Origin of the sequence: Roseivivax halotolerans (assembly GCF_900115815.1) — a bacterium.
Taxonomy (GTDB): Bacteria; Pseudomonadota; Alphaproteobacteria; order Rhodobacterales; family Rhodobacteraceae; genus Roseivivax; species Roseivivax halotolerans.
In genome coordinates this window covers 167,744-276,109 of record NZ_FOXV01000004.1, presented here as the reverse complement: position 1 = coordinate 276,109, position 108,366 = coordinate 167,744, and the positions used below count along the sequence as shown (strand labels likewise).

Genomic DNA, 108,366 nt, shown 5'->3' with positions numbered 1-108,366 from the left:
GTCGGCCCATCAGGATCAGAGCGGCGACCGCAGCAAGGCCACCCGACATCACGTATACAGTTATCCTTGTACGAGCGACGGGAACGCCTGCGATGCGCGCTGCCTCCTGGTTACCTCCAACGGCCAAGATGTACTCACCAAATGGAGTGCGGTTCAGAACGATCCACAATAGCAGAGCGATTAGGCCGACGATGACGACAGGGACCGGAACGCCCAGAAGATCACCGTTGATAAATGCACGGAATTCGGTGGGAATACCGAAAATAGGATTGCCGCCGGTGAAGATCAGTGCAAGCGCCCGATAGAGCGAAAGGCCCCCCAAGGTTACGATAAACGGCTGAAGGCCTGCAAAGGCGATCAGGCAACCATTGAACAACCCGCACAACATTCCTGTGCCCATGGCGCCCAGCAATGCTACGGGCAGTGGAACCCCCGCGGTCATGAGTGCGGCGCCCGCAACGGCCGAAATCGCCGCCGCCGGACCCACCGAGAGGTCGATCCCCCCCGAGATGATGACGAAGGTCATCCCCAGCGCGATGCAGGCATTGATCGACGATTGCTGCAGGATGTTGAGTACATTCGGCGCGGTCATGAAGACAGGGTTCAGAACGGCGAAAACAATCAGGATCAACGCAAGGCCAAAAAGCGTGCCTGCGTCACGGAGGTTGATGAAGGCCGGCAGGAACGAGCGTCGGCCTTCTGCCTCATTGGCCTTGGTATCGGATGTGTTTGTCATGGCTTGGCTCACGCTGGTTCGGCAGTTCGCTGAGAACTGCGGCTTTTCGACTTTGGAATGGCGAGGGCGGCGATCCGGCCTTCGTCGACGTCACAACCCGAAAGGACCCCTGCGATCTCGCCTTCGCGCATCACCATCACCCGGTCGGATAGGCGCAGGATCTCTGGCAGCTCGGAGCTGACGACGATAATCGATTTGCCCTGCGCCGCGAGCCGCTCGATCAGATCGTAAATTTCCGATTTGGCGCCGATGTCGATGCCGCGCGTCGGCTCGTCGAACAGCAGGATATCTACATCCGCGGCCAGCCAGCGACCAATAATGGCCTTCTGCTGGTTTCCACCTGAGAATTGGCCGATGGCCCGGTCCACGTTCGGCGGGCGCAGGTTCATTTGCTGCATCAGTTCGGTCGCCTCGCGGCGAAGATGCGCGCGACGGATCAATCCAGCGGAGGAGAAACGGTTCATGCAGGGCAGGGCTATATTGGATGCGACAGATCGGTCGCGAACAATGCCGTCCTTCTTACGTTCCTCCGGCACCAGCCCGATCCCGGCCGAGATTGCTTCACGCGGCGAGCGGAAACTATGCTCGCTTCCTCTAATTTCGATGCTGCCTTCGGTCGCGCGGTCGATGCCCGCGATCAGCCGCATCAGCTCGGTTCGGCCAGAACCGACGAGTCCTGCAAGGCCCAGCACTTCGCCCTTATGCAGCTCAAAGCTGGCGTCGCGGATCATCCGACCGTCGCCCAAGCCTTCTACCCGCAGCACAGTCTCGGCTTCGGCATGGCTGACATGTTGCTCCGCCTGGATTTCGCGCCCCACCATGCTGGCGATCACTTCGTCCTCGCTGGTTTCAGTGAGATCGACTGTAGCTACGAAGCGTCCGTCACGCAGAATTGTTGCGCGTTGGCAGACTTGGAACACTTCGTCCATTTTGTGCGAGACATAGATGATCGAGACCCCCTGCGCCGACAGCTTGCGGATCAGCGCTGCGAGATTGTCGAACTCCGAGGGCGTCAGAGACGAGGTGGGCTCGTCCATGGCGATGATCTTCGCATCGTCCAACAAAGCACGGGCGATCTCGACGATTTGCTGCTGTGCGACCTTCAGTTCATGAATCGGTCGACCCGGATCGATACTGGGGTCCAAATCCGCCAGAATAGAGCGCGCTCGCGTCTCTTGGGCACGCCGGTTCACGAGGAGCCCACCTGCCATCTTCAGAGGTCGGCCCAGAAAGATGTTCTGCGCCACACTCAGTCCCGGGACGTGTTGAAGTTCCTGATGGATCATCGCGATCCCGGCAGCGCGTGCATCTTTGGGACTGCCAGGGCGTACGGTCTCGCCGTCGATCCGGATCCCGCCCGCATCGGGCTTCAGAACAGCCGCCAGAACATTCAGCATCGTGGATTTGCCCGCGCCGTTCTCGCCCAGAAGCCCGTGAACTTCGCCGGGGCGGACCTGAAAAGACACATCTTCCAGCGCCTTGACGCCTGGGAAGCCCTTGGAAATCCCGTCGACGGCGAGACGGTTGATGTCGGTTGCCATGGTGGGACCTTTCGATGAGGGGAGCCGCACGACACGCACAACGCGTCCGGCGGTCCCCGATCGATGGATCGGCCTTATTCGGCCAGAAGCATCTCGCGCAGCGCAGCGGTATCCTCGATGGAGTACTGTTCGATGTTCTCCGAGGTGATCAGAGCTTGGGGCGTGGCCACCACGCGCGGAAGATCCTGCCCATCAAGAAGGCGCAGAGCGACTTCCATCGCAACTTCGCCTGTCAGGACGGGAAAGCTGTCGACGGTTCCGGTTAGGTCTCCCGCTCGGATCGAGTCGTAGGCGTCCGAGATGCCGTCGGTGCCGAATACAGCTACCTGCTCCTGAAGATCGGCCGCCTTAACCGCCTCGACCACGCCAAGCGCCATGCCGTCGTTGTTGGCATAAAAGCCGATCAGGTCGGGATGTTGCTGCAGGATAGTCGACGCTGCGTTGTAGGCCTCTTCGCGGCTCCAGTTCGCGGGAACGCTCGCTACCACTTCGAGACCATCTATCTCATTGATAGTGGTGGTAAAGCCGTCGGTACGCTGACCCGCAGCAAACACGCCAGGCTGGCCCTCGATCACCGCAACTTTGCCCCCATCGGTGTTTTCGATGAACCATTGCGCCACGCGCACGCCGTTGTCGCGCTGAACGTTTCCTACATAATGTTCGACCGAGGGGATGACCGCATCATTCACGTTCACCACAGGGATGTCTTGCGATCTCGCGCGCTCCAGCGCTGGCTGCAGGTTGTTGTCGGTCTGCGGCGAGAACAACAGCGCGTCATAGCCCTGCAATAGCATGTTTTCGGCGATCGATAGCTGCGCCAGTTGATCGCCCTCGCTCGGCGCCGCCTGATAGGCGAAATCAACGCCATACTCATCGGCGACATTCTTGTAACCGATACCCAGCGACCGCCAGTATTCGTTCGTCAGCGTTTTTGAGACGCCACCAACCGAAGCATCCTCGGTCGGAGCCGGAACCGGACCGAACTCGGCTTCGAGCTGCGACCAGTCGATGCGGTCCACCTCAGTATCGGAGTTCAGGGGTGGCAGGTCTTGCGCCATGGCAAGGCCGGCGCTGCTCGCAAAAGTTCCAGCGAGCAGGATCGTCTTCAATGTCTTCGTCATTTGGGTCTCCTCCCTTTACGTAGATCTATGATGTCGTGAATTTTAGCCGCCCGTGAGGATCCTCTGTACGGCGCGTTGCGCAGCGGGGGAATTCTGTTTGCCAATGGCGGATCTCAGTGTGTTGTCAGCCTCGACCTTCTCGGCCATCGCCATCAGCCGCTCGACCATCTCGATGTTCGCGGCACATTCCTCGACCGGATCGATGCCCGATGCGTCCGGGAAGGTGTCGAAGTAAATCACCCCCTCATACCCGTCCCGCCGGATCTGGGTTAGCAGCTCAAGAGTGGCCTGAGGGTGAACAGAGCCTACCATCAGGCCATCATCCCGCTTGGCGTATCCGTCGTTGAGATGCACGCCGAGCAGGCGCGAGCGGCGGGTGATCAGAGCGGCGGCGAAGGCTGGCATCTCGTCCGCATAGAGAACATGCGCGAAATCGAGTGTGACACCGAGATTTTTTGCCCCGGTCTCATCGATGGCAAGCAAGGTCGTTGCGGCATCGGGTAGAAGTGCGAATGAGCGGGGCTCATTTGGCTTGTACTCGATGGAAATCAGGCATTCAGGGGCATATTCAGCCACCTCCTGTATGCCACTGACCTCATCCTCCCACATTTTAGAGTAGTCGCCCTGAAAGCTGTAATCGAAGCCATCCTGACCCATCCAAAGAGTCATCAGAGGCGCGTCCATTTCCAGAGCGGCATCGATGCCCTTTTTGGTCAGATCGATCGCCTCGCGTCGGACTGCCGCGTCGGGATTGGTGAAAGCGCCAAGCTTGAATGCGGGATTGGTGTAGTAGCGCATAGCCAGACCGTTGATCTCAAGCCCCATGTCGTTGATCTCGGAGCGGACGGCCTTCGGATCGTCCGATACGTGATCCGGATAGTTCAGGTCAACATGGGTCAACCCAGGCACTTTGGCCGCGCGGCGCGCTGTCATCATCGGTGTCGGCTTGCCTTTGTGATCAGGCCACTCTGCCTCCGCCTTTGCGGCGAACGAGTTCAGTCGGGTCGCGAAGCGGGTCATGGGTTGTCCTCCTAACTTTACGATTAACCATATTGTTGTGAAGTTGGCAAGGATCTTTGTGCGGCTGCTGTGATCGCCGCTCTGATGTGGCTGGAGGTGGAACCGCGTCATGCAGCAAAGAGGCCCCTTCTCGTCTGAGCGGCGCCAAACCGTGCTGTGAAGCCGGTTCCGAAACTTGCGATATTAGTGGTTTCTGTCCCGCCCCAAGAGGCCTCGCGTTGTCAGAAGGTTAGCCGGGACAGAACCCCGAGGAAAAACCAATGTGGTTCTTGCGCGTTTATGGCTGCTCGTGAGAGCGTTCGTTCGCTGCAACCCGTCTAAGGCGTAGGTCGGGCTCTGACCTGTCATTCGCTACGCTGTCCCGAAGGTCGGCTTCGGTGACAAGGCACCAACTTTGCAAAGCACGCTTCCTGCGCATTGCTGCCGCTGCTCGCAACCAACGCTGCATGCGCAGCGAATTCACACTTCGTCCGCATCAGCGACCTTGGCTCAGCGTTCAGCGAACGCCCGTGAAGAACCTACATCCGACTTGCCACAATCCCTCACCCCCGCTAACACCCCTCCCATGACACTGACGCAGCACCCCCGACGAGGCCGCTGAGCCTCTTCCCGCCGCGCCCTTCCGGGCACGCGGCGCGCCTGCGTCCGTCATACCCCCCGCAAAATCTTGACTTGGCCCCGTGCCCTTGGCACCCCTAGGCCTTCCATTTCGAGGATACGAACATGATCCCGTCCGTCCTTCCGACCTACAACCGTGCGCCGCTCACCTTCGTGAAGGGTGAGGGGGCCTGGCTGATCGAGGCGGATGGGCGACGCTTCCTGGATCTCGGCGCGGGGATCGCGGTGAACGCGCTCGGCCACGCGCATCCGGCGCTCATTGAGGCGCTCTCGGAGCAGGCGCATGCGCTCTGGCACACGTCGAACCTCTACCGCATTCCCCAGCAGGAGGCGCTCGCCGATGCGCTGGTGGAGGCGACTTTCGCCGATACCGTCTTCTTCACCAATTCCGGCACGGAGAGCTGCGAGCTCGCGGTGAAGATGGCGCGGAAATACTGGTATGAAGAAGGCCAGGCGGACCGCACCGAGATCGTGGCCTTCTCGGGCAGTTTCCACGGCCGCTCCTCGGCGGGCATCGCCGCGGCGGGGTCGGAGAAGATGACCAAGGGGTTCGGCCCGCTTCTGCCCGGCTTCACCCATCTCGAGTTTGGAGACCACGACGCGCTGAAGGCGGCTGTCACCGACAAGACCGCCGCTGTCCTCATCGAGCCCGTGCAGGGCGAGGGCGGCATCCGCCCCGTGCCCGATCATTGCCTCAAGGGCCTGCGCGAGCTTTGCGACGAAACCGGCGCGCTTCTGATCTTCGACGAGGTGCAATGCGGTATGGGCCGGACGGGCCGTCTTTTCGCCCATGAATGGGCCGGGATCGCGCCAGACATCATGATGGTCGCCAAGGGCATCGGTGGGGGCTTCCCCCTGGGCGCGGTGCTGGCGAGCGAAAAGGCTGCCTCGGGGATGACCGCGGGCACGCATGGCTCGACCTATGGGGGCAATCCCCTGGGCTGCGCCGTGGGCCTCAAGGTCATGGAGGTGATGACCGCGCCGGGCTTTCTCGACGGCGTCAGCCGCCGCGCGGCCCATCTCCGCCAGAGGCTCGAAGGTCTCGTGGCCGAGCATCCCGAGGTCTTCACCGAGGTGCGCGGATCGGGCCTGATGCTGGGCCTCGTCTGCAAGGCGACCAATACCGACGTGATGAAGGCCGGGTATGAGGCCGAGATCCTTACCGTTCCCGCAGGCGACAACGTGCTGCGCCTTCTGCCGCCGCTCACGATCACCGAAGAGGAGATCGGCGAGGCCGTCTCCCGTCTCGGCCGCGCCGCGAGCGCCGTCGCCGCCTGATCCCATATTCTTCGCCGGGCCGCCCCGGCGCATCCGAAAGACCAGAAAGATGAAGCATTTCCTCGACATCCATAAGACCGATCCCGGCGATCTGCGCGCCATCCTCGACGCCGCGCAGCGCATCAAGTCGGCGCGCAACGGCGCAGGCAAGGCCGTGCCCGATGCCGAACAGCCGCTCGCCGGCCACATGGTCGCCCTCATCTTCGAGAAACCCTCGACCCGCACCCGCGTCTCCTTCGACGTGGGCGTGCGCCAGATGGGGGGCGAGACGATGGTGCTTTCGGGCTCCGACCTGCAGCTCGGCCACGGTGAGACCATCGCCGATACCGCGCGCGTGCTGTCGCGCTTCGTCGACCTCATCATGATCCGCACCTTCGACGAGAGCGTGCTGACCGAGATGGCTGAGTTCGCCACAGTCCCGGTCATCAACGGGCTCACCGACCGCACGCATCCCTGCCAGATCATGGCCGACGTGATGACCTACGAGGAGCATCGCGGCCCGATCGCGGGCAAGAAGGTCGTCTGGTCGGGCGATGGCAACAACGTCTGCTCCTCCTGGCTGCATGCGGCCGCGCAATTCGGCTTCGACTTCACCTTCACCGGGCCAGTGCAGCTCGATCCCAAGATGGAATTCGTGGGGCTCGCCCGGAATGCGGGCGCCAATGTCAGTATCGAGCGCGATCCGCAGAAGGCGGTCGAGGGCGCGGATCTCGTCATCACCGATACCTGGGTGTCGATGCACGACGCCCAGAGCGCGCGGGAGCGGCGGCACAACATGCTGCGCCCCTACCAGGTCAATCGCGACCTCATGGCCCGCGCCAAGGAGGATGCGCTCTTCATGCATTGCCTGCCCGCGCACAGGGAAGAGGAAGTCACCTCAGAGGTGATGGACGGACCACATTCGGTGATCTGGGACGAGGCCGAGAACCGGCTGCACGCGCAGAAGGCCATCATGCGGTGGTGCGTGGGCGCGTGAGCTTGCCGCAGCACCGCCTTCGCCCGGCATGAGCCTGCCCATCGAAGACGCGCTGCCGGCGCTTCTTAAGGCGATCGGGCAGCAGGGCCGCGCGGTCCTGCAGGCCCCGCCGGGTGCGGGCAAGACGACGCGGGTGCCGCTGGCGCTTCTTGAGGCGGGTCTGGTCGACGGCACAATCCTGATGCTGGAGCCCCGCCGGCTCGCCGCGCGCGCTGCCGCCGAACGTATGGCCGAGACGCTGGGCGAGCGGGTGGGCGAGACGGTCGGCTACCGTATCCGGGGCGAGGCCAAGGTGTCGAAGGCGACCCGGATAGAGGTCGTCACCGAAGGGATCCTGACGCGTCGCCTGCAATCGGACCCCGAGCTTGCCGGCGTCGGCGCGGTGCTTTTCGACGAATTTCACGAACGCTCGCTCAATACCGATCTTGGCCTCGCGCTCTGTCTCGAGGTCGCGGGCGCATTGCGCGAGGATCTGATCCTTCTGCCCATGTCGGCGACGCTTGATGCCGGACCCGTGGCAGATCTTCTGAACGCTCCTGTCATTACCTCGGAAGGACGCAGCTTTCCGGTCGATATCCGCTGGCGCGATGTGCCACTCGCCAATGGTGCGCGGCTTGAGAATGCGGTCGCGGAGACCGTCACGGAGGCTCTCGGTGTCGAGGAGGGCGGCATCCTCGTCTTCCTGCCGGGTGAGCGCGAGATCCGCGCCGTCGCGGCGCAGCTTGGCAAACGTGTCGGCGCGGATGTGCAGATCCGTCCGCTGTTCGGCGCGATGCCCTTCGCCGAACAGCGCGCGGCGATCCGGCCCGAACCCTCGGGCCGCAAGGTGGTGCTTGCCACGTCCATCGCGGAAACCTCGCTGACCATCGAAGATATCCGTGTCGTCGTCGATGCCGGGCTCGCGCGGCGGGCGCGCTTCGATCCGGGCTCGGGCATGTCGCGTCTGGTGACAGAGCGGGCCTCGAAAGCCGAGGCGAAGCAGCGCGCGGGCCGGGCGGGGCGCGTCGCGCCCGGCGTCGCCTACCGTCTCTGGACCAAGGGAGAGGAAGGCGGCATGCCCGCCTTCGCGCCGCCGGAAATCGAGGTCGCGGATCTTGCCGGACTTGCGCTCGAGCTCGCGGTCTGGGGCGCGGGGCCGGAGGATCTGCCGTTCCTGACGCGGCCGCCGCAGGGGCCCTATTCCGAAGCGCGGTCGCTGCTGGCGGAGCTTGGCGCGCTCGATGCGGGGGGCCGGGTCACGGCTCATGGACGTGACATGGCCCGAATGCCACTGCACCCGCGTCTCGCACACATGCTTGCGCGAGCGGGACAAGGGGCTGCGGCCCTTGCCGCGCTGCTGTCCGATCGCGATCCTCTGCGCGGCGCGCCTGCGGAATTGACGCTTCGGCTCGAGGCGCTGCGCGATCCCAAGGGCTTCGCCGCAGGGCGGCCTTTCGAGGTGAGCCGAGGCGGGCTCGAACGGATCAAGGCCGAGGCCAAGCGGCTGGCAAGGCTTGGTGGCGAGGATGCCGGGCTCTCGACTGCCGAGATGGCCGCGCTTGCCTATCCCGACCGGATCGGGCTGCGCCGCAAGGGTGATGCGCCGCGCTACCAGCTTTCGGGCGGATCGGGCGGCGCGTTGAGCGAGGACGACCCCTTGGGATCGGCGCGCCTCATCGTGGCGACCGATCTTGACGGCGATCGGCGCGAGGCGCGTATCCGGCAGGCGATCCAGATCACCGAAGGCGAGCTGCGCGCGGTCTTCGCCGATCGCATCGGCTGGATGCGCCTCTGCGAATGGTCCCGCCGCGACGCCCGCGTTCTCGCGCGCGAGCAGGAGCGGCTCGGTCAGATCGCCCTCGATGACCGGATCTGGCGGGACGCGCCGCCAGACGCGCTGGCGGAGGCGATGCTGGACGGGGTGCGGGACATGGGGCTCGGGATTCAGGCGAAATCGCAGCGCTTCCTCGCGCGGATCGAGATCGGCCGCGAGGCGGGCCTTGACCTACCCGCATCGGACGAGGAGACCTTGATGGCGACGCTGGAGGACTGGCTCTTGCCGTTTCTCGGCGGCGTTCTGAGCCGGCAGGACTGGAAGCGCTTCGACCTGCTGCCCGCACTGGAGGCGCGGCTCGATTTCGCGGCACGGCAAGCGCTTGATCGCGCGGTTCCCGGCAGTTTCACAACGCCGCTCGGCAGGTCGATCCCGATCGATTATTCCGGCGACGTGCCGGAGATTTCTCTGCGGCTGCAGGAGATGTTCGGTCAGCGCGTGCACCCGAAGGTCGGGGAGAAACCCCTCAAGGTCACGCTTTTGTCCCCGGCCGGGCGCGCGGTGCAAACCACGATGGATCTGCCGGGCTTCTGGGAAAGTTCATACGCCGATGTGCGAAAGGACATGCGCGGGCGGTATCCCAAGCATCCCTGGCCGGAAGATCCGCGCGAGGCCGATCCCACGCTTCGGGCCAAACCGCGGCGCTGAGGCAGAGGTGCGAGGGGCCAGCCCCTCGCGCTCCCCGCGGGTATTTTTACCAATCCAAAGAGGGGGCGCCGTCGCTTTGTCCCCGGTGGGGCGTTGCCGCGGGGCAGCGCGCGCCATAGGTATCTTCGCAAAGGAGATCCCCCAATGAACAATCCGCTTCTCGAGCCCTGGTCCACCCCGTTCGGCATCCCGCCTTTCGCCGAGATATCCGACGAGGATTACGCGCCCGCGCTCGAGACCGCGCTGATCGAACATGATGCCGAGATCGCGGCAATCGCAGAGAACCCCGCCGCGCCGTCTTTCGAGAACACGATCGTCGCGCTGGAAGGCGCGGGTGCGGCGCTCGACAAGGTCTTGTCGGCCTTCTTCGCGGTGGCCGGGGCGGACACCAACCCCAGACGCCAGGAATTGCAGCGGGATTTCTCGCCGAAGCTCTCGGCGCATTTTTCGGGCATCTACGCCAATGCGGCGTTGTTCGCGCGGATCGAGGCGCTGTGGCAGACCCGTGAAGAGCACGACCTCGGTCCCGAAGAGCAGCGACTGCTGAAACTCACCCGCCGCGGGTTCGTGCGCGCCGGGGCGGCGCTCAAGGGCAGTGACGCGGACCGGATGCGCGAGATCAAGTCGAGGCTCTCCGTGCTCGGCACAGCGTTCACGCAGAACCTTCTGGCGGACGAGGCGGGCTGGCAGATGGAGCTGTCCGAGGATGACCTCACCGGGCTGCCGGACTTCGTGAAGGCCTCCGCCCGCGCGGCGGGGGAAGAGCGCGGTGCGGGCGGGCCGGTGATCACGCTGTCACGCTCGCTGATCGTGCCATTCCTGCAATTCTCGGCCCGCCGCGATCTGCGCGAGCGCGCCTGGCGGGCCTGGACGTCCCGCGGCGCGAACGGGGGCGAGACCGACAATCGCGAGATCGCCCGCGAGGTTCTGGCTCTGCGCGAAGAGCGGGCGAAGCTTCTCGGCTACGACAGCTTCGCGGCCTACAAGCTCGAGACCGAGATGGCCGGCACGCCCGCCGCGGTGCGCGATCTTCTGACAGCGGTCTGGGAGCCGGCAAAGGCGCAGGCGCTCGCCGACCAGGACGCGCTTGCCGCGCTCATGCAGGACGAGGGCGTGAACGGCCCGCTGCAGCCCTGGGACTGGCGCTATTACGCGGAGAAACGCCGGAAGGCGGAGCATGACCTCGATGAAACCGCGCTGAAACCCTACCTGCAGCTCGAACGGATGATCGAGGCGGCATTCGACTGCGCGAACCGTCTGTTCGGGCTCGAATTCAAACCGCTCGATGTCGGTCTTTACCACTCCGATTGCCGCGCCTGGGAGGTAACGCGACACGGCCAGCACCTCGCGGTGTTCGTGGGCGACTATTTCGCGCGCGCTTCCAAGCGCTCGGGCGCGTGGTGCTCGGCGATGCGGATGCAGGCCAAGCGCCCGGAGGTGAAGACGCCGATCGTCGTCAATGTCTGCAACTTCGCCAAGCCCTCGAAAGGCACGCCCGCGCTTTTGTCCTACGATGACGCGCGAACGCTCTTTCACGAGTTCGGCCACGCGCTGCACCAGATCCTGTCGGATGTGGAGTTCGGCTCGATGGCCGGGACCAGCGTGGCGCGGGATTTCGTCGAATTGCCCTCGCAGCTCTATGAGCACTGGCTCGAAGTCCCCGAGGTGCTGAAGAGCTATGCCACCCATGTCGAGACCGGCGAGCCGATGCCGCAGGAGATGCTGGATAAGGTGTTGAAGGCTGCGAATTTCGATCAGGGCTTCCAGACCGTGGAATACGTGGCTTCCGCGATGGTGGACCTCGAGTTCCACGACGGCCCGCCGCCCGCCGATCCAATGGCGCGGCAGGCGGAGATCCTGCAGGAAATGGGCATGCCCGAGGCCATCGCGATGCGTCACGCCACGCCGCATTTCGCGCATGTCTTCGCGGGCGACGGCTATTCCTCGGGCTATTACAGCTACATGTGGTCCGAAGTCATGGATGCCGATGCCTTCGCCGCCTTCGAGGAGGCAGGCGGGGCGTTCCATGCCGCGATGGCCGAGAAGCTGGAGCGCTTCATCCTGTCCAAGGGCGGATCGGCCGAGGCCGAAGATCTCTATGTCAGTTTCCGTGGCAAGATGCCGGGTGTCGACGCGCTTCTGAAAGGCCGCGGGCTCGCGGCCTGAGGCTCAGAACGGCTGGCGTTCGAGGGTGAAGCCTTGCGCTTCGAGCAGCGCAAGAAGCCCATCCTCGCCCGGCAAATGCGCCGCGCCTGCCGCGACCATGATCGAGGTGCCAGGCGTGGCGGCGTCAAGGATCACCGGCATCCAGGCGCGGTTGCGATCGCGAAGCAGCGCACCTTCCATCTCCGCGATGGCGGAGCGGACCTCGCGAGGGTCCGCGTCCGAAGCTTCTGCGGTCAGCACACCCGACAGCACCCAGCTCTCGGCGGTCTGTTCCTCGAAATAGGCCTCCCGGAGCGTGGCGAAGATGTCTTCGGCAACGTTCGGTGGAAGAATGCCCGCCGTGATCGTCTCGGCCTGCTCCTCGAGAGGGATCGCTTCGAAAGCCTCGAAGACGGTGATGGGATCCTCCAGCGCGGCGGTGGGCGTGCCGGTCTCGCGCGCGACATCCTGAAGCCGCGCGTCAAGTCCCGTCGCCCCGCCGAGGGTCACGTCCATGCAAGGCGGCATGGCCAGGATCATCGAGACGTACCAGGGCTTGAACTTGGCGGCCATGAAGGGCGGCATACCACGCGCACTGACCGCCTCCGCGATGCGCTGCCAGTCGTCTTCGGGCAGAAGGTCGGGCAAGCTACTGTCTTCGAGAACGAAAAAGGACGGATCGGAGGCGAGCCTCTCGACCATCGCGGCCTCCTCCTCGGCGGTGAGTTCGAGCAGCAGAAGGTCAGAGGCCGCGACCAGCGGACGCAATCGCTCCGTCACGGCGTCGAAGCGGCCATCATCCACATGCATCGTGCCGACGAGGCGGATTTCCTGTGCGCCACGCGTGGCGAGCCAGTGGTTGCCGGTGGGATTCGGCATGTCCCGGATGCGTGTCGCGATCTCCGCGCGCGCCGCGTCCGAGAGGGTCGGCCGCAGGTCCGTTCCGGCGCAGTCGGCATGGGCCAGCGTGCTGCCGATGAGCCAGAAGAGGACGGAGAAAAAGACGCGCATCGGCAGAAGCTCCACAAGTGTTCAATCAACGCTAGGAGAGGGGCTTGCCAGCGGCAAGATCCGCGAGGAGTCTGAGCCGCGATGTCACGGGAAAGCGATCTCTACGCGCCGATCAAGGCCTATCTCCAAGCACAGGGCTACGACGTCAAAGGCGAGGTCGGAGCGGCGGATGTGGTGGCGTGCCGCGCGGGCGAGCCGCCGGTGATCGTGGAGCTGAAGCGATCCGTCACGCTCGGCCTGGTGCATCAGGGCATTGCGCGGCTGTCGCTCACCGATCACGTCTATCTTGCCGTGGCGCGTCCCTCGGGCGTGCGTGCGAAGCGGGCGCTGAAGGACAATGTCGCGCTCTGCCGCAGGCTCGGGCTCGGGTTTCTGACGGTGCGGGCGCGGGACGGCAAGGTCGAGGTCCATGCCGATCCGGGGCCCTACGCGCCACGAAAGAACCGCAAGGCGCAAGCTCGGCTCCTGCGCGAGTTCGAGCGCCTGCGCGGCGATCCGAACGATGGCGGCGCAACGCGGCACGGGCTTGTCACCGGCTATCGGCAGGATGCCCTCGCATGCGCGGCCTATCTGGCGGCAAGCGGCGCGGAGAAGGGCGCGATCGTCGCAAAGGCTACGGGCGTGCCAGAGGCCACGCGGATCATGCGCGACAACCATTATGGCTGGTTCGAGAAGGTGGAGACGGGGGTCTATACGCTGACCGCCGGGGGGCATGCGGGTCTGGCGCATTGGGCCGGAAGTTGGGAAGATTCGCGCTGAGATGGACATGTATCGGGCCTTGTGTATATATGTACGTATATACGCCCGGAGGCCGCAATGATCGAAACCAAAATTCGCAAGGTCGGCAATTCGGCGGCCATGACCCTCACGACCGAAATGCTCGCCATTCTCGACGCCAAGGAAGGTGACACTCTTTATGTGGTGCGCGGCGATGACGGGACGCTGCGGATCATGGCGCATGATCCCTCGGTCGCGGAGGCGCTTGCAGCAGCCGAAACGGTGATGGACGAGAACCGCGATCTTCTGGCCGCACTGGCGTGACCGCGCCTGTCTGGGTGCCGCTTGCGGCTGTGAAGACTATCCATGACCGGCAAATCTCTCGGCATGGCGGAGCGTCCGGTCTGCGTGACGCGGGCCTTCTTGAGGGGGCTCTGGGCAGGCCGCTCAACATCCATGCATATGGCAATCCGGACCTCTTCGACCTTTCGGCGGGATGTGCCTTCGGAATTGCCAAGGCGCACGCCTTCGTCGATGGCAACAAGCGCACGGCTTTCGTCACCTCGGTCGCCTTTCTCCGACTCAACGGATATGCGTTTCGGCCTGATCCGGTGGAGGGCGTGCGCGCCATGGAAGATCTTGCGTCGGGCGCGCTGTCCGAGGCGGATTTCGCGGCTTGGCTGAAAGCGGGCGCAAAGCCCATCTCCGAGACGGCAGAGAGCCGATAAAAATCTCTCCAGAGCTTGCTTGACACCCTGTCGCACCCTCCCTATCTCGACGGCGTTGGCACTCGACTCTGGTGAGTGCTAATGCGTCTGCCTGAGGGGGGACGCCAACAGGAACGAACTTTGAGCCAAGGAGACTCGAAGATGGCATTCAAACCGCTCCATGACCGTGTCCTGGTCCGTCGTGTCGAAAGTGACGACAAGACCAAGGGCGGCCTCATCATCCCGGAAACCGCCAAGGAAAAGCCGGCTGAAGGCATCGTGATCGCGTGTGGCGAAGGCGCGCGCAAGGACAACGGCGAGCTGATCGCTCCGGCCGTGAAAGAGGGTGACAAGATCCTCTTCGGCAAGTGGTCCGGCACGGAAGTGTCGATCGACGGCGAAGAGCTGCTCATCATGAAAGAAAGCGACATTCTCGGCATCATCGCCGATGCAGCCGAAGCGAAAGCCGCCTGAAGGGCGATTTCCTCCGGAAACGTTTTCTTTCTGACCCCGAACAAGGAGTGACAAAATATGTCTGCTAAGGACGTGAAGTTCGATACCGACGCCCGCAATCGTATGCTCAAGGGCGTCAACGTACTGGCCGATGCGGTCAAGGTGACGCTCGGCCCCAAGGGCCGCAACGTGGTCCTCGACAAGTCGTTCGGCGCACCGCGCATCACCAAGGACGGCGTCTCCGTCGCCAAGGAAATCGAGCTTGAGGACAAGTTCGAGAACATGGGCGCGCAGATGGTGAAGGAAGTTGCTTCCCGCACCAACGACGAGGCCGGCGACGGCACCACCACCGCGACCGTGCTCGCGCAGTCCATCGTCAAGGAAGGCGTCAAGGCCGTCTCCGCGGGCATGAACCCGATGGATCTCAAGCGCGGCATCGACCTCGCTTGCACCAAGGTCGTCGAGCACATCAAGAATGCCAGCCGCAAGGTCGAGAATTCCGACGAAGTGGCACAGGTCGGCACCATCTCCGCAAACGGCGAAGAGTCGATCGGCACCATGATCGCCGACGCCATGCAGAAGGTCGGCAACGAGGGTGTCATCACCGTCGAAGAGAACAAGGGCATGGAGACCGACGTCGAAGTCGTCGAAGGCATGCAGTTCGACCGTGGCTATCTCTCCCCCTACTTCGTGACCAACTCCGAGAAGATGGTCGCGGAACTCGAGGATTGCATGATCCTTCTCCACGAGAAGAAGCTCTCCTCCCTGCAGCCGCTGGTCCCGCTCCTCGAGCAGGTCATCCAGTCGCAGAAGCCGCTCCTCATCATCGCTGAAGACGTCGAAGGCGAGGCTCTGGCCACGCTCGTCGTCAACAAGCTGCGCGGCGGCCTCAAGATCGCAGCCGTCAAGGCACCGGGCTTCGGCGACCGCCGCAAGGCCATGCTGCAGGACATCGCGATCCTCACCGGCGGCCAGGTGATCTCGGAAGATCTCGGCATGAAGCTCGAGAACGTCACGATGGACATGCTCGGCCAGGCCAAGAAGGTCGACATCTCCAAGGACGAGACCACCATCGTCGATGGCGCGGGCGACAGCGCCGAGATCGAGGCGCGCGTCGGCCAGATCCGCACCCAGATCGAAGAGACGACCTCCGACTACGACCGCGAGAAGCTGCAGGAACGTGTGGCCAAGCTCGCAGGCGGCGTCGCGGTGATCCGCGTTGGCGGCATGACCGAGGTCGAAGTGAAAGAGCGTAAGGACCGCGTCGATGACGCGCTGAACGCAACCCGCGCGGCTGTCCAGGAAGGCATCGTGGTCGGCGGCGGCGTTGCGCTCGTCCAGGGTGCGAAGGCTCTCGAAGGTCTCACGGGCGCGAACAGCGACCAGAATGCCGGTATCGCCATCGTGCGCCGCGCTCTGGAAAGCCCGCTGCGCCAGATCGCCGAGAACGCAGGCGTCGACGGCTCCGTCGTTGCAGGCAAGATCCGCGAAAGCGACGATCTGAAGTTCGGCTACAATGCTCAGACCGACGAATATGGCGACATGTTCAAGTTTGGCGTCATCGACCCCGCGAAGGTCGTGCGTACCGCGCTTGAGGATGCAGCCTCCGTGGCGGGCCTCCTGATCACCACCGAAGCCATGGTCGCCGACCGTCCGCAGAAGGACAATGGCGGCGGTGCCGGTGGCGGCATGCCCGACATGGGCGGCATGGGCGGCATGATGTAATCTGCCGGTCACCGACCGAGACACCGAAAGGGCCCGCCGCGCGCGGGCCCTTTTCTTTTTCAGGGAACGCGGGATGCGGCCCTTCGTTCTATCGAGGATATCGCACAGGAGAGCAGCATGAACCGCTTCAAGAACAAGACCGTCGTCGTCACCGGCGCAGGCTCCGGCATCGGCGCGGCCGCCGCACGCAGGTTCGGCGAAGAGGGCGCGCACGTCGTGCTCGTGGGCCGCACCAAGGACAAGCTCGACGCAGTGGCAAAGGACATCGACGGCGCTCTCGTGGTCGCCGCCGATGTCGGTACGGAGGATGGCGCGCGCGCGGTCACAGAACAGGCGGTCGAGGCATTCGGCGGCATCGACATCCTCGTCAACAACGCAGGCGTCGCCGAGCCCGGCCGGATGGGCGAAATCGACCGCGAGGACTGGGACAAGACCATACGCATCAACCTCACCGGCGTATACCTCATGACAGAGGCAGCCTGGCCGCATCTGAAGAAAAGCGGCGGCAATGTCGTGATGACCTCGTCCGTCTCGGGCATGGGCGGCGACTGGGGGATGCTCGCCTACAACGCCTCGAAAGGGGGCGTTACGAATTTCGTGAAAGCGCTCGCGCTCGAGGCGGATCAAAGCGGCGTGCGGGTCAACGCGGTCGCACCCTCGGCCACGCAGACGGACATGGCTTCGGGCCTTCTCGAGAACGATACGCTCTACGGCAAGTTCAAGGAGCGCATCCCGCTTGGCCGCGCCGCCCATCCCGAAGAGGTCGGCGACGTGATCGCCTTTCTCGCGAGCCACGATGCGCGCTTGGTCAATGGCGTGATCGTGCCAGTGGATGGCGGTCTCTCGGCCTCCAACGGACAGCCGCCGCTCGGCTAAGGTGGGATTGACCTCGGCCTCCCTTGCGGGCTTTGTCGGCCCGGAAGGGAGTGCGCTATGACTGATTTCATGCGCGAGATGCGCGCAGGTGAGGAAGACGCGGTCGAGGCGCTGCTCCGCGCGGCATTTCCCGGGCCCGATGAGGCGAATCTCGTGCGCCACTTGCGAAAATCCGGTGCCATCGCCGGAGAGCAGGTCGTCACGGAGGGCGATCAGCTTTTGGGATACCTCGCACTGTCGCAGATGATCGCGCCGAAAGGATGGCTCTGCCTTGCGCCGGTCGCGGTCGCGCCGGATCGGCAGCGTCAGGGTATCGGGCGGCGCATGTGCCGCTTCCTCGCAGGCTGGGCAGAGGCGGCGGGACAGACGATCGTGGTCCTTGGCGAGCCGGGATTCTACCAGCGCTGCGGCTTTCGCAAGGCCGAGGGACTGACCTCGCCCTTTCCGGTCGATCACACGCTGGTCGTCGGCCCGGCCAAGAGCAAGGAACCCGCTCTGGTCTATCCCAAAGCGTTCGGCGCGTGACGCCTGTGCGCCTCTTTCTGCTCACCGCGCTCACCATGACCGCTTTCGCGGCGAATTCGGTGCTGAACCGGATGGCGCTGGCCGATTGGGGCATGGATGCCGCGCGTTTCGGCACGATCCGGCTCTGGGCGGGGGCGGTGACGCTGGTCGCATTGTCCTACGCCTTGCGCGGCGGGATGCGCTGGGGAGGGCGAGGCCGCGCGCTCGGTGTCATTTCGTTGCTTATCTACATCTACGGCTTCTCGGCGGCTTATCTTTCGCTCGATGCAGGGCTGGGCGCGTTGATCCTCTTCGGCTTCGTGCAGATCACGATGTTCGGTGGCGCGCTCCGGGGCGGGGAGCGACCGCCGGCGCGGCGCTGGGCCGGGGCCGCGCTCGCCTTTGCCGGGCTCGCCTGGCTCCTCTGGCCTGGTTCGGGCGCGGAGGTGAGCTTGCCGCACGGCATCATGATGGCGGCGGCCGGCCTAGGTTGGGGGCTCTACTCGCTGGCTGGGCGCGGCGCGGGCGATCCGCTTGTCGGGACAGCCGCGAATTTCGCGCTGGCAGCGCCTCTCGGCCTGATCATCGGGGTCGCGTTCGGGGACGGCGGAAACCTCAGCGGTGCGGGTGTGGCGCTCGCAATCCTGTCGGGCGCGGTCACATCTGGCCTCGGCTACGCGCTCTGGTACAGCATCTTGCCGCGCCTCGCCGCGAGCGCCGCCGCAGTCGCGCAACTCACCGTGCCAATCATCGCGCTGGGCGGAGGCATGATCTTTCTCGGAGAAAGTGCGAGTCTGCATTTCGCGCTCGCAAGCCTTCTCGTCCTTGGCGGCGTCGCGGTCTCCGTTTTGCCGTTTCCGAAGCGGGGCTGAGCGCCTATGTCACGCGCATGCGCTTTGCCCTTGTCCTTCTCCTGACGCTCCTCGCCGCACCGGTGCGGGCCGATTGCGTGATCTTGCTGCACGGGCTCGCGCGGAGCGAGGCGTCGTTTCTGCCTCTGGCCGAGGTTCTCGAACTTGAAGGCTATCGCATTGTCGCGCCGGGATATCCCTCGACCGAGAAACGGATCGAGACGCTGGTGCGGGACACGCTGCCTGCCGCCGTTCGGGAATGCGGCGACGAGACGCCGGTGCATGTTGTCACGCATTCGATGGGCGGTATCCTCGCGCGGGTCTGGCTGGCTGAAAACCCGCTGCCCGAGCTTGGTCGCGTCGTCATGCTCGCCCCGCCGAACCACGGCAGTGAGCTCGTCGATGAGCTGGGCGGGCTCGAAGTATTCGAGTGGCTCAATGGCCCGGCTGGCGAGGAGCTCGGCACAGGCCCCGAAGATCTGCCCGCGCAGCTGCCCCCTGTCGATTTCGAGCTTGGCGTGATCGCGGGCAATCGTTCGCTGAACCCATTCTATTCGGCGCTTATTCCGGGTGCGGATGACGGCAAGGTGTCTGTCGCTTCGACGCGGGTGGACGGGATGACGGCGCATCTGACCCTGCCGCTCACACACACCTTCATCATGCAAAGCCCCGAGGCGATGGCGCAGGTTCTGACGTTCCTGGAGACCGGGCATTTCGGGCCGGTCGGGCAATGGGCCGAGATCCTGCCGCTTGACGAGCTGCCGTGCCTGATCGGGATCTGCCCGTGATCGCGCTGCGCTTGTCCGGGGCGGAGGTGCTGGGCCCGAAGGGTTGGGACGAGAGGGATGTCGCCTTCGCCAACGGCCGCTTTGATGCGGAAATCGATGCGCGCGTTGTCGATGCATCGGGCTTTCGCATCCTGCCGGGGATCGTGGACGCCCACGGCGACGGGTTCGAGCGGCATGTCGCCCCGCGCCGAGGTGCGCTGAGAGACACGCAAGGGGGCCTTTTCGCGACGGCGGCAGAGCTCGCCGCCAATGGCGTGACAACAGCCTATCTCGCCCAGTTCTGGTCCTGGGAAGGCGGTTTGCGCGGGCCGGACTTCGCCGAAGAGGTCTTTGCCGCCTGGGCCGCGATGCGCGCCGATGTGCCCGTGGATCTGCGCGTGCAGCTTCGGCTCGAAACGCATCTTCTGGACGAATTCTCCCGCGCCGAGACGGCGATCGCGACCTACGGGATCGACTATCTCGTCTTCAACGATCATCTCGCACATGACCGGCTCGCCGAAGGACGCCAGCCCAAGCAGATGACGGGTCAGGCGCTCAAGAGCGGCCGCAGCCCGGAGGCGCATTTCGCGCTCCTGCTGGAGCTGCACCGGAACGGTCCGCGCGTGGACGCGGCGGTTTCGGATCTGGCGGAAAGGCTCCGCGCGCAGGGCGTGAGGCTCGGCTCGCATGACGATGGCGACGCGGAGACGCGGGCGCGGCTGCGCGGGCAGGGTCTGAGGATCGCCGAGTTTCCGGAGACGCTGGATGCCGCTGAGGAAGCGCGCCGTGGCGGCGATGGGATCGTCATGGGCGCGCCAAATGTCGTGCGCGGATCGAGCCACAAGCGAAACGTCGCAGCAATCGAGCTGATCGAAGCTGGGCTCTGCGACGCGCTCGCCTCAGATTACCACTATCCCGCGCCGCTCTCCGCGGTGCTGCGGCTGGTGGAGCGGGGCATCTGCGATTGGCCCGCCGCCTGGTCGCTGGTCTCGGACGGACCGGCGGGTCTGCTTGGCCTCTCGGACCGAGGCCGGATCGCGGAGGGCCTCCGCGCGGATTTCGTGGTCCTGGACGCTGACAGCCGCGTTGCCGCGACCTTTGCAGGTGGGCAGGTCGCCTATCTTTCGGGGGCCTTCGCCGAGCGGCTTCTCAGCCTCTGACGATCCGGTTCACATGGCCCATCTTGCGGCCCGGCTTCACCTCCGACTTGCCGTAGAGGTGGAGAGCGACGTCGCGCTCCTGCGATAGCGCGGGAACGCGGTCCATGTCGGTGCCGATGAGGTTCTCCATCACGACGTCCGCATGGCGGACCCCATCGCCAAGTGGCCAGCCCGCAATGGCCCGGATATGCTGCTCGAACTGGTCGACCGCGCAGCCGTTCTGCGTCCAGTGGCCGGAATTATGCACGCGCGGCGCGATCTCGTTCACGACAAGACCCTGCGCCGTAACGAAAAGCTCGACGCCCATCACGCCCACGTAATCGAGCGCATTCAGAATCCGCCCCGCGAGCAAGACCGCGTCCTGCCGGTGGGCGGGCGTGAGGCGAGCGGGCACGGTCGTCGTCCGCAGGATTCCCTGCTCGTGGACATTCTCGCCGGGATCGAAACAGGCGACCTCGCCGGTCCTGCCGCGCGCGGCGATGACAGAGACCTCGTGGCTGAACGCGACGAAGCCCTCGAGGATCGCGGGCGCGCCCTTCAGTTCCGCAAGCGCGGCCTCGGCATCTTCGGGGCGGCTGATACGTGCCTGCCCCTTGCCGTCATATCCGAAGCGCCGCGTCTTCAGGATTGCGGGGGCGCCGATCGTTTCGATCGCGGCGGAGAGCCCGGCCGCATCCGCGACATCGGCATAGGGCGCGACCGAGAGGCCGAGGCCCGACAGGAAATCCTTTTCGACCAGGCGATCCTGGCTGACCCGCAACGCCTCGCGGCCTGGCCGGATCGGGCGCATCTCGCCCAAGAGATCGAGCGCCTCGGTCGGCACGTTCTCGAACTCGTAGGTGATGACGTCCACGGCTTCGGCGAAGGCCGTCAGTGCGGCGCGATCCTCGTAAGGAGCGGTCGTCACGCTATGGGCAAGTTGCCCTGCTGGCGGCTCCGCGCCCGGCTCGAAAATATGTGTGCGAAAGCCGAGCCGTCCTGCCGCCACCGATAGCATCCGTCCGAGTTGGCCGCCGCCGAGAATGCCGATCGTCGCGCCTTGGGGAAGGGGGGTGGTCATGCGTTTCGCCCTTGGGTTCGAGAAATCGTCTCAGTCGCGCTCGGGCGCGTCCGGGATCGAGGCCGACAACGCCTCGCGCCAGGCATCGAGCCGTTCGGCGAGAGAGGCGTCCTCGTTGGCGAGGATCGCGGCGGCCATGAGCCCGGCATTCGCCGCGCCCGCCGCGCCGATCGCCATCGTCGCCACGGGGAAGCCGCGCGGCATCTGGACAATGGAATAGAGGCTGTCGACGCCCGACAGCGCGCGGGTCTGCACCGGCACACCGATCACCGGCACGCGGGTCTTGGAGGCCATCATTCCCGGCAGATGCGCCGCGCCGCCCGCGCCCGCGATGATCGCCTTGAGGCCCCGTCCGGCTGCTTCCTTGCCATAGGACCAGAGCCGGTCGGGCGTGCGGTGGGCCGAGACGATGCGGACCTCGTGCGCGATGCCGAGCTCGTCCAGAATATCGGCGGCTTCCTTCATGGTCGGCCAGTCCGACTGGCTGCCCATGATGATCCCGACCCGTATCGCGCTACCCGTCATCACTGATCCCTCATCCGTGCCCGAAGCGGGTTAGCGCCCCTTATCCGTCTACGCAATGATGTCGGGAAACAGACGGTCCTCGATATAGGCGATCATGTCCTTCAGCTGCAGCTTGCGCTTCTTCAGGCGCTGCAAGGTCAGCGCATCCGCCGTCCCGGTGCCCTGCAAGGCACGGATGGAATCGTCGAGGTCGCGATGCTCGCGTTTGAGCACCTCAAGTTCGACCTTCAGCACCTCGTCCGACTTCATGGAAATATCTGAAAAGGCGTTCATGTCCGACCCTGTCGCATCTCTGCACGTTGGACGACCAAAATACCGCTTTTGGAGGCCCACGCATAGCCCCGGCATGTGCCGGAGGCTTGCAGCGCCGCGATCTGCCCCCCATATTTCCTTTCAGGATCGCCGAAACGGGATCTTGCCAGACGATCGCTTGCGAAGAGGATGCGTCGATGACGAAAATGACCTTGGGGACCCATCCCCAACTTCTTGGGTTCGAGCAATTGGAGCGCCTGCTGGAACGCAGCGCCAAAAGCTCGGAGGGCTATCCCCCTTACAATATCGAGCGTACCGCAGGGGACGCTTACCGGATCACGCTCGCCGTAGCGGGATTTGCTGAAACGGACCTGTCGATCACCGTAGAGGACCGCCAACTGGTGATCCGAGGACGCCAGAGCGCGGAAGATGACGGCCGGGTGTACCTGCATCGCGGTATCGCCGCTCGCCAGTTCCAGCGCAGCTTCGTGCTGGCCGATGGTGTGGAAGTCGGCGAGGCGCGGCTCGAGAACGGTCTCTTGCATGTCGACCTGAGTGTCGCCCGACCGCAGAGCGTCGTGCAGACAATCCAGATAAAGAAGGGGTGAGAGCATGAATACGGAATTTGATTTTTCGAAGATCGATGAAGGCCGGACAGTCTATGTCCGCTCCGTCGAGATCGCCGATCTGCCCGAAGATGTCCGCGAGCAGGTGTCCGGCAGTGGCACCATCTACGCGGTCCACCGCGCCGATGGTGAGCGCCTCGCGCTGGTCAAGGACCGCCACATGGCCTTCGTGCTCGCGCGTCAGAACGACTACGCGCCGGTGACCGTGCACTAAGCGAACCAAACCGCCGATACGCAAAAGGCCGCGCAATTCGCGCGGCCTTTCTTGTTTGAGCGATGCTGTCGATCAGCCCGCGATCAGGCCCATGCTCTCGAGCTTCAGGATCACTTGGTGGGCGCAGTTGTCCACGTCCGTTCCTTCGGTCTCGACGCGCAGTTCGGGGTTCTGCGGCACGTCATAGGGGTCGGAGATCCCGGTGAATTCCTTGATCTTGCCCTCGCGCGCGAGCTTGTAGAGGCCCTTGCGGTCACGGCGCTCGCATTCCTCGAGCGATGTTGCGACATGCACCTCCACGAAGGCGCCGTATTGCTCGATCTCCTCGCGGACGGAGCGGCGCGTCGCGGCATAGGGCGCGATGGGGGCGCAGATGGCGATCCCGCCGTTCTTCGTGATCTCGCTCGCGACGTAGCCGATGCGGCGAATGTTGAGGTCGCGGTGCTCTTTCGAGAAGCCGAGCTCGGAGGAGAGGTTCTTCCGGACGATGTCGCCATCGAGAAGCGTGACCGGGCGGCCACCCATCTCCATCAGCTTGACCATGAGCGCGTTGGCGATGGTCGACTTGCCCGAACCGGAGAAGCCGGTGAAGAACACCGTGAAGCCCTGCTGCGAGCGCGGCGGACGCGTGCGGCGCAGCTCCGCCACGACCTCGGGGAAGGAGAACCAGTCGGGCACTTCGAGACCTTCCTGGAGGCGGCGGCGCAGCTCGGTGCCCGAGATGTTCAGGATCGTGACCTGATCCTTGTCCTCGATCTCGTCGATGGCCTCGTATTGCGCGCGTTCCTGCACGAAGACCATGTGTTTGAAATCGACCATCTCGATGCCGATCTCGTCCTGATGCTCGCGGAAGAGATCCTGCGCCTCGTAGGGGCCGTAGAAATCCTCACCGGCGGAGTTCTTGCCGGGACCGGCATGGTCGCGACCGACGATGAAATGCGTGCAGCCGTGGTTCTTGCGGATGAGCCCGTGCCAGACCGCCTCGCGGGGGCCGGCCATCCGCATCGCGAGGTTCAGAAGGCTCATCGCCGTGGTGGAGCCGGGATACTTGTCCAGGACCGCCTCGTAGCAGCGCACGCGGGTGAAATGATCGACATCGCCCGGCTTCGTCATGCCGACGACCGGATGGATCAGCAGGTTCGCCTGCGCTTCCTTGGCGGCGCGGAAGGTCAGCTCCTGGTGGGCACGGTGCAGGGGATTGCGCGTCTGGAACGCGACGACCTTGCGCCAGCCGAGCTTGCGGAACCGCGCGCGCAGCTCGTTCGGCGTATCGCGGACGGCGCGGAAATCGTAATGCGTGGGCTGCTGGATGCCGGTGACGGGACCGCCGAGATAGACCTTACCGGCGGTGTTGTGCAGGTAATGCACCGCCGGGTGCGCGTCGTCATCGGCGCCGAACACCTTCTCGGCCTCGCGCGACTTGTTGGGCACCCATTTGTCGGTGACGGTCATCGTGGCGAGGATAACGCCTTCCTGGTCTCGCAGGGCGATGTCCTGACCTTCCTCGATGCTGTCGGCATAGGCTTCCGAGACGTCGAGCGTGATCGGCATCGGCCAGAGCGAGCCATCCGCGAGGCGCATGTTTTCGACGACGCTGTCGTAATCGGCCTCGCTCAGGAAACCCTTCAGCGGGGAGAACCCGCCGTTCATCAGAAGCTCGAGATCGCAGATTTGGCGCGGGGTGAGGTCCCAGCTCGTCAGGTCGCCAGCCTCTACTTTCAGTTTCTGTGCGCTCTCGTAGGAGACGTAAAGCTCGGGCAGGGGGGCAAGATTGGGTAATTCAATACTCATGGCGATCTCTGCTTTTTCAAATGTAGAGGCGGACGTGCCGCTAGGGCAGTTTTGCCGGCGGATTAGCCCTGCCGCCCTGCGCTGGCAAGCCGTCTAAGCGGGCCACAAGGGAAATGAGGCGGATTTGCTGCAGCGCGGCATCGGCGTGGAACGCCTCTCCCAACGAACCGAGCCTTTGCAGAACTGGCGTCCCGGTGCCTCGTTTGGAACCTGACTCCAAGAGGCGTGTTTTCCCTCCGCAACCAACGGAGGCGATCTTGAGCGACGAAAGCGATCTTGGAACGTTCACCGCAGCGCAACTCGGAGCGGCCTTCGAGGCAGGCGACGCCTCTCCGCTCGAAGCCACCCGCGCCGCGCTGGACCGTATCGAGCGGTTCAATCCCGCTGTGAATGCCTATGTGCATGTCGATGCCGAAGGTGCCGAGAAGGCGGCCCGCGCCTCCGCCCGCCGTTGGGGCAGGGGCGAGCAGTTGAGTCCTATCGACGGCGTCCCGGTCTCGCTCAAGGATCTGACGGAAGTGGCGGGCATGCCGGCGCGCGAGGGCTCTCTGCTGACCAGCGACGCACTGTGCGAGCGAGACGCCCCTCCGGCCGCGCGTCTGCGCGAAGCGGGGGCCGTCATCCTTGGCAAGACGAACACGCCGGAATACGGCTGGAAAGGCGTGACCGACAACCGCGTCTTTGGCGCGACGTTCAATCCGTGGGACACGCGGCTGACGCCCGGTGGCTCTTCGGGCGGTGCGGGCGCGGCGGCGGCGCTGAACATGGGATCGCTCCACCAGGGCGGCGACTCGGGCGGTTCGATCCGTATCCCGGCCGCTTTCACCGGCACGTTCGGCTTCAAGCCGACCTTCGGCTGGACGCCGCAATGGCCCCCCGCGAAAGCGCCGAGTCTGTCCCATATCGGCCCGATGACCCGCACGGTCGAGGATGCCGTGCTCATGCTGAACGTGATCGGGCGCTACGATCATCGCGACCCTTATGCGGCGCGCGGCATGCCCGACGATTGGGGCGCGAGCCTTGGCGAAGGTCTGAAGGGTCTGCGGATTGCCTTCTCCCCCGATCTTGGCTGCGCGAACGTGCATCCGCAGATCGCCTCGCGGGTGCGGGAAGCCGCCCAGCAGCTCGAAGAGCTTGGGGCCGAGATTGAAGAGATCTCACCCGATATCGGCGACCCGATCGAGCCGTTCCAGAACATCTGGTTCACCGCGTCTCGCGACCTCTATCTCTCGCTGTCGAAGAACGACCGGCAGAAACTCGACACCGGTCTCGTGGACAACGCGATCCGGGCGGAGAACTGGACGGCGGTCGATCTCTTTCGCGGGCTGACGAAACGGGCCGAGCTGACCCAGCAGCTCGAGAAGTTCAACCAGGACTATCACCTCCTGATGACGCCCTCGGTCGCGATCCCGCCTTTCGAGGCGAACCACGATGTGCCGCCGGGCTCCGAGATGACGGATTGGACGGAATGGTCCCCCTTTACCTACCCGTTCAATCTTAGCCAGCAGCCTGCCGCATCGATCCCCTGCGGGTTCACCAGCGACGGCCTGCCGGTCGGCTTCCAACTCGCCGGCGGCAAGCATGACGATCTGCGCGTCTTGCGCGCATCCCACGCCTACATGAGCGCGCATCCCGCGCGGTTCCCCTCGGTGCCGGACCCCTCCGGCACCACGGTCTGACGAAGGAGGCACCCGACCATGATCATCCGTCACAAGAGCGACGCCGAAAAAACGGCCGTCGATGAGGACAAGTTCATCTCCAAGCGGTACACGCTGCGCAAGGACGGGATGGGGCACTCGGTCCACGAGACCTACATCAAGCCCGGTCAACAACTGCATATGTGGTACAAGAATCACAAGGAAACCGTCATCTGCACCGAAGGCAGAGGCCAGATCCAGGATCTGACCGAAGGCGGCACTTGGGATCTCGAGCCCGGCGTCCTCTACGCCCTCGACAAGCACCAGAAACACATCCTGTCGAGCGAGGAGGGCATGACCGTCCTCTGCGTCTTCAGCCCGTCACTGGTCGGACCCGAGGATCACGACGAGGAGGGAAGTTACCCTCTATATGAAGACGACGGCACCATCGTGAAGCACTAGGCTCATCACTATCCACAACGAAAAGGCCGCCTTGAGAGGCGGCCTTTCTCGTGTCGTCTTATTCTGCGGCGCTTTCAATCGGCGCACCGTAGCCCAAGGGCTCGGTCTCGTCCTTGCCGCTGTCGAGATCCTGCTCGGAGAGCCAGCGCTCGGCTTCGAGCGCGGCCATGCAGCCCATCCCGGCACTCGTGACCGCCTGACGATACTTGTGGTCGGTCAGATCGCCCGCCGCGAAGATGCCGGGGATCGATGTCTCGGTGCTGTCGGGCTTCGTCACCACGTAACCGCCCATATGCGTCTCGAGCCGGTCCTTCACCAACTCGTTGGCAGGGGCGTGGCCGATGGCGATGAAGACGCCTTTCGCGGGGATCTCGGTGATCTCGCCGGTCTCGACATGGCGGACGCGGACGCCTTCTACGCCGAGTGGGTTCTCGGTGCCCGTCACCTCGTCGAGAGCGTGGTTCCACAGCATCTCGATCTTGGGATTCTTGAAGAGCCGGTCCTGAAGGATCTTCTCGGCGCGCAGCTCGTCCCTGCGGTGCACAAGCGTGACCTTCGACGCGAAATTCGTCAGGAAGAGCGCTTCCTCGACCGCCGTGTTGCCGCCGCCGATGACGACGATCTCCTGCCCCCGGTAGAAGAATCCGTCGCAGGTCGCGCAGGCGGAGACGCCGAAGCCCTTGAACTTCTCCTCCGACGGCAGCCCGAGCCACTTGGCGCGCGCGCCGGTCGCAAGGATGATGGAATCGGCCACGTATTCGGTGCCGCTATCGCTCTTGGCGATGAAGGGGCGGCTGTCGAAATCTATCTCGGTAATGATGTCGCCGATGATCTCGGTGCCCATCGCCTTGGCATGGGCTTCCATCCGCACCATGAGGTCGGGGCCCTGCACTTCGGTATCGCCCGGCCAGTTCTCGACATCGGTCGTCGTCGTGAGCTGTCCGCCCGGCTCGATCCCCTGAACGAGGATCGGATCGAGCATGGCGCGGCTGGCATAGACGCCCGCCGTGTAGCCCGCAGGGCCGGAGCCGATAATGAGAACCTTGGTGCGCTTCGTCTCGGACATGGGGGGAACGTCCTCCGGCTGGTCTGGTTGCCTTCTCGTGGGGCCGCATATACGCATGCCGATGGCGCGGCGCAAACCCCAGAAACGCAGGGTTCACCTCAGCGCATGGCACACACCTCCATCGCATTGTGACCAGACGCAGAAATAATATTGCGGCCTCGCGACATATTATTGCGTAGCTCGCCATTGCTGCTATATCATCTGCAAATTCGCACCTCGGGAGACACTTCATGGCCAGCCATCGGCTCGACCCTATCGACAGAAAGATCCTGTCGGAATTGCAGGCGGATGGCCGCATGACGAATGTCGAACTGGCCAAGCGCGTCGGCATCTCCGCACCGCCCTGCCTGCGCCGGGTGCGCGCGCTGGAGGAGCAAGGCTTCATCCGCGGGTATCATGCCGATGTGGATCCGCGCTCGCTCGGCTTCGAAGTCCAGGTGTTCGCGATGGTCGGTCTGCAAAGCCAGGCGGAGGCGGATCTGTCCGCCTTCGAAGCGCGCTGCCGGGACTGGCCGCTCGTGCGGGAATGTCACATGCTGAACGGCGAGGTGGATTTCATCCTCAAATGCGTCTCGCCCGACTTGTCGACCTTCCAGAGCTTCCTGACCGGAGAGTTGCTCACCGCACCGAATGTCGGCAGCGTCAAAACCTCGCTCGTCATTCGTGATGCCAAGGGCGAGCCCGGCGTGCCGTTCGAGGTGCTCGAAGAGCGGCTGTCGCGAACGGCTTAATGCCCGGCGAGGCGCAGCACTGCCTCGCGCGAGGTGCGTGGGCAGGACAGCTCGCCGAAATCCTCGATCGCCGACAGGTTCGGGAATAGCGACAGGAACGTCTCCATCAGCGCCGGACCGAGCTCGCGCCGCAGACCGGGGCCGGGATGGTAGCTCTCGATCTCGAAATCGCCGATGCGGAGCGACTTATGCTCTCTCAGGGCGACGTGGTACATCTGAACCGAGCCGCCGGGCTGGACCGGAATGACCCGATCGCCATCCGCATAATCGGCCAGCGGAACGAAGACGCTGTCATGGCCGATCGTTTCCCGGAACTTGTCGCGGCGGATACGGAATCGCGCGGCCGGGCCGAAGACCATGTCGGCGCCGTGCTGATCCGGGCCGAACGCGCCGCCGGTCACGCGGTAGAGCGTCGTCAGGATGCTTTCGCTGTCCTCGACGCGGGGAACGTAGGTGGTCGATCCGATCCAGAGGACGGGCTCGGCCCCGTCGGAGGTCTCCACGTAATCGCCGGGCAGAAGATCCTCGACCGCGACCGGGCCGGAGGGGGTCTGAAGAAGCGTACCGCGGGCGAACCCCGCGGCGGTTTCCTCGAAGATCGGATGCGCCGGGGCGGTGCGCGTGACGTGCTGAACGGAAAGATCCGGAAGGAGGGCGGCGGCCTCATATCTACGCATGAGAGAAACTGCGCGGCGAGGCCGCCCGACCGGACGAGCAAACGACTCTTGCGAGACGCGAAGCGGACGCGGCGTGCCGGCGTTGTACATTGGTGCCTGAAGGCTGGCCATGTGATCACCCCTAAGGTTGGTCACATCCGTGCTGGCCCCCACCAACAACGACGAACGGACATTGCGACTGCGTTCAGCGACAAATAAGGCGCAACCGCATCGTTTCGTCAAAAAAAGAAACGGATTGGCGGCGAGGTGCCGGCCAATCCGAGTTCACGAGGGAGGATTGTTCTCGGGAGGGCGTGTAAGCCCGCCACATTTCGCGGCAAGCTTGCGCCGAATCGGGGTCAGGCGCGCTTGAGGACCGGAGCCTTTTCGCTACGGCGCGCGATGGCGGCCGCGCGCGTTGCGCCGCGCTGCCAGGGAAGCGGGGTGTCCATCTTCTCTGCGGATTTGAGGATGGACTGGATGAAGCGGCGTTGCGGTTTCATGGGCTCTGTTCCTTGGTCTTTGTTGTGCTCGACAGGTCATTGCCTGTCCCTTGAGACCAAGATGCCGCCGGATTGGGGCGGGCTTTTGACCAGAGCGGGACAATTTACGGAATGTCGCCTGATTGTTCGCGAATTGGCCGAGCTGCGAATTGACCACGAAATCAGGGAAATTCTTGCCACATGGTCGGGACTGTTTCCGTAAATGCGGCGGAAACCGGGCGTTCAAAGGCGGATTGTGGAGATAAGCCGCCCGTAATCGGCTTCTTTGGCATGTGTGGTCCTGCGATAGGAGAAGAACCGCTCGGGATCGTTGTAGGTGCAATGCCGGGTCCATTCGGCAGACACGCCCGCCTCGCGCAGCCGCATCAGGCCAAAGCCCGGCAGGTCGAACAGCATGCGGTCGCCCTCGCCATTGGCAAAAAAACGCATGTATCGCGGGTCTTCTGCCTCGAAATCCTCGAGGAAGTCCGGCCCGACCTCGTAGGCGCGCTGGCTGATCGACGGTCCGATCACGGCACGGATCGCGCCGCGGTCGGCACCGAGTTTCACCATCGCCTCGACCGTCGCCTCGAGCACGCCGGCGAGCGCACCGCGCCACCCGGCATGGGCCGCGCCGATCACGCCGGCCTCGGGGTCGGCGAACAGCACCGGCTGGCAATCGGCCGTCAGGATGCCAAGGGCAAGACCCGGCTCGCGCGTCACCATCGCATCCGCGCGCGGGCGCTGCTGCGCGGTCTCGCGCGTCACCACGGTCACTTCCGCAGAATGGATCTGGTGGACGGTGACCAGCTCCTGGGGCGCAACCTGCATCGCATCGGCGACGCGTGCACGGTTGATCCGTACCATCTCGGACTGATCGGAGGAGCCGGTGCCGCAGTTCAGCCCTTGAAAAACGCCCGAGGACGCCCCGCCGCGCCGCGTGAAGAAACCGTGCCGCAGCGGCGACAGCGCCTGCGACGTGATGATTTCGAGCGTCATGTCACCAATCCCGGCGGCAAGGCGGCTCCCTCAGGCACAAGTCCCATCACCTTGAAGAGAGAGCCCATTTCATCGGGGTGGGTCAACCGGCGATGCGCGGAAATATGTGTCTCGAGCGCGTCGCTCGAAAGCCGGGTTGCCAGCGCCTGTGCGCGTGCCGTGATGCCGAGCGTCTCGAGAAAGACGCCTTGCGTCGTGACGGGCGAAGCATGTGCCGGGGCCGCTGCGCGGCAGAGCGCGCCGAAATCCACATGCGCGGTAAGGTCGGCCGTGCCGGGCCCGTCCAGGGGCGAGACCTTTTCATGCGCGCGGAGCGCCTGGAACGTATTCCCGAGGCTCGCCTCGGAGCCGTAATCCACGATCAGCGCCGCGCCGCCCTGTGCCGCGATCCGGTCGCCCAGAACCTCGGCAACGCCCTGCGACGCGTGGCTGACCTCCACGAGATCTCCGTCGGATGTATCCTCGAGGCGGTGTGACAGGTCCGGGCGCGGTGCGCGGTCTGCAAGCCCGAAGGTCAGCGCACCGTCCGAAAGCCCGATCACCCGCTCACGCCAGCCAGCGCCGTCGCGCAGAAATTGCCGGACGGGCAAAGCGTCGAAGAATTCGTTGGCGATGACGAAGAGCGGACGATCCTCCGGAAGCGCGTCGACGCTGTCCACCCAGACTGGCGCGTGCGCCGCAAGCGTCTCCTCCTGTGCTGCGCGCAAGGCCGGGGAGGCTTCGACCAGCGTGACACGGATCGCGTCGTGAAAGCCGGGCACCCGGGCCGTTGCGCGCAAGGCATCGGCCATCAACGTGCCGCGCCCGGGGCCGAGTTCGACGAGCGCTGCGCTCGCGGGCGCGCCCTGGTCCGCCCAGGCCTGGGCCAGTGCAAGCCCGATGAGTTCTCCGAACATCTGGCTGATCTCGGGCGCGGTGATGAAATCGCCCGCCTGTCCCAGCGGATCGCGTGTGGAGTAATAGCCGTGCTCGGGGTGATGCAGGCAAAGCGTCATGTATTCCGCGACCGACATCGGACCTTCGGTCGCGATGCGGCTCTGGATGATCTCGGAAAGGCTCACGGGCGCCGGGCTCGGAGGATCAGGAAGAGACCGAGCGCGAGCATCGGCAAGCACAGGATCTGGCCCATCGTCAGCCCGTAGCCACCGATATGCCAGGCGAGGCCCAGCGGATTTCCTTCGCTCACGAATTGCGCGTCGGGTTGGCGGACAAATTCGACGAGGAAACGGGCCAGCCCGTAGCCCGCGACGAAAATGCCCGCAGCCATTCCGGGCCGCTTGAGAAGGCCGCGCCGAAAGGCGAGCCAAAGCAGCAGCGCGCCGAGAACCAGACCTTCGAGCGCCGCCTCGTAGAGCTGGGAGGGATGCCGCGCGCAAACCTCGCCTATCGCCTGTCCGCAGGCCTGCGCCATCTCGCCGGGGAAAACGACGCCCCAGGGCAGATCGGTCGGGCGGCCCCAAAGCTCGGCATTGATGAAGTTGGCGAGCCGACCCAGCAAGAGCCCCGGCGGCGTCGCGACGGCGAGCATGTCGGCCGTGGTCAGGACCGGCGCGCGGTTGCGCCAACAAAAGAGGGCCATCGCGATGATGACGCCCAGAAGTCCGCCATGGAAGGCCATTCCGCCCTGCCACACCGCCAATATCTGCGCCGGATTCGCGAGGTAATAGCCCGGCTGATAAAACAGCACGAAGCCGAGCCGGCCGCCGAGAATTACGCCAAGGATGATCCAGGTCAGAAGCTCCTCGACCTGCTCCGCGCTCATCGGCGGCGTTTCGGCGCGCCAGAGGACCGGGCGGCGCACCAGCGCCACGGCGATCCGCCAGCCGATCAGGATGCCCGCGATATAGGCAAGCGCATACCAGCGCAGCGCGAATTCGATGCCCGCCACCGAGATGGAGAAGAGCTCGGGCGAGATGTTCGGGAAGGGAAGGGCACCGGTCATGATCGGTGAGAGGCCATGTGGACGCGCCAGAGTCAACCTTGAGACGCGGGCCATGACGGACCATATAGAACCCAACCAATCAGGAGACAGACATGCAGACGCGCAACAAGGTATTCGACGATCTGAGCCAGCTCATGACGAACGCGATGGGCGTGGCGCAGGGCGCCAAGACCGAGGCCGAAACCGCGATGAAATCCATGCTCGACCGCTGGCTTGCGGATCGCGATTTCGTCACCCGCGAGGAATTCGACGCCGTCCGTGCAATGGCGCAGAAAGCGCGCGAAGAGAACGAAGCGCTGAAGGCGCGGATCGACGCGCTCGAGAAGGGCTGAAGCGCAGCGGGCGTCAGCCGTGCGCGCCGGCGCATTCGAGGCACTCTGTCGTTGTGGGCATCGCGTTAAGGCGCGCGGCCTCGATGGGGTCTCCGCATTCGCGGCAGATCCCGTAAGTGCCGAGGCGGATGCGTTCGAGCGCGGCATCGATGGCGGCCAGCTCGCGCATCCCGATCGCGCCGAGCCGCTCGGCGACGCCGTGAGTCTCGCGCTCTGTGACCGCGTCGCTGAAATCGGCGCTGACGGGCTGGTCAAGCTCTGCTTCGATCCGTGTCTCGCGCTCGAGAATCTCGTCGCGCCAGGCGAGCAGCCTCTCTTCATCCCTCGTCCGGTCGGGTGTGGTTCCGTCTTTCATCGCTTTTCCTCCGAGTCACTCCGTTCACACGCTGGCGCATAGGCCGGCGATCTGCCTTGATGAATGTCAAATGCCTGCGCGAACACGACGGAACCGGGGCCGTTCAAGCGCTGTTCAGCCTCGAAGGGGAACCATGAGCGAAGCAAACACATACGAGCCAAGCGAGCATCCGGTCGGCGAAATCGTCGACCGTCTCGACGAGCTGGCTGGGGCATCCTCCGTGTCGCTGGCCGATGTCATCGACGCGTTCGGCTCGCGCTCGTTCCTGCCGGTGATGATGGTGCCCGCCTTGCTCGTCGTCTCGCCGCTCTCCGGTATCCCGTTTTTCTCATCGGCATGCGGGCTGACCATTGCCTTCATCGCCGCGCAGATGGTCATCAGCCGCGACCAGCTCTGGCTGCCGGACTTTCTGACCAAACGTCAGGTCGAGGGCGCGCGTGCGCGGCAAGCGGTCGCGAAGCTCAGAAGCGTTGCGGGATGGCTCGACAAGCACGCCAAGAATCGGATCGGCCCCTTCGTGACCGCTCCGGCGCGCAAGTGGGTGCAGATCATGTGCATGCTCTGCGGCGCCGCGATGCCGTTCCTCGAGATCGTGCCGTTCTCGTCCTCGATCCTTGGCGCGGCGGTGCTGTTCCTGTCCACGGCACTTCTCGCCCGCGACGGGCTGTTCGTGATTTTCGGCCTGGCGACCCTCAGCACGGCCATCATCGTGCCGCTGATCGTCTTCGACGTCATCTGACGTTCGGCGCGATCGCAGGGAAAATGAGAGGAAGTCAGTGGTGAGCCGTGCAGGATTCGAACCTGCGACCCACTGATTAAAAGTCAGTTGCTCTACCAACTGAGCTAACGGCCCACTGGCGCGCTATCTAGAAAGAGCGCCGGAGAGGGTCAACCCATAAATTCCTGAAAACGAAAGAGCCTGGTCGCCCCCTCTGGAAAGGGGCGGACGAGGCGCGTATATGCGCGCCCATGACGGACGCGCAGAACGGTCTCAGTTTCATCAAGATGCACGGGCTCGGCAATGACTTTGTCGTGCTCGACGGACGTGTGCGCGAGACGCAGGTCACGCCCGCCCTCGCGCAGGCTCTGGGCGACCGGCACCGGGGAGTCGGCTTCGACCAGCTCGCGCTCATCGAGGCGCGGGGCGAGGGCGATGCCCATCTGACCTTCTACAATGCCGATGGCTCGACCTCGGCTGCCTGCGGGAACGCGACCCGTTGCATCGCGGAGATGCTGCTGACCGAGACCGGGAAGGACAGCCTGACCCTCACGACCGATCGTGGATCCTTGCCGGTGACGCGCGCGCCCTCGGGCGCGGTGTCGGTCAATATGGGGCCGCCGCAGACCGAGTGGTCCGACGTGCCGCTGGCCGAGGAAATGGACACGCTCGAGCTGCCCATCGAGGGCGCTCCGACGGCCACGGGTATGGGCAATCCGCATTGTACCTTCTTCGTGGCCGATGCCGAGGCGGTGCCGCTGGAGGTTTTCGGGCCACGCTACGAGCATCATCCGCTCTACCCCGAGCGCACCAATGTGCAGGTGGCGACGGTAACGGGTGAGAATCGCATCCGCATGCGCGTCTGGGAACGGGGCGTCGGCGTGACGCTGGCCTCCGGCTCATCCTCTTGCGCGACGGCGGTGGCCGCGGCGCGACGGGGCCTGACGGGGCGCAAGGTCACGGTCGAGCTCGATGGCGGAACGCTCGAGATCGACTGGCGCGAGGACGGGGTCTGGATGACCGGGCCGACGACGCGGGTCTTCGACGGCGTCCTCACGCCGGACTGGCTGGCGGGGCTCGCATCATGAGCGCCGCGCCCAAATTCACGACGCTCGGCTGCCGCCTCAACGCCTACGAGACCGAGGCGATGAAGCGCATGGCCGAAGAGGCGGGGCTTTCGGGAGCCGTTGTCGTCAATACCTGCGCCGTGACCTCCGAAGCGGTTCGGAAGGCGCGGCAGGAGATCCGCCGCCTTCGCCGTGAGAACCCGGATGCCCGCGTGATCGTGACCGGCTGCGCCGCGCAGACCGAGCCCGAAACCTTCGCCGATATGGACGAGGTCGACCAGGTCATCGGCAATTCCGAGAAGATGACCCCCGACGTCTGGCGCGACATGGCCGCCGATTTCGTCGGTCAGACCGAGCGCGTCCGCGTCAACGACATCATGTCGGTCACCGAAACCGCCGAACACCTGATCGACGGCTTCGGCACGCGCAGCCGCGCCTATGTTCAGGTCCAGAACGGCTGCGATCACCGCTGCACGTTTTGCATCATTCCCTACGGACGGGGCAATTCGCGCTCCGTGCCGGCAGGCGTCGTCGTCGACCAGATCAAGCGGCTCGTGGACGAGGGCTTCAACGAGATCGTTCTGACAGGGGTCGATCTGACCTCCTGGGGCGCGGATCTGCCCGCGCAGCCGAAGCTTGGCGATCTCGTCATGCGGATCCTGAAGCTGGTGCCCGATCTGCCGCGCCTTCGAATCTCCTCCATCGATTCGATCGAGGTGGACGAGAACCTGATGCAGGCGATCGCGACCGAGACGCGCCTCATGCCGCATCTGCACCTGTCGCTGCAGCACGGGGACGATCTCATTCTGAAGCGCATGAAGCGCCGGCACTTGCGCGACGACGCGATCCGTTTCGCCGAAGAGGCGCGCCGCCTCCGGCCCGACATGACCTTCGGGGCCGATATCATCGCGGGCTTTCCCACGGAGACCGAAGCGCAGTTCGACAATTCGCTCCGGCTCGTGGAGGACTGCGCGCTCACCTGGCTGCACGTCTTCCCCTATTCCCCGCGCCCCGGAACGCCTGCCGCGCGGATGCCGCAAGTCGACGGCCGCGCGATCAAGGAGCGTGCGGCTCGTCTGCGCGAGGCGGGGCGCATTGCGGTTTCGCGGCATCTCGACGGCGCGACGGGCCGGGCGCACCGCATTCTGATGGAAGCGCCCGATATGGGCCGGACCGAGCAATTCACCGAAGTGCGGTTCGCGACGCCGCGCTCCGAGGGCGCGCTTGTGACCGCGACGCCTGCGCGTCATGACGGGCAGGTTCTGCACGTCTGAGCGCGATCGCGTCACGCTGCGGCGAAAAGGGGTCTGATTGCTTGCGGGCGCCCCCGCCTTCCGGCATCACTCCGGGATGAAACTTCGCCATCAAGCGCTTCTCGTCCATCTTCTGACAGCGACGGGCTCTGTCTTTGCCATGCTGGCGCTTCTCGCGGCGGCGATGGGCGACTGGGCGGTCATGTATCTCTGGCTGGTCGTGGCCTTCGCGGTGGACGGCGTCGACGGCCCGCTTGCCCGGCGCTACCAGGTGCGGGTGAACGCGGCGCGGTTCGACGGGGTGCTTCTGGACCTCATCATCGACTACCTGACCTACGTGTTCATCCCGGCCTTCGCCCTCTTTCAGTCGGGGCTGCTGCCGGGCTGGACGGGATGGTATTCGATCATCGTCATCACCTATGCCTCCGCGATGTATTTCGCGGACACGCGCATGAAGACGGACGATTATTCCTTCGAAGGCTTCCCGGGCTGCTGGAACATGCTCGTCCTCGTCTTTTTCGCGGTCGAGCCGCCGATCTGGGTGATGGTCGCACTGATCGCGGCGCTGGCGGTGGCGATGTTCCTGCCGCTCAAGTTCGTGCACCCGGTTCGGACCGCGCGGTGGCGGTGGCTGACCCTGCCGATCGCGCTGGTCTGGACCATCGCGGCAGGCTGGGCCGCCTGGGTCGAGTTTCACCCCGAGACCTGGGCCACGTGGATCCTGATCCCGAGCTCGATCTACCTGCTGGGCGTCGGTATCGTGCAGCAGCTCTGGCCCGCCAAGGCGGGCTGAGCGCTTACGCCTTCAGCCGGTAGCCGCGCCGGAACATCACCCACGCCACCGCGCAGATCGCGATCGTCGCGACGAGCGCGATGAAGAAGCCCAGCAGCGGGTCGCTGTCCGACACCCCGATCATGCCCCAGCGCGCCCCGTCGATCAGGTAAAAGATCGGGTTGAAATGAGTGATCTCGTTGAGCACCGGCGGCAGTGCCTCGACCGAGTAGAAGGTGCCCGACAGGAAGGCGAGCGGCGTGACGACGAAGTTGGTGATCGCGGCCATCTGGTCGAATTTCTCGGCGTAGATCGCGGCGACGATGCCGAGACCGGACAGGAAGGTGCCACCAAGCACGACGAAGACCAGCATCACCAGCGGATGCTCGGGCCAGAGGCCGAGGACGAGCCCGAAGGCGAGCGTGATGACCACGGCGACGATGAGCCCGCGCGCGATCCCGCCGGCAAGATAGCCGATCACCATCTCCGCGCCAGAGAGGGGCGGCATCAGAGTGTCGACGATATTGCCCTGGACCTTGGCCACGACGATCGAAGACGAGGTATTGGCAAATGCGTTCTGGATCACGGTCATCATCAGGATGCCGGGCGCGATGAAGGTGGTGAAGGGCAGGCCCATCACCTCGCCGCGGCGCGGTCCGATCGCGATGGTGAAGATCACCATGAACAGGCCCGCCGTCACCAAGGGTGCGAGCAGGGTCTGGGTCCAGACATTGACGAAGCGCAGCACTTCGCGTTCGGCGAGCGTGTAGAGGCCCATCCAGTTGACGCGGCCGAAACGACGGTCGCCCTGGGCGTGGGGAAGGGTATCGGACATGGGGTCTCCGGGTTGTATCTGCCGCTGCGATACATAAAATAGAAGGCGAAGACGAGATGTCAGGCGGCTCTCTTTCCGGGGCCGCTTTATTCATTGAGGGTAGACAATGTCCTGGACCGACGAGCGCGTCGAACTTCTGAAGAAAATGTGGGGCGAGGGCCAGTCGGCCAGCCAGATCGCCAAGGAGCTTGGCGGTGTGACGCGCAACGCGGTGATCGGCAAGGTGCATCGCCTCGGCCTGTCCAATCGCACCGGCGGTGAGGCGGCCGAAGCCGCGCCCAAGGCGGAGCCCGCGCCCGAGCCCAAGGCGAAAGCGAAGCGCGCAGAGCCCAAGGCCAAGCCCTCCGAGCCGAAAAACGACGCGCCGACCGCCGAGGCACCGGCGGAGGAGACGCAGATCACCGCGCCCGCTCAGCCGCAGCGGCCCAAGATCATTCCGGCCGGCCAGCCCCTGCCGCCCCAGCCCTCGGCCAACGAGATCAGCCCCGAAGCCCTCGCCAAGGTCTCGGCCATCGAGAAGAAGGCCAAGCGCCTGACACTGATGGAGCTCACCGAACGGACCTGTAAATGGCCCGTGGGCGACCCCGCGACCGAGGATTTCTGGTTCTGCGGCCTGCCCGTGCAACAGGGCAAGCCCTATTGCGAAGCGCATGTCGGCGTCGCGTTCCAGCCCATGTCCTCCCGCCGCGACCGGCGTCGCTGAGCCTTCTCACCCATCCGGCTCCATCAGATCGTCGAGCGCTTCGGGCTTGATCCGGCGCACGATGGCAAGTGAAGCCGCGCCGAGCGCGACGGCCAGGAGAGCCGCGGCGAACATGGAGGCGAGGCGCTCGACTGCCAGCGCGCTCACATCTGACACGATGCTCAGCGCTTCGAGGATGATGAGCGTCAAAAGCGCGGTGAACCCGGCATAGCTCAGCGGCAGGATGCGGAAGGCGAGGGGGAGGACGGCGAGAATGATCGCCAGCTTCCACGCCATTCCCTCCACCGCGAGTGTCACGATGATGGCTAGGACCACTCCCGCGATAGTGCCCGCCGTGCGCTTCGCGGTGCGAGAGAAGAGCTTGCCAAAGGGCGGAATCCACAGGATCACGAAGGTCAGCGGGAACCAGAAGCCGTGATCTCCGAAGAGCCGGGCGCCGAGGTCGACCGAAATCACCAGTCCAAGCCCGAGCGCGATGCCGAAGAGAAGGCTGTATTCGGGGCTCGACTCGCGGTCTTGCGGCGTCTCGGCGGATTGCCCGAAGGCCCAGGTGACCAGAAGGCTCCAGCTCATCGCCAGAAGGTAGACCGCAAGCACGAGCGGCTTGTCATCGGCGGGCAGGATCGGCCCGGTGAAGACGCACCACGTCATCAGCGCCCGCAGGCAAGGCGTCGAGAGCCCGTGCCGGAACCCCAGCGCACAGATCGCCGAGAGAACGCCCGCGACCATCAGCGACATAGGATGCGAGCCGAGCGCCAGCACACCGCCGAGGCCGGTGACGAGCGTCACCGCAAGCGCGGTATGCGTGCCGGAATGTTTCGCGGCAAGATGGGCGGGCAGGGCCGCGACGAAGGCCGCAGCGCCTGTTTGTCCGAGTACCGAGATCGCCAGAATAACCGGCAGCGCCACGGCGCAGAGCGTGCCCGCCACATCCTTCCACGGCATCGGCGCATCGCCGTCGACCACGAAGGCCCGAGCACGATCCAACATGGTCTCTCCTCATTCGGTAAGCGCAAGCTAGCGCCGGACCGCGCGCCGGAAAGCGTGGTGCTTTTCTTTGCCCGCCGTGCAGACTAGAGGAAGCCCATGTCCCAGAATCCGCCCGATCTGCGTCCCGATCTCGCCCGCGCCCAGGTGCAGGGCTCATCCCGCCCCGGCCAGCCGACCATCGGCATGGTTTCTCTCGGTTGTCCCAAGGCGCTCGTCGACAGCGAGCGGATCCTGACCCGCCTCCGGGCCGAAGGATATGGCATCTCGCCCGATTATCATGGCGCCGATGCGGTGATCGTGAACACCTGCGGCTTTCTCGACAGCGCCAAGGCGGAAAGCCTCGAGGCGATCGGAGAGGCGCTCGACCGGAACGGTCGGGTGATCGTCACCGGCTGCCTCGGGGCGGAGCCCGAGTTCATCACCGGCGCACACCCGAAGGTTCTGGCAGTGACAGGCCCGCATCAATACGAGCAGGTGCTCGACGCGGTGCATGGCGCGGTGCCGCCATCGCCCGACCCGTTCGTCGATCTTCTGCCCGCAAGCGGCGTCAGCCTGACACCCCGGCATTACAGTTACCTGAAGATCTCCGAGGGCTGTAACCACAAGTGCAAGTTCTGCATCATTCCTGACATGCGCGGACGCCTCGCCTCGAGGCCGCACAAGGCGGTGATGCGCGAGGCCGAGAAGCTGGTGGAGGCGGGCGTGCGCGAGCTTCTGGTCATCAGCCAGGATACCTCGGCCTACGGGACGGATTGGAAAGACCGCGAGAGCAAGGCTCCGATCATCGATCTGGCGCGTGATCTCGGCAGTCTCGGCGCCTGGGTGCGGATGCACTACGTCTATCCCTATCCGCACGTGCGCGAGATGATCCCGCTGATGGCCGATGGCGGCGTGCTGCCCTATCTCGACATTCCCTTCCAGCACGCGCATCCCGACGTGCTGAAACGCATGGCGCGGCCCGCGGCATCGGCGCGCACGCTCGACGAGATCGCGGCCTGGCGCGCGGCCTGCCCGGAGATCACGCTGCGTTCCACCTTCATCGTCGGATATCCCGGCGAGACAGAGGCGGAGTTCCAGTATCTCCTCGACTGGCTGGAGGAGGCGCAGCTCGACCGGGTGGGGTGCTTTCAGTACGAAAACGTCGCGGGCGCGCGGTCGAACACACTGCCGGACCACGTTGCGCCCGAGGTCAAGGAAGAGCGCTGGGCGCGGTTCATGGAGAAGGCGCAAGCCATCTCGGAGGCCAAGCTCGCCGCGAAGGTCGGCACCGAGATCGACGCCATCGTCGATCTGGTCGAGGACGACGCCGCGACCTGCCGCACCAAGGCCGACGCGCCCGAGATCGACGGTTGCCTCTTCGTGGACGCGGGCCATGAGGGACTGAGCCCCGGCGACATCATTCGTGTCAAAGTCGACGAGGCCGGGGAATACGACCTCTGGGGCAGCCGGGTCTGAGGCGATGGCCAAGCTCTACTTCATGTATTCGACAATGAATGCCGGCAAGTCGACGCTGCTTTTGCAGGCTGCCTACAATTACGAAGAGCGGGGCATGGAGGTGCTGCTCCTGACGGCCGCGCTAGATAGGCGCGCGGGTCCGGGTCGGATCGGCAGCCGGATCGGCCTCGGGCGCGAGGCGGAAACCTTCACCCCCGAGACAGAGCTCTTCGCGCGGCTCGAGGCGCGGCAGAACGATGGGCCGCTGGCTTGCGTCTTCGTTGACGAGGCACAATTTCTCACAGAGGCGCAAGTTTGGCAGCTCGCCCGCGCGGCGGACGATCTCGGACTGCCGATCATGTGCTACGGGCTGCGAGTCGATTTTCAGGGGCACCTCTTTCCGGGCTCGGCGACGCTTCTGGCGCTCGCCGACGACCTGCGCGAGGTACGCACGATCTGTCATTGCGGGCGCAAGGCCACGATGGTCGTCCGGCAGGACGGCGAGGGCCGCGTGCTGACAGATGGCGACCAGGTTCAGATCGGCGGCAACGAGAGCTACGTCAGCCTTTGCCGCCGGCACTGGCGGAAAGCGATGGGGCAGAGCTGACGGCGGCGCGTCCAACTGATGCTCAAGAGTAATCGAGGTGACGAGTGGTCGTGGAGACTCGCACCGAAACCCGCGACTGGCTCCGCTACGCCCGCTCCACCAGTACTGAGCCGACCGAATAGCCCGCCCCGAACGAGCAGATCACGCCCTTGTCGCCCGGCGCCAGGTCGCCCGAGTTCTGCGAGAAGGCGATGATCGAGCCCGCCGAGGAGGTATTGGCGTAGTCCTGCAGGATGTTCGGCTGCTCGCCAGCCTCGGGCGTGCGGCCCAGAACCTTCTTCCCGATGAAATCGTTCATCGCCTTGTTCGCCTGGTGCAGCCACACGCGCTTGAGCTCATCGGAGCGCCAGCCTTCGCCGGTCATATGCTCGGCGATATGCGTCGAGACGAGCGGCAGGACTTCCTTGAACACCTTTCGGCCGTTCTGCATGAACTGCATGTCGCGCCGGTCCTCCATCGCATCGCGGGTGCGGCGCAGAAAGCCGTTATTGTTGCGGATGTTGTTTGAGAACTGCGTCGCGCAACGAGTGGAATGGACGAGGAAGTGCGCGCCTTGCGCGTCCTCGGCCCGCTCCAGCACGACAGCCGTCGCCACGTCGCCGAAGATGAAATGGCAATCGCGGTCGCGCCACTCGAGGTGACCCGAGGTGATCTCGGGCGAGACCACGACGGCGCAGCGCACGGAGCCCGAGCGGATCATGTCCGCCGCCGCCTGGATGCCGAACGTTGCAGAGGAGCAGGCAACGTTCATATCAAAGGCGAACCCGCCCGCGCCAAGCTCTTTCTGGATCTCGATGGCGATGGCGGGATAAGCGCGTTCGTGGTTGGAAGCGGCACAGATGACAAGGTCGACCTCCGCGCCGGTGCGTCCGGCTGCCTCGAGGGCCGTGGTGCAAGCGTCGAGCCCGATCTCGGCCATGATCGAGACTTCCTCGTCGCTGCGCTCACGCAAATGCGGATACATGCGCGCAGGATCGAGCACGCCCGATTTCTCCATCACGTAGCGTTGCTCGATGCCGGAGGCGGAGAAGATGAACTCTGCCGAGGAATGCGGCTTGGCCTCGATCTCGCCAGCGGCAATGGCCTCGGCGTTCTCGGTATTGAAGAGATCCGCATGGGCATTGAAGGCCGCGACCAGCTCGTCGTTGGTCACGGTCTCTTTCGGGGTGAAGACGCCGGTTCCGGTGATGGCGGGCATGTGCATGGCAAGGGCTCCTCGGATGGGCGGGGGATAGTCGCCGGGGGCATGTTTCGCAAGGGCTGCGGCCCTCGCGTCACTGCATCCGCGCGCCGTTCGGAACCGGGTGATCCGGCCCAAGGAGCACGATGGCGCCCTCCTCGTCCGCGCATCCGAGCGTCAGTACCTCGGACATGAACGGTCCGATCTGGCGGGGCGGGAAATTGACGACGGCCATGACCTGACGGCCAACGAGCTCGTCGGGGGCGTAATGCGCGGTGATCTGCGCCGAGGTCTTCTTCTCGCCAAGCTCGGGGCCGAAATCGATCCAGAGCTTGATCGCCGGTTTGCGGGCCTCGGGAAAGGGTTCGGCGCGCGTGACTGTGCCGGCGCGGATATCGACTTTCAGGAAGTCCTCGAAGGCGATCTCAGCGCTCATTGACCAAGTTCGCGCGATCGGTCCGCCGCCGCTTTCACCGTGGCGCGCATCAAGGGCGGAAGCCCGGTCTTCTCATCCATCAGCACTTCGAGACCCGCTTGCGTCGTGCCGTTCGGCGAGGTGACATTGCGCCTCAGCTCGGCCGGGTCGGTTCCGGTTTCCTGCGCCAGCGCGCCTGCGCCCGCAACGGTCGCCCGTGCCAGTTTCAACGCGAGATCGGGCGAAAGGCCCTGCGCTTCACCGGCGGCCGCGAGACACTCGATCATGTGAAAGACGTAAGCCGGACCGGAGCCCGAGACCCCCGTGACCGCATCCATCTGCGCCTCGTCCTCGAGGACCGCGACTTCGCCGACCGCGGAAAGAAGCAGGCGCGCCTGATCGATATGGTCTTCGGTCGCATGGGCATTGCCGATGATCGCGGTGATGCCCTTGCCGATCGCCGCCGGTGTGTTGGGCATCGCCCGGATGATGGGTGTCTTTTTGCCCAAAAGCTCCTCGAAGCGGGCCGTGCCCACGCCTGCCGCGACCGACAGGAACACGGTGGAGTTGTTGCCGTAAGGCTGGAGCGGGATCAGCGCGTCGCTCATGAGCTGCGGTTTGACCGCGATGAGCACGAGCGCAGCATCCTCTGGCGGATCGTCGTTCACCCGCACACCGCTGTTTTGCAGCCACTCGGTCGGGTTGGGATCGATCACGGTGACGCTGCTCGGCGGCAGATCGCGCGCAAGCCAGCCTTCCAGCATGGCCGAGCCCATTTTCCCGCAGCCCAAAAGAACAAGCCCGCGGCGCGCGAGATCGGTGTCTTTCATCAGGTAAACCGTCCCTGTCTTCGTTCCCTCGCGCTAAGCTTTGCAGAGTCCGCATCTTTGTGCAACGTGCTCGGCCGCACTGCATTAGGGGCGCCCTGCATAAAGCTGCCGAAACGAGAACACGCGGCCGCGTATGGGGTGCGCGGCCGCGTGCGGCGGTCTGGTCCGGGTGGGGAGAGACGCCCGGTCAGGCCGTTCCGTAGGCTTCGGCGATGGCAATCTGCAGCGCCTCTGCCGGAGATTGATTGCCCCACGCCATGAGCTGGAACGCGGGATAGTAGCGCTCGGCGGACATGACCGCGGCGCCGATCATCGTGTCGATCTGCTCGGCCACGGCGACCTGGCCACCGGCCAGCACCAGACCGTATTTCCAGACCATCAGCTTCTGCTCGTCCCAGTAGGAGAACGAGCCGGCCCAGCATTGATCGTTCACGCGGTTGAGCCCTTCATAGAGCTTCGGCAGCGTGTCCTCGGGTGGTTCCATCTCGAAGGTGCAGATGATCCGCAATGTCTCGTCGAAGCCCGACCACGCCAGCGTGATGGAGTAGGTGCGCCACTGGCCCTCGACCGCCATCGCGATCTGGTCTTCGCCGATGCGGTCGAAATCCCAGTCGTGATGCTCGGCGATGTGCTCGACGAGGTCGATGGGATGCAATTCTTCGGACAGGAACTCTTCGGATAGTGCCATGGGCCACCTCATTGTTGCCTTAGCGGAGGGGCTGGCAGCGCCCCCAAGCGCTAGGTGCCTGCTCTAGGATAGGGTCGTTTTGACCTTGCCTGCACGAAATATGGTGCCTGTGCCTTGGCTCGCCTGTAAAGCGATATTTTTGTGAAACCTGCAATAAGTTGTGGATCGGCGTATCCGATGCCCAACATCCACCCTGTGGAAATGTGGATAAGCTCGGGCTTGCCGCCGGCGATCCGTGACGCGTCCGCGCGGCATTCCGTCGGGCCTCTTCGGCTTTCCAACCGCTTCCATCTGCATTATCTCGCCAGCACCGGACATGAGGAGCCGACATGATCGATTACGAAACCCCCGGCACGGTCGAGATGGACTGGAAGGACGCGATTTCCTCGGTCGAGGAGATCCTGGAGGATGCGCGCAACGGGCGCATGTTCATCCTGGTCGATCACGAGGACCGCGAGAACGAGGGTGACCTCGTCATTCCGGCGCAATGGGCGACGCCGGATGCGATCAACTTCATGGCAACGCATGGACGCGGACTGATCTGCCTTGCGATGACCTCGGACAGGATTGCCGAGCTTGGCCTGACGCTCATGTCCTCCAACAATTCCTCGCGGCACGAAACCGCCTTTACCGTCTCCATCGAGGCGCGCGAGGGCGTGACGACCGGTATCTCGGCCGCGGATCGGGCGCGCACCGTGCAGGTGGCGATCGACGCCGCCAAGGGTCAGCAGGACATCGCAACGCCAGGGCATGTCTTCCCGCTGCGCGCCAAGGATGGCGGCGTGCTTGTCCGGGCGGGCCACACGGAAGCCGCCGTCGATATCTCGCGGCTGGCCGGGCTCAACGCGGCGGGCGTCATCTGCGAGATCATGAACGAGGACGGCTCGATGGCGCGCCTGCCCGAGCTGGTCGCCTTCGCGCAGCGCCACGGGCTCAAGATCGGCACGATCTCGGACCTCATCTCCTACCGTCGCCGCCACGACAATCTCGTGCGCGTGCAGAAGGAAGAGACGATCACCTCCGAGTTTGGCGGTGAATGGAACATGCGCGTCTATTCCGACACGACGCATGGCGACGAGCATATCGTCCTCATCAAAGGCGACATCTCGGGGCCGGAGCCCGTGCTTGTACGGATGCACGCGCTCGATCCGATGCTCGACATCGTGGGCGCAGGTCCGGCGGCGCGAGCCGACGAGTTCCGAGACGCGATGCGGCTTGTGGATGAGGAAGGGCGCGGCGCGGTCGTTCTGCTGCGCGACACGTCGATGAAGATGGGCAACGTCCAGGAGGCCAGCCCCTCGACATTGCGCCAATACGGGCTCGGCGCCCAGATCCTCTCATCGCTGGGTCTGTCCAAGCTGACCCTTCTGACCAACTCGCCGACGCCCAAGATCGTGGGCCTCGAAGCCTACGGGCTCGAGATCGTCGGCACCCGCAAGATATCGGAGCTCGGCTGATGGCATCGAACGAGACGCATTACACGATTGAGCGGGGCGCGGTGGACAAGCCGACCAAGGTTCTGATCGTCGTCGCCCCCTATTACCGTGACGTGGCGGACCAACTCATCGCCGGCGCACAGGCTGAGATCGAAGCCTGGGGCGCAACGCATGAAGTGATCGAGGTGCCGGGCGCGCTCGAAGTGCCGACGGCGATTGCGATGGCGGGCCGCATGTCGAATTACGACGCTTATGTCGCGCTCGGCTGCGTCATCCGTGGCGAGACCACGCATTACGAGACGGTCTGCAATGACAGCTCGCGCGGGATCACGCTTCTGGGTCTGCAGGGCTACTGCATCGGCAACGGAATCCTGACGGTGGAGAACAAGACGCAGGCCGATGTGCGGGCGGATGCCGATGGGCAAAACAAGGGCGGCGGCGCGGCCGCGGCAGCCTTGCATCTTCTCAGCCTCGCCCGTAAATGGGGCGCTCCGCGAAAAGGCGTCGGGTTCGTGCCGAAACGGGACGAGCACCAGGTCGCCAGCGACAGCGAAGGCAATTCCACCGCATGACGACTCCAGCATCCGATCCGAAACGCGACGCTCGAGACGCTCGCCGCATGGCGCGGTCCGCCTCGCGTCTCTATGCCGTGCAGGCGCTGTTCCAGATGGAACATTCGCAGCTTTCGGCGGACCGGGTGCGGCAGGAATTCCTGAACCACCGCTTCGGCTCCGAGGTCGAAGAGGGCGTCGAGATGATCGATGGCAATATCGACCTCTTCCGCGAGATCCTCGACGAGGCCGTCAACTGGCAGGCGCGCATCGACCAGATGACCGACCGGGCACTGATCGCCAAATGGCCGATCACGCGGATCGACCCGACGCTGCGCGCGCTCTTTCGTGCGGCAGGCTCGGAGCTGGTGGCGTCGGATGCGCCTCCCAAGGTTGTGATCGTGGAATACGTGGAAATCGCGAAGGCGTTCTATCCCGATGGGAAAGAGCCGAAATTCGTGAATGCGGTGCTTGACCACATGGCACGCGAGGCCAAGCCCGAGGCATTCTGATCGCGTATCCTTTTGCCGTTTCCCGCAGGTCATCTAATTTGCACAGAAGGGGACGCGCAGCACGAAGGTTTGCGATCATGCCCACGCTCATTCAGTTCTACATCCGGCACAGCCTGATCGGCTTTGCCATCTCCGCCGTCTTCGTTGCGGCAATCGCCTGGTTCGACGTGATGGGGCTCGGTCGGCTCTTCATGGGCAGCACGCAGGGCCTTATCGGCTGTGCGATGCTCTGGTTCTTCTGCGGAACGATGTTCGCGGGCGCGCAAACGGGCGTTGCGCTTTTCTCCATGCACCAGAACGAGGATGAGGGCGGGCCGTGAGGCGGCACCGGTTCTCCGGCTTACATCCCGGCGCACGGCAAGAAGGCGCGCCGGCGCATCTGAAATGTCGGGGAATGCGGCGGGACCACCACGACCGTGTGGTTATCTCATTCCCGAGGACCTGTATATACAGGTGGGCGCCAGGTAATCAGACCACGGCCTGAACAGAGCCAGCTCCCTCGGAATTGCTTAAGGCCACCGGAATGCAACCGTTCACGAGAAGGGCAGTGCCCGCCTGATCCGCAGCTAAGCTTCGGGCGGGTGCCTGACAAGAGGGCGCTTCAGCTTTTTCGCCGCTTACTCCGCGCCGGTCTCGAACCCGTAACGCTCGATCTCTTCTGAGACGAGTACATAGATCTCGTCGGGCGGCGTTGTCAGCGCGTGCTGCATGACGAGCGGATCGATCCCCATCTCGTCGAGATAGGTCATCACCTCGCCTTGCCCGCGCTGGATGTCTTCCACGGCAACGAAGGCGGGCAGGATCGTGGATTTGCCGAAATAATGCTGATGCACGCCAAGCTGCGCGCCTTCCTCGAGGCTGCGCGTCGCTCCGGCGGCGAAGAGGTAGGGGCAGGCGGAGTAGCAGTATTCGCCCGACAGCATCTCAGTCCCGATGCCCTCCTGCCTCAGGAACCGCCCGAGCCGCAGCGCGTCCTGCACCGAGCCGCCGGGCGATTGCAGGATCAGCCTCTCGGGGCGCGGCTGCACTTCGGCGATCCTATCCTGGATGCGCTCGGCGTCTCCGGGGGAAATGCCGCCCTCGAGCCGCCAGGTCGCACCGCTTTCCTGCGTCAGCGTCAGCCGCTCGGGCATCTCGCCGGGATTACGGACCGGGTTGAGATCGGGCGAGACGCGTGAGGGATCATAGGTGCGCCTTTGGTCGCCGGGGCGCACGGGTTCTGTCAGTTCAGGCGCGCCGGGTCCGAAACGGGGGAGGCGGATGCCTCCAGAGGACAGATCCGCCACGGCGAGGAACGCGCCGATGCCGATCTGCAGCGCAAGCACGCCCTTGAGGACGCGTCCGATGGAGTTGCCGTCCATCAGGACGAGCTCTTGCGGATCGTGGCGACGGAAGAGCCTTCGGGCGGTGCCTGCTCGGAAGCGGGTGCAGAGGGCGTCTCCTGCGCGGCGTGCGTCTGCGATTGACCTTCGACGTCCCGGAACGCCGCCATGGCCGCGCGCAACTCGCCGAGCGTCATCGTGTCCTCGACCGATGCGCCTTCGCGCCCTTCGCGAATCGCCGATTGCGTGATCGCGAGAATGAAGACGAGCACGGCCGGCAGAAGGTCGATCGCGATCGCGCCTGCCCAGGAGGGCACGAAGTTCCGGGCATAGAGAATGACCGCGTCGGCCGCCGAGACAGGGGTATACTGCACTTCTGTCGCCGGTGTCTGGTTCATCACGTTCTGCGCGGCGGTCTCGAGCGTCGCGGCACGTTGGCCCAGCACTTCGAGGACAGAGGTGATCGTTGCCGCCTGGTTGCCGCGGTTCTCTTCGGTTCGCCCGTCAAGCTCTGGCAGAACGACGGAGGCCGCGAGATCCTGCGCGGCGCGCTCGACCAGTGGCGCGACGGAAAGCTGGCGGAGCTGGGTGATAATCCCCTGAAGGTTGACTGCCGCTTCCGAGAACTCGACCGAGCGCGCCTCGACGGGCCCTTGCTCTACCGTGAGCGCGCGCATCCGGCTGAGGATCGCGTTGCCCTCGGCGAAGGACTGATCGACGAGCGGCGTCTGCTCTGCGATCTGTGTCTCAAGCGCTTCGAGCTCGGCGGCCTTCTGGCGCAGCACGCGGAAGACCGCGCCGCGCCCCGCAAGCCCAGAAAGGGACCCCTCGGCCTCCTGCACCGACAGATCCTCGAAGCTCTGACGGACGCGGGCGACATCGCGCTGAAGCGCCTGCGCGGAGATGGCGATCTCATGCGCGCGCTCGAGGCTGCTTTGGTAGTCCTGCACGGTTTCCGCGAGATGCTGCTCTACCGCCGCGGATCCGGCCAGCGCCGCCGCGTTCAGCCAGGACGACATCGCCACGATCGCGAGCGATCCGAGCCCCATCGCGCCCGCAAGTCCGATCCGCGCCCGCGCGGTTCGGACCGTCGGGAAAAGGCGCATGAGGTAGGACCAGAAGACGAAGATCCCGACGGAGACCGCGACCGAATAGGCGATGGCCGCGAAGACCGACATGGCCCCGTTGTCATCAAGCAGAGAGGAGACGCCGAGATAGGTATAAATCCCCGACGCCGTCGCCAGAACGCCGAGCGCCGTGCCAGAGAAGGTGTCGAGCCAGCCCACATGCCCTTCGAGTTCGCGCGCGGTCTTGAGGCCGCGCTCATCCGCGCGGGTGGGCTGGGGTCGGTCGGCCATGCTGTCGGTCCTGCCTGGGGTAAATCTTTAACAAGGTATGAACCTTTACCCTGCAGGCAATGTGCCCTGCGGAAAAGTGAGGTCTTGGCATGTTCATGGATTGTTCGTATTCATGCAGCATGAGTCTTGCCCCCGACCCTGTCCTGATGCCCGGCCAACTCCTTGCGCGCGGGGTGGCGCGGCACCTCGTCCACGGTCACGGATTCGCCTGCGTAGAGGAGTTCGTGCCTGAACGCGGCCGCCGCGTGGACGTGATGGCGCTCGGTCCCAAGGGCGAGATCTGGGTCGTGGAATGCAAATCCTCCCGTGCCGATTTCACGTCAGACGCGAAATGGCAGGGCTACCTCGATTGGTGCGACCGGTACTTCTGGGCAGTGGATCAGGACTTCCCGACGGAGCTTCTGCCGGGCGAGACCGGGCTCATCATCGCGGACTCCTACGATGCGGAGATCGTCCGCATGGCGCCCGAGCACAAGCTGGCGGGCGCGCGGCGGAACGTGCTCATCCGCAAGGTCGCCTTTCATGCCGCGCGGCGCCTGCAGGGCCTGCGCGATCCCGACGGCGGGCTCGATACGGGTGGCTGGACCTAGCGCGACTTCGGCTTGATCTTCGCGGCCGATTGGGCCGCCGCGCGGATCTCTTCCGCGATCTCCTCGGCTTCGTCGGGCGAGAAATCCATCGGCACCTCGGTTCCCCCTGCGGTGATGAACAGGCGGACCATGCCCTGATCGGTCGGCCCGATCTGCAGGTTGGCTTCGATGTCGCTTTCGTCGTTGATCCCCATGGGGGTCTCTCCGGGCTAGGGTCTGAGGAAGATTGCGGTTTAGTGAAGGGACGAACGGGAATCAAGGCGGGGCGAGCGCGGACATGACGATCACTTTGCGGTCCTTCGGTGAGGCCGATTACGATTGGCTGGTCGACTTGCATGGGCGGCTTTATGCAAAAGACGAAGGCTTCGACGAGACGTTCGGGGCGCTCGTGGCGGAGATCCTGCGGGAGTTCCTGCAAAACCACGATCCGGCCTGCGAGCGCGGCTTCGTTGCAGTGAACGAAACCGGTGAGCGACTCGGCTCCATCTTCTGCGTGAGGCTCGATGCCGAGACGGCAAAGCTGCGGCTGTTTCTTCTGACCTCCGAGGCGCGCGGTCATGGGCTCGGAAAGCACCTTCTGGACGCCTGCACCGGCTTCGCGCGGCAGGCGGGCTATGCCCGGATGAAACTCTGGACCCACGAAAGCCATCGCGCGGCCTGCGCGCTTTACGCCCGCAACGGCTGGACGTTGCACAGCTCCAAACCCGTTCGCAGCTTCGGTCAGTCCCTCGTGGAGCAGCATTGGTCACGCCCGCTCTGAGCGGCCAATCGGGGCTTGCACTGTCCATGTGGTGACGTTATCTCCCCCGCCAGTGCCGCCTTAGCTCAGTAGGTTAGAGCGCTAGATTGTGGATCTAGAGGTCCCCCGTTCGAGCCGGGGAGGCGGTACCATCCCTCACACCTTCATCGGTTGCGGCCCGGCTACGGGTCGAGCGTGATCGTCTGGGACAGCCGTCCGGCGCGGTCATAGACGAGAATACGCCCGCTTTCGGTGACGATGAGGATGCGTTCCGGCATCATCGTGACCGCTTGTGCGGTCTCGCCCTGCGGCAGATCGAGCGTTTCCGGCAGCGCCAGGGGCGCGGGCTCGCGGAAGCGGATGACAAAGAGCGCGATGATCACTAGAAGGCCGGCGATCATCGTCGCGGTCAGTACCGTGACGAGCCGTTTGATGAACCGCACCTCGGGTGCGCCGCTCGGGGTGTTATCCATGACCTCTGCCACGCATCGTTTCCAGATCGGGCCGAACCCGCCGTCCCGGCTTGATAAGGCCTTGGCACGTGATGTGCCAGAGGCGCTGGCTCTCTCGCGGACACGTCTCGCGGCGCTTCTCGGCGCGGGCGCTGTGCGGGTGGACGGGGCGATCGCCTCGGATCCAAAGGCACGCGTCGCCGAGGGTGCGGAAGTGGAAATCGACTTGCCCGAGGCCGAGGAGGTCGAGACGGTCCCAGAAGATATTCCGCTTCAGATCCTCCATGAAGATGAGGATCTCGTCGTGGTGATGAAGCCTGCGGGCATGGTTGTGCATCCCGCGCCCGGCACGCCCGGCGGCACGCTCGTGAATGCCCTGCTGCATCATTTCGGCGGCGAACTTTCGGGCATCGGCGGAGAGAAGCGGCCCGGTATCGTGCACCGGATCGACAAGGATACGTCTGGCTTGCTGGTCGTGGCGAAGTCGGATCGCGCGCATCATGGTCTCTCCGAGCAATTCGCCGCACATAGCGTCGAGCGTCGCTATCTCGCCTTGGCCTACGGTGTGCCGCATACCGGCGATCCGCGCCTCAAAGGCGTGCGCGGCGTTTCTTTCGAGCCGGGCGCGGTGATGAAGATCACCACTGGCCTTGCGCGCCACAAGACCGACCGGCAGCGCCAGGCGGTCTATTTCGACGGGCAGGGGCGGCACGCGATCACCCGCGCCAAGGTGCTCGAGGCGTTCGGCACCCCGCCTGCACTGTCGCTTCTGGAATGCCGGCTTGAGACGGGCCGCACCCACCAGATCCGGGTCCACATGACCCATGCGGGCTTCGGCCTTGTCGGCGATCCGGTCTATGGCGGCCGGCGCAAGCTCAGCCCCAAGGCTGTGTCCGAAGCGGCGATGGAGGCGGTCGCGGCCTTCCCGAGGCAAGCACTGCACGCGGCGTCGCTCGGGTTTGACCACCCCGTGACCGGGGAATGGATGGAGTTCGAGGCGGATTTGCCCGAGGATATGAGCGATCTGCTCAGCGCGCTCGGACACGTCCGGTAATCAGAAGCCAGAGGCAAAGCCCGGTCTCTGCCAGAAGCGGGACGAGGTAGGCAGGCTGGATCAGCGGCAGAAGGTCCGGCGCGGCGAGCCGCGCGAGGCTGCCCGCCATGTAGACTCCGCCCGACAGCGCGATGCCAGCCGCGATCACCCTTGGCACGCCGCCCGCCTGCCAAAGTAGCCAACCCATGAGCCAGCAATTGACCGCGAAAAGCGCGAGCCCGGTATCGTAGGCGATGCCGTGCAGCGTCAGCAGCGTCGCCGCCTGAACATCCGCGCCGGAGGTCAGCGATGTCGGAATGCCGGCAAGCAGGATGAGCCCCACGGCGATCGTCGCCGCCTGCATCAGGCGGAACACCATCGCGGCGAGCGACAGCCCGGCGCTGACCGGCGCAAGGAGCCGATAGAACAGCAGCGCTACGGTGATATCCGCCCCGACCATCGCGAGATCGAGAGAAGGCTGAGGCGCAGCCGGCCCAAACCCTCGGAGAGCGCGGCCGCAACGGCTTCTGGCGATCCGACGTGAAACGGGGCGCGCAGGACGACTTCGCTGGTGACACCGGCAAGGATGATGAGGAGGTAAAAGGCTCCTGCGAGCCGCGCCAATCGTCTATCCGTCATATCGTTCCCTTCATGCTCTGGCCCGAGCTGCTGTGCATTTTAGAAAGATCTGTCCTTGAAACACAGGGAACATGTGCGTCAGCGCGCGAAATCTTCAGGATCATCGGGGCAGGGAATGCGTTAAACCCACAAGATGCCCGAGGGCAAAGACTTGAAACCGCAAGATCGGCTTCACATATGGAATGTTAAGCCGATATACATCTGGCTGAATGGAGGGATGGGATGAGCAATTACGCGAATCTTCCGGCGCCGTCCCCGGAAGCGGGACTGAGCCGTTACCTGCAGGAAATTCGGAAGTTCCCACTTCTGGAGCCTGAACAGGAATACATGCTGGCGAAACGCTGGGTCGAGGATCAGGACACCCAGGCGGCGCACCAGTTGGTGACGAGCCACCTGCGCCTCGCGGCAAAGATCGCGATGGGCTATCGCGGCTACGGCTTGCCGCAGGCCGAGGTGATCTCGGAGGCAAATGTCGGCCTAATGCAGGCAGTGAAGCGCTTCGATCCCGAGAAAGGCTTCCGCCTTGCCACCTATGCCATGTGGTGGATCAGGGCTGCGATCCAGGAATATATCCTGCGGTCCTGGAGTCTTGTGAAGCTCGGTACGACATCGGCGCAGAAGAAGCTCTTCTTCAATCTCCGGAAAGCGAAAAGCCGGATTGGCGCGCTCGAGGACGGCGATTTGCGGCCAGAGCACGTCCAGAAGATTGCCAATGATCTCGGCGTGACCGAGGACGAAGTGATCTCGATGAACCGCCGCATGGCGGGCTCGGATGCGTCGCTCAACGCGCAGGTCGGCCAAGAGGATGATTCCTCCATGCAATGGCAGGACTGGCTCGAGGATGAGGACGCCAACCAGGCCGATGATTACGCCGAGAAAGACGAGCTCGACGCACGCCGCGCGATGCTGGCCGAGGCGATGGACGTTCTGAACGACCGTGAGAAGGATATTCTGACGAAACGGCGGCTCGCGGAGAACCCGCAGACGCTGGAGGATCTCTCTGGCGAATACGACGTCAGCCGCGAGCGGATCCGTCAGATCGAAGTGCGCGCCTTCGAGAAGCTGCAGAAGCGGATGCGCGATCTGGCAAAGGAAAAAGGGATGGCGGCGGCAAGCTGACGCCCGAACCCCTCCGGACGAAAGATGCCGCCGGGCCAAGTGCCCGGCGGTTTTCGTTTATTCGGCTTCGCGCACGATCATCACGGAAGCATTGGCGTGGCTCGCAAACGCGCCACCATTCGATGACCAGAAATAGTCCGCGAAATTCGGACGGTGTGACGCCATGATCACCAGATCGGCGTTGATTTCTTTCGACGCTTCTACAAGCGCGTGGTCCAGATCTGCGGTGGTGTCGTGCAGGATCAGCGCATGCGCGTCGGCCGTGTAGCCGCCGGCCCGACCCTTGTCTTTCGCGAAGCTTGCGAGCTTTTCACGAAACTCGTCCGGGCTGTGCGCGATCTCTCCCGGTGTCGCGTTGCTTGCGGATACGAAGGTCACCTTCGCGTCGTGGTGCTTGGCTTCTTCGGCAGTCACGGCAAGTGCCCGCTCCAGCCGGTCGGTGTGACGAAGATCCACGGGAACCATGATATGCGAGAACATTGTCGAGCCTCCTTTCAGTCTGGTCGTGCAAGCGCACGATGAATGGCGACTAGGGTAAAAACGGTCAGGCTCCGGGGCATTGTTCCATGTCAATTCATGGGGTTGCCGTACCGCACCCCGCGGTCCACCTTTCCTCCACGACAGAATGACGCAGAACGGAGGGCGCGAGATGGGTGAGGCAGTCAGGTGGGGAATCCTCGGAGCGTCGAAGTTCGCACGCCAACAGATGGGCCCGGCGATCCACATGGCACGACGGGGCCGGCTTGGGGCGATCGCGACCTCGACGCCCGACAAGGCCGGCGCCTTCGAGGCATTCGCCCCCGGTGTGACTGTGCATCAAGGCTACGATGCGCTTCTCGACGATCCCGAGATCGATGCGATCTACATTCCCCTGCCGAACGCGATGCATGTGGAGTGGAGCCTCAAGGCGCTCGAATCCGGCAAGCACGTCCTGTGTGAGAAACCGCTTGCCCTCAAGGCGGAGGATTTCGATGCGGTGATCGCGAAGCGCGACGAGACCGGGCTCCTTTCGGCAGAAGCCTACATGATCGTGCACCACCCCCAATGGCAGCGAGCCCGCGAGCTCGTGCAGGGCGGCGAGATTGGCGCGCTGCGCGAGGTCACGGCGCAATTCTCGTTCTTCAACGACAACATGGACGATATCCGCAATCAGAAGGGTCAGGGCGGCGGCGGCCTGCCGGATATCGGCGTTTATATCTTTGGCGGGGCGCGGTTCGTGACCGGGGAAGAGCCCGAAGAGATCCTTGCGGCCGACCTGGACTGGCACGCAGGCGTCGACACGCGCGCCCACGTGTCAGCGCGCTTTCCGTCTTTCCATTATGCCGGATACGTCTCGACCCGGATGGCCCCGTTCCAGCGCGTGACATTCCACGGCGAGAAGGGTGCACTGACCCTCAGCGCGCCGTTCAATCCGCAGGTCTTCGGCGAGGCAAGGATCACGCTGGAACTGGGGCAGGGCGTCGTGCGGGAAGAGCGCTTCCCGGATGCGAACCACTACGTCTTGCAGGTCGAGGCCTTCAATCGCGCGGTTCTGGATGGGGCGATCTATCCGTGCCCGCTCGAGTTCTCGAAAGGAACGCAGCGCATGATCGACATGGTCTACGAGAAGGCCGGGTGACGGACCCGGCCCGCGCACATCTACTGCTTGAGGTTGACGACTGTCTTGTCGGCCTCGCCGCGCTGGCGTTTGGCCTTGGGCTTCGCGGTGCGGCTCTCTTCGGAATTCGCGTCGATGAAATCGAGGACAAGCGGCCGGATGTTGTTGCGCCACTTGCCGCCCGCGAAGATGCCGTAATGACCCGCGCCGGGTTCGAGGTGGCTCGCCTTCATCTCGTCCGGCAGTCCGGTCAGCAGATCAAGCGCCGCGACGCATTGGCCGGGCGCGGAGATGTCGTCATTCGCGCCTTCGACGGTCTTGACCGCGACATTCGTGATCTTGCCGATATCGACATGCTTGCCTTCGACGGTGAAGGCGTTCTTGGCGATCTCGCAATTCTTGAAGATCCGCTCCACGGTGGACAGGTAGAATTCCGCCGGCATGTCCATGACGGCGAGATATTCATCGTAGAACTTGTTATGCTTGTCGTGATCCGACGCTTCTCCGCTGGCGACGCGGAAAATCTGATCGTAGAAGGCCTGGGCATGCGTATCGGCGTTCATCGCCATGAACGAGGACAGTTGCAAAAGGCCGGGATAAACCCGGCGGCCGACCCCTTGATACTTGAAGCCGACGCGCTGGCACATGCTCTCTTCGAGCTGGCCCATCGTGACGCGCGCACCGAAATCGGTGACATCCGTCGGCGCGGCGTCGGGGTCGATCGGTCCGCCGATGAGGGTCAGCGTGCGCGGCTGCGCGTCGGGATCCTCGGCGGCGAGGTAGGCGGTCGCGGCGAGCGTCAGCGGCGCGGGCTGGCAAACGGCGATGACATGCGTGTCCGGGCCGAGCTCGCGCAGGAAATCGACGAGGTAGAGGGTGTAATCCTCGATATCGAACTTGCCCGCACTGACCGGAATGTCCCTCGCATTGTGCCAGTCTGTCACATAGACTTCACAGTTAGGGATGAGGGATTTCACCGTGGACCGGAGGAGGGTCGCGTAATGACCGGACATCGGCGCAACCAGCAGGATCTTGCGAGGCTGTTCGTCCCGGCCGGCCACGTCGAAATGGACAAGATCGCCGAAAGGTTTCTCGAGAACGACCTCGGGCTGGACCACGTGATCGCGTCCGTCATCGCCCGTGACGCTGTCGATGCCCCAGTCCGGCTTGGCGATCATGCGCTCGAACGCGCGTTCGGTGACCTCTCCCCAGGCGGCCATCCAGCGAATACCGGGATGCGGAATGAGCGCGAGACCAGGATAGGAGGCCATCGTGCGCGCTGTTGCGCCGAGCCATTGGTTCGTGTTTCGAACCGTCTCCATCATGTCGTAGAGAGCCATGTGCCGCATAATGCCGTGTCTCCTTTCGCCGGTGAGCCTGTCACAGGCCGCCGCGATCGTGCGGCGCCGACGAGAATTGCTGCGTAGCAGCGAAGGTAGGGGGGAATCTGCCGAATGACAACCGAGACGTTCGATCAAGGCGAAAACCTGGAGCGGTTCAACCACAACCTGAATCGTATCGAGGAGCTTTCACAGCGCCTTGTCTCCGTGATGACGCATCGCAAGCCGCTCGACACCTCGCTGCAGGGCCCCGACCAGGATCTCTACGCCAAGGCGATGACGGGGTATATGCAGGCGTGGATGCAGAACCCCGCAAAGGTTCTCGAGCACCAGATCTCCTACTGGGGCGAGACGGTGAAGCACTTCGTCGAGGCGCAGCAGGCCCTCGCCGCGGGCAATCTCAAGGCACCCGAAGATCCCGGTCCGAAAGACAAGCGCTTCGCGAATCCGCTTTGGGATCAGCACCCCTATTTCAACTTCATCAAGCAGCAATACCTCATCAATTCCCGTGCCATCGAACAGGCGGTGGCCGATATCGACGACATGGACCCGAAGGAAAAGCGGCGGCTTTCGTATTTCGCGCGGCAGATCGTCGACATGATGGCCCCGACGAATTTCCTGTCCACCAACCCCGACGCTCTGGAAAAGGCCATCGAGACCGAGGGCGAGAGCCTTGTGAAGGGACTCGAGAACCTCATCTCCGATCTCGAGGCCAACAACGGCGAGCTTGTGGTGAAGCTCGCGGACGAGGATGCCTTCAAGATCGGTGAGAACATCGCCACCGCCGAGGGCGAGGTCGTCTACCGCAACCGGATGATGGAGATCATCCAGTACACGCCGACGACCGAAAAGGTGAAGGAGACGCCGATCGTCCTCTTCCCGCCCTGGATCAACAAGTTCTACATCCTCGATCTGCGCGAGAAGAACAGCTTCATCCGCTGGGTCGTGGATCAGGGCTACACGCTTTTCGTGGTAAGCTGGGTCAATCCCGATCACGACTATCGCGATGTCGGGCTCGACACCTATATCGAGGAAGGGTTCCTCACCGCCATCGAAGAGGTGAAGTCGATCACCAACCAGAAGCGGATCAACGCGATCGGCTACTGCATCGCCGGGACCACCCTGTCCCTGACACTCGCGCTGATGAAAAAGCGCAAGGACACCTCGATCAAGTCCGCGACCTTCTTCACCACGCTCACCGATTTCTCCGACCAGGGAGAGTTCACGCCCTTCCTGCAGGACGATTTCATCGATGGCATCGAGGAGGAGGTCGAGAAGACCGGCGTTCTGCGCTCCTTCATCATGGCGCGAACCTTCTCGTTCCTGCGATCGAACGATCTGATCTACCGCCCCGCGATCCAGAGCTACATGATGGGGGAGACGCCGCCCGCGTTCGATCTGCTCTACTGGAACGGCGACGGCTCGAACCTTCCGGCTCGAATGGCGGTGCAATACCTGCGGCGGCTGTGCCAGGACAACGCGTTTGCGAATGGCGAGGGCATCGAACTGATGGGCGAGACGCTGAGCATCGACGATGTCTCCGTGCCGCTGATCTCGATCGCCTGCGAGACCGACCATATCGCGGCCTGGAAGGATTGCTTCGGGGGCGTGAGCCTCATGGGGTCCAAGGACCGCACCTTCATCCTGTCGGAATCGGGTCATATCGCGGGCATCGTGAACCCGCCGTCCAAGAACAAGTACGGCCATTACATCAACGACGATTTCGACGGCACGGCCGATGAATGGAAAGAAAAGGCGGTCTATCACGAGGGGTCTTGGTGGCCCGTCTGGGAAAGCTGGATGGCCAAGCGTTCGGGCAAGTGGATCACTGCGCGTCAGCCCGGCGATTCGGAGCATCCCTCGCTCGGCGCGGCTCCCGGCACGTATGTGATGACGAAATCGCGCAAGGTCGACGCGTGATTTTAAAGGTAAAGCAGGGGCTTATGACCTAGGGTCAAGATTTTTGCCGCACTGCAGCAAAAATCCTTGAAATGCTGCAGTGCAGCGTCCATATTCTTTCCAGACGCAGCGAAGCGGTTGGGTGGGCCAGCCGCAGCAGCGATGAAAGGAATTGAACGATGGCTAAGCAGCAAGATTTCACTGCGATGATGAAAGACATGATGGGCTCCTTCCCGGTCGACACGAAGGCAATGGAAGACGCCTTCAAGACCCAGGCGACCCTGAACGAGAAGCTCTCGGGCGTTGCGCTCGAAGCGGCTGAGAAGTCCGCCGAGCTGTCTTCCAAGTGGACCAAGGACACGCTGTCCAAGATGAGCGAACTTTCGAAGGCCAAGGCAGAGCCGGCCGACTACGCCAAGGCGATGACCGATTTCGCATCCGCTCAGGCAGAAGTTACCGCCGAGCACATGGCCGCCTTCGCCGAGATCGCGAAGAAGGTCCAGATGGACACCGTCGAGCTGATGATGGCCGCTGGCAAGGACATGTCCGAAGATGCAAGCGCCGCCATGAAGAAGGCGACCGCTGACATGACTTCGAACGCCAAGAAGGCGACCGCAGCCGCGAAATAATCGCGACTGAAACGAACAGGATCCGCGCTCACTCTCCTCCCAAAATCTGAGCGCGCGACTGAGGGCGGACCTGACGGGTCCGCCCATTTTATTTCGCGGGTGCGAGACGAGGCTTGCTCAATTCATCGGCGAAGGCTTAGGCTTGCTGCACCGCAGATTTTGGGAGGTCCCGAGTGTCCGAAACCGAAAAGCCGCTTCTGATCAAGCGTTACGCCTCGCGGCGTCTCTACAATACCGAGACGAGCGATTACGTCACGCTGGAAGATATCGCGGGGTTCATCCGGGATGGGCGCGAAGTTCAGATCATCGATCTCAAATCCGGGGACGACCTGACACGGCAATACCTTCTCCAGATCATTGCCGAGCATGAAAGCCGCGGCGAGTCCGTCCTGCCGATCAACGTCCTCAACGACCTCGTTCGCAGCTACACGAGCCAGGCCTCCACGATGGTTCCGCAATTTCTGGCCCAGAGCTTCGAGATGTTCCGCGACAGCCAGTCGAAATGGGTCGAGAACATGAGCGCCATGAACCCGATGGCCACCATGCCCGGCTTCGAGGCGATGCAGGCGCAGCAAGAAGCGTTCATGAAGGCGATGACCGGCGGCAAGTCGGGCCAGTGGTCCGGCCCGTCGCCCGACGACTCGCAGCCCGCGACGGCGAAGAAGGGCGAGTCCGAAGAGGATATCGAGGCTCTGAAGAAGGAATTCGCCGAACTTCAGGCCAAGCTTTCGAAGCTGGGCAAATAGCGCATCAGGTTCCGTAGGCGCAGGCCGGGGCCATCGCGGTTTCGGCGGCGGCCAGAAGCGCGTCCGCGACCGCGCCGCACTCCTCCACGGTCAGGCGCGCGGGCAGCCGCGTGTCGCAGGCCCGGCGCAACATCGCGCGGGTTTGCGGCAGGTGGAACGTCTCGGGCAGGAAATGCCAGTTCCAGAAGGCGCGCGCGTTGTTTTCGCTCATCCCGAAGACCTGCACTTTGACGCCTTGCTCGCCGGCGGCGGCGACGAAGGCGGTGACATCGGCATCGCTCATGCCGCGCAGGCTGAACTGAAGCGAGTCTGGCGCACGTTCCTCGGGGCCCAGTTTCTGCGGGACGTGGAACCAGGGCGAACTGCGGAGCCGCTCGGCCACAAGGTCATGGTTGCGCCGCCCATCCGCGACACGGCGTGGAATCTCGGCAAGTTGCGGCCGGATGATCGCCGCCGACAGGTTCGAAAGACGCTGGTTGTAGAGCGGCAGCTTGTTCTGCCATCGCGCGAAAGCGTCGGTCAGCAGCCCGTGCTTCTTCCAATTGCTTTCATACGCGCCGGACATGATGACGGCGCGGGCGATGATCTCGGGATCGTCGGTGACGAGAAGCCCGCCTTCGCCCGCATTCAGAAGTTTGTAGCTCTGGAAGCTGAAGCAGCCGATGTTCCCCAGGGTCCCGATGTTCTGTCCGTGCCATGTCGTGCCGAGGCTGTGAGCCGCGTCCTCGACAACCGGGATGCCGCGCGCCTCGGCAAGGCGTAGGATCGCATCCATGTCGGAGGTATGCCCGCGCATGTGGCTGATGATGACCGCCGAGACACCCTCGAGCTTGGCTTCCAAATCGGCCAGGTCGATGCGGTAATCGTCGCCGACCTCGCAGAGGACCGGCACGCATTCGGCATGAATGACCGCCGAGGGCACGGCGGCGAAGGTGAAGCCGGGGATCATGACCCGGGCATCCCGTGGCAACCCGAGCGCCTTCAGCGCAAGGAAAATCGCGGCCGAGCAGCTCGACACGGCCAAGGCAAAGCGGCTGCCCAGCATATCCGCGAATTCGCGCTCGAGAAGCGTGACAGGGCTGTCTTCGGACGCGTGATAGCGGAACAGGTCGCCGGTTGCGAAAAGGCGATCGACCTCCGCGCGTGCGGCTTCGGGAATGGGCTCGGCGTCGTGCATGTCGGGGATGCGGGTCATGGCGCGCTCCTTCGGCAAGTTGCCGCAGTGTTACTTGGCCCCGCACCCTCCGCCAAGCGGTAAAGGGTCGCGGGCGATACGCTTCTCTCAGACGCCGAGGCGATCGCGCAACGCATACCAGCTCATCGCAAGCACGAGAAGCGGCGTGCGCAGGGCTCCGCCTCCCGGAAAACGCGGCGTGGGCAAGGCCGCCATCGCATCGAACCCGTCCGTCTCGCCGCGGATGGCGTCGGCCATGAGCTTGCCCGCCTGCGTGGCCGAACCGACGCCGTGACCCGAATACCCCGAGGCTACAAGGATGCGCCGCCCGGGCCGGGCGAGGTAGGGGAGGCGTTTCATCGTGATCGCCAGCGTTCCGCCCCAGGCATAGTCGAGCGCGACATCCGTCAAGCTTGGGAAGATCTCCAGCATGGGCTTCGAGACGAGACCGCGAATATCTTTCGGGAAGCGGTAGCCGTAGCTCTCGCCTCCGCCAAAAAGGAGCCGCCCGTCCTCGCTGAGCCGGAAGTAGTTCACCACGAACTTGTCATCGGCGACGGCCACATCGCGGGGCAACACCTCCGCGACACGCTCGCCCAGCGGTTCGGTCGCAACGATGAAGTTGTTGATCGGCATCACCCGCGCTGCGACCTGACCCGACAGCCCGCCGAGATAGCCGTTGCAGGCGAGGATCACATGCTCGGTAGTGACGCGGTCTGCATCAGTCTGCACCAGGGCGGGCGAGCCGTCTTCGACGTGATGCACTTCGGAGCCTTCGTGGATGCGAACGCCCGCCGCAAGGCAGGCCGCGCGCAGACCGAGGGCAAAGCGCAACGGGTGCAGATGTGCCGCGTCATGGTCGATCACACCGCCCCGATAGGCCGGGGAGGCGCAGACCGCGCGCCAATCCTCGCCGCGCAGCGCCTCGAGATGGGTATAGCCGTAGACCCGTTCCATGTGTTCTGCATGGTCGAAACCGTCGCGGACGCCGGTGTCGGACGATACCGCTTCGGCGACGCCGGGCGTCAGGTTGCACGCGATCCCATGCCGGGCAATGAGCGACTTCACCAGCGCCTTTGCCTCTTCGCCGAGATCCCAGTAGCGCCGCGCCTCATGCGCCCCGAGCATCTTCTCGAGCGAGAGCTGGTCCACACGTTGACCGGAGCCGAGCTGTCCGCCATTCCGACCCGATGCGCCGAAGCCCGCGCGATGCGCCTCGAGCAGCACCACGTCGCGCCCGGCCTCGGCCAAATGAAGGGCCGCGGACAGGCCCGTGTAGCCCCCGCCCACGACGCAGACATCCGCACGGGTTTCGCCACGCAGGGGCGGTTCGGCGTCGGGCAGTTCCGATGTCGCAGCGTACCAGCTCTCGGGGTAGGCCCCGCGCGCATCGTTGGCGTGAAGAAGGTTCATCGGGCGCAGCGCCTCAGACATTCAGAAGCAGGTGCTCGCGCTCCCACGGGCTGATGACCTGCAGGAATTCCTCGTATTCGGCGCGCTTCACGATGGAGTAGACCCGCGCGAATTCGGGCCCCAGCACCTTGTGCAACGCGGTCGCCTCGTCGAAGAACTCCAGCGCCTGACCGAGAACGCGGGGGATGTCGCCCTCTCCGTCATAGGCATCGCCCTTGAACTGCTTGGAGGGCCAGCGCTCCTCCATCATCCCGAGATAGCCGCAGGCGAGCGAGGCCGCGATGCCGAGATAGGGATTGCAATCCATGCCGGCGAGCCGGTTTTCCACCCGGCGGCTTTCCGGTCCCGAGATCGGGATGCGGATGCCCGTCGTGCGGTTGTCGCGGCCCCATTCGAGATTGATCGGTGCCGCCTGGTCGCGCACGTAGCGCCGGTAGGAATTGACGTAAGGTGCCAGCACGGCGATCGCCGCAGGCAGGTGCGTCTGCAGCCCGCCGATGAAGTTGAAAAACGCGTCGGTCTCGCCGCCCTGCGGGCCCGAGAAGATCGACTTGCCGGTCTCGATGTCGTTGATCGAGTGATGGATATGCATCGCCGAGCCGGGCTCGTCCGCGATGGGTTTCGCCATGAAGGTCGCAAAGCAATCGTGGCGCAAAGCCGCCTCGCGGATCAGCCGCTTGAAGCAGAACACCTCGTCGGCGAGCTTCACCGGATCGCCGTGGCGCAGATTGATCTCGAGCTGACCCGCGCCGCCTTCCTGGGTGATGCCGTCGATCTCGAAGCCCTGCGCCTCGGCGAAATCGTAGATATCGTCGATGACCGGGCCGAATTCATCCACGGCGGTCATGGAATAGGCCTGGCGCGCCGCGGCGGGCCGCCCGGTACGGCCCATCATCGGCTTGATGTCCTGCGCCGGGTCGGTGTTTCGGGCGACGAGGTAGAATTCCATCTCGGGCGCAACCACCGGCTTCCAGCCCTGCGCGTGATAAAGATCCACCACCCGCTTGAGGATGTTGCGCGGCGCGAAGGGAATGGGCCGCTCCTTGCGGTCGTAAGCGTCGTGGATCACCTGCAGCGTCCAGTCGCCGGTCCAGGGCGCGGCAGTCGCGGTCGACATGTCCGGCAGGAGGATCATGTCGCGCTCGATGAAGCCCTCGTCCTCGTCGGCGGCCTCGCCCCAATCGCCGGTGATCGTCTGGAAGAAGATCGAATCCGGCAGGTGGAAACTCTTCTGTCGCGCGAATTTCGAGGCCGGAACCGCCTTGCCGCGCGCGATGCCGGGAATGTCGGCGATGATACACTCGACCTCGTCGAGCCTGCGCCCCTCGAGATAGGCGCGCGCGGCGTCCGGGAGACCTTCGGTCCAGTCAGTCATCAGAAAAGCTCCTCACCGCGGAAAAAGCGGTCGAATTGGTCGGCGATCTCGGCGCTTTGAAGCTCGGTGCCGAGGCCAGCCTCGGCGGCCTCAAGCTGACCTTGCGGCACAACGCCGGGGCCGCGCTTGTCGATAAGGCCCTTGACGAATCCGTCTCCGAATTCTGGGTGCGGCTGGACGGTATAGATATGGTTGCCATAGACCAGCGCGGCATTGGCGCAAAAATCGGACTTCGCCACGACGCGCGCCGCTGCCGGAGCTTCGACTACCTGATCCTGGTGCCAGGCGTGAATGGTGCGGGGCCCGTCGGCGAAGTCGTAGCGCTGCGGTCCCACCGACCAGCCGCCTGCGAATTTCTCCACCTTGCCGCCGAGGGCCTGCGCGATGATCTGGTGGCCGAAACAGACGCCGATCATCGGCCGTCGGCTGGCGTCGATCTCCCGGATGAGCGCCTCGAGCGGCGCAATCCAGTCGTGATCTTCGTAAGCGCCGTGTTTCGAGCCGGTGATGAGCCAGCCCTCCGCCGCGTCCGCACCGGACGGGAATTCGTTCTCGACGACGTTCCAGGTTTCGAACGTGAATCCGCGCCCCGCCAGGAGCCGCTCGAAAAGGTCCGCGTATTGGCCATGTTCCTCTGCCAGCGCCTCGGCCACGAGCCCGGTCTGCAGGATGCCGATCTTCATCAATCTCACCGATCTTGTTCGTCGCGGAAGGTATGGCCCGCCTCCGCTTCGGGCAAGGCGTCGCGCTCAGACCGTGTCGAGGTAGATCTCCACCTGCTCTTTCGGGGACAGCTCCGCCATGTAATGCCGCTCCTGTTTCTTGGTGAGCAGGTAATTGCGTATGAGCTCTTCGGGGAAGATGCGCGGCATGATCTCGCTCTTCTCGAAATGTTCGATCGCATCGGACCAGTTGCCCGGCATGTGATCGAGATCGAGCGCGTAGGCATTGCCGGTGATCGGCTCGGGCGGCTCGCGGCCATCCTCGATCCCGTTGAGCGCAGCGCCAAGGATCGCGGCGAGCGAGAGGTAAGGGTTCACATCGCCGCCCGAGACACGGTGCTCGATCCGCCGAGCGGCGGGCGCGCCCGAGGGCACCCGGATTGCCGCGGTGCGGTTCTCGTAGGCCCAGCAGAGCCCGGTCGGCGCATGTGCGCCCGGCACGAGCCGGTCATAGGAATTGAGATGCGGCGCGAAGATCAGTGCGGAATCCTTCATCGCCGAGAGGCACCCTTCCACCGCGTGGCGCAGCGTGTCGGTGCCTTTTGACCCGCCATCGTCGAACACGTTGCGCCCCTTCTCGTCCAGCACCGAGAAATGCGCGTGCATGCCTGATCCGGAATAATCCTCGTAGGGCTTGGCCATGAAGGACGCCGCGAAGCCGTGCCGCCGGGCGAGACCCTTCACGAGCCACTTGAAGAGCCAGGCATCGTCCGCGGCGCGCAGCGCATCGTCGCCATGCATGAGGTTGATCTCGAACTGTCCGAGCCCCGCCTCGGAAATCGCGGTATCGGCGGGAATGTCCATCGCCTCGCAGGCATCGTAGAGATCCGTGAAGAAGATATCGAACGTGTCGAGGGCGCGGATCGACATCGTCTCGGCCGCCTTGCGCCGCTTGCCGGACCGCGGAGAGATCGGCACCTCGAGCGTGCGCCCTGAATCGTCGATCAGGAAGAATTCAAGCTCCACCGCGACGACCGGTGTCAGCCCCCGCGCCTTGTAGCGGTCGAGAACGGCGCGCAGCGCATGGCGCGGATCGCCCTCATAGGGCCGCCCGTCCTCGCGGAACATCCAGATCGGCAGAAGGGCAGTCGGCGCCTCGAGCCAGGGCATGGGCAGGAAGCCGCGCTCTGTCGGGAAGAGAACGCCGTCCCGGTCGCCGCTTTCGAAGACGAGCGGGCTGTCGTCGATATCCTCTCCCCAGATATCGAGGTTCAGGACCGACACCGGAAAGCGCGTGCCGTTCTCGACGATCTTGTCGGCAAAGCGCGATGGCACCCGTTTGCCGCGCGGCTGACCGTTGAGGTCGCAGGCCGCGACACGGATCGTGCGGACATTCGGGTTCTTCCGAAGGAAATTCTTCATCTGGAGCGAGGACATGCGCCACCTGTCAAAATTTGATCAAATCTGGCACGTGCCGCGTCGGCAGGCAAGGGGGCGCTAGCGAATGAGGTTCATCCGCAGCTTGAGCCTGCCCCGCCGCGCCTGCGGCAGATGCCGGTTGAGCCTGCGGTTCGCGAGCCCGAAAATTCCGATGATCGTCAGCGTCAAGAGGATGAAATAGCCCGCAAGGATCGGGTAGGGCACGAAGGGATTGAAGGTCTTGTCGGCGAAATAGCTGGCGTAATACAGCGCATCGCCCTTTTGCTGCCGCGTTGGAAAGCCCGAGAAAAAGACGAGCGCGGTTGCGTGAAAGAGAAAGATCGCCTCGTTCGTATAGGCCGGCCAGGCTAGCCGCAGCATTGTCGGCCAGGTGATCCGCCGGAAGCGCGTCCATCCCGTGAGACCGTAAGCGTCGGCGGCTTCCAGATCACCCTTCGGCACCGACAGAAGCGCGCCGTAGAAGATTTCTCCCGAATAGGCGGCCGTGTTCAGGAACAGCACGATCAACGCGCCGAGCCAGGCGGAGGTGAAGGGGTCGAAGAACGGGTAGGAGGATTTCAGCGAAAGGAAGACGAAATACGCGAAGAAGAACTGGATAAAGAGCGGCGAGCCCCGGAAGATCAGGATGAACCACTCGGACGCCTTCCGGGCGAACGGGTTCCGTGCAGCCTTGCCGACGGCCACCGCGGTCGCGAGAAAGAAACCGGACAGAAGCGCGAGCGTGCCGAAATAGATGTTCCAGATCATGCCCGAGCCGATCAGCACGACCTGCTGGCAGAGCGTGAAATCCGAGCGCGGCAAGAGCCGCTCGCCGATGCCCAGCGAGCGCAGACCGTAATCGGCCAGGGTTTCCCAACAGCTCATGCGCCCGCCTTCCGCTGGGCTTCGCCAGCGAGGGTCGCCTGTCCGCGTGTCAGGCGGGTCATCAGCCGGTCGAGGACAGTCTCGGAGAGCTTGGTGAAGGCAAGGTAGAAGACGAGGAGGGCCAGGAAGTACCACATCCGCCAATCGCCATGAGGATAATCGGTGAATTGCGGGGTCTTCGTGCCGCCGAGGTCGCGCGCCCAGTAGACGATATCCTCGACCCCGAGAAGGAAGAGGAGCGGCGTCGCCTTGATCAGAACCATCCAGAGATTCGACAGGCCCGGCAGCGCATAAACCCACATTTGTGGCACGATGATGCGCCGGAAGGTTTGCGACCGGGTCAGCCCGTAAGCCTCTGCGGTCTCGACTTGCGCGCGGGGCACGGCGCGCATCGCCCCGTAAAGGACGTTCGCGGCGAAGGCACCGAAGACGATCGCGAAGGTCAGGACCGCGACGAGAAAGCCGTAGGTTTCATGCACCCATTGCGGCGCGGTCGAGAGCGGCAGCTTGGCCTCTGCACAGACGATGAAGTCCGAGCCCTGGCGGATCGGCTGGTCCCAATCGGGACAGCGGATCTTGTGGCGGATCCACTCGAAGCCCTGGTCGAGGGCGATCACGAAGAACAGGAAGAAGGCGATATCGGGCACGCCCCGCACGATCGCGATATAGGCCTTGCCGATCCACGAGACGGGCGGGATGCGCGAGCGGGCCGCGACAGCTCCGCCGAAGCCCAAGAGGAGCGCCGCAGGCGCGGTGATCGCCAGAAGCAAGAGCACCGTGCCAAACGCGCCATAGAACGCCAGGTGCTTGCCCGTGGTCAGGTAACAGGCAAACCAGGCGAGACCGTCGAGCGTCCCGGGATCTGTGCAGAAGGCGAACATGTCGATGTGTGAGGGACGGGCCGCCGAGGGCCCGCCCCCATCTCGGTCAGTAGGTGGTGATCTCTTCGCCGAACCACTTCACGAGCATCTCGTTCAGCGTTCCGTCTTCCTTCATCTCGCCGATGATGGTGTCGAAGGTCTCTTTCAGCTCGGTGTCGCTTTCGCGAAGACCCATGCCGATCCCGCCGCCGAGCGGAACCGGGTCGCCGACGAACATCAGCTCGCCGCCCGACGCATCGACAATCGGCTTGAGGAAGTCGTAATCGGCGAAGACCGCATCCGCTTCGCCGTTGCGGACGGCCGCGACGGTCTCTTCGGGGGTGGCGAACTCGATCAGCGCCGCGCCGCCTTCAGCGACATGCGCCGCCTGGATCGTGGCGGTCTGCGCGGCGACGACGCCACCCTCGAAATCGGCCTCCTCACTCGCGCCGACATAGGCGCTCTCGGTCGGCGGGTAGTAGTTCTGTGTGAAGTCGATGACCTCGTCGCGCTCGTCGGTGATCGACATGCCGGCCATGATCGTATCGTAGTTCGAGGAGACGAGGTTCGGAATGATCGAATCCCAGTCGTTCGACACCCATTCGCAGGTCAGCTCAGCGCGCGCGCAAAGCTCGTTGCCAAGCTCGATCTCGAAGCCCGCAAGCTCGCCGTTGTCGTCGATGTAGTTATACGGAGGGTAGGCGCCTTCGGTGCCCATGCGGATCACGTCCTGGGCAAAGGCGGCGGACGCGGTGAGCGCCAGCGCGGCACCCGTCATCATCAGAGTTTTCATGGATCGTCTCCCTGTTTTCATGGTTTTTTGCTCGTATCAGGCCTGCATGGTGGAGCTCAGAAAGCCCCGGAGCCTTTCGGATTTGGGTGCGCCGAACAGCGCATCCGGTGAGCCTTCTTCTTCGATGAGGCCCTTGTGCAGGAACACGACGTGCTTGGACACATCGCGCGCCATTTTCATGTCATGCGTCACGATGAGCATTGTTCGCCCCTCGCGCGCAAGATCCTTGATGACTTTCACCACTTCCTGTTCGAGCTCGGGATCGAGCGCCGATGTCGGCTCGTCGAACAGAAGCGCCTCGGGTTCCATGCAAAGCGCCCGCGCGATCGCCGCGCGCTGCTGCTGCCCGCCCGAGAGCTGTGCCGGATAGGCATCGCACTTGTCCCCGATGCCGACCTTGTCGAGATAGCCGCGCGCGGCCGCCTCGACCTCGCCGCGCTCGCGTTTCAGGACGGTGAGCGGTGCCTCCATGACGTTCTGCAGGATCGTCATGTGTGACCAGAGATTGAACTGCTGGAACACCATGGACAGATTGGTGCGGATTCGGAGCACCTGTTTGGGGTCGGCCGGGTGCCGGTCATGGCCCTTGCCGCGCCACGCGACGGGTTCGCCCTTGAAAAGAATCTCGCCCTGCTGGCTGTCTTCCAGGAGGTTTGCGCAGCGCAAAAGCGTGGATTTGCCCGATCCCGACGATCCGATCAGCGAGACCACATCGCCCCGACGCGCTTCGATATCGACGCCCTTGATGACCTCGAGCGCGCCATAGGCCTTGTGGAGATCTCGGATGGCGATGACGGGGGCTTGGTCGGTCACGGGAGGGGGCTTGAACCTCGGATCGTTGCAATCAGCCCGAAGGAGAGGGGATTTGCGACGCTTTTGCAACGTGAAAGCGCAGATCCATCAGGATGCGGGGGCCGGGTGACGAAAGGTCAGCCCGGCAAATGCCGCTTCACGCGCCGCTTTGCCCCTGCGCGCTGTGGCGGGCGCGGGCGCTTTCCTGGTCGGTGAGGCCCAGAAGGCTGGAAACGAGACGCAGCAGCGAATCTTCCTCGGGATCGCGAGACCCGTCAGCCAGAACGACCGACCACAGCGCCTCGACCACGGCGAAGCGATGGTCGTAGGGCACCGCATCCTTGATCGCGCGGGTGAAGCGAACGGTATCGGGCGCTTCGGCCTCGAGCGCTTCGGCATCCTTGCGAAGTGCGACGGCGTCTTCCGCCCCGAGCCCGTACCGGGTCTCGACGATCCGGTCGATACGCGCCCGCTCGTCAGGGTCGAAATGCCCGTCGGCGCGCGCCACGCGAACGAGAAGGGCGGTCAGCGCCAGCCGGGCATCCTCGTCGGCCAGGGGTTTCGGCTCAGGCTGGATCAGCCGGGAAAGGAAATCATTGAACATTTGCCTGAGATAGTCAGAAGAACGTCGATGTCCAAGCGATCAGATCTGCCCGGGACGCCGGGGCGTGACGCCGTCGAGGCCGAGGCGGGCGGCGAGCGAGGCTTGCAGGCGCTTGGAGTCGCGGGGGCGGCGACGACGCACCTCCTCGGACATGCAATCGGCCAGCGAGCGCCGCTCGACCTCGGGCACATGTGCGGAAATGAGCCGCGCGAGATCCTCGCCGGGGCGAACGGCGGTGGCGAGCGCCTCGCAGATCGCGCGCATCTCGGCGGCTTCCCGGCGCGTCAGTTCGAACCGGCGGGCGAGAATGGTATCGAGCTCCGCGCTGCCCAGCACGTCGGGCGGCAGATCGCAGCGCGCCGCGTGCACGGCAAGTGCCCCGAGCGCCAGCGGCGTATCCGCGGGATCGAGCCAGGCCGCATCCGGCTTGTTCAACCATAAAAGGAGTCGCTTCGACATCACTCCACCTTGCCGGGTCTCCTCGCACGCGTCGTTCCGCGCGTTTCGGCACGGTACCGATCGAGCCTGTCCGAAGAATGCAAGTTTGTCTATAAGACTTCGGCAAGGCCGGTTTTGCGTCAGGGAGTGTGAAGAAGCCGCTCGATTTCAGCTCCCGCCTCGGGCAGGCCCCAGGGCGGATTGACGACGAACATGCCCGAGCCGACCATCGCGTGACCGGGCCGCGCGGGCGGGAAGCGCACCTGGTGATCTACAGCGTCCTGAAACGCCGCCTTGAGCGCGCGCAACATGCTCTCGTGCCGCGCATCGGTCAGGATCGGGTACCAGAGCGCCAATATCCCGACATTCCACTTCTTATGAAGCTGCGCGAAGCGTTTCGGGATCGCGTCGTAATCGGCCTTCACCTCGTAGGACGGATCGCAAAGGAGCAGACCCCGGCGCGGCTCGGGCGGGGCGAGGCTTTGTGCCAGCGCGAAGCCGTCCTCGTGATAGACCCGCGTGCCCCGCGCGACGGTGCGTTCGAGCGCGTCATGCTCGGCCGGGTGCAGCTCTGCGAGATGCACGGCATCGCCCGGGCGCAGCAGCGTCTCCGCGATGAGCGGCGAGCCGGGATAGGCGCTCGGCCCGAACCGCGCGCGCACCTCTGCAAGGACGCGGGCGAGGGGATGGCCCTCGGGCAGCTCCCGCGCCTCGATCCCCGCCGCAGCCTCCCCGGTCTTGCGCGCCTCGGCGCTCGACAGATCGTAAAGGCCGCGCCCCGCATGCGTCTCGATATAGCTCAGGGGTTTGTCCTTGCGGGTGAGGTAGTCCAGCATCGACGCCAGAAGCCCGTGCTTGTGCAGGTCCGCGAGGTTCCCGGCGTGATAGGCGTGCTGGTAGGACAGCATCAGGCGGCGCGCTCCCGTCGCAGGTAGAGTTCCAGGGCGATGAGGTAGGGCAGGTAGAACCCCACGAAGTTGAACAGGTCGAACGGCCCGGTGAAGGCCTCGGTCGAGCCGATCCCCCCGGTCGCCGCATACCAGACCCAGTAGTGAAGGCGATAGAGGAAGGAGCCGATGGCGAGCACCGTCAGCCGGAGCGCCCAGGCCCGATGCGCCGCGCGGTTCTTGTCGAGCGCGTGATAGACGGTATTCGCCGCCGCGATGATGAGAAGCGCACCGTAAAGCGCGAAGCCCGCCGACATGAGCGGCCCGCCAATCGTGCCGCTCAGCGCGATGTACGAGAGCCCCGCAAGGCCGGTGATGGCGCTGGCGATGAGGGTCACGTAGCCGAGACGGCGATGCAGGCGCGGGCGGCGGACGCGGATGCGCTCGATCAGCTGGAACGGCGCAAGGAGGGTCGCGACGGCCCCGGTCGCCATATGCGTGAAAATGAGCGCATTCGGCAGCGGGGTCGTGAAAAGCCGCGTTTCGGATGACAGATCGCGCGTCAGCCCCGCGAGACCGAAGCCCGCGGAGTAAAGGACGAAGGGCAGCGCGAGAAGCGCGAGCGCGAGGATCGCGAAGGTGGAGGCGCGGGGCATGGGGCGTCGGGCGGTTTGGGTTTGGTGTAACCTATGCCAGCCGGTGCCGGTTCGCCACAGGAGCAATGCCGGGCGCGCCTGCCCGTGGGGTGGCGCTGCTTTGCGGAGAACGGGAGCGCTTTATCCCGGCCACGTCAGGGCGCGGCTCGGCGCCAAGCGCTGGCGGAGACAAAGCGCCAGCCCGCCGGGACGGGCAGGCGCTGAGCGCGGCGGCTGCCAAAAGGCAGCCTTGTTCCGCGCTTAGGGAAGTTGGAAGTTATTCGAGACACTTGTGTCCAGTATTAATCGTGTTCACGCTATTCTTCTGGGTCAATTATCTCTATAAATTTGTTTGCATTCTCGTGTATCGACAGCAGCCTGCCTAAGGCGAGATCAGTTCCTCCAAGGAAGGCAAGAGCACCGACGCAGGCCTTGGCGACCCACCCGAAGAATTTACGGTCTTCAGTTGTCGATGCAGCGCCATTTACTACAACGCTACCTGTCAATGCTTCAATTTCTAATTGTAGATCTTCTGGATCAAAAAGTTGGCTATTCTCAAGAATGGCAATTGACTGATCTATGCGAACCGCAATTAATTTCTTGATATTATCTGGTATACTAGTTGATGGTAGCTTGCCTTTTAGGCTTCTGAATTCTTCAGCTAGTTCCGATGCTTCAGAGGGCAGGGTGGCCTTTTCGACTCTTCCTGCAAGGGCAAAGTGAATATTCGTTAAGTTGACTAAGTTTTCAGGTTTTAGGAAATTGTTCTTGGCGGTTTCCAGAGTTGCGTGGGATTGTGTAAAGTTCTCAATTCCTGAAAATGGCGCGATGTAGCCTCTAAGCTGCTTTTTCTGAGCCTCCTCAAATGGCAGCTGTTCAATCCCACTTTTGGTTTCTCTTATAAGTTTCTGAAGGCGTGAGAGAGCAAAAAGCTCTCTTTCATCACCTGAGATCTCGAGAAGGTCGGCTGTAATAGTTAATACACGCTCTTTGACTCGATTTTTCTGTCCAGATACTTGTGATAAGATAAAGTTTAGCTGTTCCGCAGAAGTTGTCATCCTTCACACCAACCTCGACACATCCTTTGCCGCCCGGACAAAATCCTTGAACAACGGATGCGGATCGAACGGCTTCGACTTCAGCTCCGGGTGGAACTGCACGCCGATGAACCACGGATGATCGGACCATTCCACGATCTCGGGCAGTTTCCCGTCCGGTGACATGCCCGAGAAACACAGCCCCGCCTCTTCGAGCTGCTTTTTATACGTGATGTCGACCTCGTAGCGGTGCCGGTGGCGCTCGTCGATGGCGAGCGTGCCGTAGACCTCCGCGACGCGGCTGCCTTCCTTCAGCACCGCGTCATAGGCGCCGAGGCGCATCGTGCCGCCCTTGTCGTCGTCGGGGCGGCGGTTGACCTTCTCGTTGCCCTGCACCCACTCTTTCAGGTGATAGACCACCGGCTCGAAGCGTTTCTTGCCGGCCTCGTGGTCGAACTCCTCCGAGCCTGCCCGCGCGACCCCGGCGGCGTTCCGCGCCGCCTCGATCACCGCCATCTGCATGCCGAGGCAGATGCCGAGGTAGGGCACCTTGTGCTCGCGCGCGAATTGCGCGGCCTTGATCTTGCCCTCGGTGCCGCGCTCTCCGAAGCCGCCGGGCACGAGGATCGCGTGGAAGCCCTGAAGATGCGGGGCCGGATCCTCGCGCTCGAAGATCTCCGCATCGACCCAATCGACATTGACCTTCACGCGGTTCCAGAGCCCGCCATGGGTCAGCGCCTCGGCGATGGATTTGTAGGCATCCTCGAGCTGCGTGTACTTGCCGACGATGGCGACGTTCACCTCGCCCTCGGGGTTGGCGATACGGTCGGCCACGTCCTCCCAGACCGAGAGGTTCGGCTTCGGCGCGGGCGTGATCTGGAACGCGTCCAGCACCGCCTGGTCGAGCCCCTCGCGGTGATAGGCGAGCGGCGCCTGGTAGATCGACTTGAGGTCCTGCGCCGCGATCACGCTGTCCGGCCGGACGTTGCAGAAGAGCGCCAGCTTCTCGCGCTCCTTCTGCGGGATCGGCCCTTCGGAGCGGCAAACGAGAATGTCCGGCGCGAGCCCGATGGAGCGCAGCTCCTTCACCGAGTGCTGCGTCGGCTTGGTCTTGAGCTCGCCCGACGCCTTGATGAAGGGCAGAAGCGTGAGGTGCATGAAGATGCATTGCCCGCGCGGCTTCTCCTGGCTGAACTGGCGGATCGCCTCGAAGAAGGGCAGGCCCTCGATATCGCCGACCGTGCCACCGATCTCGCAGAGCATGAAATCGACCTCGTCCTCGCCGATGGAGATGAAGTCCTTGATCTCGTTGGTGACGTGCGGAATGACCTGGATCGTTTTGCCGAGATAGTCGCCGCGGCGCTCCTTCTCGAGCACGTTGGTGTAGATCCGCCCCGAGGAGATCGAATCGGTCATCCGCGCCGGCACGCCCGTGAAGCGCTCATAGTGGCCCAGATCGAGATCCGTCTCCGCCCCGTCATCGGTCACGAAGACCTCGCCATGTTCGAACGGCGACATCGTGCCGGGATCGACGTTCAGATACGGGTCGAGCTTGCGCAGCCGCACCGAGAAGCCCCGCGCCTGCAGAAGCGCGCCAAGCGCCGCCGATGCGAGCCCTTTGCCCAGGCTCGATACCACACCGCCAGTAATGAAAATAAAGCGCGCCATGTGCCGCAGACCCCGTGATTTGCCTCAATGTCTCGAGCGATGAGGGCATGTTTCGGCCCACCCACGGCCCGCTCAGGACCGCAGCATCACGGGATTTAGATCGTATGGGATTCGCACGCGCCTGACAAGCCGACCGCAAGATGCTGTTGCGGTCTTTTGCGTGCCCTCAAGTGATGGTGGCTATTTTGTCGCTTAGTCCGCTTGCGGAACGATGGGTCCGTCGCCATCGCTGCCGCCGCTGCCCGCAGAGGGCGGAGGCAAGAGCCCGTCGGTGTCGAGCCCGTCATCCGCCGGAGCCTCGCCCGAGCTTGCAGGAGCCGGAGAGAGCCGGTCGAGCACCGATCCGGTGGAGCTGTCCCGCGCCGCCAGGATGGTCAGCGTCAGCGAGGTCGCGATGAACGCCACGGCCAGCGCCCAGGTCAGCTTGCCGAGCGCCGTGCCCGCGGACCGCGCCGACATCGCGCCGCCACCGCCGCCCGATCCCATGCCCAGCCCGCCGCCTTCGGAGCGCTGCAAGAGCACCACCGCGATCAGCGAGAGCGCGAGGAGAAGGTGGACGACGAGGATGACGTTCTGCATGTCGGATACGCTTTTGCCTGAGTGCGACGGGGCGGAGATAGGCCATTCGGCCCCCGCCCGCAACCCGCGATCAGGTCTCTCCGGGATGCCGCCGGCCCCAGGAGATCTTATCCCAGATCCGCTCATGCACGACATAGGCGACAAGGGCGACACCGCTCGAGGTGAGCGCGATCGCACCGCCCTGGCTGACCGATCCGGTGAAGAGATAGCCAAGCCCCGTCATCGTGCAGAGCCCGAGCGCCTGCCAGCAGAGCGCCTTCGCCACCGTGCGCCGTGTCGTGTCCATGCTGTCGCCTCCTTCTTCGCGTGATTTGGCACAGGGCTAGCAGCCTCGGCGGCGCGTGGGCTATTCAGTGACTTGTGGACAAAACGCCAAAACTATTCAGAGAAGTAGAGTATGGTTACTAAAGTGGACAAGCGCGCCCGCGCCGAGCTGTTCCGCCAGCGCCTTCGCGAGGCGATGCAGGTCGCCGGCGTGAACCTGTCCGAACTTGCGCGCCAGACCGGCGTCAATCGCTCCACGGTCTCGCAGCTCATGGGCGAAGGCGCGGCGCGTCTGCCCAATGCCCAGCTTGCCGCTGAAGCGGCGCGCACGCTCGGCGTCTCGACGGATTGGCTTCTGGGTCTGACCGACCGGCCAGAACGCCCGGGCGATGTCGTGGCGGCCGCGATGCAGATGACCACGGCCGAGCGCACACCCTCCGACGAGCAGCTCATCGACTGGGCGCGCGAGGCGGCGGGCTACAAGATCCGCCACGTGCCCGCGATGCTCCCGGACATGCTCAAGACCGAAGCGGTGATGCGCTGGGAATACGGGGATTTCCTCGGCAAGACGCCAGACCAGGCCATCTCTGCCATGCGCGACCGGATGGCGCTCGTGCGCGCCGGCGGATCCGACTACGAGATCGCGATGCCGATCTACGAGCTGACCTCGATGGCGCGGGGCGAGGGATATTACCGCAGCCTCCCGCGCGCGGCGCGGGCCGAGCAGGTCGAACAGCTCGCCGCCACCTGCGAAGAGCTTTATCCCTCGCTGAGGCTGTTTCTCTTCGATGCGAGCCGGGTCTTCTCGGCGCCGATCACCATCTTCGGCCCGCTTGTCGGCGTCGTCTACGTAGGCCGCTTCTACATCGCCTTCCGCGAATCCGGGCGCATCCGGTCGCTGACCGAGCATTTCGACTGGCTCGTCCGTGAGGCCGAGATCGATGCGCGCGACGCAGCGGGCTTCCTGCGCGATCTCGCCCGCGACGTGCTCTGACGCCGCTGCCCAAATTCCGGTTTCACTGTCTCGCGCCTGTCGCTATGACGGCATCGTTTGAAAAGCCGGACGAGAGGTCGAGATGGCGAACGTGGTTGTCGTGGGCGCCCAGTGGGGCGACGAGGGCAAGGGCAAGATCGTGGACTGGCTGTCCGAACGCGCCGATGTGATCGCGCGCTTTCAGGGCGGTCACAATGCGGGCCACACGCTTGTCATCGGCGAGACGGTCTACAAGCTGCACGCGCTGCCCTCGGGCGTCGTGCGCGGCGGCAAGCTCAGCGTCATCGGCAATGGCGTGGTGCTCGACCCCTGGCATCTCGTGAAGGAGATCGAGGGCATTCGCGGACAAGGCGTGGAGATCACGCCCGAGACGTTGATGATCGCCGAGAACACGCCGCTGATCCTGCCGCTGCACGGTGAGCTCGACCGCGCCCGCGAGGAAGCGGCCAATCCCGGCGCGAAGATCGGCACCACCGGCCGCGGCATCGGCCCGGCCTACGAGGACAAGGTCGGACGCCGCTCGGTGCGCGTGGCCGATCTCGGCGACCGCGCCACGCTCGAGGCGCGGGTGGATCGCGCGCTCACGCATCATAACGCGCTGCGGCGCGGGCTCGGGATCGATCCGATCGACCGCGAGGCGCTGATCGCCGATCTCGAAGCCATCTCCGAAAAGATCCTGCCCTTCGCCGCGCCCGTCTGGAAGGTGCTGAACGAGAAGCGCAAGGCCGGCAAGCGCATCCTCTTCGAAGGGGCGCAGGGTGCGCTGCTCGACATCGATTTCGGCACCTATCCCTTCGTGACCTCCTCGAACGTGATCGCTGGGCAGGCGGCGACGGGCGTCGGCCTTGGCCCCTCGGCCATCGACTACACGCTCGGCATCGTGAAGGCCTATACGACCCGCGTCGGCGAAGGCCCGTTTCCGACCGAGCTGACCGACGAAGATGGCAAGCGCCTTGGAGAGCGCGGGCACGAGTTCGGCACCACGACCGGCCGCCAGCGCCGCTGCGGCTGGTTCGACGCCTGCCTCGTCAAGCAGACCTGCGCCACGTCGGGCGTGAACGGCATCGCGCTCACAAAGCTCGATGTGCTCGACGGTTTCGAGACGCTCAAGATCTGCACCGGCTACGATCTCGACGGCACCCGCCTCGACTACCTGCCGACGGCGGCCGATCAGCAGGCCCGCTGCACGCCGGTCTACGAGGAGTTGCCGGGCTGGAGCCAGTCGACCGAAGGCGCGCGCAGCTGGGCCGATCTGCCCGCCGAGGCGATCAAGTATGTCCGCCGGGTCGAGGAATTGATCGAATGCCCGGTGGCACTACTCTCCACCTCGCCAGAGCGTGACGACACGATCCTCGTCACCGACCCATTTGCCGATTGAGGAGACCGGATGCCCAGCCACAAGACCAAGAAGCGCCTCGCCCTTCTGATCCTCGTGGTGGGCCTGCCCGTCTACATCGTGGTCGCATCATCGATCATGACCTGGCTCGACCGTCCGCCGATCCTGGTCGAGCTTCTGATCTACGCTGTGCTCGGCGTGCTCTGGGCGCTGCCGTTCCGTTGGGTCTTTCTCGGCGTCGGCCAGCCTGCACCCGAGGATGACGAGCCCCGCTGATCGGCGCGGCCTTCTTTGGCCAAGTGCGGCTCCTGCGCCCACCTCCCGGCGCAGGACCGCTGTAGACTATCTGCCTTCTCTCTTTGGGTTGGTCCAAATACCGCGGGGAGCGCGAGGGGCTGGCCCCTCGCTCCCGCCGTGGCAATCAGAAGAACGATTGCGGGTCGATATCGACGGCCAGCCGCAGATCGCCCTTGAGCCGGAACTGGCCCACCCAATCCGCGACCGCGGCCTGCAGCGCGCTGCCTTTCGGCGCCTTGACCAGAAGCCGCACCCGGTGCCGTCCACGCACCCGCGCTATCGGCGCAGGCGCGGGCCCGTAGACATCCGCCCCGATCCGGCGCAGCGCGCCCGCGTTCCGCGCCAGGGCGTTGCCGAGATCGAACACCTTCTGCACGTCCTCGGAGGACAGGATGATCCCCGCCATGCGCCCGTATGGCGGCACACCCGCCGCCTCTCGCTCCCTTGCTTCGGCGCGCCAGAAGCCTTCTTCGTCACCTGAGAGGATCGCGCGGATCACCGGATGGTCCGGCTGATAGGTCTGCAAGAGCGCGACACCCGGCTTCTCGGCGCGTCCGGCGCGGCCCGCGACCTGCCGCATGAGCTGAAACGTCCGCTCCGCCGCGCGCAAGTCCGAGCCCTGCAGCCCGAGATCCGCGTCGATGACACCCACGAGCGTGAGAAGCGGGAAGTTGTGACCCTTCGCCACGAGCTGCGTGCCGACGATGATATCCGCGCCGCCCTCCGCGATGCTCGCGATCTCGGCCTTGAGTTGCCGCGCGGTGGTGTACATGTCCGACGACAGAACCGCGATCCGCGCCTCGGGAAAGCGGGCGCGCGCTTCCTCTGCCAACCGCTCCACCCCCGGCCCCACAGCGGCGAGCTTGCCTTCCACGTCGCAGGAGGGACAGACCTCCGGTCGGGGTTCCGTCTCGCCGCATTGATGGCAGACCAGGCGCTTGAGGAACCGGTGTTCGACCATGCGCGCATCGCAATGCTTGCAGCCGATCTGGTGCCCGCAGGCCCGGCAGATCGTCACCGGCGCATAGCCGCGGCGATTGAGAAACAACAGCGCCTGCTCGCCATTCTCGATCCGGCGGCGGGCCGCGGCGGCCAGGGGCTCTGAAATCCAGCGATCGGCGGGCAGATCCTCGCCGCGCATGTCGAGGCTCTTCATCTCGGGCAGGGCGGCCGTGCCGAAGCGCGAGGTGAGCGTCAGGCGTCGGTACTTGCCGGCCTCGGCATTCGCCCAGCTCTCGAGCGATGGCGTCGCGGAGGCCAGCACCACCTGCGCGTCCGTGATCGACGCGCGCAGGACGGCCATGTCTCGTGCATTGTAGAGCGCGCCCTCTTCCTGCTTGTAGGAGCTGTCATGCTCCTCGTCGACGACGACCAAACCCAAATCCTGAAACGGAAGGAACAGGGCCGAGCGTGCGCCCACGACAAGCTGTGCGCCGCCCGATCCGACCATGTGCCAGATGCGGCGGCGTTCCGTCTGCGTCACGCCCGAATGCCATTCCGCGGGCTTCGCCCCGAAACGCGCTTCGACCCGCGTCAGGAATTCGGCCGAGAGCGCGATCTCGGGCAATAGCACGAGCGCCTGTCGCCCCTTTGCAAGACAGGCGGCCACGGCTTCGAGATAGACTTCGGTCTTTCCCGAGCCGGTCACGCCCTTCAGAAGTGTCGTGCCGTAACGCCCGGACGCCACGGCATTTCGCAAGACCTCCGCCGCTTCGGCCTGATCCTCGGCGAGCGGTTTCGAGGGCAGCGCCGGATCGAGGCGGGGATAGGGCGTGTCACGCGGACTTTCCTCCTCGGCCACGACCCCCTGTTTGACGAGACCCTTCACCACCGACGACGTCACGCCTGCCATCTGGCTCAGTTCGGAAAGGGTGAGCGCAAGACCGCCCATCTCGTCGAGCGCGGCCATCACGCGCGCGCGCGCCCCGGTCTCGCGGTCCGGCCGCCCGGTGCCGCGCCGGTAGACCTTGCGCTTCGACGGTGGCTGGCCGAGCGCGGGCGCGCGGGTCGCAAGCCGCAACATGGCGGGCAGCGGCGTCAGCGTGTAGGCGCCTGCTTTCTCGAGAAACGCGCGCATCTCGTCGCGCATGGGCGGCACGTCGAGCACCGCCGAGACCCGCCTCAGCTTTGACGCATCGAACCCGCCCAGTCCCGGCCCCCAGACGACGCCCATGACCTTGCGCGGCCCGAGCGGAGCCTCGACAAACGCGCCGATCATCACCCCGCCTTCGGGCGCGAGATAATCGAGCGGCCCGTCCAGCGGCTGTGTCGTCAGCACGGCGACCCGTGCGCCTTCAGGGAAATGGGAAGGGGTGTCGTTCATAATTCCGGCTTTTGCCTCTCCCCTGCGTGAGGTAAAGGCTCTGGGCGAAAACGCCAAGCATCCCAAGGAGGCTGCCCCATGAAATTCTTTGTCGACACCGCCGATATCGACGCCATCCGCGAGCTCAACGAGCTTGGCATGGTCGATGGCGTGACCACGAATCCCTCGCTGATCCTGAAGTCGGGCCGCGACATTCTCGAGGTCACGAAGGAGATCTGCGACATCGTTACGGGACCGGTTTCCGCCGAGGTGATCGCGCTCGAGGCCGAGGACATGATCAGCGAGGGCCGACGCCTGGCAGAGATCGCCGACAATATCGTCGTGAAGGTTCCGCTGACCTGGGACGGCCTCAAGGCGTGCAAGACGCTCACCGACGAAGGACGGATGGTCAACGTGACGCTTTGCTTCTCGGCGAACCAGGCGCTGCTGGCGGCCAAGGCGGGCGCAACCTTCATCTCGCCCTTCATCGGCCGGCTCGACGACCTCAACCTCGACGGCTTGCAGCTGATCTCGGATATCCGCGAGATCTACGATAATTACGGTTACGAGACGCAGGTGCTCGCGGCGTCGATCCGCACGGCCAACCACATGTCCGATTGCGCCAAGCTTGGCGCAGACGTCGCCACCGCACCGCCGGGCGTCATCAAGGCGATGGTGAACCACGTGCTGACCGATAAGGGGCTCGACGCTTTCGTTGCGGATGCCAAGAAGGCCGGTATCAAGATCGTCTGAGCCTCTGCTCTTGCCGAAACGCAAAGCGGCGGCCCCGAAAGGCCGCCGCTTTTTGCATTTCCGGGATAATCAGCTCGCTGCGCGGGCGTCCGGTTTAAACCCGATCTGCTGCGAGGCTGCAAAGCGCCCACCTTCAAGCTTTGCAATTTTGCCTTCACGAAGAAGCTGGCCGAAGCTACGCAGGCGGTCTTCACGGCTACTTTCGGCCTCTTCAGCTTCCCGGACCTTCGTCATCAGTTGCGGACGCGAGAAGTCGCGCCGGTTCTCGACAAAGGCAAGGTAAGCCGCGGCGGCTTCGAGCAGATCGCCGAGTTGGTATGCACCGACAGATTCCGCGTATTCCGCAAAGCTCATGTCAGTTTCCACGTTATCGCTTTGCGTCGATGCGGCATTTTGCGCGACCCTGCGCGGCCGGATCGGGCGCGACGCGGCGCCGGTTTCGTCCACGCGCTGCTCAGCTACCAGTTTCAGCGGCGCCGGACGCGACGGGGCAGGGCGCGCCGAAGGCCGCTCTGTCACGCGGACCGGTTCAGGCCGGCGGGGCCGCACGACGTTCTTGAGGTCTTCGCGGTAGGGCTCGCTTTCCGTGGTCTCGTCGCGGCCGCGGCCAAGAAGCTTGTCAGCCCGCGTCGCGGCAACTGCGGCGCGGAGATGCTGGATCGCGGTGCGGCGGCCCTTGGAATCGGGCTCCTCCATCTCGCGATTGGTCTCGTCCAGCAGCCGGTCGACGCCGGTGCCGGTATCCTCGACCTTGCCCTCGGTCAGCATGGCACGCGCGGGCGAGGCCATCTTGACTGCGCGGCGCGCGCCTTCGCTGGCGCGGGCGAAGCGCTCGGCGTCTTCCTCGTTGAGCTCATCCAGCGCTTCGTCGCGGGGCTCGTCATCCATCGCCCGTGCGGTCAGATCGAGGTCCGTCGCCGGATCGTCGGAGAACGCAGCGTCGAGTTCGGCGGCAAGATCATCCTCGTCATCCTCGCCTTGCGCCGGAGCTTTCGCCGCATGTGCGGAGGTCAGCTGGAACGGCGTGCCGGTCTCGGACTTGGGCTGCGCCTCGGCCTCGGGGGCTTCGTCGTCATCCTCGTCGAAGAGCGTGTCGAGATCGTCGTCCTCCTCGAAATCGTCCAGATCACTGAGCTCGTCCTCGGTCTCGTCGTCGAGCTCCGGCGCATCCTGGAACGCGAGATCGTCCTCGTCGTCCTCGTCAGCCTCATCACCCTCTTCGGCCTCGAGTGCGGCGAGCTCGCGAAGAAGGTCAGCCTCGTCGTCTTCGGACAGGGTGCTGTCCGACGTCCGTGCGGCAGCGGAGGGCGCGATGCCTTCGTTCTCGTCGTCGTCGTCCTCGACCGCTTCGAATTCACCCTCGGAGAGCGCGCGTTCGAAATCGGCGCGCTTGACCTTCATGATCCGCAGCGAGCGAGTGGGGGCGTCGTCCTCTTCCGGCGCGTCGTCCTGATCCTCGCTCTCCGTATCCGCCTCGGCGCTGGGCGGCGCGGCCGGGGTTTCCGCGATATCGTCGGTCTCGACAGGCGCCTCGGCAAAGGTTTCGCTCTCCTCGTCAAGATCCGTGCCGTCCGCCTGACCGGACACAAGGCCGGCGATCGTGTCGCCGAGACGGCTGTCGTGTTCGTCCAGGTCTTCGAGGTCTTCGGTTTCGGCGGGCTCATCTGCAGAGCTCGCCTCTTCCGACAGCGCTGCGGCGAGCCGCGCCGGGTCGAAGGTATCTTCTTCCTCGGCGATATCCTCTTCGTCCGCGGTGCTCTCGGCTTCCGCATCGGCCTGCATCTCGTCTTCTGCTGGGGCCGCCTCGGGCGAATCCTCGACGAAGGGCACGCGGCCGCCCATCATTTCCTCGGCATGCTCATCCTCGGAGAAGGCCTGCGCGACGGGCGCCGCAGCCGCAGTCGCAGCCGCGGGAGCTGCGTTCGAAGCGACGACGGCACGAATGCGGGCGAGCTTGGCCGCAACGCTTTGTTCGGGCGTGGCGGAGAAGGGCGAAGGGGCGACCTCCGTGGCGCTCGGACGCGGCGCCTCGACCTCTGCATCGGGCTCGCGGCGTGGGGCGAGCGGCTGCGGGGTGTCTTCCTCGACGGCGATGTCCGTGTCGGCAGCGTCGTCCATGTCGGATGCGCCGCTTTCGGCGTCGACCTCGGGCAACGCCGGGGCCTCTGCGATGGGGGCGTCTGAGAGATCGGCCGCGGCGTCGCTCGCGGCTTCATCCGCCACGCGCGCATCGACGGCGGCGGCAAGCGCGTCTTCTTCCGGAGCAGCTTGCGTGTCATCGGGCTGGGCATCGGCCGCTGGGGCCGGGGCCTCTCTGGCCTCGGTCGTCTCCGCCTCGGCTGGCTCTGCCGGGCCGGTTCGCAGAACGACCCCGCCATCATGTCCGAGCCGTGCCTCGACGCGCCGCGCGATCTCGCGCTCGGCGATCCGGGCGAGCATGTCGGCATCCGGGGTCGGGGGCTCGGCCCCGAAATAGCGGTCATCCTGCGCCAGGTCGCGGAAATATTCCGCGATGGCCTTCATCGTGTCGAAGGAATCGTCGAAACCTTCGAGCGTGCAGGAAAACGTCCCGTAGGAGACCGTAAGAATTTTGCTCGAACTGACCATTGCTGCTCACTTTCAGTCTATTCGCAACAGACTGTTTAGCAGGTCGACAAGGACCAAAGCTGACCGAATCTGCGTCGACCACCGTATCATTTCATGTCCTCAATGTGGTTTAAGCCTCAAATTGAGGAAAATTTGCCATGTTTGATGTGATTGTTCGCTCTGAGGAACCAATACTGCTGGTCGGTGGCGGAGACGTGGACAATGACTCGCTGCGCGCCGCGTTGTCGAGATTCAGGTGCATCGTCGCCGCTGATAGCGGGGCGGATTCGGTGCTGAAGGCGGGCGGGAAGCCGGACGCGGTCATCGGCGACATGGATTCCATCTCGAGGGCTACGCGGGAGGCACTGGATCCGCACGTGCTGCACGAGATCATGGAGCAGGACAGCACCGATTTCGACAAATGCCTTCGCAGCATCGATGCGCCGCTCGTCGTCGCGATGGGGTTTCTTGGTCAACGCGTGGATCACGAGCTGGCGGCTTTCACCGTTCTGGCGCGGCGGTCGGACCGACCGTGCATCCTGATCGGCCGCGAAGACGTGGTCGCTCTGTGCCCGCCTGTCCTGAATCTGGAAATGCCGCGCGGAACGCGCGTATCACTCTGGCCGCTGGCGAATGTGACAGGGCGGTCAACCGGGCTTCACTGGCCGATCGATGGGATCACCTTTGCGCCGGACGCGGTCGCGGGCACCTCGAACCATGTCGACGGCCCGCTCGAGATCGCGATGGATGCGCCGTCGATGCTGCTGATCCTGCCGGTGGATTTCTCGGATGCCCTGTCCCGCGCGATCATGGCGGGGCCGCGCTGGGTGTCGTGAGCGCTCTTGCGACCTTGTGTTCGCGCCAGATGACGTAGAGCCCCGCGGCGCAGATGAGCCCGATACCGAGCGCCGCTTGCGGGCCGGGCAGATCGCCGAAAATGAGGAAGCCGAAGGCGGTCGCGACCGGGATCTCGATATATTGCATCGGTGCGAGCGTCGCCGAGGGCGCAAAGCGCAGCGACCAGGTCATCAGAAGGTGGGCGAATGTGCCAAGAACCCCCATCGCCGTCAGGAGCGCGATGGCGGACGCATCGACGCGCGGCCATTCGCCGGCCCAGAGTGCGACGGGGATCAGGCAGACGAGCGCCATCCACCCGTTCATCGCCTGCAAGCGGATCGCGCCGATCTCGCGCGCGATCATGCGGGTGACCAGCATGAACGAGGCGAAGAAAACCGCGACGCCGAGCGGCAGCAGCGCGGGCGGTCCGACTTCGGCAAAAGCCGGTTGCAAGACGAGAAGCGTGCCCGCGAAGCCGACCGCGCAGGCAGCCAGCCGCCGCGGCCCGACCTCCTCTCCGAGAAAGAGCCAGCCCATCAGCAGCATCAGGAACGGCATGACGAAGGCGATCGCGATCGCATCGGCGAGAGGGAGATAGACGAGCGCGGTGAACATGCAGCTGATCCCGCCGATATGGAGGAGCGTCCGCAGCGCGGCGAAACGCCAGACACGCGAGCTGATGCCTTTCCGATCTTTCCATGCGAGCGGGGTGAGAATGATCGCCTGAAACGCAAAACGCACGAGAAGCAGCACCGCCAGCGGCACGATCGGACTCAGGATCTTTGCAAGGCTGTCGCCGAGCGGGGCAAGTACACAGAAACCCGACATCAACGCGATGCCGAGCACGGGGCGGTCCTGATGGGCTATCTCGGTCATCCGGAGAAGGTGAGCCGCTTTGGCCGGGAAGTCGAGGGGCCTTCATCTCCGGTTAACGAGCCGTGCGCTATAACTCGGGGCATGGAGCCGATGCCGAAACATCTCGATGGTCCGACTGTCTTTTTCACCGTGTCGCTGGCGCGGCCCGGAACGCGGCTGCTGATCGACGAGATCGCTCTGCTGCGCGAGGCGGTGCGGCGGGTCAGGACGCGCCGGTTCTTCCATATCGATGCCTGGACGGTCTTGCCCGACCACATGCACACGATCTGGACCCTGCCCGCTGCGGATCCCAACTATTCGGAGCGGTGGGGCGCCATCAAGGCATGCTTTTCCCAACATCTGGGCCTTGCCGGCCGCGCGCCCGAGCCGCCTCCCGGACGGCTTTCACCAAAAGCGCGGCAGCGTGGCGAAGTCGGGATCTGGCAGAAACGGTTCTCCGAAACGGTACTGAAAGATCGAGCTTCCTATGACCGGCATCTTGCCTTTTGCTGGATCGATCCGATCCGGCACGGTCTGGTCGAGCGGGCCGAGGCCTGGCCGCATAGCTCGCTGCACCGCGATCTGCGCCTCGATGCGGGCCGCGTCGCATCGACCCTGAAAGCGCATATCTGCAGCTCGCGAAACCCCGGTCAGATGGCGCTGCCGCTCCTGTCGGAAGTGGCCGCATAACTGTGTGACTGCCGTCCGATAGGCCGAAGGCCGCCTAAGGCTCGCAAGGGCGCCGCAAAGAACGGAACCACGAGCGGGGCGTATCGCGTTTTCCAATCAGACGGGCCCACCGCCCAAACCGAAAGGAAGGCCGATCATGTCTATCATGAATGTCGTGAAAAAAGCCGCGCGCACCTTTGCGCGTCACAAGACGAAAACCACGCCGCATCGCGCCACCGCGCGCCCGGTGCACCGGAAAACCAGCCCCGAGGCACAGGTTGCCAAGAAGGCGGTCAGTTACGCGAAGAAGAAATTCTGAGATTTGATCGGGCGCGGAAAATCTCCGCGCCCGGCCTTTTTTGCGGCGCTCAGCGCGCGAACTTCTTGTGCTTGATCCGCTTTGGCTCCGCAGCATCGGGGCCGAGGCGACGCTTCTTGTCCTCCTCGTAGTCCTCGAAGTTCCCCTCGAACCATTCCACGTGCGCATCGCCCTCGAATGCGAGGATATGCGTGCAGATCCTGTCGAGGAAAAAGCGGTCGTGGCTGATAACCACGGCGCAGCCAGCGAAATCGGTCAGCGCATCCTCGAGCGCGCGCAGCGTCTCGACATCGAGGTCGTTGGTCGGCTCGTCGAGGAGCAGGACATTCCCGCCCGACTTCAGGAGCCGCGCCATGTGAACGCGGTTGCGCTCCCCGCCCGACAGCTGGCCCACGACCTTCTGCTGATCGCCGCCCTTGAAGTTGAACGCGCCGCAATACTTGCGTGAGTTCACCTCCGCGTCGCCGAGCTTGATGACTTCCGCGCCGCCGGAAATCGCCTCCCAGACCGTATCGGTCGGTGTCAGGTCGTCACGCGTCTGATCGACATAGGACAGATCGACCGTATCGCCGAATTCGATCGAGCCCTCGTCGGGCGCTTCCTGTCCGGTCAGCATCTTGAACAGCGTCGATTTACCGGCGCCGTTCGGGCCGATGACGCCCACGATACCGCCCGGCGGCAGCGAGAAGGTGAGGTTCTCGATCAGGAGCTTGTCGCCCATCGCCTTCTTGAGCTTCTCGACCTCGATCACCTTGGAGCCGAGCCGCTGCCCGTTCGGGATGACGATCTGCGCCTTGCCGACGCGCTCGCGCTCGGACTGGCTGGCCATCTTCTCATAGGCCTGGATCCGTGCCTTCGACTTGGCTTGCCGCGCCTTCTGGCCTTGCCGCATCCATTCAAGCTCGCGCGACAGCGTGCGCTGCTTGGCCTTGTCCTCGCGCGCTTCCTGTTCGAGCCGCTTGGCCTTCTGCTCGACCCAGGCCGAGTAATTGCCTTCGTAAGGGATGCCCCGCCCGCGATCGAGCTCGAGAATCCAGCCGGTGATATCGTCGAGGAAGTAGCGGTCGTGGGTGACGATCAGGATCGTGCCCTTGTAATCGATCAGATGCTGCTGAAGCCACGCGATCGTCTCGGCGTCGAGGTGGTTGGTCGGCTCGTCGAGCAGAAGCATGTCGGGCGCTTCCAGCAGCAGTTTGCAAAGCGCGACACGGCGCTTCTCACCGCCCGAAAGCGCGGTCACGTCAGCATCGTCCGCCGGGCAGCGGAGCGCTTCCATCGCGATGTCGATCTGGTTGTCGAGCTCCCAAAGATTCTCGCCGTCGATCTCATCCTGAAGCTGCGCCATCTCGTCGGCGGTCTCGTCCGAGTAATTCATCGCCAGCTCGTTGAACCGGTCGAGCTTGGCTTTCTTGGCCGCGACGCCCAGCATGACGTTGCCGCGCACGTCGAGCGCGGGGTCCAGCTCGGGCTCCTGCGGCAGATAGCCGACGCGCGCGCCTTCGGCGGCCCAGGCCTCGCCCTGGAAGTCCTTGTCGAGACCCGCCATGATTTTCAGAAGTGTCGACTTGCCGGCGCCGTTGACGCCGACCACACCGATCTTCACGCCGGGCAGGAAGTTCAGCTTGATGTTCTCGAAACAGGTCTTGCCGCCCGGATAGGTCTTGGAGACCCCGTCCATGTGGTAGACAAATTGGTAGGATGCCATGGAGCTTCAGCCCTTTGGAATATGATGAAGGATTGCCGGCCTCTTTAGGCGATTTGCGTCCGCTCTGGAAGGGCAGGGCGGGTACGATCTTTGCGAAGGCCGCTTGGGCAAAGTTCAAGCGGCAGGTTGACTCCGGCGCACGCAAATCCGCGTGCCGGATTTGCCCCCGAAAACTCCGGGAGTTTTCGGCGTGAGGGAGATGATCGCGCGCAACGCGCAGGCCGGCCGGATCGATTGGATCGGGGTTCGGGGCGCCCGGCGGGAGCCACTGGTCGCGCACCCCGAGGCGCAGATCCTTCATGCCGGGCTCGAAGGCGATCATGCCCGGCCCGGCAAACGGGCGGTCACGCTGATCCAGGCCGAGCATCTGCCGGCCATCGCCGCCTATCTCGGGCGGTCAGAGGTCCGCGCTGACGAGCTTCGGCGCAATATCCTCGTCTCCGGTCTCAACCTCGCCGCGCTCAAGGGCCGCGCGCTGCAAATCGGGGACGCATGCCTGCGTATCACCACGATCTGCGCGCCGTGCTCGCGGATGGAGGAAACCTTCGGTCCCGGCGGCTATTCGGCCGTGCGCGGTCACGGTGGCTGGTGCGCCGAGGTGCTGGAGCCCGGACGCATCGTCCTCGGTGACGCGGTCCTGCCGCTTGCGGAGGATTGCCTTCCGCCGAACTTGCGTGTTTCACCCCATCCATGAACCTCACGGCGCAAGATACCGGATTGTCGCTGCCTCCGGGCAGGTCGGTCGGCCTTCTGGGCGGCTCGTTCGATCCGCCCCATGCGGGGCACCTCGGAATCAGCCGGGAGGCTCTGCGCCGCTTCGGCCTCGACCGCGTCGTCTGGCTCGTCTCGCCAGGCAACCCCTTGAAACACCACGGCCCCGCGCCGCTCGAGACGCGGATGGAGGCGGCGCGCGCGCTTGTCGATCATCCCCGGATCACCGTCTCGGACGCGGAGGCGCAGCTGGGTTCGGCCTTCACCGCCGAGACGATTGCCTCGCTGCAGGCGCTGTTTCCCCGCGTTCGGTTCGTCTGGCTCATGGGCGCGGACAATCTGCGGCAGTTCCACCTCTGGCAAAACTGGCACGACATTCTCGGCCGTGTTCCGGTGGGCGTGCTGGCCCGCCCCGGCGACCGCATCTCGGCGCGGCGCTCCGTGACGGCACGTATTTATGCCGATGCACGCCTGCCGTCGCGGGAAAGCCGCCGCCTTTCGCAGATGACGACGCCTGCCTGGTGCTTCGTGAACGTGCCCATGACGGATCTCTCCTCGAGCGAGATCCGGGCGCGCGGCGCGTGGCAGGCGGCAAAAGATGCGCGCGGGACATGACAATCTCGACAGGATCGTCGCGGAACACGGAAAAGTCGGCTGAGCCTGCTTGTCTCGCGCCGTCCGCCTCTGTTTAGTCCCGCGCATGATTTCGCAGCTAACACGACGCCAGCTTCTGACCGGGGCCAGCGCGGCCCTTCTTGCCGGACCGGCTTGGGCCGAAGCGCCCGAGGCATCGCTCCGCCCGGTCGCGCGTGGTGAGGACCTTCGCAAGCGGACCGTGCCCGATCTGGCGAGCATCATCGCCGATGCGGGGCTCGACGGTCCGAGCTCGGTCGCGCTGGCCGAGGTGCAATCGGGCGAGATACTCGAAGAACACGCGGGAACGCTCGGTCTGCCGCCCGCCAGCGTCGCGAAGGCGATCACGGCCGCCTATGCGCTCGATTCACTCGGTGCAGAGTACCGCTTCGAGACCCGCATCCTGACCACGACGCCGCCCGGAGAGGACGGCATCATCCGTGGCGACATCATCCTGGCCGGTGGTGGCGATCCGACACTCGACACAGACGGGCTCGCCCGGCTTGCCGAGGGGCTGAAGGATGCGGGCGTGATCGAGGTGCAGGGCAGGTTCCTCGTCTGGGGCGGGGCATCGCCGAGGATCGACGAGATCGACATCGAGCAGCCCGATCACGTGGGCTACAACCCGTCGATTTCCGGGCTGAACCTCAATTATAATCGCGTGCATTTCGAATGGACGCGCGCCGGCTCGGATTACGCGGTTTCGATGGATGGCCGCTCGGCCCGGTTCCGGCCGGAAGTCGCGATGGCGCGCATGGTTGTCGTCGCGCGGCGTTCTCCGATCTACACCTACCGCGAGGGCGACGAGCGAGACGAATGGACCGTCGCGAAATCGGCGCTCGGAAATGGTGGGGCGCGGTGGCTGCCGGTGCGGCAGCCCGAACTCTACGCGGGCGAGGTCTTCCAGACGCTCGCCGGCGCGCAGGGCATCCGTCTCAAGGCGCCCGAGCGGATCGAGACGCTGCCCGAGACGGCAGAAGACATTGCGCGGATCGAAAGCGGCCCGCTTCTCGAGATCCTGCAGGACATGCTGCTCTATTCGACCAACCTCACCGCAGAAGTCGTCGGGCTGGCGGCCACGGCAGCGCGTTCGGGACAGCCCGAGAGCCTTGTCGCCTCAGCGGAGGCCATGAACGCCTGGACGAAAGAGAGTTTCGGTCTCGATACCGTCGCGTTCGTCGATCATTCGGGCCTGGGCGATGCAAGCCGCATCTCGGCGGTCTCGATGGTCGGCGCGCTCGTCGGCCTACGCGCGCAGCTCCCGCTCCGGGATATCCTGAAATCCATCCCGCTGGTCGACGACAGCCGCGCGGCGATCCCCAATTCCGGCGTCGAGATCCGCGCCAAGACGGGGACGCTGAACTTTGTCTCGGGCCTCGCAGGCTATGAGACGCTCGAGGACGGCACCGAGCTGGCCTTCGCGATCTTCTCGGGCGATCTTGGCCGGCGCGACGCGCTTTCGATGGAAGAACGCGAGCGCCCCGAAGGCGGGCGCACCTGGAACGGAAAGGCGAAACGGATGCAGCAGGCGCTTCTGCGGCGGTGGCGCATCGTCTACGCCGAAAGCTGACTGGCCGGGCAAAGCAGCCGGACTAGCTCGGCTCTGCGAAGGAAAGACATCTCATGACCAAGACCATCGAGGAGGAGCTGCGGCTCGCGAACCGGACCCGGTTGCCGGACGCGCTGCGCGTGCTTCTGGAAGAATTTCCCCGCACGGGATGGGATTCGCATCCGAATTTCAAAGGGCTCGTGGAGTTCTGGCTCGGGCGGCACGGCATGTTCCGCGAGATTGTCGCGGCGCTCAAATCCGATGCCGAGGCCGAAATGGATGGCAAGATCGAACCCCGCGCGCGCGACATGCGCCTGTCGCGCTACGGCGGCGCGCTGGTGAACGAATTGCACGGTCACCACCAGATCGAGGACCACCACTATTTCCCTACCCTGATGGGGCTCGACGCGCGGATCTCGAAAGGGTTCGATCTGCTCGAGGCGGATCACGACGATATGGACGGCTTGCTCGACCGGTTCACCAAGGCTGCGAACGGCGTCCTTCGCGGTGACATGGAGACGGGACGCTTCCGAGAGGAACTCCTGTCTTTCGAGGCGCTTCTGGACCGGCACCTCAATGACGAGGAAGAACTGATCGTGCCTGTCATCCTGAAGCACGGGCCCGGCGGCCTTCACTGAGCCCCGTCAGGCTTTCGCAAATCGCAAGCTCGCTTTCAGGCCCGGCGCATTGTCAGACAGCTCAAGCGTCGCGCCGTGGCTCTGGGCGATGGCCGCGACGAGGGCGAGCCCGAGGCCGTTGCCAGGTGTCGTCCGGCTCCGTTCCAGCCTGTAGAGGCGACGGGTGACCAGCGCGCGCTCGTCTTCGGGGATACCGACGCCGCGATCCGCGACGCTCAGGACCAGCGCAGCCTGATCTCTGGCCACCGCGACCGTAATGTCCGAGCCGTCCCCGTGGCGCAGCGCATTCTCGATGAGGTTCGCGACCGCCTGGCCGAGCAGCGCGCGGTTGCCCTCTATCTCCACCGGCCCGTCGGACAGGTTCGTTGATAACCGGATCCCGGCTTCCTCCGCAGCCGGCTCGTAGAGTTCCGCCATTTCTGCGGCGATTCCCGAGAGATCGACGCGCGTCATGTCCCCGATCTTGCCGCCGCCTTCGAGCTGCGCGATCTCGAGCAGCGACTGGAACACGCGCACGGCGCGGTCGGCTTCCTCGCGGGCGCGATCGGCAAGCGGCGCGCGTGGATCGCCTTCGCCGGTTTTGCTCTGCAACTCGTCGAGCAGCACCGCGATCCGCTGGAGCGGCGTACGAAGATCATGCGCGATATCTGAGGTGACCTGCCGGAGCGCTTCGGTCGCGGCCTCTTGCCGCGCAGCCATGTGGTTCACGCCCTTGCCGATCCGCGTGAGGTCGTCATCGCCCGCCCGTCCGGGATCGTACCTCGCCGAGAGATCGCCCGCCGCGATCCGGCGCAGCGTCGCCTCGATCCGGGCCACGCGGCGGGCAGATCGCCGTGCAATCAGGGTGCCGAGGCCCAGGGACAGGATTACGGTCGGCAAAAGCGAGAACGCGAGGAGGGCGAGGAACGTGCCACGCAGATCCTCGAGACGCTGCATGCTCTGCGCCACGACGAGGATACCGGAAGAGAGCCGCCGCACCTCCTTCATGTAGCCCGCATCGGAGAGCCGCTCGCCCTCGCGGGCGCGCAGGATGACCTGGCCGTCCGACATCCGCGCATTGGCATTGCCCGCACGGCGGCCATCGTCGCCGACGAACAGATAGACCCGTTCCTTGGGGTCTGCGGCGCGGGCGCGGGCCTCGACCAGCGTTCTGAGCGCGCCGGGCGTCGCCGAGATGTCCAGCCCGGCCATCTCGGCGGACAGGTCCGCGCGGATCGAGGCTTCGGCCTGGGCTTTCAGCGTCAGATACGCCCCGCCCAGCGTCACGAGGTTCACGGCCGCGAACAGGAGGACGAGCAGCAGCGCGATCCGCACCGGGGTGGAGCGGACCAGCTTGGGCAATGTGAGGCGGGTCACGGTCATTCCGTGATCTTGTAGCCCGCCCCGCGCACGGTGACGATCAGATCGCGCTCGAACGGCCGGTCGACCTTGGCCCTAAGGCGCGAGACATGGGTTTCGACGACGTTGGTTTGAGGGTCGAAATGAATGTCCCAGACCGCCTCGAGCAGCATCGTGCGAGTCTGAACCCGGCCCTTGCGGCGCAGAAGATGTTCGAGAAGCGCGAATTCGCGGGGCAGAAGATCGATTGCCTCGCCGCCGCGCGTGACCTTGCGGCGCACGAGATCCATTTCGAGATCGCCTGCCCGCAGAACAGTCTCCGCCGCGTCCGCCATCGGCAGCCGCCGCCCGAGCGCCGCGATCCGCGCGGACAGCTCGCCGAAGGCGAAAGGTTTGACGAGGTAATCGTCGCCGCCTTCCGACAAGCCCTGGATGCGGTCGTCGATCCCGCCCATCGCGGTCAGGAAGATCGCGGGTGTCGAGACCTTCGCGGTCCGCAAGGCTTTCACGAGCGACAACCCGTCGAGATCGGGCAACATGCGGTCGACGACCAGCATGTCGTAAGGAACACTCATTGCCTGAGACAACGCCTCCCGGCCGGAGGCGAGCCGATCGACGGAATGCCCCTCTTCGGTCAACCCGCGGGTGATGAATTCCGCAGTCGTCGTATCGTCTTCCACAACCAGAATTTTCATGCGCGTCGCCTCGCGTCGAAACCTTTCGAACGATGGCGTTAAGAAGGAGGTCTCTCCCGGTTTTTCAACCATATGCGGCGTATATTACGAGGATCACGCGGTGCTCGTGAGAATGTTTGCAGATTTGTAATTGCAGCAAGGGCGTTGCTGCAATCTTGGCGGCCAATCTCTCCTCGCGAGGCACGGGGCGCCCCGATGGGACCCGATGCCACCCGATTGCCGTGCGAATGGATGGAGAAAGCCAGCATGACACCTACCGCAAAGACACCGAAAGCCCTGATGACAGGCGTTGCGATCGCCGCGCTCGTGGGAACGACGGGCGCGCTATCCACCACTGCGATGGTCGGCCCGGCAGAGGCCGCACCGCAGGCGGGCACCGATTACGTGGATCTCGTGGCCGAGCTGTCTCCTTCGGTCGTCACCATCGAAGTATCGAAGAGCGCCGCGAATGCGCGCGGCAGCATGACCGATGAGCAGGAGGAGTTCCTCGAAGAATTCCAAGAGCGGTTCGGCATGCCGTTTCCGGGCGCACCGGGGCAGGGCCGCGGTCCGGGCGGCGAGATGCGCGGCTCCGGCACGGGCTTCATCGTCTCTGCCGATGGCCGTATCGTGACCAACGCGCATGTCATCGACGGTGCGGACGAGGTGACGGTGACGCTCGAGGACGGCACCGAGCTTGAGGCCGAGATCATCGGCTCCGATCCAGCGACGGATATCGCGGTTCTCGATGTTGAGGGCGACGCGCTTCCTTTCGTGGAATTCGGTGACAGCGAGGCCCTGCAGGTCGGGCAGAACGTGATCGCGATGGGCAACCCCTTCGGACTCGGCAATACCGTGACCACCGGCATCGTCTCCGCGCTTGGCCGTGATATCAATTCCGGGCCCTTCGACGACTTCATCCAGACCGACGCCGCGATCAACCGCGGCAATTCCGGCGGGCCGCTCTTCAACGAGGCAGGCCAGGTGATCGGCGTGAACACCGCCATCCTGTCGCCCACAGGCGGCTCTGTCGGTGTCGGCTTCTCCGTCCCGTCGGACCTGGCCTCCGAGGTCGTCGCGGATCTTGCCGATGACGGCGTGGTGGAGCGCGGCTGGCTTGGCGTGCGTATCCAGCCCGTCGGAGAGGATGTCGCGATGGCGCTTGGCTTCGAGGAAGGCGAGGGCGTGATGATCGCCGACGTCACCGCCGACACGCCCGCCGAAGAGGTGGGCCTCCAGAACGGAGATATCGTCTTGTCCGTGAATGGCGAAGAGGTCGAGACGCCGCGCGATCTCACCCGCGCCATTGCGATCGAGAAGCCGGGAGCCGAGGTCGAAATCACCTATCTGCGCCGTGGAGAGGAGCAGAGCGTCACGGTCACACTTGGCGACCGCGCCAATCTCGACGCCTGATCGGGGCGACCGGCTGACATCGACGCACAAGGGCGCGGAGTGATCCTCTGCGCCCTTGTCATTTCTGATGTGGGCGGCTCAGCGCATCTGATCTGTGTCAATGCACGACGCATCCCGGGCTGCGAGAAAGGCCCAAGGAGGTGCTAATCATGTTCAAATCCATTCTCGTTCCCGTCGCCCCGGATCATCCCGAGCGTCTGGAGGAACAGCTTGCGATCGCGCGCGCGCTTGCAGGCGAGGACGCCCGGATCGCTGTCCTGTCCGTTGTCGAGACGGTCCCGCTTTATGTCGCCGCCGAAGTGCCGACGGTGGTCTTCGAGCGCGCCGAAGACGAAACTCGCGCAGCGCTGGAAAAGGCTCTCGATGGCACTGGCCTCGCGCTCGAGGTCGTGCACGGGCATGCGCCGACGGTCATTCTGGACAAGATGCGGGAGATGGCGGCCGACCTCGTCATCATCCGCTCGCACAAACCCGGTCTCAGCGACTGGGTCATGGGCTCGACCGCGGGACGAGTCGTTCGGCATGCGCCCTGTTCGGTCCATGTGATCCGGTAGGCAGCACGCATAGTAAGGGGTGCGCCGCATAATGCAGCGCACCCCGTTTTTGTCTTACACCTTGACCGATCCGCCGCGCGGTCCGGCGACGAGCCAGGCGATGAAGCCGAGAACCGGCAGGATCAGGATCGCGAGAACCCAGAGAATCTTGGCGAGCGTCGATGCGCCCGAAGTGATCACCTGGTAAATTGCATAGATGTCGAGGACGAGGACGATCAGTCCCAGAAGGCCATATTCCACAGCGGAACTCCTTATGATGCGTTCAATTCACATCATAAACGTGTGAGCTGCATCCGGGTTCCGTGAGAGGCGCAAGCCATGCGCGGAACTTCGCCCGACCCCGCTCAGTGCTTCTTGCGCCGTTGCACGTTGCCGCCGCGCATCCCGCCGCGACCGGCAGTCGAGCGGCCGGAGCGTTTGGTCGCCTCTTCGGACGCCTTTTCAACGGCTTGCTGTCGCGCCAGCGGATCATCGGCCACGGCAAGATCGACGGCTTCGAGACGTTTGACCTCGTCTCGCAGCCGCGCGGCTTCCTCGAATTCGAGGTTCTCGGCAGCCTTGCGCATATCCTCGCGTAGACCGTCCAGCACAGCCTGCATGTTCGAGCCTGCGCGGGTGTCATCGATCTTGGCGGTCACGCGGTTCATATCCGTGTCGCCCTGATAGAGCCCGGCGAGGATGTCCTCGACGTTCTTTTTGATCGTGGCGGGTGTGATGCCGTGCTCTTCGTTATAGGCCATCTGCTTCTCGCGCCGCCGCTCGGTCTCACCAAGCGCCCGCTCCATCGAGCCAGTCACGCGGTCGGCATACATGATGACCCGGCCTTCCGCGTTCCGAGCGGCCCGCCCGATCGTCTGGATGAGCGAGGTCTCGGAGCGCAGGAAGCCTTCCTTGTCCGCATCGAGGATGGCGACAAGCCCGCATTCGGGGATGTCGAGCCCCTCACGCAAAAGGTTGATGCCGACCAGCACGTCGAAGGCGCCGAGACGCAGGTCGCGCAGGATCTCGATCCGTTCGATCGTGTCGATGTCGGAATGCATGTAGCGCACCCGGATGCCCTGCTCGTGCAGATACTCGGTCAGATCCTCCGCCATGCGCTTGGTCAGAACGGTGCAGAGCACCCGGTAGCCTGACTGCGCGACATGCCGGATCTCGTCGAGAAGATCGTCGACCTGTGTCTCCACCGGCCGGATCTCGACCTTGGGATCGAGAAGGCCGGTGGGGCGGATGATCTGCTCGGTGAAGACACCGCCCGCCTGTTCGAGCTCCCAATTCGCTGGCGTCGCCGACACGAAGACCGATTGCGGTCGCATCGCGTCCCATTCCTCGAACTTGAGCGGACGGTTGTCCATGCAGGAGGGCAGGCGGAAGCCATGTTCGGCCAGCGTGAACTTGCGCCGGTAGTCGCCCTTGTACATCGCGCCGATCTGCGGAACCGAGACATGGCTCTCGTCGGCGAACACGATGGCGGTATCCGGGATGAATTCGAAGAGCGTCGGGGGCGGCTCGCCCGGTGCGCGGCCCGTCAGGTAGCGCGAGTAATTTTCGATGCCATTGCAGGAGCCGGTGGCCTCCAGCATCTCAAGATCGAAATTCGTGCGCTGTTCGAGGCGCTGCGCTTCAAGAAGCTTGCCTTCCGAGACGAGCTGGTCGAGGCGCTGGCGCAGCTCTTTCTTGATCTGCTCGGCAGCCTGTTTCAGCGTCGGGCGGGGCGTCACATAGTGCGAATTGGCGTAGATGCGGATGCGCTCGAAACTGCCCGTCTTCTGACCCGTGAGCGGGTCGAATTCGGTGATCGCTTCGAGCTCCTCCCCGAAAAAGGAAAAGCGCCAGGCGCGATCTTCGAGGTGCGCAGGCCATACTTCGAGCACATCGCCGCGCACCCGGAAGCTGCCGCGCTGGAACGCCTGGTCGTTGCGGCGGTATTGCTGCGCCACAAGATCGGCCATGACCTGCCGCTGGTCGTATTCCTTGCCCGTGAAGAGATCGAGCGTCATCGCGCCGTAGGTCTCCACCGAGCCGATACCGTAGATGCACGACACCGAGGCCACGATGATCACGTCGTCGCGTTCCAGAAGCGCGCGGGTCGCCGAGTGGCGCATCCGGTCGATCTGCTCGTTGATCTGGGATTCCTTCTCGATATAGGTATCCGAGCGCGGCACGTAGGCTTCGGGCTGATAATAGTCGTAATACGAGACGAAATACTCGACCGCGTTTTCCGGGAAGAACTGCTTGAACTCGCCGTAGAGCTGAGCGGCCAGCGTCTTGTTGGGCGCAAGGATGATCGCCGGGCGCTGCGTCTCCTCGATGACCTTCGCCATTGTAAAGGTCTTGCCGGTGCCGGTCGCGCCCAGAAGCACCTGGTTGCGCTCGCCCGCGTTAACCGCTTCGGAAAGTTCCGCGATGGCGGTCGGCTGGTCGCCCGCGGGCGCGTATTCGGTGTGCATCACGAACCGCTTGCCGCCCTCGAGCTTCTCGCGCTCCGCGACATGCGGCGCGGCGGCGTGCAGAAGCTCGGGCATCTGGTCGGGACGGTTGTTGTGCATGGGAGACGTAGCCTTTCGATCCTCATGCAGACTTGCGCCCGCGAGGCCGGGATTCAAGAGGCACAGGCCGCAGCGCTTTCGTCAGGTCTGCGACACGATCAGCCGCTCGAGCCCGTGGAAATGATATTTCGGTGCGTAACGAGGCGGCTCGGCAAGGCGCAGGCGTGGCAGCCGTGCGAACAGGATCGGCAGCGCGACCTCAAGCTCCAGCCGGGCAAGAGGCGCGCCCACGCAGAAATGCAGACCGCCGCCGAACGCCTGGTGCCGCGATGGACGGCGCGCGGGATCGAAGGTTTCAGGCGCTTCGCACAGTTCGGCATCGCGATTGGCCGAGGCGAGAAGCAGCGCGACCTGCTCGCCGCGCCGGAAGTCGTGGCCCCAGAGCGTCACATCCTCGTAGGCGTAGCGCGTGAAGAGGTGCAGCGGCGGATCGAAGCGCAGGATCTCTTCAGACATTGCGGTCGCGTTCGCCTCGCTCGCCTTCGCGCCGTGCTCGAGGAGCGCCTTCACGCCGTTGCCGATCGTGTGGACGGTTGCCTCGTGCCCTGCATTGAGAAGGAGGACAGAGGTCGCGATCAGCTCCTTCTCGTCGAGCTTTTCGCCATCCTCTTCCGCCGCGATCAACTCGCTCAGAAGATCGTTGCCGGGGCGCTTGCGGCGCTCCGCGATGACGCTTCGGAGGAAGGCGGCAAAGTCGCGCGCGGCGGCGTTTGCGGCCTCTTCATCCGCCCGGCTGCGGCCCGCCTGGTACATGCCGACCATCGCGTGCGACCAGCGCAAGAGGTCGGGTGCCGTTTCTTCGGGAACGCCGAGAAGGCGCGCGATAACAATCACCGGCAAGCGCTCGGCGAAAACGGGCAGCAGGTCGAACGGCCCATCAGGCGCGTCCTCCAAGAGGCGGTGTGCCAGCTCGGCGATCTCGGGGCCGAGTGCCTTGATCCGCCGCGACGTGAAGGCGCGAAGAACGAGGCCGCGCAGGCGCGTATGAACTGGCGGCTCCAGTTCCAGCATGGAGCGGTCCTCGATCTCGTAGAAATCCCGAAGATGCTCGGGCCGGGGCGTTGCAAGTTCGCTCGGCACTTCGCGGCCGAACCGGCGGTCCTTGAGAAGTGCCGAGACGGAATTCAACCGCGTGGCGGCAACCATGCCGTACTCTTCCCAGAAGATCAGCGGCCCGGCTTCGCGTGCACGGGCGTAGAACGCGTAAGGATTCTGGACGAAGGCGGGATCGGTCGGGGATTGGTGAAGATGCTGCATCGCGCGGAACCTGCAGCCCGAACGCATCCGGGGCAAGTGGCCGTCAAACGCCGGTCAAAGAAACGAAGATTGTTTCGCGGTCCGGCTTCCACAGCAGAAGGTGAGCCGTTCAAGAGGAGGTTGCTCAAAAATAGATCACGAATTCTGGAACAGACCTGGAATCCGCCCGTTCCGCTCTCCTGAATGGAGGCTGCATGTTCGATTGGCTGACTGACAATTCCGCCGCTCTCGGTCTGTTCGTGGACCTCACGCTGATGCTGGTCTGGGTGACCTACCTGAACCTGTTCCTCATCGGGTTCTACCGGCAAAACCGGAGCGCCATTCATATCAGCCGCGCCGCTGCCGAAAACCGGCGCGCGCGGTGCCTTCTGACGAATATGGGCCAGCAGAATATTTTCCTTTTGGCAATCGTCGTTGATCTCAAGGATGAGAATGGCACGCGCCGGACGATCGCGACCGACCGCGAAGAGCATCGCGAGGACGAATACGGCGACCTTCTCGAGCGGACGTTCCAGGGTCCGCTTGAACCCGGCCAGTCGCGGGACATCGGCAGTTTCGAAGAGCTTCTGAACCGCGCGATCCTGCGCCTGGACACGTCTTGCGAGATAGAGCAGTTCGACTGCGTCACCGTGACCGCGATCGCCGCGTCGAACCAGGCAAAGAGTTTCGTCGCGGCGCACAAGAGCTTCACGATCTCTGTGCCGGATAGTTCGCAGGAAAGCCGCTTTCAGCCGGAGAGCTTGCTGACGACCCAGATCGGCGGGCCGTTCGCAGATCGCCGCATCCGCCGCCTTCTTACGGCGGACTGGAGCTCGCAGACCGAGCGTAAAGAGGCAGCTTAATCGGACGCGTTGAGCGCGTCGATGATGCCGCCGAAATCCGATGCCTTGAGGCTCGCACCGCCGACCAGCGCACCGTTGACATGCGGCACGGCAAAAATCTCGGCCGCATTGCTCGGCTTCACGCTGCCGCCATAGAGGAGCGCCATCTCCGCGCCGGTGTCGAAGCGTTCGGTCAGCAACTGGCGGATATGGCCGTGGACCTCCTCGATCTCGTCGTTCGAGGGGACTTTTCCGGTACCAATGGCCCAAACAGGCTCGTAGGCGATCACCACGGTGTTCGAAGCAGCGCTATCGGGCACCGAACCTGCGAGCTGCGTGCCGACCACGTCGAGCGTGCGCCCCGCCTCGCGCTCGTCCAGTGTCTCGCCCACGCAGATGATCACATTGAGCCCCGCATCGAGGCCCGCCTGAGCCTTGGCCGCGATGTCGGCATCTGTCTCGCCATGATCCGCGCGACGCTCCGAATGGCCGACAATGACGAAGGAGGCGCCGGCGTCCTTCAGCATTGTTGCCGAGACGTCACCCGTATGCGCGCCGCTTTCGGCCGCGTGACAATCCTGGCCGCCGACAAGCACCGGGCCCGCGATGTCTGCCGCGCGGCTGAGAAGCGTCGCGGGAGGGCAAATCACGACCTCGACGCTGTCCGTATTGCGTGCCGCGAGTGTTTCGATTTCACCAAGTTCGGCCCCGGTGCCGTTCATCTTCCAGTTTCCGGCAGCGATCCTGCGCATCGGGGCTCTCCTGTGTTCGTGGACTGACGACCCGCATCATTGCGGCGAGGCGCTCGAGGTCAAGACGATAGGCTCAGGGGGTCGACATACGACCGCTAGTCGCCGGCCTTTTCAGCCTGCAGCTCGTCGACATCCTTGAACTTGATCGACTCGCCGCATCCGCAGGCATCGACCACGTTGGGATTGCGGAACTTGAAGCCCGATTCGAGCAAGCTTGTCTCGTAATCGATCTCGGTGCCGAAGAGGAACATCTGCGCCATCGGCGCGATCAGCACACGCGCGCCGTCGCTTTCCACGATCTCGTCGTTGCTCTCGGCGGCATCGACGTAGTCCATGGTGTATTCCATGCCCGCGCAGCCGCCTTTCTTCACACCGATCTTGAGCCCGTAGCGCCCATCGCGCTCCATGAGCTTGGTGATCTGCTTGATTGCGGCCGGGGTCATCGTCACCGGCGCTTCTCCGGGAAGGGAAAACATGAATGTGCTCCGTTGGCTCTGACTCAAACCTAAGGGTTCAGCTCAGAAATTCCAATGGGGGAAGGTGCGCGAGCAGCGCGCGCACTGCATAGGCGACAGCGAGCGCCCAGGCGAAGGAGGCGAGGGTGCCGACGATCACATATTCAGCGGTGCGGCTGTCCTTTGCGGAGTCGAAGCGCAAGATCGACTTTGCCGCGATCAGGAAGCCAACCGCCGTCGGCTCGCCCACAAGGACCAGGAGGTAAAGAATGGCCCGTTCCAACTGGCCGATGATCTGGCCGGCTTTTGGTAGGCCAGGGGCAACGTCGTCCGTGGCGAGCGGCGTCACGAGAAGCCCGACCGCATAGCCGCCTGCCCGGATCGCGAAGATCGCTCCGCCGATCAGCAGCATGAGTGTGGGCAGGCCATCCATCTCGGCCCACAGACCCGCATCCCACAGCCCCGGAACCGCCCATGCGACAGCGCCGATCGTGACCAGGTGCGCGGCCTGATCCCATAAGAATGGCGCAAGGCCGCCGCGACCGAGCCAAGCCTTGGCAACGTCAATGGCAAGGTGAGCGGAAGCCAGAAGCAGGATCGAACCGGATGCCACGTGCCCGGTTGCAAGCTGAGCCGTCACAAGCACGATCGCTGTATGAAACAGCAGCACCCCGAACTGGCGTTTGCGCGCCGCCATCCAGCCGGTCTGGAGCACGAAATCCGCCAATGCATGGGCGAAGAACAAAGCGGCAAAGGTTTCGATCATCGTCTCATTGCCTCGAAATCGGCGTTCCTTACGGCGGCGAGGGCGTTGTCGAAAGATCCGAACCCTGCGCTCGCAAGGCGCGACTGCACCGCCTGACGCGTAATCTTCAGCCGCTTGGCGATGTCGTCATGAGTGTCGATGTCAGGATCGAGAGCCAGGACCACCGCTTCGGCTTGAGCCTGGGTCCAGCCGGACATGAGTTCCGCCACCAGATCGAAAATCGCCGGTAGCCAATCGGGTGTCGTGCTGGCCGCTACGACAAGCCGCCGTTTTCCGATATGGTCGAGGTGGTCGCCCGAGATGAAGAAGGCGGGGCCCGACGCATCCGAAAGATCGGCGCTTCCCTCGCTGTCAACGGTGCCGATCCCGGCCGAGATGCGGGTGCTTAGCTTGGGAACGGCGGCTGTGAGCGATGCGGTCAGAAAGATTGTGGCATCCAGCACGAGACGCGGATTGGTCAGCAGGATCTGCCAGCCATCGCCACGAAACCGGGTAAAGCGCAGGTCGATATCCCAGGCGGCCCCGAAGCGCGCCGCACCGCGCTCGAGCGCGGCGAAGGCAGGTGCGACCTCCACCGGGCTTTCGCGTGAGCCGATCAGGTCGCCGCTCAGGACGACTTTCGTGGTTTGCGCTGACATGTGCAAATGAAAACCTTTGCTAAGGTATAAAGCAAGCTTTTTCATTTGCTATTCGAAAAGCAGTCAATATTGGTTGCTTTTCGTCCCAACCGGTCGCGCCGGATTTCCCACCACGGTCGCTCCTTCCGCCACATCCCGCGTGACCACCGCACCCGCGCCGACGATCGCGCCGTCGCCAATGGTGATGCCGGGAAGGATGATCGCGCTCGCACCGATCCAGACATCCTCGCCGAGCGTCACCGGGCGCGTCGTCTCGAGTTCGGCCTTGCGGGCGGCGCGCTCTCGTGGGTGGTCAGCGGTCAGAAGTTGCACATAGGGGCCGATATCGCAGCCATTCCCGATGCGGATCGGACCGGCATCCAGAAGGTAGCAGCCGTAATTGAGAAAGACCTGGCTGCCGATCTCGATGTTGTAGCCGTACTCGACATAGAAGGGTGCGCGGATTGCGACACTGTCGCCGAGCCGGCCGAGGAGTTCGGCCAAAAGGGCCGGCCGGCTCTCGTCGCCATAGGTCGTCTGGTTGTAGTCCCGCATCAGACGCTGCGCGCGCTTGCGGTCCTCGGCCAATTCGGGATCGCCAGGGTAATAAAGCTCCCCGGCGATCATCTTTTCTTTCTCGCTCGTCATCGCGTGCCTCGCCATCCTGCCTGGACAGCGAGGCTAACCGCGGATCAGAGACCCATGCAATTGGCGTAATAGGTCACCGTCGCGGGCCAATCGGAGAAGACGCCCACGACACCCACGTCCTGCGCCAGCACGTCGAGAATTTCGAGGTAGTCGGAGTCGCTGTCCACCGCGTCCGCAACCGACTGGAAGTACCAGCCGCCGCCCGAGGCGAGCGGGCCGGAGCGTTCCAGCGTCCAGGCGATCATGTCGAGATCGGCGGCCTTGGCTTCCTCGGCATAGACCGACGGCACCATCTCACCGTTCTCGTTCAGCGTGACCATCATCCAGAGCGGCGGCGCGATGTAGTTGACGCCCATCTCCTTCAGCTCGGCCATTGTCGGCTTGAAGGTCGAGGCGTCCATCGGGTCGATCAGGCCCTCGTCCTCGTCTTCCGCCTCGTAGCGGTCGTCGAGATAGACGGCTTGGGCGCCGAATTCCGGCTCGTTCTCGATCCAATAGAGCACATCCGAGAGATTGAACGACTGCGCCCAGACGCGGGACGGGTCGATACCGGCGTCCTTGTACTCGTCGATCATCTTCTGCGCGTAGTCTTCCTGGCTAAAGCCGTCGAAGGGCATCTCGACGGACGGCGCCTTCAGCTCGGGCGTGAAATCAGCGCCGAGGCTGTCGAAGAGCGCGATGGATTCCGCGTGCGTCATCAGAGTGGCGTCGTTCGCATAGAGGTCCGTGCGCCAGTTCGCGGTGCCGTTCTGATATTCTTCCGCCGTGGTGGCAGAGGCGTTGGCCGCGTCCATCTTGGGCTCGAGCGTGCGGAACTCGGCCAGCGTCAGGTCCGAGGTGCGGCACTCGGCCGAGGCATCGGTGTCGCCGGATGCAGGGGTGAACCCTTGCGTGCACTTCTCGGCAAGGTCGGTGACAAGAATGTTCGTTGTCGTGTGCAGGTCGTTCTGCGCGTGGCGGCAGACGAGCTCCTTGTCGGATGTAAAGGTCACGTCGCATTCGAGGATGCCCGCACCCATCTGCGCGGCGGCGACGTTCGATTCGACCGTATGCTCGGGCAGCATCAGGGGCGCGCCGCGGTGGCCGATGGAGAACTTGGTCTGCTGCGGCGTCGCCGTGCAGGCCATGAGCGTGTCACGCAGCTCGCCCTCAGGCAGCTTTGAGGCGAGGAAGGCCGGACGCGGTCCATAGGAGACGGACATGTCGGAGGATGCCTCGCTCTGGGCGAAGGCCGGGGCGGCCATCGCCACAAGCGCGGCCGAGGTCAGGAAACGGTGAAGCATGGTATAATCTCCCTGTTAGGTGCGGAGCTTCTGTGGCCCGCGAGTGATGACAAGAGTGCGACACTGGCGCGACAGTCGCGCGACACTCTCGCAAAGCTTTGGTGTCAGCCGGCGTCCATCGCGCCGACCGCCGGGAAGACCGGCCTTGCCTCGGTACCAAGCTCGGCTGCCGCAGCAAGGACCTGTTCGCGCACCTCGCAGATCCGCGCCCAGGCGGTGTTCGGATCGGGGCAGGGCACCATGAACAGAACCTCTTGGCCGAAAACATCGTGCCCGGCGACGAAAACACCGCGATCGCCTGCAAGCTCGGCTTCCTCCTCCGTGTCGAGCTTATCCAGAACGTCGTAGTAGCGCGCGCGCAAAGCCGGCACATCCGCCGTATGAGCAAGTTTCAGCCGCACTTCGCCGATCAGCGCGGGATCGGTCATCGTCCAGTTCTCGAACGGCTCGCTGACGAAATCCACGACCGGCACGACGATACGCTTGCCGGTCCATTCCCGCAGTTGGACGAAGGTGAAATTGATCCGCTCGACCGAGCAGAGATGTCCGTCATAGACGATCTTGTCGCCGATCCGCGCCGATTGGTTCAGCGCGATCTGCAAGGAGGCCATGACATTGCTGAGCATGTTGCGGGCCGCGAAGGCAAGGATCAGAGTGAAGGCGCCCGCAGAGGCCAGAAGCGAGAAGCCGAGCGTCTTCATCAGGTTGGCTTCGCGCAGGACGAGCCCGACGCCGAAAAGCGTGATGATGACGATCATCGCGCGGCGGATGGCTGCCACTTTCGTCGCCAACTCCCGCTTCTTTTCCTGGCCCTCGCCGGTCTTCGTGAGCGCATCGCCGTCGAAACTCACCAAGCGGTCGATCACCGCGTCCGAGAGGTTGATGATCGCCCAGATCACCGCCGTCACGAGGCCGATGGCGACAAGCGGCGAAAGGATCGTGTCGATCCGGCCCGAGAACGGAAAGAGGTTACCCGTCGTTATCGCCAGGGTGCCGGCCACCACGGTCAGGATGGCAGGCGGGCGCAGCGCCACGAGGATCGAGTCGCTCCCGGTATCGCGCCGTGTGCGCCCCAGTCCCCGCGACATTACATTATAGGTGAGGCGGCCAAGTCCGATCGCGAGGGCGAGGATGATCGGCAAACAAATCACCTCCCACCATCGCAGGCCCCAGAAGGCGCGCTGGCGCAAGGGATCCGGCAGCAACTCCTCGATCCGGGACGGGCCGTAAAGTTCGTAGAGCCGCGGCATGTTGTCGATGCTCTGCCGCGAGAAGAGCCACGCGGGATCTTGGCCCTCGACTTGCAGCCGGTTCAGCCTGAGGCTCACGGGCCGACCATCCATGTCGATGAGTGCCAGCAGGAGCGAGCGGCGCGGCTGGCCCGCAACGGCTCCTTCGCTGACGGCCCGTGCATCGAGCGCATCGGGCCTGTCGAGAAGCTGATACCAGTTCACGACAATCTTCCGGTCGATCACGGTGAATAGCTGCTCGGCGAGCTCCGGACCGATCTCGGCCTGCTCCTCTTGCGGGAAATTCGCGAGGTCGAGCAGGTGCGCCGCGTCCTGCCAGCGGCTCTCACGGCCGAGGGCCAGAAAGCTCTCCATTGTCGCCTGGGGCGTGCCGCGCTGCACGTCGCCCGGAAGGTCGCCCAAGCCGGGATTGATCGCGTCGACTTCGTACCAGGATTCCTTAACGGCATTTTCCTGTGCAGACAGCACAGACGCAAACGCCGCGAGAAGCAGCGCGAAAACCAGCCTGACCACGTTCATGACATCCGAACCCGCCTCGCGCAGGTTCGGTTCCCATACCGTGCGTGCGCCGGGATTCGAGTTTTACATGAAGCCCAGTTCGAGCCGCGCTTCGTCGGACATCATGTCCATGCCCCAGGGCGGATCCCAGGTGATCTCGACATCGACCTGCTTCACCCCGTCCACGGGCTCGACAGCATCGGCGATCCAGCCCGGCATCTCTCCAGCCACGGGGCAACCTGGCGCGGTCAGCGTCATGATGATCTGAACCGCGTTCTCTTCGGAGATGTCGATCGTGTAAACGAGCCCGAGATCGTAGATATTCACCGGAATCTCGGGATCGTAGACGCTGCGGCACGCTTCCACGATCTGATCGTAGAGCGGATGATCCGTGCTCGACGGGGCGATCAGCGGCGCGCCTTCGAGTTTCGGGCTCTGATCGTTCATGGCTGGCGTCCTTCCTTGGAATTCCGACCAAAGATATAAGAAATGCGCGGGCCGGGGTAAAGGCCCTGCGCCCGATCCGCGCCGCCTCCCTGACATGTCCGAGAGCGCTGCTGGACCCGGCGAGCCG

At 64.4% G+C, this 108,366-nt stretch carries 117 protein-coding genes, 2 tRNA genes and 1 other RNA gene (1 of these 120 running past the window's edge); 54 read left to right on the top strand and 66 right to left on the bottom strand.

The window, feature by feature from the left end; all coding sequences use genetic code 11:
- From BM171_RS08345 to BM171_RS08330, 4 genes are all read right to left on the bottom strand, one after another.
- Positions 1-736, bottom strand: partial view of an ABC transporter permease gene (locus BM171_RS08345; protein ID WP_093010561.1) — the 5' portion only. 251 nt of this gene lie to the left of the window's left edge; 736 of the gene's 987 nt are visible here — the first part of the coding sequence; the start codon lies at positions 734-736; the stop codon falls past the left edge of the window.
- 8 nt (positions 737-744) lie between these two features.
- A complete protein-coding gene (locus tag BM171_RS08340; protein ID WP_093010508.1) occupies positions 745-2,277 on the bottom strand; it encodes a sugar ABC transporter ATP-binding protein in 1,533 nt (510 codons plus the stop codon).
- Between the two features lie 74 nt (positions 2,278-2,351).
- On the bottom strand, positions 2,352-3,398 hold the full coding sequence (locus BM171_RS08335; protein WP_093010506.1) for a sugar ABC transporter substrate-binding protein: 1,047 nt from the start codon (positions 3,396-3,398) through the stop codon (positions 2,352-2,354).
- Between the two features lie 42 nt (positions 3,399-3,440).
- Positions 3,441-4,418 carry a sugar phosphate isomerase/epimerase family protein gene (locus BM171_RS08330; RefSeq protein ID WP_245760209.1) on the bottom strand — a complete coding sequence of 326 codons (978 nt, stop codon included), beginning with the start codon at positions 4,416-4,418 and terminating at the stop codon, positions 3,441-3,443.
- 723 nt (positions 4,419-5,141) lie between these two features.
- On the opposite strand from BM171_RS08330, the gene BM171_RS08325 reads away from it, so the two are divergent.
- From BM171_RS08325 to BM171_RS08310, 4 genes are all read left to right on the top strand, one after another.
- Positions 5,142-6,314, top strand: coding sequence for an aspartate aminotransferase family protein (locus BM171_RS08325; RefSeq protein WP_093010504.1), 1,173 nt, complete (start codon positions 5,142-5,144; stop codon positions 6,312-6,314).
- 49 nt (positions 6,315-6,363) lie between these two features.
- The gene (gene argF, locus BM171_RS08320; RefSeq protein ID WP_093010502.1) at positions 6,364-7,290 is read left to right on the top strand and encodes an ornithine carbamoyltransferase; all 927 of its coding nucleotides are present in this window, start codon (positions 6,364-6,366) and stop codon (positions 7,288-7,290) included.
- A gap of 28 nt (positions 7,291-7,318) precedes the next feature.
- Positions 7,319-9,751: an ATP-dependent helicase HrpB gene (gene hrpB / locus BM171_RS08315; protein ID WP_093010500.1), complete on the top strand. Its 2,433-nt coding sequence runs from the start codon at positions 7,319-7,321 to the stop codon at positions 9,749-9,751.
- Positions 9,752-9,895: 144 nt separating this feature from the next.
- Positions 9,896-11,917 carry a M3 family metallopeptidase gene (locus tag BM171_RS08310; RefSeq protein WP_093010498.1) on the top strand — a complete coding sequence of 674 codons (2,022 nt, stop codon included), beginning with the start codon at positions 9,896-9,898 and terminating at the stop codon, positions 11,915-11,917.
- A gap of 3 nt (positions 11,918-11,920) precedes the next feature.
- Here the strand turns inward: BM171_RS08310 and BM171_RS08305 are convergent, their stop codons facing one another.
- Positions 11,921-12,907, bottom strand: a complete 987-nt coding sequence (locus tag BM171_RS08305) for a TraB/GumN family protein (RefSeq protein WP_139218684.1) — start codon at positions 12,905-12,907, stop codon at positions 11,921-11,923.
- Between the two features lie 81 nt (positions 12,908-12,988).
- Between BM171_RS08305 and BM171_RS08300 the strand changes: the two genes are divergently transcribed.
- The 10 genes from BM171_RS08300 (at position 12,989) to BM171_RS08255 (ending at position 20,667) form a co-directional block, all read left to right on the top strand.
- Complete coding sequence (locus BM171_RS08300; RefSeq protein ID WP_093010494.1) at positions 12,989-13,666, top strand: DUF2161 domain-containing phosphodiesterase; 678 nt, start codon at positions 12,989-12,991, stop codon at positions 13,664-13,666.
- A 57-nt stretch (positions 13,667-13,723) separates the two neighbouring features.
- Entirely contained in the window at positions 13,724-13,948 is a 225-nt protein-coding gene (locus BM171_RS08295) for an AbrB/MazE/SpoVT family DNA-binding domain-containing protein (protein ID WP_093010492.1), read from the top strand.
- Positions 13,945-14,352: a type II toxin-antitoxin system death-on-curing family toxin gene (locus BM171_RS08290; RefSeq protein WP_093010490.1), complete on the top strand. Its 408-nt coding sequence runs from the start codon at positions 13,945-13,947 to the stop codon at positions 14,350-14,352. The genes BM171_RS08295 and BM171_RS08290 overlap by 4 nt, the downstream gene beginning before the upstream one ends.
- A gap of 141 nt (positions 14,353-14,493) precedes the next feature.
- Positions 14,494-14,805, top strand: coding sequence for a co-chaperone GroES (locus tag BM171_RS08285; RefSeq protein ID WP_093010488.1), 312 nt, complete (start codon positions 14,494-14,496; stop codon positions 14,803-14,805).
- Positions 14,806-14,862: 57 nt separating this feature from the next.
- Entirely contained in the window at positions 14,863-16,509 is a 1,647-nt protein-coding gene (gene groL, locus BM171_RS08280; RefSeq protein ID WP_093010486.1) for a chaperonin GroEL, read from the top strand.
- A 117-nt stretch (positions 16,510-16,626) separates the two neighbouring features.
- Positions 16,627-17,385 (top strand): meso-2,3-butanediol dehydrogenase, encoded by a 759-nt coding sequence (gene budC / locus BM171_RS08275; RefSeq protein WP_093010484.1) that lies wholly within the window; start codon positions 16,627-16,629, stop codon positions 17,383-17,385.
- A 57-nt stretch (positions 17,386-17,442) separates the two neighbouring features.
- The gene (locus tag BM171_RS08270) at positions 17,443-17,910 is read left to right on the top strand and encodes a GNAT family N-acetyltransferase (RefSeq protein WP_093010482.1); all 468 of its coding nucleotides are present in this window, start codon (positions 17,443-17,445) and stop codon (positions 17,908-17,910) included.
- A 5-nt stretch (positions 17,911-17,915) separates the two neighbouring features.
- Entirely contained in the window at positions 17,916-18,761 is an 846-nt protein-coding gene (locus BM171_RS08265) for a DMT family transporter (protein WP_093010557.1), read from the top strand.
- Between the two features lie 17 nt (positions 18,762-18,778).
- On the top strand, positions 18,779-19,528 hold the full coding sequence (locus tag BM171_RS08260) for an esterase/lipase family protein (protein WP_093010480.1): 750 nt from the start codon (positions 18,779-18,781) through the stop codon (positions 19,526-19,528).
- Positions 19,504-20,667 (top strand): alpha-D-ribose 1-methylphosphonate 5-triphosphate diphosphatase, encoded by a 1,164-nt coding sequence (locus BM171_RS08255; RefSeq protein ID WP_245760208.1) that lies wholly within the window; start codon positions 19,504-19,506, stop codon positions 20,665-20,667. Before BM171_RS08260 ends, BM171_RS08255 begins: the two co-directional genes overlap by 25 nt.
- Here the strand turns inward: BM171_RS08255 and BM171_RS08250 are convergent.
- From BM171_RS08250 to BM171_RS08240, 3 genes are read right to left on the bottom strand one after another with little or no spacing between them, the layout of a single operon-like run.
- Positions 20,657-21,727: a 5-(carboxyamino)imidazole ribonucleotide synthase gene (locus BM171_RS08250; RefSeq protein WP_093010476.1), complete on the bottom strand. Its 1,071-nt coding sequence runs from the start codon at positions 21,725-21,727 to the stop codon at positions 20,657-20,659. The genes BM171_RS08255 and BM171_RS08250 overlap by 11 nt on opposite strands.
- A 30-nt stretch (positions 21,728-21,757) precedes the next feature.
- A complete protein-coding gene (gene purE / locus BM171_RS08245) occupies positions 21,758-22,252 on the bottom strand; it encodes a 5-(carboxyamino)imidazole ribonucleotide mutase (protein ID WP_093010474.1) in 495 nt (164 codons plus the stop codon).
- Between the two features lie 48 nt (positions 22,253-22,300).
- Positions 22,301-22,525: a YdcH family protein gene (locus tag BM171_RS08240; RefSeq protein WP_093010472.1), complete on the bottom strand. Its 225-nt coding sequence runs from the start codon at positions 22,523-22,525 to the stop codon at positions 22,301-22,303.
- Between the two features lie 176 nt (positions 22,526-22,701).
- Here BM171_RS08240 and BM171_RS08235 point away from each other — a divergent pair, with 176 nt between their 5' ends.
- Complete coding sequence (locus BM171_RS08235) at positions 22,702-23,112, top strand: Hsp20 family protein (RefSeq protein ID WP_093010470.1); 411 nt, start codon at positions 22,702-22,704, stop codon at positions 23,110-23,112.
- 4 nt (positions 23,113-23,116) lie between these two features.
- Positions 23,117-23,344 (top strand): DUF1150 family protein, encoded by a 228-nt coding sequence (locus tag BM171_RS08230; protein WP_093010468.1) that lies wholly within the window; start codon positions 23,117-23,119, stop codon positions 23,342-23,344.
- Positions 23,345-23,416: 72 nt separating this feature from the next.
- On the opposite strand, the gene BM171_RS08225 is transcribed toward BM171_RS08230, so the two are convergent.
- Entirely contained in the window at positions 23,417-25,135 is a 1,719-nt protein-coding gene (locus BM171_RS08225; RefSeq protein ID WP_093010466.1) for a bifunctional sulfate adenylyltransferase/adenylylsulfate kinase, read from the bottom strand.
- 257 nt (positions 25,136-25,392) lie between these two features.
- Between BM171_RS08225 and BM171_RS08220 the strand changes: the two genes are divergently transcribed.
- A complete protein-coding gene (locus BM171_RS08220; RefSeq protein ID WP_217646680.1) occupies positions 25,393-26,814 on the top strand; it encodes an amidase in 1,422 nt (473 codons plus the stop codon).
- A gap of 18 nt (positions 26,815-26,832) precedes the next feature.
- Complete coding sequence (locus BM171_RS08215; protein WP_093010463.1) at positions 26,833-27,234, top strand: ectoine synthase; 402 nt, start codon at positions 26,833-26,835, stop codon at positions 27,232-27,234.
- A gap of 58 nt (positions 27,235-27,292) precedes the next feature.
- Here the strand turns inward: BM171_RS08215 and trxB are convergent, their stop codons facing one another.
- A complete protein-coding gene (gene trxB / locus BM171_RS08210; RefSeq protein ID WP_093010461.1) occupies positions 27,293-28,300 on the bottom strand; it encodes a thioredoxin-disulfide reductase in 1,008 nt (335 codons plus the stop codon).
- A gap of 230 nt (positions 28,301-28,530) precedes the next feature.
- Between trxB and BM171_RS08205 the strand changes: the two genes are divergently transcribed.
- Positions 28,531-29,031, top strand: a complete 501-nt coding sequence (locus BM171_RS08205; RefSeq protein WP_093010459.1) for an Lrp/AsnC family transcriptional regulator — start codon at positions 28,531-28,533, stop codon at positions 29,029-29,031.
- Here BM171_RS08205 and BM171_RS08200 read toward each other — a convergent pair.
- From BM171_RS08200 to lgt, 5 genes are all read right to left on the bottom strand, one after another.
- Entirely contained in the window at positions 29,028-29,708 is a 681-nt protein-coding gene (locus tag BM171_RS08200) for a Hint domain-containing protein (protein ID WP_093010555.1), read from the bottom strand. The genes BM171_RS08205 and BM171_RS08200 overlap by 4 nt on opposite strands.
- 338 nt (positions 29,709-30,046) lie before the next feature.
- A complete protein-coding gene (locus tag BM171_RS18900; RefSeq protein ID WP_172974939.1) occupies positions 30,047-30,190 on the bottom strand; it encodes a hypothetical protein in 144 nt (47 codons plus the stop codon).
- A 222-nt stretch (positions 30,191-30,412) separates the two neighbouring features.
- Positions 30,413-31,168, bottom strand: coding sequence for a peptidoglycan editing factor PgeF (gene pgeF / locus BM171_RS08195; protein WP_093010457.1), 756 nt, complete (start codon positions 31,166-31,168; stop codon positions 30,413-30,415).
- Positions 31,165-32,229 carry a class I SAM-dependent methyltransferase gene (locus BM171_RS08190; RefSeq protein WP_093010455.1) on the bottom strand — a complete coding sequence of 355 codons (1,065 nt, stop codon included), beginning with the start codon at positions 32,227-32,229 and terminating at the stop codon, positions 31,165-31,167. Before BM171_RS08190 ends, pgeF begins: the two co-directional genes overlap by 4 nt.
- Positions 32,226-33,110 (bottom strand): prolipoprotein diacylglyceryl transferase, encoded by an 885-nt coding sequence (lgt, locus tag BM171_RS08185; RefSeq protein ID WP_093010453.1) that lies wholly within the window; start codon positions 33,108-33,110, stop codon positions 32,226-32,228. The genes BM171_RS08190 and lgt overlap by 4 nt, the downstream gene beginning before the upstream one ends.
- A gap of 92 nt (positions 33,111-33,202) precedes the next feature.
- Between lgt and BM171_RS08180 the strand changes: the two genes are divergently transcribed.
- Positions 33,203-33,442 carry an accessory factor UbiK family protein gene (locus tag BM171_RS08180; protein WP_093010451.1) on the top strand — a complete coding sequence of 80 codons (240 nt, stop codon included), beginning with the start codon at positions 33,203-33,205 and terminating at the stop codon, positions 33,440-33,442.
- 13 nt (positions 33,443-33,455) lie between these two features.
- Here the strand turns inward: BM171_RS08180 and BM171_RS19190 are convergent, their stop codons facing one another.
- Positions 33,456-33,797, bottom strand: a complete 342-nt coding sequence (locus BM171_RS19190) for a TraR/DksA family transcriptional regulator (RefSeq protein WP_093010449.1) — start codon at positions 33,795-33,797, stop codon at positions 33,456-33,458.
- A gap of 133 nt (positions 33,798-33,930) precedes the next feature.
- Between BM171_RS19190 and BM171_RS08170 the strand changes: the two genes are divergently transcribed.
- Entirely contained in the window at positions 33,931-34,536 is a 606-nt protein-coding gene (locus BM171_RS08170) for an exopolysaccharide biosynthesis protein (RefSeq protein WP_093010447.1), read from the top strand.
- A 38-nt stretch (positions 34,537-34,574) separates the two neighbouring features.
- Here BM171_RS08170 and BM171_RS08165 read toward each other — a convergent pair.
- Positions 34,575-34,650 (bottom strand) — tRNA-Lys (locus tag BM171_RS08165).
- Between the two features lie 116 nt (positions 34,651-34,766).
- On the opposite strand from BM171_RS08165, the gene dapF reads away from it, so the two are divergent.
- From dapF to BM171_RS08150, 3 genes are all read left to right on the top strand, one after another.
- Positions 34,767-35,603 carry a diaminopimelate epimerase gene (gene dapF / locus BM171_RS08160; protein WP_093010445.1) on the top strand — a complete coding sequence of 279 codons (837 nt, stop codon included), beginning with the start codon at positions 34,767-34,769 and terminating at the stop codon, positions 35,601-35,603.
- Positions 35,600-36,856 carry a tRNA (N(6)-L-threonylcarbamoyladenosine(37)-C(2))-methylthiotransferase MtaB gene (gene mtaB / locus BM171_RS08155; protein ID WP_093010443.1) on the top strand — a complete coding sequence of 419 codons (1,257 nt, stop codon included), beginning with the start codon at positions 35,600-35,602 and terminating at the stop codon, positions 36,854-36,856. The genes dapF and mtaB overlap by 4 nt, the downstream gene beginning before the upstream one ends.
- 76 nt (positions 36,857-36,932) lie before the next feature.
- The gene (locus BM171_RS08150) at positions 36,933-37,628 is read left to right on the top strand and encodes a CDP-alcohol phosphatidyltransferase family protein (protein WP_093010441.1); all 696 of its coding nucleotides are present in this window, start codon (positions 36,933-36,935) and stop codon (positions 37,626-37,628) included.
- 4 nt (positions 37,629-37,632) lie between these two features.
- Here the strand turns inward: BM171_RS08150 and BM171_RS08145 are convergent, their stop codons facing one another.
- Positions 37,633-38,442, bottom strand: a complete 810-nt coding sequence (locus BM171_RS08145) for an ABC transporter permease (RefSeq protein ID WP_093010439.1) — start codon at positions 38,440-38,442, stop codon at positions 37,633-37,635.
- Positions 38,443-38,548: 106 nt separating this feature from the next.
- Here BM171_RS08145 and BM171_RS08140 point away from each other — a divergent pair, with 106 nt between their 5' ends.
- Positions 38,549-39,145: a GcrA family cell cycle regulator gene (locus tag BM171_RS08140; RefSeq protein WP_093010437.1), complete on the top strand. Its 597-nt coding sequence runs from the start codon at positions 38,549-38,551 to the stop codon at positions 39,143-39,145.
- A gap of 6 nt (positions 39,146-39,151) precedes the next feature.
- On the opposite strand, the gene BM171_RS08135 is transcribed toward BM171_RS08140, so the two are convergent.
- Positions 39,152-40,135: an FUSC family protein gene (locus BM171_RS08135; protein ID WP_093010435.1), complete on the bottom strand. Its 984-nt coding sequence runs from the start codon at positions 40,133-40,135 to the stop codon at positions 39,152-39,154.
- A 96-nt stretch (positions 40,136-40,231) separates the two neighbouring features.
- On the opposite strand from BM171_RS08135, the gene rimO reads away from it, so the two are divergent.
- On the top strand, positions 40,232-41,590 hold the full coding sequence (gene rimO, locus BM171_RS08130; protein WP_093010433.1) for a 30S ribosomal protein S12 methylthiotransferase RimO: 1,359 nt from the start codon (positions 40,232-40,234) through the stop codon (positions 41,588-41,590).
- A 4-nt stretch (positions 41,591-41,594) separates the two neighbouring features.
- On the top strand, positions 41,595-42,176 hold the full coding sequence (locus tag BM171_RS08125) for a thymidine kinase (protein ID WP_093010432.1): 582 nt from the start codon (positions 41,595-41,597) through the stop codon (positions 42,174-42,176).
- A gap of 85 nt (positions 42,177-42,261) precedes the next feature.
- Here BM171_RS08125 and BM171_RS08120 read toward each other — a convergent pair whose 3' ends face one another.
- The 4 genes from BM171_RS08120 to BM171_RS08105 all read right to left on the bottom strand — a co-directional run bounded on the left by BM171_RS08120 (position 42,262) and on the right by BM171_RS08105 (position 45,289).
- A complete protein-coding gene (locus BM171_RS08120) occupies positions 42,262-43,380 on the bottom strand; it encodes a beta-ketoacyl-ACP synthase III (protein WP_093010430.1) in 1,119 nt (372 codons plus the stop codon).
- Between the two features lie 70 nt (positions 43,381-43,450).
- Positions 43,451-43,792, bottom strand: a complete 342-nt coding sequence (locus BM171_RS08115) for a tRNA-binding protein (RefSeq protein ID WP_093010428.1) — start codon at positions 43,790-43,792, stop codon at positions 43,451-43,453.
- Positions 43,789-44,601 carry a pyrroline-5-carboxylate reductase gene (gene proC, locus BM171_RS08110; RefSeq protein ID WP_093010426.1) on the bottom strand — a complete coding sequence of 271 codons (813 nt, stop codon included), beginning with the start codon at positions 44,599-44,601 and terminating at the stop codon, positions 43,789-43,791. Before proC ends, BM171_RS08115 begins: the two co-directional genes overlap by 4 nt.
- A gap of 187 nt (positions 44,602-44,788) precedes the next feature.
- Positions 44,789-45,289 (bottom strand): type III secretion system chaperone family protein, encoded by a 501-nt coding sequence (locus BM171_RS08105; RefSeq protein WP_093010424.1) that lies wholly within the window; start codon positions 45,287-45,289, stop codon positions 44,789-44,791.
- A gap of 329 nt (positions 45,290-45,618) precedes the next feature.
- Here BM171_RS08105 and ribB point away from each other — a divergent pair, with 329 nt between their 5' ends.
- The 4 genes from ribB to BM171_RS08085 all read left to right on the top strand — a co-directional run bounded on the left by ribB (position 45,619) and on the right by BM171_RS08085 (position 48,108).
- A complete protein-coding gene (gene ribB / locus BM171_RS08100; RefSeq protein ID WP_093010422.1) occupies positions 45,619-46,746 on the top strand; it encodes a 3,4-dihydroxy-2-butanone-4-phosphate synthase in 1,128 nt (375 codons plus the stop codon).
- Positions 46,746-47,297, top strand: a complete 552-nt coding sequence (locus BM171_RS08095; protein ID WP_093010420.1) for a 6,7-dimethyl-8-ribityllumazine synthase — start codon at positions 46,746-46,748, stop codon at positions 47,295-47,297. The genes ribB and BM171_RS08095 overlap by 1 nt, the downstream gene beginning before the upstream one ends.
- The gene (gene nusB, locus BM171_RS08090; protein ID WP_093010418.1) at positions 47,294-47,788 is read left to right on the top strand and encodes a transcription antitermination factor NusB; all 495 of its coding nucleotides are present in this window, start codon (positions 47,294-47,296) and stop codon (positions 47,786-47,788) included. Before BM171_RS08095 ends, nusB begins: the two co-directional genes overlap by 4 nt.
- Before the next feature lie 77 nt (positions 47,789-47,865).
- Complete coding sequence (locus BM171_RS08085) at positions 47,866-48,108, top strand: hypothetical protein (RefSeq protein ID WP_093010416.1); 243 nt, start codon at positions 47,866-47,868, stop codon at positions 48,106-48,108.
- 78 nt (positions 48,109-48,186) lie between these two features.
- Here the strand turns inward: BM171_RS08085 and ssrS are convergent.
- The 3 genes from ssrS to BM171_RS08070 all read right to left on the bottom strand — a co-directional run bounded on the left by ssrS (position 48,187) and on the right by BM171_RS08070 (position 50,468).
- Positions 48,187-48,342, bottom strand: a non-coding RNA gene (gene ssrS, locus BM171_RS08080) — 6S RNA.
- Positions 48,343-48,405: 63 nt separating this feature from the next.
- A complete protein-coding gene (locus tag BM171_RS08075; RefSeq protein ID WP_093010414.1) occupies positions 48,406-49,149 on the bottom strand; it encodes a COG3904 family protein in 744 nt (247 codons plus the stop codon).
- Positions 49,149-50,468 carry a hypothetical protein gene (locus BM171_RS08070; RefSeq protein WP_245760207.1) on the bottom strand — a complete coding sequence of 440 codons (1,320 nt, stop codon included), beginning with the start codon at positions 50,466-50,468 and terminating at the stop codon, positions 49,149-49,151. Before BM171_RS08070 ends, BM171_RS08075 begins: the two co-directional genes overlap by 1 nt.
- A 119-nt stretch (positions 50,469-50,587) precedes the next feature.
- Here BM171_RS08070 and BM171_RS08065 point away from each other — a divergent pair, with 119 nt between their 5' ends.
- Positions 50,588-51,058: an MmcB family DNA repair protein gene (locus BM171_RS08065; RefSeq protein ID WP_093010553.1), complete on the top strand. Its 471-nt coding sequence runs from the start codon at positions 50,588-50,590 to the stop codon at positions 51,056-51,058.
- Here BM171_RS08065 and BM171_RS08060 read toward each other — a convergent pair.
- Positions 51,055-51,252: a DUF6324 family protein gene (locus tag BM171_RS08060; protein ID WP_093010412.1), complete on the bottom strand. Its 198-nt coding sequence runs from the start codon at positions 51,250-51,252 to the stop codon at positions 51,055-51,057. The genes BM171_RS08065 and BM171_RS08060 overlap by 4 nt on opposite strands.
- 83 nt (positions 51,253-51,335) lie before the next feature.
- Between BM171_RS08060 and BM171_RS08055 the strand changes: the two genes are divergently transcribed.
- Positions 51,336-51,818, top strand: coding sequence for a GNAT family N-acetyltransferase (locus BM171_RS08055; protein ID WP_093010410.1), 483 nt, complete (start codon positions 51,336-51,338; stop codon positions 51,816-51,818).
- A 54-nt stretch (positions 51,819-51,872) separates the two neighbouring features.
- Positions 51,873-51,949, top strand: a tRNA-His gene (locus BM171_RS08050).
- A 30-nt stretch (positions 51,950-51,979) separates the two neighbouring features.
- On the opposite strand, the gene BM171_RS08045 is transcribed toward BM171_RS08050, so the two are convergent.
- Positions 51,980-52,270 carry a DUF6476 family protein gene (locus BM171_RS08045; protein ID WP_093010408.1) on the bottom strand — a complete coding sequence of 97 codons (291 nt, stop codon included), beginning with the start codon at positions 52,268-52,270 and terminating at the stop codon, positions 51,980-51,982.
- Between BM171_RS08045 and BM171_RS08040 the strand changes: the two genes are divergently transcribed.
- Positions 52,269-53,303, top strand: a complete 1,035-nt coding sequence (locus BM171_RS08040; protein WP_093010406.1) for an RluA family pseudouridine synthase — start codon at positions 52,269-52,271, stop codon at positions 53,301-53,303. The two genes, BM171_RS08045 and BM171_RS08040, sit on opposite strands and share 2 nt — an antisense overlap.
- Here BM171_RS08040 and BM171_RS08035 read toward each other — a convergent pair.
- Positions 53,278-53,742: a DUF4386 domain-containing protein gene (locus tag BM171_RS08035; RefSeq protein WP_139218683.1), complete on the bottom strand. Its 465-nt coding sequence runs from the start codon at positions 53,740-53,742 to the stop codon at positions 53,278-53,280. The genes BM171_RS08040 and BM171_RS08035 overlap by 26 nt on opposite strands.
- Complete coding sequence (locus BM171_RS18690) at positions 53,718-53,921, bottom strand: hypothetical protein (RefSeq protein ID WP_139218682.1); 204 nt, start codon at positions 53,919-53,921, stop codon at positions 53,718-53,720. Before BM171_RS18690 ends, BM171_RS08035 begins: the two co-directional genes overlap by 25 nt.
- 222 nt (positions 53,922-54,143) lie before the next feature.
- Here BM171_RS18690 and rpoH point away from each other — a divergent pair, with 222 nt between their 5' ends.
- On the top strand, positions 54,144-55,040 hold the full coding sequence (gene rpoH / locus BM171_RS08030; protein ID WP_093010404.1) for an RNA polymerase sigma factor RpoH: 897 nt from the start codon (positions 54,144-54,146) through the stop codon (positions 55,038-55,040).
- A gap of 57 nt (positions 55,041-55,097) precedes the next feature.
- Here the strand turns inward: rpoH and BM171_RS08025 are convergent, their stop codons facing one another.
- Positions 55,098-55,520, bottom strand: coding sequence for a universal stress protein (locus tag BM171_RS08025; RefSeq protein WP_093010402.1), 423 nt, complete (start codon positions 55,518-55,520; stop codon positions 55,098-55,100).
- 169 nt (positions 55,521-55,689) lie between these two features.
- On the opposite strand from BM171_RS08025, the gene BM171_RS08020 reads away from it, so the two are divergent.
- Entirely contained in the window at positions 55,690-56,658 is a 969-nt protein-coding gene (locus BM171_RS08020; protein WP_093010400.1) for a Gfo/Idh/MocA family protein, read from the top strand.
- Positions 56,659-56,678: 20 nt separating this feature from the next.
- Here BM171_RS08020 and phaZ read toward each other — a convergent pair whose 3' ends face one another.
- Positions 56,679-57,986, bottom strand: a complete 1,308-nt coding sequence (phaZ, locus tag BM171_RS08015) for a polyhydroxyalkanoate depolymerase (protein WP_093010398.1) — start codon at positions 57,984-57,986, stop codon at positions 56,679-56,681.
- Between the two features lie 105 nt (positions 57,987-58,091).
- Here phaZ and BM171_RS08010 point away from each other — a divergent pair, with 105 nt between their 5' ends.
- The 3 genes from BM171_RS08010 (at position 58,092) to phaR (ending at position 61,251) form a co-directional block, all read left to right on the top strand.
- On the top strand, positions 58,092-59,897 hold the full coding sequence (locus tag BM171_RS08010) for a PHA/PHB synthase family protein (RefSeq protein WP_093010396.1): 1,806 nt from the start codon (positions 58,092-58,094) through the stop codon (positions 59,895-59,897).
- A gap of 158 nt (positions 59,898-60,055) precedes the next feature.
- Complete coding sequence (locus BM171_RS08005; protein ID WP_093010394.1) at positions 60,056-60,505, top strand: phasin family protein; 450 nt, start codon at positions 60,056-60,058, stop codon at positions 60,503-60,505.
- Positions 60,506-60,678: 173 nt separating this feature from the next.
- A complete protein-coding gene (gene phaR, locus BM171_RS08000; protein ID WP_093010392.1) occupies positions 60,679-61,251 on the top strand; it encodes a polyhydroxyalkanoate synthesis repressor PhaR in 573 nt (190 codons plus the stop codon).
- 4 nt (positions 61,252-61,255) lie between these two features.
- On the opposite strand, the gene BM171_RS07995 is transcribed toward phaR, so the two are convergent.
- The 17 genes from BM171_RS07995 to BM171_RS07920 all read right to left on the bottom strand — a co-directional run bounded on the left by BM171_RS07995 (position 61,256) and on the right by BM171_RS07920 (position 76,758).
- The gene (locus BM171_RS07995) at positions 61,256-62,446 is read right to left on the bottom strand and encodes a DegT/DnrJ/EryC1/StrS family aminotransferase (protein WP_093010390.1); all 1,191 of its coding nucleotides are present in this window, start codon (positions 62,444-62,446) and stop codon (positions 61,256-61,258) included.
- Between the two features lie 87 nt (positions 62,447-62,533).
- On the bottom strand, positions 62,534-63,838 hold the full coding sequence (locus BM171_RS07990; protein WP_093010388.1) for an NAD(P)/FAD-dependent oxidoreductase: 1,305 nt from the start codon (positions 63,836-63,838) through the stop codon (positions 62,534-62,536).
- 13 nt (positions 63,839-63,851) lie between these two features.
- A complete protein-coding gene (locus BM171_RS07985) occupies positions 63,852-65,213 on the bottom strand; it encodes a glutamine synthetase family protein (protein ID WP_093010386.1) in 1,362 nt (453 codons plus the stop codon).
- Positions 65,213-65,896, bottom strand: coding sequence for a type 1 glutamine amidotransferase (locus BM171_RS07980; RefSeq protein ID WP_093010384.1), 684 nt, complete (start codon positions 65,894-65,896; stop codon positions 65,213-65,215). The genes BM171_RS07985 and BM171_RS07980 overlap by 1 nt, the downstream gene beginning before the upstream one ends.
- Before the next feature lie 66 nt (positions 65,897-65,962).
- A complete protein-coding gene (locus tag BM171_RS07975; RefSeq protein ID WP_093010551.1) occupies positions 65,963-67,297 on the bottom strand; it encodes a glutamine synthetase family protein in 1,335 nt (444 codons plus the stop codon).
- Positions 67,298-67,372: 75 nt separating this feature from the next.
- Positions 67,373-68,179, bottom strand: a complete 807-nt coding sequence (locus BM171_RS07970; RefSeq protein WP_093010382.1) for an ABC transporter permease — start codon at positions 68,177-68,179, stop codon at positions 67,373-67,375.
- Positions 68,176-69,060 carry an ABC transporter permease gene (locus BM171_RS07965; protein ID WP_093010380.1) on the bottom strand — a complete coding sequence of 295 codons (885 nt, stop codon included), beginning with the start codon at positions 69,058-69,060 and terminating at the stop codon, positions 68,176-68,178. The genes BM171_RS07970 and BM171_RS07965 overlap by 4 nt, the downstream gene beginning before the upstream one ends.
- A gap of 46 nt (positions 69,061-69,106) precedes the next feature.
- Positions 69,107-69,832 carry a transporter substrate-binding domain-containing protein gene (locus tag BM171_RS07960; RefSeq protein ID WP_093010378.1) on the bottom strand — a complete coding sequence of 242 codons (726 nt, stop codon included), beginning with the start codon at positions 69,830-69,832 and terminating at the stop codon, positions 69,107-69,109.
- A 36-nt stretch (positions 69,833-69,868) separates the two neighbouring features.
- Positions 69,869-70,645 carry an ABC transporter ATP-binding protein gene (locus tag BM171_RS07955; RefSeq protein ID WP_093010376.1) on the bottom strand — a complete coding sequence of 259 codons (777 nt, stop codon included), beginning with the start codon at positions 70,643-70,645 and terminating at the stop codon, positions 69,869-69,871.
- 136 nt (positions 70,646-70,781) lie between these two features.
- On the bottom strand, positions 70,782-71,228 hold the full coding sequence (locus BM171_RS07950; protein ID WP_093010374.1) for a tellurite resistance TerB family protein: 447 nt from the start codon (positions 71,226-71,228) through the stop codon (positions 70,782-70,784).
- Positions 71,229-71,267: 39 nt separating this feature from the next.
- Positions 71,268-71,687: a tellurite resistance TerB family protein gene (locus BM171_RS07945; protein ID WP_093010372.1), complete on the bottom strand. Its 420-nt coding sequence runs from the start codon at positions 71,685-71,687 to the stop codon at positions 71,268-71,270.
- Positions 71,688-71,806: 119 nt separating this feature from the next.
- The gene (locus tag BM171_RS07940; protein WP_093010370.1) at positions 71,807-72,574 is read right to left on the bottom strand and encodes a 23S rRNA (adenine(2030)-N(6))-methyltransferase RlmJ; all 768 of its coding nucleotides are present in this window, start codon (positions 72,572-72,574) and stop codon (positions 71,807-71,809) included.
- Positions 72,574-73,209 (bottom strand): DUF2306 domain-containing protein, encoded by a 636-nt coding sequence (locus BM171_RS07935; RefSeq protein WP_093010368.1) that lies wholly within the window; start codon positions 73,207-73,209, stop codon positions 72,574-72,576. Before BM171_RS07935 ends, BM171_RS07940 begins: the two co-directional genes overlap by 1 nt.
- Before the next feature lie 296 nt (positions 73,210-73,505).
- Positions 73,506-74,246 (bottom strand): hypothetical protein, encoded by a 741-nt coding sequence (locus BM171_RS18685; protein WP_139218681.1) that lies wholly within the window; start codon positions 74,244-74,246, stop codon positions 73,506-73,508.
- A 3-nt stretch (positions 74,247-74,249) separates the two neighbouring features.
- Positions 74,250-75,893 carry a CTP synthase gene (locus tag BM171_RS07930; protein WP_093010366.1) on the bottom strand — a complete coding sequence of 548 codons (1,644 nt, stop codon included), beginning with the start codon at positions 75,891-75,893 and terminating at the stop codon, positions 74,250-74,252.
- 192 nt (positions 75,894-76,085) lie between these two features.
- Entirely contained in the window at positions 76,086-76,472 is a 387-nt protein-coding gene (gene secG / locus BM171_RS07925; protein ID WP_093010364.1) for a preprotein translocase subunit SecG, read from the bottom strand.
- 70 nt (positions 76,473-76,542) lie between these two features.
- Entirely contained in the window at positions 76,543-76,758 is a 216-nt protein-coding gene (locus BM171_RS07920) for a DUF2061 domain-containing protein (protein ID WP_093010362.1), read from the bottom strand.
- Positions 76,759-76,869: 111 nt separating this feature from the next.
- On the opposite strand from BM171_RS07920, the gene BM171_RS07915 reads away from it, so the two are divergent.
- From BM171_RS07915 to BM171_RS07905, 3 genes are all read left to right on the top strand, one after another.
- On the top strand, positions 76,870-77,730 hold the full coding sequence (locus tag BM171_RS07915) for a helix-turn-helix domain-containing protein (protein ID WP_093010360.1): 861 nt from the start codon (positions 76,870-76,872) through the stop codon (positions 77,728-77,730).
- A gap of 82 nt (positions 77,731-77,812) precedes the next feature.
- Complete coding sequence (locus tag BM171_RS07910) at positions 77,813-79,108, top strand: adenylosuccinate synthase (RefSeq protein WP_093010358.1); 1,296 nt, start codon at positions 77,813-77,815, stop codon at positions 79,106-79,108.
- A 9-nt stretch (positions 79,109-79,117) separates the two neighbouring features.
- Positions 79,118-79,342 (top strand): DUF2842 domain-containing protein, encoded by a 225-nt coding sequence (locus BM171_RS07905; protein WP_093010356.1) that lies wholly within the window; start codon positions 79,118-79,120, stop codon positions 79,340-79,342.
- Positions 79,343-79,487: 145 nt separating this feature from the next.
- Here the strand turns inward: BM171_RS07905 and BM171_RS07900 are convergent, their stop codons facing one another.
- On the bottom strand, positions 79,488-81,686 hold the full coding sequence (locus BM171_RS07900) for a primosomal protein N' (RefSeq protein ID WP_093010354.1): 2,199 nt from the start codon (positions 81,684-81,686) through the stop codon (positions 79,488-79,490).
- A 78-nt stretch (positions 81,687-81,764) separates the two neighbouring features.
- On the opposite strand from BM171_RS07900, the gene fsa reads away from it, so the two are divergent.
- Positions 81,765-82,418, top strand: a complete 654-nt coding sequence (gene fsa / locus BM171_RS07895) for a fructose-6-phosphate aldolase (protein WP_093010353.1) — start codon at positions 81,765-81,767, stop codon at positions 82,416-82,418.
- Between the two features lie 69 nt (positions 82,419-82,487).
- Here the strand turns inward: fsa and BM171_RS07890 are convergent, their stop codons facing one another.
- Positions 82,488-85,025, bottom strand: a complete 2,538-nt coding sequence (locus tag BM171_RS07890; protein WP_093010351.1) for a hypothetical protein — start codon at positions 85,023-85,025, stop codon at positions 82,488-82,490.
- Positions 85,026-85,162: 137 nt separating this feature from the next.
- Between BM171_RS07890 and BM171_RS07885 the strand changes: the two genes are divergently transcribed.
- Complete coding sequence (locus BM171_RS07885; RefSeq protein WP_093010349.1) at positions 85,163-85,840, top strand: thiamine diphosphokinase; 678 nt, start codon at positions 85,163-85,165, stop codon at positions 85,838-85,840.
- Here BM171_RS07885 and BM171_RS07880 read toward each other — a convergent pair.
- Positions 85,812-86,717: a DMT family transporter gene (locus BM171_RS07880; protein ID WP_093010347.1), complete on the bottom strand. Its 906-nt coding sequence runs from the start codon at positions 86,715-86,717 to the stop codon at positions 85,812-85,814. The two genes, BM171_RS07885 and BM171_RS07880, sit on opposite strands and share 29 nt — an antisense overlap.
- A 90-nt stretch (positions 86,718-86,807) precedes the next feature.
- On the opposite strand from BM171_RS07880, the gene BM171_RS07875 reads away from it, so the two are divergent.
- Positions 86,808-87,386 carry an REP-associated tyrosine transposase gene (locus BM171_RS07875; protein WP_175497518.1) on the top strand — a complete coding sequence of 193 codons (579 nt, stop codon included), beginning with the start codon at positions 86,808-86,810 and terminating at the stop codon, positions 87,384-87,386.
- A gap of 136 nt (positions 87,387-87,522) precedes the next feature.
- Entirely contained in the window at positions 87,523-87,684 is a 162-nt protein-coding gene (locus BM171_RS18895; RefSeq protein ID WP_175497517.1) for a hypothetical protein, read from the top strand.
- Between the two features lie 49 nt (positions 87,685-87,733).
- Here BM171_RS18895 and ettA read toward each other — a convergent pair whose 3' ends face one another.
- Positions 87,734-89,389, bottom strand: coding sequence for an energy-dependent translational throttle protein EttA (ettA, locus tag BM171_RS07870; protein WP_093010345.1), 1,656 nt, complete (start codon positions 89,387-89,389; stop codon positions 87,734-87,736).
- A gap of 199 nt (positions 89,390-89,588) precedes the next feature.
- Between ettA and BM171_RS07865 the strand changes: the two genes are divergently transcribed.
- The 4 genes from BM171_RS07865 (at position 89,589) to BM171_RS07850 (ending at position 92,920) form a co-directional block, all read left to right on the top strand.
- The gene (locus BM171_RS07865) at positions 89,589-90,083 is read left to right on the top strand and encodes an MOSC domain-containing protein (protein WP_093010343.1); all 495 of its coding nucleotides are present in this window, start codon (positions 89,589-89,591) and stop codon (positions 90,081-90,083) included.
- Positions 90,080-90,715, top strand: a complete 636-nt coding sequence (locus BM171_RS07860; RefSeq protein ID WP_093010341.1) for a nicotinate-nucleotide adenylyltransferase — start codon at positions 90,080-90,082, stop codon at positions 90,713-90,715. Before BM171_RS07865 ends, BM171_RS07860 begins: the two co-directional genes overlap by 4 nt.
- An 85-nt stretch (positions 90,716-90,800) precedes the next feature.
- Positions 90,801-92,303, top strand: coding sequence for a D-alanyl-D-alanine carboxypeptidase/D-alanyl-D-alanine endopeptidase (gene dacB / locus BM171_RS07855; RefSeq protein ID WP_093010338.1), 1,503 nt, complete (start codon positions 90,801-90,803; stop codon positions 92,301-92,303).
- Positions 92,304-92,356: 53 nt separating this feature from the next.
- Positions 92,357-92,920, top strand: a complete 564-nt coding sequence (locus tag BM171_RS07850; RefSeq protein ID WP_093010336.1) for a hemerythrin domain-containing protein — start codon at positions 92,357-92,359, stop codon at positions 92,918-92,920.
- A gap of 6 nt (positions 92,921-92,926) precedes the next feature.
- Here the strand turns inward: BM171_RS07850 and BM171_RS07845 are convergent, their stop codons facing one another.
- Together BM171_RS07845 and BM171_RS07840 are read right to left on the bottom strand one after the other, a co-directional pair.
- Positions 92,927-94,282 (bottom strand): sensor histidine kinase, encoded by a 1,356-nt coding sequence (locus tag BM171_RS07845; protein WP_093010334.1) that lies wholly within the window; start codon positions 94,280-94,282, stop codon positions 92,927-92,929.
- Positions 94,279-94,953: a winged helix-turn-helix domain-containing protein gene (locus tag BM171_RS07840; protein ID WP_093010332.1), complete on the bottom strand. Its 675-nt coding sequence runs from the start codon at positions 94,951-94,953 to the stop codon at positions 94,279-94,281. The genes BM171_RS07845 and BM171_RS07840 overlap by 4 nt, the downstream gene beginning before the upstream one ends.
- 246 nt (positions 94,954-95,199) lie before the next feature.
- On the opposite strand from BM171_RS07840, the gene BM171_RS07835 reads away from it, so the two are divergent.
- Entirely contained in the window at positions 95,200-96,345 is a 1,146-nt protein-coding gene (locus BM171_RS07835; RefSeq protein ID WP_093010549.1) for a S1C family serine protease, read from the top strand.
- 149 nt (positions 96,346-96,494) lie between these two features.
- A complete protein-coding gene (locus BM171_RS07830) occupies positions 96,495-96,899 on the top strand; it encodes a universal stress protein (RefSeq protein ID WP_093010330.1) in 405 nt (134 codons plus the stop codon).
- Between the two features lie 54 nt (positions 96,900-96,953).
- Here the strand turns inward: BM171_RS07830 and BM171_RS07825 are convergent, their stop codons facing one another.
- The 3 genes from BM171_RS07825 to BM171_RS07815 all read right to left on the bottom strand — a co-directional run bounded on the left by BM171_RS07825 (position 96,954) and on the right by BM171_RS07815 (position 100,702).
- Positions 96,954-97,139 carry a PLD nuclease N-terminal domain-containing protein gene (locus BM171_RS07825; protein ID WP_093010328.1) on the bottom strand — a complete coding sequence of 62 codons (186 nt, stop codon included), beginning with the start codon at positions 97,137-97,139 and terminating at the stop codon, positions 96,954-96,956.
- Between the two features lie 104 nt (positions 97,140-97,243).
- Positions 97,244-99,445, bottom strand: coding sequence for an excinuclease ABC subunit UvrB (uvrB, locus tag BM171_RS07820; RefSeq protein ID WP_093010326.1), 2,202 nt, complete (start codon positions 99,443-99,445; stop codon positions 97,244-97,246).
- 81 nt (positions 99,446-99,526) lie between these two features.
- Positions 99,527-100,702 carry a cytochrome P450 gene (locus tag BM171_RS07815; RefSeq protein ID WP_093010324.1) on the bottom strand — a complete coding sequence of 392 codons (1,176 nt, stop codon included), beginning with the start codon at positions 100,700-100,702 and terminating at the stop codon, positions 99,527-99,529.
- A gap of 194 nt (positions 100,703-100,896) precedes the next feature.
- On the opposite strand from BM171_RS07815, the gene BM171_RS07810 reads away from it, so the two are divergent.
- The gene (locus BM171_RS07810; protein ID WP_093010322.1) at positions 100,897-101,544 is read left to right on the top strand and encodes a hypothetical protein; all 648 of its coding nucleotides are present in this window, start codon (positions 100,897-100,899) and stop codon (positions 101,542-101,544) included.
- Here BM171_RS07810 and tpiA read toward each other — a convergent pair.
- The 8 genes from tpiA to BM171_RS07770 form a co-directional block, all read right to left on the bottom strand.
- Positions 101,541-102,275, bottom strand: a complete 735-nt coding sequence (gene tpiA, locus BM171_RS07805; RefSeq protein ID WP_093010319.1) for a triose-phosphate isomerase — start codon at positions 102,273-102,275, stop codon at positions 101,541-101,543. The genes BM171_RS07810 and tpiA overlap by 4 nt on opposite strands.
- A 95-nt stretch (positions 102,276-102,370) precedes the next feature.
- On the bottom strand, positions 102,371-102,751 hold the full coding sequence (locus tag BM171_RS07800; RefSeq protein WP_093010317.1) for a HesB/IscA family protein: 381 nt from the start codon (positions 102,749-102,751) through the stop codon (positions 102,371-102,373).
- Between the two features lie 37 nt (positions 102,752-102,788).
- Positions 102,789-103,496, bottom strand: a complete 708-nt coding sequence (locus tag BM171_RS07795) for a DUF3307 domain-containing protein (RefSeq protein ID WP_093010315.1) — start codon at positions 103,494-103,496, stop codon at positions 102,789-102,791.
- The gene (locus BM171_RS07790) at positions 103,493-104,134 is read right to left on the bottom strand and encodes a hypothetical protein (protein WP_093010313.1); all 642 of its coding nucleotides are present in this window, start codon (positions 104,132-104,134) and stop codon (positions 103,493-103,495) included. The genes BM171_RS07795 and BM171_RS07790 overlap by 4 nt, the downstream gene beginning before the upstream one ends.
- A gap of 63 nt (positions 104,135-104,197) precedes the next feature.
- The gene (locus tag BM171_RS07785; protein ID WP_093010311.1) at positions 104,198-104,761 is read right to left on the bottom strand and encodes a sugar O-acetyltransferase; all 564 of its coding nucleotides are present in this window, start codon (positions 104,759-104,761) and stop codon (positions 104,198-104,200) included.
- Positions 104,762-104,805: 44 nt separating this feature from the next.
- Positions 104,806-106,005: a glycerophosphodiester phosphodiesterase family protein gene (locus BM171_RS07780; RefSeq protein ID WP_093010547.1), complete on the bottom strand. Its 1,200-nt coding sequence runs from the start codon at positions 106,003-106,005 to the stop codon at positions 104,806-104,808.
- 143 nt (positions 106,006-106,148) lie between these two features.
- A complete protein-coding gene (locus tag BM171_RS07775) occupies positions 106,149-107,813 on the bottom strand; it encodes a mechanosensitive ion channel family protein (RefSeq protein WP_093010309.1) in 1,665 nt (554 codons plus the stop codon).
- 63 nt (positions 107,814-107,876) lie between these two features.
- The gene (locus tag BM171_RS07770) at positions 107,877-108,239 is read right to left on the bottom strand and encodes an SUF system Fe-S cluster assembly protein (RefSeq protein WP_093010307.1); all 363 of its coding nucleotides are present in this window, start codon (positions 108,237-108,239) and stop codon (positions 107,877-107,879) included.
- Positions 108,240-108,366 lie beyond the last annotated feature (127 nt).

What these genes read in the sequence shown, in the direction of transcription:
- BM171_RS08340 (WP_093010508.1), bottom strand. Translation starts at nt 2,277, where the DNA reads ATGGCAACCGACATCAACCGTCTCGCCGTCGACGGGATTTCCAAGGGC.
- BM171_RS08335 (WP_093010506.1), bottom strand. Translation starts at nt 3,398, where the DNA reads ATGACGAAGACATTGAAGACGATCCTGCTCGCTGGAACTTTTGCGAGC.
- BM171_RS08330 (WP_245760209.1), bottom strand. Translation starts at nt 4,418, where the DNA reads ATGACCCGCTTCGCGACCCGACTGAACTCGTTCGCCGCAAAGGCGGAG.
- BM171_RS08325 (WP_093010504.1), top strand. Translation starts at nt 5,142, where the DNA reads ATGATCCCGTCCGTCCTTCCGACCTACAACCGTGCGCCGCTCACCTTC.
- argF (WP_093010502.1), top strand. Translation starts at nt 6,364, where the DNA reads ATGAAGCATTTCCTCGACATCCATAAGACCGATCCCGGCGATCTGCGC.
- hrpB (WP_093010500.1), top strand. Translation starts at nt 7,319, where the DNA reads ATGAGCCTGCCCATCGAAGACGCGCTGCCGGCGCTTCTTAAGGCGATC.
- BM171_RS08310 (WP_093010498.1), top strand. Translation starts at nt 9,896, where the DNA reads ATGAACAATCCGCTTCTCGAGCCCTGGTCCACCCCGTTCGGCATCCCG.
- BM171_RS08305 (WP_139218684.1), bottom strand. Translation starts at nt 12,907, where the DNA reads ATGCGCGTCTTTTTCTCCGTCCTCTTCTGGCTCATCGGCAGCACGCTG.
- BM171_RS08300 (WP_093010494.1), top strand. Translation starts at nt 12,989, where the DNA reads ATGTCACGGGAAAGCGATCTCTACGCGCCGATCAAGGCCTATCTCCAA.
- BM171_RS08295 (WP_093010492.1), top strand. Translation starts at nt 13,724, where the DNA reads ATGATCGAAACCAAAATTCGCAAGGTCGGCAATTCGGCGGCCATGACC.
- BM171_RS08285 (WP_093010488.1), top strand. Translation starts at nt 14,494, where the DNA reads ATGGCATTCAAACCGCTCCATGACCGTGTCCTGGTCCGTCGTGTCGAA.
- groL (WP_093010486.1), top strand. Translation starts at nt 14,863, where the DNA reads ATGTCTGCTAAGGACGTGAAGTTCGATACCGACGCCCGCAATCGTATG.
- budC (WP_093010484.1), top strand. Translation starts at nt 16,627, where the DNA reads ATGAACCGCTTCAAGAACAAGACCGTCGTCGTCACCGGCGCAGGCTCC.
- BM171_RS08270 (WP_093010482.1), top strand. Translation starts at nt 17,443, where the DNA reads ATGACTGATTTCATGCGCGAGATGCGCGCAGGTGAGGAAGACGCGGTC.
- BM171_RS08260 (WP_093010480.1), top strand. Translation starts at nt 18,779, where the DNA reads ATGCGCTTTGCCCTTGTCCTTCTCCTGACGCTCCTCGCCGCACCGGTG.
- BM171_RS08250 (WP_093010476.1), bottom strand. Translation starts at nt 21,727, where the DNA reads ATGACCACCCCCCTTCCCCAAGGCGCGACGATCGGCATTCTCGGCGGC.
- purE (WP_093010474.1), bottom strand. Translation starts at nt 22,252, where the DNA reads ATGACGGGTAGCGCGATACGGGTCGGGATCATCATGGGCAGCCAGTCG.
- BM171_RS08240 (WP_093010472.1), bottom strand. Translation starts at nt 22,525, where the DNA reads ATGAACGCCTTTTCAGATATTTCCATGAAGTCGGACGAGGTGCTGAAG.
- BM171_RS08235 (WP_093010470.1), top strand. Translation starts at nt 22,702, where the DNA reads ATGACGAAAATGACCTTGGGGACCCATCCCCAACTTCTTGGGTTCGAG.
- BM171_RS08230 (WP_093010468.1), top strand. Translation starts at nt 23,117, where the DNA reads ATGAATACGGAATTTGATTTTTCGAAGATCGATGAAGGCCGGACAGTC.
- BM171_RS08225 (WP_093010466.1), bottom strand. Translation starts at nt 25,135, where the DNA reads ATGAGTATTGAATTACCCAATCTTGCCCCCCTGCCCGAGCTTTACGTC.
- BM171_RS08215 (WP_093010463.1), top strand. Translation starts at nt 26,833, where the DNA reads ATGATCATCCGTCACAAGAGCGACGCCGAAAAAACGGCCGTCGATGAG.
- trxB (WP_093010461.1), bottom strand. Translation starts at nt 28,300, where the DNA reads ATGTCCGAGACGAAGCGCACCAAGGTTCTCATTATCGGCTCCGGCCCT.
- BM171_RS08205 (WP_093010459.1), top strand. Translation starts at nt 28,531, where the DNA reads ATGGCCAGCCATCGGCTCGACCCTATCGACAGAAAGATCCTGTCGGAA.
- BM171_RS08200 (WP_093010555.1), bottom strand. Translation starts at nt 29,708, where the DNA reads ATGCGTAGATATGAGGCCGCCGCCCTCCTTCCGGATCTTTCCGTTCAG.
- BM171_RS18900 (WP_172974939.1), bottom strand. Translation starts at nt 30,190, where the DNA reads ATGAAACCGCAACGCCGCTTCATCCAGTCCATCCTCAAATCCGCAGAG.
- pgeF (WP_093010457.1), bottom strand. Translation starts at nt 31,168, where the DNA reads ATGACGCTCGAAATCATCACGTCGCAGGCGCTGTCGCCGCTGCGGCAC.
- lgt (WP_093010453.1), bottom strand. Translation starts at nt 33,110, where the DNA reads ATGACCGGTGCCCTTCCCTTCCCGAACATCTCGCCCGAGCTCTTCTCC.
- BM171_RS08180 (WP_093010451.1), top strand. Translation starts at nt 33,203, where the DNA reads ATGCAGACGCGCAACAAGGTATTCGACGATCTGAGCCAGCTCATGACG.
- BM171_RS19190 (WP_093010449.1), bottom strand. Translation starts at nt 33,797, where the DNA reads ATGAAAGACGGAACCACACCCGACCGGACGAGGGATGAAGAGAGGCTG.
- BM171_RS08170 (WP_093010447.1), top strand. Translation starts at nt 33,931, where the DNA reads ATGAGCGAAGCAAACACATACGAGCCAAGCGAGCATCCGGTCGGCGAA.
- dapF (WP_093010445.1), top strand. Translation starts at nt 34,767, where the DNA reads ATGACGGACGCGCAGAACGGTCTCAGTTTCATCAAGATGCACGGGCTC.
- mtaB (WP_093010443.1), top strand. Translation starts at nt 35,600, where the DNA reads ATGAGCGCCGCGCCCAAATTCACGACGCTCGGCTGCCGCCTCAACGCC.
- BM171_RS08150 (WP_093010441.1), top strand. Translation starts at nt 36,933, where the DNA reads ATGAAACTTCGCCATCAAGCGCTTCTCGTCCATCTTCTGACAGCGACG.
- BM171_RS08145 (WP_093010439.1), bottom strand. Translation starts at nt 38,442, where the DNA reads ATGTCCGATACCCTTCCCCACGCCCAGGGCGACCGTCGTTTCGGCCGC.
- BM171_RS08140 (WP_093010437.1), top strand. Translation starts at nt 38,549, where the DNA reads ATGTCCTGGACCGACGAGCGCGTCGAACTTCTGAAGAAAATGTGGGGC.
- BM171_RS08135 (WP_093010435.1), bottom strand. Translation starts at nt 40,135, where the DNA reads ATGTTGGATCGTGCTCGGGCCTTCGTGGTCGACGGCGATGCGCCGATG.
- rimO (WP_093010433.1), top strand. Translation starts at nt 40,232, where the DNA reads ATGTCCCAGAATCCGCCCGATCTGCGTCCCGATCTCGCCCGCGCCCAG.
- BM171_RS08125 (WP_093010432.1), top strand. Translation starts at nt 41,595, where the DNA reads ATGGCCAAGCTCTACTTCATGTATTCGACAATGAATGCCGGCAAGTCG.
- BM171_RS08120 (WP_093010430.1), bottom strand. Translation starts at nt 43,380, where the DNA reads ATGCACATGCCCGCCATCACCGGAACCGGCGTCTTCACCCCGAAAGAG.
- BM171_RS08115 (WP_093010428.1), bottom strand. Translation starts at nt 43,792, where the DNA reads ATGAGCGCTGAGATCGCCTTCGAGGACTTCCTGAAAGTCGATATCCGC.
- proC (WP_093010426.1), bottom strand. Translation starts at nt 44,601, where the DNA reads ATGAAAGACACCGATCTCGCGCGCCGCGGGCTTGTTCTTTTGGGCTGC.
- BM171_RS08105 (WP_093010424.1), bottom strand. Translation starts at nt 45,289, where the DNA reads ATGGCACTATCCGAAGAGTTCCTGTCCGAAGAATTGCATCCCATCGAC.
- ribB (WP_093010422.1), top strand. Translation starts at nt 45,619, where the DNA reads ATGATCGATTACGAAACCCCCGGCACGGTCGAGATGGACTGGAAGGAC.
- BM171_RS08095 (WP_093010420.1), top strand. Translation starts at nt 46,746, where the DNA reads ATGGCATCGAACGAGACGCATTACACGATTGAGCGGGGCGCGGTGGAC.
- nusB (WP_093010418.1), top strand. Translation starts at nt 47,294, where the DNA reads ATGACGACTCCAGCATCCGATCCGAAACGCGACGCTCGAGACGCTCGC.
- BM171_RS08085 (WP_093010416.1), top strand. Translation starts at nt 47,866, where the DNA reads ATGCCCACGCTCATTCAGTTCTACATCCGGCACAGCCTGATCGGCTTT.
- BM171_RS08075 (WP_093010414.1), bottom strand. Translation starts at nt 49,149, where the DNA reads ATGGACGGCAACTCCATCGGACGCGTCCTCAAGGGCGTGCTTGCGCTG.
- BM171_RS08070 (WP_245760207.1), bottom strand. Translation starts at nt 50,468, where the DNA reads ATGGCCGACCGACCCCAGCCCACCCGCGCGGATGAGCGCGGCCTCAAG.
- BM171_RS08065 (WP_093010553.1), top strand. Translation starts at nt 50,588, where the DNA reads ATGAGTCTTGCCCCCGACCCTGTCCTGATGCCCGGCCAACTCCTTGCG.
- BM171_RS08060 (WP_093010412.1), bottom strand. Translation starts at nt 51,252, where the DNA reads ATGGGGATCAACGACGAAAGCGACATCGAAGCCAACCTGCAGATCGGG.
- BM171_RS08055 (WP_093010410.1), top strand. Translation starts at nt 51,336, where the DNA reads ATGACGATCACTTTGCGGTCCTTCGGTGAGGCCGATTACGATTGGCTG.
- BM171_RS08040 (WP_093010406.1), top strand. Translation starts at nt 52,269, where the DNA reads ATGACCTCTGCCACGCATCGTTTCCAGATCGGGCCGAACCCGCCGTCC.
- BM171_RS08045 (WP_093010408.1), bottom strand. Translation starts at nt 52,270, where the DNA reads ATGGATAACACCCCGAGCGGCGCACCCGAGGTGCGGTTCATCAAACGG.
- BM171_RS08035 (WP_139218683.1), bottom strand. Translation starts at nt 53,742, where the DNA reads ATGGTCGGGGCGGATATCACCGTAGCGCTGCTGTTCTATCGGCTCCTT.
- BM171_RS18690 (WP_139218682.1), bottom strand. Translation starts at nt 53,921, where the DNA reads ATGACGGATAGACGATTGGCGCGGCTCGCAGGAGCCTTTTACCTCCTC.
- rpoH (WP_093010404.1), top strand. Translation starts at nt 54,144, where the DNA reads ATGAGCAATTACGCGAATCTTCCGGCGCCGTCCCCGGAAGCGGGACTG.
- BM171_RS08025 (WP_093010402.1), bottom strand. Translation starts at nt 55,520, where the DNA reads ATGTTCTCGCATATCATGGTTCCCGTGGATCTTCGTCACACCGACCGG.
- BM171_RS08020 (WP_093010400.1), top strand. Translation starts at nt 55,690, where the DNA reads ATGGGTGAGGCAGTCAGGTGGGGAATCCTCGGAGCGTCGAAGTTCGCA.
- phaZ (WP_093010398.1), bottom strand. Translation starts at nt 57,986, where the DNA reads ATGCGGCACATGGCTCTCTACGACATGATGGAGACGGTTCGAAACACG.
- BM171_RS08010 (WP_093010396.1), top strand. Translation starts at nt 58,092, where the DNA reads ATGACAACCGAGACGTTCGATCAAGGCGAAAACCTGGAGCGGTTCAAC.
- BM171_RS08005 (WP_093010394.1), top strand. Translation starts at nt 60,056, where the DNA reads ATGGCTAAGCAGCAAGATTTCACTGCGATGATGAAAGACATGATGGGC.
- BM171_RS07995 (WP_093010390.1), bottom strand. Translation starts at nt 62,446, where the DNA reads ATGACCCGCATCCCCGACATGCACGACGCCGAGCCCATTCCCGAAGCC.
- BM171_RS07990 (WP_093010388.1), bottom strand. Translation starts at nt 63,838, where the DNA reads ATGAACCTTCTTCACGCCAACGATGCGCGCGGGGCCTACCCCGAGAGC.
- BM171_RS07985 (WP_093010386.1), bottom strand. Translation starts at nt 65,213, where the DNA reads ATGACTGACTGGACCGAAGGTCTCCCGGACGCCGCGCGCGCCTATCTC.
- BM171_RS07980 (WP_093010384.1), bottom strand. Translation starts at nt 65,896, where the DNA reads ATGAAGATCGGCATCCTGCAGACCGGGCTCGTGGCCGAGGCGCTGGCA.
- BM171_RS07975 (WP_093010551.1), bottom strand. Translation starts at nt 67,297, where the DNA reads ATGAAGAATTTCCTTCGGAAGAACCCGAATGTCCGCACGATCCGTGTC.
- BM171_RS07970 (WP_093010382.1), bottom strand. Translation starts at nt 68,179, where the DNA reads ATGAGCTGTTGGGAAACCCTGGCCGATTACGGTCTGCGCTCGCTGGGC.
- BM171_RS07965 (WP_093010380.1), bottom strand. Translation starts at nt 69,060, where the DNA reads ATGTTCGCCTTCTGCACAGATCCCGGGACGCTCGACGGTCTCGCCTGG.
- BM171_RS07960 (WP_093010378.1), bottom strand. Translation starts at nt 69,832, where the DNA reads ATGAAAACTCTGATGATGACGGGTGCCGCGCTGGCGCTCACCGCGTCC.
- BM171_RS07950 (WP_093010374.1), bottom strand. Translation starts at nt 71,228, where the DNA reads ATGTTCAATGATTTCCTTTCCCGGCTGATCCAGCCTGAGCCGAAACCC.
- BM171_RS07945 (WP_093010372.1), bottom strand. Translation starts at nt 71,687, where the DNA reads ATGTCGAAGCGACTCCTTTTATGGTTGAACAAGCCGGATGCGGCCTGG.
- BM171_RS07940 (WP_093010370.1), bottom strand. Translation starts at nt 72,574, where the DNA reads ATGCTGTCCTACCAGCACGCCTATCACGCCGGGAACCTCGCGGACCTG.
- BM171_RS07935 (WP_093010368.1), bottom strand. Translation starts at nt 73,209, where the DNA reads ATGCCCCGCGCCTCCACCTTCGCGATCCTCGCGCTCGCGCTTCTCGCG.
- BM171_RS18685 (WP_139218681.1), bottom strand. Translation starts at nt 74,246, where the DNA reads ATGACAACTTCTGCGGAACAGCTAAACTTTATCTTATCACAAGTATCT.
- BM171_RS07930 (WP_093010366.1), bottom strand. Translation starts at nt 75,893, where the DNA reads ATGGCGCGCTTTATTTTCATTACTGGCGGTGTGGTATCGAGCCTGGGC.
- secG (WP_093010364.1), bottom strand. Translation starts at nt 76,472, where the DNA reads ATGCAGAACGTCATCCTCGTCGTCCACCTTCTCCTCGCGCTCTCGCTG.
- BM171_RS07920 (WP_093010362.1), bottom strand. Translation starts at nt 76,758, where the DNA reads ATGGACACGACACGGCGCACGGTGGCGAAGGCGCTCTGCTGGCAGGCG.
- BM171_RS07915 (WP_093010360.1), top strand. Translation starts at nt 76,870, where the DNA reads ATGGTTACTAAAGTGGACAAGCGCGCCCGCGCCGAGCTGTTCCGCCAG.
- BM171_RS07910 (WP_093010358.1), top strand. Translation starts at nt 77,813, where the DNA reads ATGGCGAACGTGGTTGTCGTGGGCGCCCAGTGGGGCGACGAGGGCAAG.
- BM171_RS07905 (WP_093010356.1), top strand. Translation starts at nt 79,118, where the DNA reads ATGCCCAGCCACAAGACCAAGAAGCGCCTCGCCCTTCTGATCCTCGTG.
- BM171_RS07900 (WP_093010354.1), bottom strand. Translation starts at nt 81,686, where the DNA reads ATGAACGACACCCCTTCCCATTTCCCTGAAGGCGCACGGGTCGCCGTG.
- fsa (WP_093010353.1), top strand. Translation starts at nt 81,765, where the DNA reads ATGAAATTCTTTGTCGACACCGCCGATATCGACGCCATCCGCGAGCTC.
- BM171_RS07890 (WP_093010351.1), bottom strand. Translation starts at nt 85,025, where the DNA reads ATGGTCAGTTCGAGCAAAATTCTTACGGTCTCCTACGGGACGTTTTCC.
- BM171_RS07885 (WP_093010349.1), top strand. Translation starts at nt 85,163, where the DNA reads ATGTTTGATGTGATTGTTCGCTCTGAGGAACCAATACTGCTGGTCGGT.
- BM171_RS07880 (WP_093010347.1), bottom strand. Translation starts at nt 86,717, where the DNA reads ATGACCGAGATAGCCCATCAGGACCGCCCCGTGCTCGGCATCGCGTTG.
- BM171_RS07875 (WP_175497518.1), top strand. Translation starts at nt 86,808, where the DNA reads ATGCCGAAACATCTCGATGGTCCGACTGTCTTTTTCACCGTGTCGCTG.
- BM171_RS18895 (WP_175497517.1), top strand. Translation starts at nt 87,523, where the DNA reads ATGTCTATCATGAATGTCGTGAAAAAAGCCGCGCGCACCTTTGCGCGT.
- ettA (WP_093010345.1), bottom strand. Translation starts at nt 89,389, where the DNA reads ATGGCATCCTACCAATTTGTCTACCACATGGACGGGGTCTCCAAGACC.
- BM171_RS07865 (WP_093010343.1), top strand. Translation starts at nt 89,589, where the DNA reads ATGATCGCGCGCAACGCGCAGGCCGGCCGGATCGATTGGATCGGGGTT.
- BM171_RS07860 (WP_093010341.1), top strand. Translation starts at nt 90,080, where the DNA reads ATGAACCTCACGGCGCAAGATACCGGATTGTCGCTGCCTCCGGGCAGG.
- dacB (WP_093010338.1), top strand. Translation starts at nt 90,801, where the DNA reads ATGATTTCGCAGCTAACACGACGCCAGCTTCTGACCGGGGCCAGCGCG.
- BM171_RS07850 (WP_093010336.1), top strand. Translation starts at nt 92,357, where the DNA reads ATGACCAAGACCATCGAGGAGGAGCTGCGGCTCGCGAACCGGACCCGG.
- BM171_RS07845 (WP_093010334.1), bottom strand. Translation starts at nt 94,282, where the DNA reads ATGACCGTGACCCGCCTCACATTGCCCAAGCTGGTCCGCTCCACCCCG.
- BM171_RS07840 (WP_093010332.1), bottom strand. Translation starts at nt 94,953, where the DNA reads ATGAAAATTCTGGTTGTGGAAGACGATACGACGACTGCGGAATTCATC.
- BM171_RS07835 (WP_093010549.1), top strand. Translation starts at nt 95,200, where the DNA reads ATGACACCTACCGCAAAGACACCGAAAGCCCTGATGACAGGCGTTGCG.
- BM171_RS07830 (WP_093010330.1), top strand. Translation starts at nt 96,495, where the DNA reads ATGTTCAAATCCATTCTCGTTCCCGTCGCCCCGGATCATCCCGAGCGT.
- uvrB (WP_093010326.1), bottom strand. Translation starts at nt 99,445, where the DNA reads ATGCACAACAACCGTCCCGACCAGATGCCCGAGCTTCTGCACGCCGCC.
- BM171_RS07815 (WP_093010324.1), bottom strand. Translation starts at nt 100,702, where the DNA reads ATGCAGCATCTTCACCAATCCCCGACCGATCCCGCCTTCGTCCAGAAT.
- BM171_RS07810 (WP_093010322.1), top strand. Translation starts at nt 100,897, where the DNA reads ATGTTCGATTGGCTGACTGACAATTCCGCCGCTCTCGGTCTGTTCGTG.
- tpiA (WP_093010319.1), bottom strand. Translation starts at nt 102,275, where the DNA reads ATGCGCAGGATCGCTGCCGGAAACTGGAAGATGAACGGCACCGGGGCC.
- BM171_RS07800 (WP_093010317.1), bottom strand. Translation starts at nt 102,751, where the DNA reads ATGTTTTCCCTTCCCGGAGAAGCGCCGGTGACGATGACCCCGGCCGCA.
- BM171_RS07795 (WP_093010315.1), bottom strand. Translation starts at nt 103,496, where the DNA reads ATGATCGAAACCTTTGCCGCTTTGTTCTTCGCCCATGCATTGGCGGAT.
- BM171_RS07790 (WP_093010313.1), bottom strand. Translation starts at nt 104,134, where the DNA reads ATGTCAGCGCAAACCACGAAAGTCGTCCTGAGCGGCGACCTGATCGGC.
- BM171_RS07785 (WP_093010311.1), bottom strand. Translation starts at nt 104,761, where the DNA reads ATGACGAGCGAGAAAGAAAAGATGATCGCCGGGGAGCTTTATTACCCT.
- BM171_RS07780 (WP_093010547.1), bottom strand. Translation starts at nt 106,005, where the DNA reads ATGGCCGCCCCGGCCTTCGCCCAGAGCGAGGCATCCTCCGACATGTCC.
- BM171_RS07775 (WP_093010309.1), bottom strand. Translation starts at nt 107,813, where the DNA reads ATGAACGTGGTCAGGCTGGTTTTCGCGCTGCTTCTCGCGGCGTTTGCG.
- BM171_RS07770 (WP_093010307.1), bottom strand. Translation starts at nt 108,239, where the DNA reads ATGAACGATCAGAGCCCGAAACTCGAAGGCGCGCCGCTGATCGCCCCG.